Genomic DNA, 113380 nt, shown 5'->3' with positions numbered 1-113380 from the left:
AGTACAGCGCGGTCAGGCCGAGGAACACGGCGAGCACCAGCGGCCACGCCTTGGGCGTGTTGGAGATGACGAGGTAGCCGGACAGGCCGACCGACGCGTTGACGAACCCGACGACCAGGATCCGCGCGGTCAGCCGGACCGCGGTGCTGACCCGCATCCGGCGCCGCAGGACGCGGACCGCGGCCAGCGCGAGCAGCGTGCTCACCAGCGGCGCGGTGAGCGTGCCGGCCAGCGCGGCGACCCACGGGATCTTGTCGCCGACCCCGGCGCCGACGGCGTACTTGACGAGCCCGGCGACCGCGAAGGCGCCGGTGATCTCGAGCAGGAACGCACCCGCGTTGTAGAGGACGCGGCCGGCGACCTTGCGCGCGAGCAGCGTGCCGATGCCGGCGACCAGGTGCGCGGCCAGCACGACTTCGAACGGCGCGACGAAGAACCCGATGACGAGCGGGATCTCGGTGAAGGAGATGGTCCACGAGATGCCGCTGCGGACGTCGACGTTGATGCCGAGCTGCTCGGCGAGCAGGAACGCGACCGCGAGCACCGGGCCGATCCACAGCAGCCGGCTGTCCCAGTGGAACGGCAGCCAGGACCCGACGGCGAACGCGGCGACGAGCCCGATGCTCAGGACGGCGAAGGTGTACGCACGGAACCGGCGCTCGTCGGTGCGGGCTTCGGCGGATACGGGCGGTGTCCCGGAAGCGGCTCCCGGCCCGGGCTGCGCCTGTGCGACGGCGTCGCCGTGGGCGTTCGTGTCCGGCATCCGACCTTCCCTCCCGGCTTGTCCACCGGCACTGATCCGTGACTTCGGGTGTGGACAAGGGCCATACCGTACCCCGTAGGGCGTACCCGCGTCCCTTTCGAGACAGTAGGAGATCACCCCAGGGTTAACAATGCCTCGATGGCGCTGACCTGCGTGGACCAAGGGGTGAAACGTCGGGTGTAGAGAGCAGGGGTGGCTCCGTACGCACGCCAGTCCGAGTCGCGCTTCAATGTGCCCATGCACAGCGACGTGATTGCCACCGAACACGCGGCACGGCTCGCGGCGGTGGATCCCCTGCTCCCCGGTTCTCTTCCCTTCGAGGCGGCCGAAGGCGCCGTGGTGCTGGAGGTGGCGACCGCCGGCTCGGCCGCGTCCGGCCTCGCCTCGCGCATCCAGGTCGACCAGGACGCCCCCAACGCGCCGTGGCGGGCGCTGACCGAGCACCGGCTCGACCTCCAGCTCGCCGGCCCGCAGCCCGCGGCGGCCCTCGACGCCCTCCTCACCCGATGGGATGAACATCTGCGCGCGGTCGCCGAGCGTGGCGACACCGAGACCGCGGCGATCGTCCCGCGCGCCAGCCGGGACGCCGCCGGCACGCGCGAAATGCTGCACCACGGTTTCGCGCCACTGCGCGTGATCGCGGTCCGCCCGGCCGACCGGACGGACCCGCCGGGCCCGCGTGGCACGCCCGGCGTCAAGATCCGCCGCGCCGAGCCCGGCGACCTCGAGACCGTCGTCTCACTGGGGCTCGAGCTGCACTCCTTCGACGCGCAGTACGGCACGGTCAACCTGCGCCAGGGCGTCGAGGACATCATGGCCAAGGACCTGGCCGAACAGCTGAACCGCCCGGAACCGCCGCTCTGGATCGCCGAGCTGTACGGGCGTCCGCTCGGCATGGTGAACGTCCAGCACCCGGGCGAGACCGGCTGGATCAGCGACCGGGTCGCGGCGGGCCGCGTCGGCTACCTGTCGTCGCTGGCCGTCGCGAAGGAGGCGCGGTCGTCCGGCGTCGGTACGGCGCTGGCCACCCACGCCCACCACGTCCTCGACGAAGAGGGCGCGGACGTCGTCCTCCTGCACCACGCGGCGGCGAACCCGCTGTCGACACCGTTCTGGTACGCGCAGGGGTACCGCCCGCTGTGGACGTACTGGCAGCGTCGACCGGCCGTTCGGTGAACCACTGGCGGATTACCCCAGGTCGCCCGTCCTTATAGGGTGGTTCCCGGAGCAGTGAGGGGAGCCGGAAGTGACCGATCAGCGGGATTCCGCGCCGAGAGCACCCGAAGGCGTCGACACCGAGAAGCCGTCCGCGGCCCGGATCTACGACTGGTACCTGGGCGGCACGCAGAACTGGGCCGTGGACCGCGAGTTCGGCCGGCGCATGGAACAGCAGTGGCCGCTGGTGCGTCCCGGGTCGAAGCAGAACCGCGAGTTCATGAACCGCGCGGTGCGGGCGGCGCTGCGGGCCGGGATCCGGCAGTTCGTCGACCTGGGCTCCGGCGTCCCGACGGCCGGGAACGTGCACGAGGTCGTCGAGGCCGAGCTGCCCGAGGACCACGACGCGACGGTCGTGTACGTCGACTACGAGCCCGTCGCGGTCGCGCACGCGACGCTGATCCTCGAAGAGGAGGCGGCGACGGACTGGGCGGGCATCGTCCAGGCCGACATGCGGGACGCGAAGGCCGTGCTGCGCGCCGAAGAGACGCAGCGGCTCATCGACTTTTCGAAGCCCGTCTGCCTGATGATGATGGCGGTGCTGCACTTCGTCGGGCCGGACGACGACCCCATCGGCCTCCTCAAGGCCTACCGGGACAAGCTCGCGCCCGGGAGCTGGCTGGCGATCTCGCAGATGAGCGAGGGCGACGGGACCGGCGAGTCGCTCGCGGGGCTGCGCTGGTTCGTCGAGCAGTACCGCAAGACCAGCAACCCGGTGTGGCTGCGCGACCGCGAGGAGATCGAGCCGCTGTTCGGCGACTGGCCGCTGCTCGAACCGGGCATCGTGCACCTGCCGGACTGGCGGCCCGACCGCAAGCTCAACGCGCTGGAAGCGGAAGCCCGCCCGTACGCGTGGTGCGGCATCGCGGAGAAGCCCGGCCGATGACCCCGGAGAACACAGCGCCGATCGCTCCCGCCGGGGTCGACACCGACAAGCCGTCCGCGGCGCGGGTGTACGACTGGTACCTCGGCGGGAACCACCACTGGGCGGTCGACCGCGAGTTCGGCCGGCGCGTGGAGAAGGTGTGGCCGCTGATCCGGCCGATCTCGCGGCAGAACCGGGCGTTCATGAACCGCGTGGTCTCCGCCGCGATGGACGCCGGTGTCCGCCAGTTCGTCGACCTGGGCTCCGGTGTGCCGACCGCGGGGAACGTGCACGAGATCGTCCGGGACCTGCTTCCCGAGGGTGAACGCGCGTCGGTCGTCTACGTCGACTACGAGCCGGTCGCGGCCGCGCATTCACGGCTGATCCTCGAGAAGGAAGGCGCGACGGGCTGGGCGGCCCTGGTCGAGCGGGACATCCGGCGGCCGGAGGAGATCTTCGCCGACGACGTCGTGCAGGAGCTGATCGACTGGTCGCGGCCGGTGTGCCTGCTGATGATCACGGTGATGCACTTCGTCGGGCCGTCCGACGATCCCGAGGGCCTGATGGCGACCTACCGGTCGAAGCTCGCGCCGGGCAGCTGGCTGGCGCTGACGCACGGCACGTGCCGCGACGACGCGCCGCCGGAGCGCGCCGCAGAGGTGAAGCGGTTCATCGACGCCTACCGCGACACGTCGAACCCGGCGTGGCTGCGCTCGGCTGAGGAGCTGCTCCCCTGGTTCGGCGGCTGGCCGCTGCTTCCGCCGGGGATGACATCGTTGCCGGACTGGCGTCCCGAAGAGCCTCCGAACGTCATCGATCTCGAGACGCGGCCGTTCGCCTGGTGCGCCGTCGCGCGCCGACCAAGCCTCTGACCTGCACTTTCTTCCTTCGCTGTGGGCGAACGCACTCTCGGAAACAAACACACCCATCGGAGAGTTGAGCTAGGCAGACTCAACTACACGAGGAGTGCACATGTCCGACACCCGCCTCCTGCCCGTGCTCCCGCTCGATGACGACGTCGTGCTGCCGGGCATGGTCGTCCCGCTCGACCTCACCGACAGCGAGACGCGGGCCGCGGTGGAGTCCGCCCAGTCCAACACCCCCAGCCAGGCTTCGTTCCCCGGCATCCGGTCGACCGGCGCCACCAAGGCCGAAGTCCTGATCGTCCCGCGCGTCCACGGCGAGTACGCCGAGTTCGGCACCGTCGCGACGGTCGAGCGCATCGGGCGCGTGCCCGGCGGCAAGGCGGCCGTCCTGCTGCGCGGCACCGCCCGCGCGCTCGTCGGCCGGATGGCCGACGGCCCCGGCGCCGCCCGCTGGGTGCACGCCGAGGACGCCCCCGAGACCACGAACGACCGGACCGCGCAGCTCGCGGCCGAATACAAGGCCGTCGTCATCTCGATCCTCCAGCAGCGCGGTGGCTGGCAGCTGATCGACGCCGTCCAGCAGGTCGAGGACGGCTCCGCGATCGCCGACCTGTCCGGCAACGCGCCGTACCTCGACACCGAGCAGAAGCTCGAGCTGCTGACCACGCTCGACGTCAGCGCGCGCCTGGAGAAGGCGCTCGAGTGGAGCAAGGAGCACCTCGCCGAGCTCGAGGTGACCGACACGATCCGCAAGGACGTCGCCGAGGGCATGGAGAAGCAGCAGAAGGAGTTCCTGCTGCGCCGCCAGCTCGAGGCCATCCGCAAGGAGCTCGGCGAGCTCGACGGCACCGCGCAGGACGACGACTACCGCGCCCGCGTCGAAGGCGCCGAACTGCCCGACGCCGTGAAGAAGGCCGCGCTGGCCGAGGTGGACAAGCTGGACCGCACGTCCGAGCAGTCCCCCGAGGGCGGCTGGATCCGCACCTGGCTGGACACCGTCCTGGAGCTGCCCTGGAACGAGCGCACCGAGGACATCTACGACATCGCCGCCGCGCGAGCGGTTTTGGATGCCGACCACGCCGGCCTCGACGACGTCAAGGAACGCATCATCGAGTACCTGGCCGTGCGGAAGCGCCGTGCCGAATCGGGTCTCGGCCCGGTCGGCGGCCGTCGTTCCGGCGCCGTGCTCGCCCTCGCGGGCCCTCCCGGGGTCGGCAAGACGTCGCTGGGTGAGTCCGTCGCGAAGGCCATGGGCCGCAAGTTCGTCCGCGTGGCGTTGGGCGGCATCCGCGACGAGGCGGAGATCCGCGGCCACCGCCGCACCTACGTCGGCGCGCTGCCCGGCCGGATCGTCCGCGCCATCAAGGAAGCCGGCTCGATGAACCCGGTCGTGCTGCTCGACGAGATCGACAAGGTCGGCGCCGACTACCGCGGCGACCCGACCGCCGCACTGCTCGAAGTGCTGGACCCGGAACAGAACCACACGTTCCGCGACCACTACCTCGAGGTCGAGCTGGACCTGTCCGACGTCGTGTTCCTGGCGACGGCCAACGCGCTCGAGACCATCCCCGGCCCGCTGCTGGACCGCATGGAGCTCGTCACGCTGGACGGCTACACCGAGCACGAGAAGGTCACCATCGCCCGCGACCACCTGCTCCCCCGCGAGCTGGAACGCGCGGGCCTGGGCACAGCGGACGTCAGCCTCACCGACGCGGCGTTCAGCCGGATCGCCGCCGAGTACACCCGCGAGGCGGGCGTGCGCGACGCGAACCGCACGATCGCGAAGGTCCTGCGCAAGATCGCGACCAAGGTGGCCCTCCACGAGGTGTCGTTGCCGCTGACCGTGGACGCCGCGGATCTTCCCGATTACCTGGGCCGCCCGCGGCACATCCCGGAGTCGTCGCTGCCCGCGTCGACCCAGCGGACCGCGACCCCGGGTGTGGCGACGGGCCTGGCGGTCACCGGTGCCGGCGGTGACGTCCTCTACATCGAGGCGTCGCTGGCGGACCAGGAGTCCGGCGCGTCCGGGCTGCAGCTGACCGGCCAGCTCGGCGACGTGATGAAGGAGTCCGTCCAGATCGCGCTGTCCTACCTGCGGTCGCACGGCGCGGAGCTGGAGCTGCCGGTGGGTGACCTGCGCGAGCGCGGCATCCACGTCCACGTGCCGGCGGGCGCGGTCCCGAAGGACGGGCCGTCGGCGGGCGTGACGATGACGACGGCGCTGGCCTCGCTGCTCTCGGGCCGCGTGGTCCGGCCGGACGTCGCGATGACGGGCGAGGTGTCCCTCACGGGCCGCGTCCTCCCGATCGGCGGCGTGAAGCAGAAGCTGCTGGCGGCCCACCGGGCGGGGATGAAGACGGTGATCATCCCGCAGCGCAACGAGCCGGACCTGGACGACGTCCCGGCCGAGGTGCTGTCCCAGCTGGACGTCCACGCGGTGGCGAACGTCCGCGAGGTCCTCGACCTCGCTTTGACCCCGGCTTCGACGCCGGTTCCCCAGGCGGCGTAACCCCGAACGCCGCCACCGAAGGCCCCCATTCTCCCGCGAATGGGGGCCTTCACCTTGTCCGGGCGGCTAAAGATCGCGCAGTCCGGCCGGCAACGCGGAAAGGTCAGCTGCGAGGCCTGCGAATTCGATTTCGAACCCACTTACGGGGACCGCGGCGGTGCAAGACACCGTGGCTCCGTGGAGGAATTGCACGGGCTGGTTGCCGAACACGAAGACCCCGCAACCTGATCGAGGTTACGGGGTCTTGATGTGGCGGGTGAGGGATTCGAACCCCCGTAGGCGTAAGCCAACTGGTTTACAGCCAGTCCCCTTTGGCCACTCGGGTAACCCGCCTTGAGCCGGACGCACCGGCCGGGTAGAAGCTTACCCAACGGGTTCGAGCAGGGGTCAACCGGGATGCCCCTCCTCCGGTGGGGACTAGGCTGGGTGGCCCCTGACAAGCGAGTACGAGGTGTGAGGACACGTGGCGGATCCCTCTTTCGACGTCGTGAGCAAGGTCGACCGCCAGGAGGTGGACAACGCGCTGAACCAGGCAAGCAAGGAGCTCGGCACGCGCTTCGACTTCCGCGGCACGGGCACGACGATCAACTGGTCCGGCGAGGAGGCGATCGTGATCGAGTCCGAGACGGAGGAGCGCGCGCTGGCCGCGGTCGAGGTGTTCAAGGAGAAGCTGATCAAGCGCAGCATCTCCCTGAAGGCCTTCGAGGCCGACGAGCCGGCCCTGTCGGGCAAGATCTACAAGGTTTCGGGCAAGATCCTGCAGGGCATCGCATCGGACAAGGCGAAGCAGATCGCGAAGTTCATCCGCGACGAGGGCCCGAAGGGCGTGCAGGCCCAGATCCAGGGCGACCAGCTGCGGGTGTCGGGCAAGAAGAAGGACCAGCTGCAGGACGTGATCGCGTTGCTGAAGGGCAAGGACTTCGAGATCGCGCTGCAGTTCACGAACTACCGGTGATTCACCCTCGTTGACCTGCGGGTATCTGGTTTCAGGTGCCCGTGGGTACAACGTCGGTACAACCGAGCGCGGAGTCGACGAGCGTCCGCGTCTGGTCCACCGCGTCCGGCCAGTAGCCGACGTAGGTGTTGAGGGTCACCGTGGGCGTGGTGTGGCCCATGGCGAGCTGAACGGTCTTGACGTTCGCTCCGCCGAAGATCAGCACCGTGGCGAAGTAGTGCCGCAGGTCACGCAGGCCGAAGCCCTCCGGCAGGCCCGCAGCCTTCACTGCCGGACGCCAGATGTACGACCAGTCGGACCGGTGGATCGGGCGGCCGTCGCCCCGGGTGAATACCAGGTGGGCGGGCCGCCGGGTCGGCCGGCGGGGGTCGGTCTCGTCGTCGATCTCCTCCGGCAGCGTCCGGAAGGTCTCCAGGTGGCCGCGCAGGGAGTTCGCGACCAACGTCGGCAACTCGTTCGCGCGGCGGCTGGTCTTGGTCTTCGGCGGGGCGAGGTACGGCGTGCGGCCGGACACCACGGTGAGCTGATGGCGGACCTCCACCTCCATCGCGTCGAAGTCGATCGCATCGCGCTCCAGGCCGAAGATCTCGCCGCCACGCCAGCCACAGCCCGCCGCTCAGCAGACGGATCGCGGCCGACCTGCGCGCGGCGATCATGCAGGGCGAACTCGCGCCGGGTGCCGTCCTCCCGTCCGAGCGGCAACTCATCGCGCAGTACGGCACGACGAAGGCGACGGCCGGCAAGGCGATTGCCTTCCTGGTATCCGAGGGCCTGGTGACGACCGAGTTCGGGCGCGGCACCTTCGTTCGACGCCGTCCACCCCTCCGTCGCGTCTCGGCTGCACGACGCCACGCGGCCCACCGGGACACCGGCAAGCCTGTCTTCGACGTCGGAGCCATCGAGCAGGGGCGGGTTCCATCGCGGCGAATCCTCTTCGTCGGACGGGCTCCCCTACCCGCGAACGCGGCTCACTGGCTTCGCGCCTCACCCGGCGACGAGGCAGTCGTACGCCGTCGCTTGCAGTTCCTCGACGACGAGCCGGTCGTGGTCTCCGCGAGCTACTACCCGCTGTGGCTCGCGGCGGACACCCGGCTCGAATCACCCGACGCGCTCCCGGAGGGGCCCGACGAGCTGATCGAGTCGCTCGGGCACACGTTCTTCCGAGGGGTCGAGGTGTTCAGCGCGCTCATGCCGACCCCGGAGGAGACGGAGCTGCTCAACCTCCACGCGGGGGTGCCCGTGATGCACATGTGGGACGTCGACTACGACAAGGACGGCAGGGCCGCTGCAGGCCGCTCACGACGTCTACGCGGGCGACAAGCACGAGTTCATCTACGAGTGGAACGAAGGCGACATTCAGCCATGACGAGCGAGTGGCCAGCCAACTGGGCTGAGCGGATCAGCGGCGAAGCCTGCGAGATGTGCCAGTCGAAGCGCTTGGACGAAGATACCTACGGGATCCGGATCTTCGAGACAGCCGATGTGGACGCCGTGCTCCAGCGAGCCGACATCCAGCGCGGGTACACGCTCGTGATCTGGCGCGGGCGTCACGTGGTCGAGCCGTTCGAACTGAGCGAACTGGAGGCGCAAGCCTACTGGAAGGCGACTCTCATGGTGGCGAAGGCGCTGGCCACGTTCTACCGGCTGTTGAAGATGAACTACGAGACGTTGGGGAACACCGTCCCGCATCTCCACACGCACCTACTGCCGCGCTTCATTGAGGATCCTGCTCCGGGGAGGCCGTTCCCGCTGCTACCGCAGAGTGGCAACGAATCCCAGATCGACCCTGCGCAACTCGCCAGCGACGTCGCAGCGCTTCGGGCTCTCCTCGGTTGAGCCGCTGCCCGTGAGGCGGAGGCTTGGTGAGAACTTTCTCTACAGGATCAAGGCGGCCCCTCCGGGGCCGCTCGGCCCCAGCTCTTTGCCCCGGCCAAGCCCTCGCGGGGGCGTGCGGCCTGGCGGCCGGTCCCCCGCGAGTCGGCCGGGGCGAGTGGGCCGAAGGGTGCGGGTAAGCCGCGGATCCGAGAAGAGATGTCCTCGCCGGACGGGCAGGTCTCCGAGATGGCCGGCGTGGCACCCACGTTGCGTCCGTGGTTGGCCAGACGGCATCTCGTCGACCTCCCGGAGGGCTATCACGTCGTGTCAAGGGGGCGGTTTTGGAACTCCCGCCGCTGAAGCGGAGAGGCGCCCCCTTGACACAACGTGATCGGGCTGCGCCAGGTCGACGAGATGCCGAGAGGTCAACCACTCTCAGGTTATCGGCCATCAGTAAATCGCCTTATAGCTTGAACCAGCATGTTGTCGTCAATTTCAGACCTCCATTTGACGTAGTCCAATTCTCGGTTTTCTTGCTGCTCAATATAATTCTTTGCAGCATTGCTGAGGTCGACGTTTGCGACCATTAAAACAGGATATCCACCACCCCTCCCTTTCGCCAGAGCGGCACGCACTTTTGTCGTATTGACGAAATTCAACTTGGAGAAATACTTTATTGTAACAACGAGTGCTGTCTTGTCCATAATTTGACCTGTCCCATTACGTCTTCTCAGCGCAAGATCATAGCCCTGATCACCTCCGGCCACTGACACAGAAAAACCCTCGCGAGCCGCCACGCGCTCTAAGGCCTCTCCTGCGAGGGACTCATAGACCATGCCTTCCACAAGGAAGACATCGGAGCTCCTAGCAAGCTGAGGATTCGCCGAGATTGCACCAGATAAAAAGTCTTTGGCGTTCTCGATACCTTTCTCGTCTGCGATTTGCTCAGCTTCCCCAGCAACCCTGCTTGCCCTCTTCTCAAGCTCAACGGCATCTTTCGATGCTCGAGAAATTGGGGTCCCCTGAACCCCAACCACGAGGAACACTGCCCCCACAAGAATAAGTGCGATACTCCCGGCTTGATTACCGGTCACAAAAACAGCAAAACCCCCGCCGACAGAGAATGAAAGCCCAACAACCCAAGCGCCAACACGCTCAGGGGTAGACATAAGTCGCTCAAAAGGAGATCTGCGGCGCTTCACCTGCTGGGCCTGTCTGCTTCTGCGCCACCGCCACTTCTGCATGGCGCCGACCGTATCGCGTCGAACAGAATGATCATTGACCAAATCGCAGTTCGGTACAAATCCGGTACAGATGGCACCGACTAGCGATGACCAACAACGACCACCAACGGACAGAAAAGCGCAGCTCAGAGCCTGCACCTCGCCATCGCCCCAGGCCGGATGCAGTTCACGAACTACCGGTGACTCCGCCGCGGGCACCCGGTCACCGGGTGCCCGCTCAGGACGGTGTCACCGTCCAGCTCGCTTCGTACCCGTCCACCCGCAGATAAGCCGGACCCCGGACCTCCCGATCGACATCGACGTTGCCGATCTCGTTGACCAGCAGGTCGCCGTCCTCCTCCGAGTGCACCCACAGGGCGATGTTGCCGCGGGTCTTCGCCGAGAGCTTCACGTGCGTAACCCCCGCCGGCACACGCAACACCGCGTCGCCCTTGCCTGACGTCGGTGTGCCCGGGGCCACCACCGGCAAGCTGCGGTAGTCCGCGATCGTTGCCGTCCAGGCCGCGTTCGCGTGAACCGTCACCTTCGTCGTCGGGCGGTCCGGTTCCGTGTTCAGCCACGTCGTGCCCTGGTACTTGCCGATCGCGTTGACCAGGCCGTACTCGCCGCCGTCCGTGTCGATCATCACGTTCGACGAGCACTTCGGGCAGTCGAACGTGAAGAAACCCAGCTGGTCCGGCGGCCACGTCACCGCGAACTCGCCTTCGCCCTTGCCCGTGTGCGTCTCCGTCGGCACGTCCTTCAAAACCGGAGCCGCCGATGTCGTGGGCACCGGCACCGGGACCGGCTCCGAAGAAGTCTCGATCGTGCCGAACCCCGTCGTCGGCCCGCACGCCGACGTCAACGCCACCGCCGCCACGACGCAGGCAAGCCGGAATCTCATCGTCCCCCCTCGGAACCCTCTGGTGATCTTTCGGCGCGCACGACCCCGGCGTTACCGTCGCCGTGCGTGAGCGATCACCCGGGCGGGCAGAGCAAACCGCTCGAAAGCGCGAATGCCCGCGTGACTGTCCACGAAGGACCCGGACCGCGTGCTGTAATCGCGCGGTCACCATGTGGAGAGGGTCAGGATGCGCCGCTTGCTCGCCTTCGTGCTGTCACTCACCGTGATCGGCGCGACACTGACCCCGGCGAGCGCCGCCGAGCGCAAGCTGCTGCTGCCCGGCCTCGGCTCCTACGCGCGCCTCGTCCGGCTCGACCACTCGATCTTCGGCCGCGGGCACATCATCGCGGCGCTGACCAGCGAAGACGCCGGGGGCAAGTTCACGCCCGTCATGGAGAGCACCGACGAGGGCGAGACGTTCCACCAGCTCGGCGCCATCCACGACCCCGACGGCCGGTACGGCATGTGCTGCGGCACGCTCTACGAACTGCCGCAGCGGGTCGGCCGGCTCCGCGCCGGCACCCTGCTCTGGGCCGCCTCCTACCGGCAGGACGCCGGCGCGCAGCGGCGCGTCGGGATCAAGGTCTGGGCCAGCAAGGACGGCGGCCGCTCGTGGAGCTTCCTGGCCGAGCCCGCCCGCTCGCACAACATCGACGGCATCTGGGAGCCCGAGTTCACCGTCGACGCCGGCGGCACGCTCTGGCTCCACTTCGCCGATGAGACGCAGGCACCGAAATATGCGCAGGTCCTCAACCGCGTCGCCTCGACCGACGGCGTGCACTGGGGCACCAAGCAGCTCACCCTGGCCATCCCGCCGGACCGGGTCCGGCCCGGGATGCCGATCATCCGCAGGCTGCCCGACGGCCGCTACTACTTCGCCTACGAGATCTGCAACTTCCGCGACCGCTACTGCGACCCGTACTTCAAGATCTCCCCCGACGGCGCCAACTGGGGCAGCCCCACCGACCCCGGCACGCGCGTCGAAACCGCGAACGGCAACTACTTCCAGCACGCGCAGACGATCACGCTCTTCCCCGGCGGCCCGAACGGCGTGCGGATCGTCATGGTCGGGCAGATCTACACCAACGCGAAGGGCCAGCCGCAGCCGAAGAACGGCCAGGTGCTGCTGGCGAACGACGACTTCGGCGCCGGCAACTGGTACGAGCTGCCCGCCCCGGTGCACATCACCGGCATCTACAACAACTTCTGCCCGAACTACTCCTCGACGCTGCTGCCGGTCGACGACGGCAAGAACGTGCTCGAGATCGCCACCGAGTACAACCTCGGCTGCAAGGCCTACTTCGGCAAGGGACCGGCTTTCTGATCCCGCCCGGCCCGTAGGGTGGGGCCGACCGAGAAGCCCGGTTCCGAGGAGGCAGTTCATGAAGGGCATCGTGCTGGCCGGAGGCAGCGGGACACGCCTGCACCCGATCACCCAGGCGGTGTCGAAGCAGCTGCTGCCGGTCTACGACAAACCGATGGTCTACTACCCGATCTCGGTGCTGATGCTGGCCGGGATCCGCGAGATCCTCGTCATCTCCACCCCCGCCGACCTGCCGATGTTCCGCAAGCTGCTCGGCAACGGCGACCAGTTCGGCCTCGCGTTCTCCTACGCCGAGCAGCCCAGCCCGAACGGCCTGGCCGAGGCCTTCGTGATCGGCGCGGACTTCATCGGCGACGACGACGTGGCGCTCGTGCTCGGCGACAACATCTTCTACGGCCAGGGCTTCTCCGGCCGCCTGCAGCAGGCCGTGCGCGAGCTCGACGGCTGCGTCCTGTTCGGCTACCCGGTGAAGGACCCCGAGCGCTACGGCGTCGGCGAGGTCGACGCGGGCGGCAAGCTGGTGTCCATCGAAGAAAAGCCCGCCAAGCCGCGCTCGAACAAGGCGATCACCGGGCTGTACATCTACGACAACGAGGTCGTCGACATCGCCCGCGCGCTCACGCCGTCGGCGCGCGGTGAGCTCGAGATCACCGACGTCAACCTCACGTACGTGCGCCAGGACCGGGCGTCCCTGGTCGACCTCGGCCGCGGCTTCGCCTGGCTCGACACCGGCACGCACGACTCGCTGCTCGAAGCCGGCCAGTTCGTGCAGGTGCTGGAGCACCGCACCGGCGTGCGCATCGCGTGCCTCGAGGAGATCGCGCTGCGGATGGGCTTCATCGACGCCGACGAGTGCTACGCGCTGGGTGAGAAGCTCGCGAAGTCCGGCTACGGCGACTACGTGAAGGCAGTCGCCGTAGCGGCGGGAGCTTCGGCCTAGAAGAGCTGCTCGCGCAGCGTCGTCCCGGCGTACTCGGTCCGGAACACCCCGCGCTCCTGCAGGAGCGGCACGACCTTGTCGACGAACTCGTCGAGCCCGCCCGGCGTCAGGTGCGGCACGAGGACGAACCCGTCGGCCGCGTCGGACTGGACGTACTCGTCGATCGTCGAAGCGACGGTCGACGGCGTGCCGACGAACTGCTGGCGCGCGGTGGCCTCGATCACCAGCTCGCGGATCGAGAGCTTCTTCTCCTCCGCGAGCGCCCGCCACTTGCGCGCGAGCGCGAGCTGGTCCTTTTCGTGCCGGACGCGGCCCCAGGTCAGCGGCTCGGCGTCCGGGTCGGGGTCGACCTCCGGCAGCGGTCCGTCGACGTCGTAGCCCGACAGGTCGCGGCTCCACACCTGCTCGAGGAACTGGATCGCGGTCGCCGGCCGCACCTGCTGGAGCCGGATCTCGCGCGCGTGCTCCTCGGCTTCGGCGTCGGTGTCGCCGAGGACGAACGTCGCGGCCGGCATGATCAGCAGCTCGCCGTACTCGCGGCCGTACGCGGCCAGCCGCCGCTTGACGTCGTGGAAGAACGCCTGGCCGTCTTCGAGGCTGCCGTGCCGGCTGAAGATGACGTCGGCGGCCTTCGCGGCGAACTCACGGCCTTCGTCGGAGTCGCCGGCCTGGATGACGATCGGCTGCCCCTGCGGGGTCCGCGGCAGCGTGAACTCGCCGTGGATGTCGAACTGTTGTCCACTGTGGACGAACTTGCCCGGGTCGCGGGCGAAGACGCCGTTCTCCTTGTCCCCCACCAGGGTGCCGGGCTGCCAGCTGTCCCACAGTTCGCGCACGGTGGCCAGGAACTCCTCGGCGCGCGCGTAGCGGTCCTCGCGCTTGAGGAAGCCGCCGCGCCGGAAGTTCTTGCCGGTCCACGCGTCCGGCGACGTCACGACGTTCCACGCAGCGCGTCCGCCGGAGAGGTGGTCGATGCTCGCGACCTGGCGGGCGACCTCGTAGGGCTCGTTGAACGTCGAGGACAGCGTCCCGGCCAGGCCGAGGTGCGTGGTGACGGCGGACAGCGCGGCCAGCACGGTGGTCGTGTTGGGCCGGCCGACGACGTCGGAGTCGAGGATCTTGCCCGCGTGCTCGCGCAGCCGCAGTCCCTCGGCGAGGAAGAGGAAGTCGAACTTGCCGCGCTCGGCCGTGCGGGCGAGGTGCTCGAAGGAGGCGAAGTCGATCTGGCTGCCCGACGCCGGGTCGCTCCACACCGTCGTGTTGTTGACGCCGGGGAAGTGCGCGGCGAGCTTGATCTGCTTGGTCATCTCAGGCTCCCGGGGTGACGGCGTAGGCGTTGACGGCCCGGCCGAGGCCGAGGTGGTCGCGCAGGGTCTCGCCGCGGTAGCCGTCCCGGAACGCGCCGGCCGCGCGCAGCGCCGGGACGACCTCGCCGGCGAGCAGGTCGAGGTCGTCGGGCAGGACGGCGGGCCGCAGGTGGAACCCGGCGACGCCGGTCTCGGCGGCCCAGCGGGGCAGCTCGGCCGCCAGCTGCGCGGGCGTGCCGACGAACGACAGGCCGACGGGCTCGAACGGCACCAGGGCGTCCAGCTCGTGCTGCCGGTCGCGGGCGCCCTGCTCGGTCTCGGCGAGCACGATCGACACCGTCGCGAGGACCTTGGCACCGGGGAACCGGGCGGCCGCGGCGCGCACGGCGTCGAGGTGGTCCGCGCGGGTGATGACCAGGTCCGCCCCGACCGCGTGCGGGGAGTCGCCGTAGACCGCGGTCACCGGGTGGCCCTGCGGCGGGCGCGGGGTGATCGACGGGCCCTTCACGCTGAAGAAGCGGCCCTCGAAGTCGACGTAGTGCAGCTTCTCGCGGTCGATGAACCGGCCGGTGGCGGCGTCGCGGATGATCGCGTCGTCCTCCCAGCTGTCCCAGAGCCGGGTGATGACGTCGAGGACCTCGGCGGTCTCGGCCTCCCCGTCCTGCGGTGAGGGGGCCCGGCGGCGGCCGAAGTGCGCGGCTTCGGCGTCGGTCAGGGACGGCACCGCGAGCACGCCGGCGCGGCCGCCGCTCGCGTAGTCCAGCGTCGCGACCGACGTCGAGACGTGGAACGGCTCGGTGTGGGTCGTGGTGACCGTCGGGACCAGGCCGATCCGGCTGGTCGCCGGGGCGATGGCCGACAGCGTGAGCAGCGCGTCGAGGCGGCCGCGCACGACTCCCTCGCCGCCGGACTGCAGCGCCAGCGAGTCGTCGAGGGTCACGAAGTCGAGCGAAGCGGCTTCGGCCTGCTTCGCGTACTTCAGGTAGTGGCCGGAGGTGAACAGCGCGGCGGGCTCGGCCGCGGATACCCGCCAGGCGGCCGGGTGGAACCCGGCCCCGTCGATGGCGACGCCCAGGTGCAGCTCTGCGGAGACCATGCCTGCGCAACTTCGCGGGCCGGACCGAGATTCCCGCTCCCACCAGTTGGGAAAAACGCATCTTTCCCTACGAAAGTGACGCCTTTGGCAGGCTCAGAAGCGGTGGCGGGCCATTTCCTCGAGGCGCGCGATGCGGTCGGCGATCGGCGGGTGCGTCGAGAACAGCTTGCTCAGGCCCTCACCGGGGCGGAACGGGTTCGCGATCATCAGGTGCGACTGCGACACCAGCTGCGGCTCGGCGACCAGCGGCCGCGCCCGCGTCCCGGCCTCCAGCTTCCGCAGCGCCGAGGCCAGGCCCAGCGGGTCGCCGGTGAGCTCCGCGCCGGACGCGTCGGCCTGGTATTCCCGCGACCGGCTGACACCCATCCGGATGACCGCCGCCGCGATCGGCCCGACGAAGATCAGCATCAGGCTGACCAGCGGGCTGCCGTCGCGGTTGTTGCCGCCGAAGAACAGCGCGATGTTCGCGAGCACGCTGATCACGCTGGCCAGCGCGCCGGCGACGCACGAGATGAGGATGTCGCGGTTGTAGACGTGGGACAGCTCGTGGCCGAGCACCGCCCGCAGCTCCCGCTCGTCCAGCAGGTCGAGGATGCCGGTGGTGCAGCAGACGGCCGCGTGACGCGGGCTGCGGCCGGTCGCGAACGCGTTGGGCGCGACGGTCGGGCTCAGGTAGAGCTGCGGCATCGGCTGGCGGGCGACGTGCGCGAGCTCGCGCACGATCCGGTACATCGCGGGCTGCTCGACCTCCGACACCGGCCGGGCGTGCATCGCGCGCAGCGCCAGCTTGTCCGAGTTGAAGTAGGCGAAGGCGTTCATCCCGAGGGCGATGACCAGGCCGATGACCAGGGCGCCGCGGCCGAACAGGCCGCTGATCGCGATGATGATCGCCGACAGCAGGCCGAGCAGCATCGCCGTCTTCAACCCGTTCTGGTGCCCGTGCACGCGCGCTCGCCTCCGTCCGCTCCATTCCCCGTGGTTACCCAGTGGAAACAACGCGATCGGGGGACGCGAAGTTCCTTCACGTGAGGATCGCGCGGGTTAGGCTCGGCGAGCGAGTTGATCACGAGCGGAGGCGCCGATGCGAGGTCGCCCGATAGGCCGCAGGACGCTCTTCGCCCTGGTCACGGCCGGTGCGGGGGCCTTGGTCCTGCCCGGGACCGCCCGGGCGGCGGACGTCCGGTCGGTCGAGCTCGGCGGGGCGCCGACCGCGGTCACGGTGAACCCCGTCACGGGCCTCGCGTACGTCACGGATCCCGAGGCCGGGACGCTCACGGTCATCGACCCGCGCCGCGCCGCGGCCGCCGACGTGATCCGCGTCGGCGGCGCTCCGGGCGACGTCGCGGTCGACCCGAAGGCCAACCGGATCTACGTCGCGAACCCGCCCGCCGGCACCGTCGTGGTCCTGGACGGCCGCACCCACGACCTGGTGAGCGTGATCGGCGCGGGCGCCGGCGCGTCCGCGCTGGCCGTGGACGAGCGGGCCGACCGCGTCTACGCGGCCAGCGGCGCCACCGGCACGCTCGCCGTGCTCGACGGCGTCAGCTGCACGCTCGACGCGCTCGTACCGGGCCCGAAGCCGAGCTTCGGCGGGATCGCGGTCGACCCCGGCCGCAAGCTGGCCTACTGCGCCAGCACCGGCACGGACTCCCTGGAAGTGTTCTCGATCGACAGCGGGAGGTTCGTCGCCAGCGTCAAGGTCGGGGCGCGGCCGACCGCCGTCGCGGTCCACGTCGAGAGCGGTTCGGTGTACGTGGCCAACTCCGGCATCCACCACATGTCCATTGTGGATTCGGTGACGCACACCGAGCGCAAGACCGTGTTGCTGCGCAGCGAGGCGTCCGCACTGGCCGTGCACCAGGGCACGAACACGGTGTACACCAACGGCGGCCAGAACGGCCTGAGCCGGATCGACGGCGCGAGCGGGACGCTGACCGGCGAGCTGTCCCTGGGCATCAACCCCGGCGACGTCGCGGTCGACGAGCGCACGCGCACGGTGTTCGTCACGGATCCCTTGCACGGCAGGGTTTCCTTCGTCCGGGATTTCTGAGCACACGGCTGGGGTAACTCCAGGTATACGGTCGGAGACTATGAAACTCGGACTGCAGATCCCCGACTTCACCTGGCCGAACGGGGCGTCCGCGCTGGGCGCCGAACTGGCCGCCGTCGTCCGCACCGCCGACAACGCGGGCTTCGACTCCATCGCCGTGATGGACCACTTCTTCCAGATCGGCGGGGTCGGTCCCGTCGAAAACGACATGCTTGAGGCGTACACCACCCTCGGCTTCATCGCCGCGCACACCGAGCGCGCCAAGCTGCTGACCGTCGTCACCGGCGTCCTGTACCGGCACCCGGGCCTGCTGGCCAAGGCGATCACGACGCTGGACGTCCTGTCCGGCGGCCGCGCGATCCTCGGCATCGGCGCGGGCTGGAACGAAGACGAGTCCCGCGGGCTCGGCTTCCCGTTCCCGCCGGTCGCGGAGCGCTTCGAGCTGCTGGAGGAAAACCTCCAGTACGTGCTGCAGATGTGGGCCGACGGCGACGAGCCGTTCAAGAGCAAGCACTTCGACGCGTCGCGGCTGCTGAACGTGCCGCAGGCGCTGTCGGACCCGCGCCCGCCGATCATGATCGGCGGCGGTGGCGAGAAGAAGACGCTGCGGCTGGTGGCCAAGTACGCCGACCAGTGCAACCTCTTCAACAGCCCCGAGCTGGAGCACAAGCTCGACGTCCTCAAGCGGCACTGCGAGAACGAGGGCCGCGACTACGACACGATCACCAAGACCGTCTATCACATCCTCGACATCGGCGAGGACGGCTCGAAGTCCGGCGAGCTGCTGAAGGAGCTGGAGCGGCTGAACGGCCTCGGCATCGACGTGGCCCTCGGCATGGTCCCGCACGTCCACAACCCGGCGGTGCTGGAGAAGTTCGGCACGGACGTCATCCCGGCCGCCGCGAAGATCGGCTGAGCAACTCGCTGTCGGCAACTTGCCGGAGCCCTCTGCGCCGAGTGCGCGGAGGGCTCCGGTGCGTTCAGCCGTCTTTGGCGACGACGCGGGTCAGCGCCGCGACGCCGATGCCGGCGACCGCCAGCACGATCCCCGGGATCACCCAGCCGACGAGCACGAGCACCACGCCGGTCGCCGCGAACAGGGCGAACTCCACCAGGAAGCGGGCCGGTTCCGGCAGCCGGCAGTGGGCCCGCGGGGCGATGAACAGACCCCAGACCGCGGCGGCCACCACCGGCAGCAGGACCGCGTCGACGAGCGCCAGCACCACGCCGCTGCCGAGCTGGGTGCCGGCCAGGGCCAGACCGCCCAGCAGGGCCAGCTCCGTCAGGAAGCGGACCGTCAGCACCACGCCCGCGACCCCGCTCAGGCGGGGGCCCGTTTCCGAAGTCATCGGGCCAGCCTAGGACCCCCGTCCACTGTGGACGTTACGGGTACGGACCGGCACCGTCGGTGATCTCTGCCACATCCCCACCATCCAGGTTGCGGTTCCGAATCGGTCCACCGGGCCGCCACGCGTCGCTGTAACGACGATCCACCCCTGCTCGACGTGTTAAGCGCATATCGCGACCGCGAGCCAAGGAGCCTGGTAGATGACCACATGTCGACTCTGCGGTTCGACAAACACGGCCAGTGTGGTGGATCTCGGGGCCACTCCCCCGTGTGAGCGATTCTTGACGGCCGAACAGCTCGACGAGCCGGAAGCCACCTTCCCGCTGCACCTCATCGTGTGCACCGAGTGCTGGCTGGCCCAGATCCCGCCGCTGATCGACCCCGGCGACACATTCACCGAGTACGCCTACTTCTCGTCGTTCTCGACCTCCTGGGTCGAGCACGCGAAGCGCTTCGTCGACAGCTCCGTCGAGCGCCTGGGCCTGGGCGAGAAGTCCTTCGTCGTCGAGGTCGCCAGCAACGACGGCTACCTGCTCAAGCACGTCGTCGGGCACGGCATCCGGTGTCTGGGCGTCGAACCTTCGGTGAACGTCGGGCAGGCGGCGCGCGACGCCGGCGTGCCCACCCTGACCGCGTTCCTCTCCGAGGAAACCGGCCAGAAGGTGCGCGAGGAGCACGGGCCCGCGGACCTCGTGGCCGCGAACAACGTCTACGCGCACATCCCCGACGTGATCGGCTTCACCAAGGGCCTGCGCGCCCTGGTCGCCGACGACGGCTGGGTCTCCATCGAGGTCCAGCACCTGCTCACGCTGATCGAGAAGAACCAGTACGACACGATCTACCACGAGCACTTCCAGTACTACACCGTCGAATCCGCGCGCCGGGCCCTCGCGACCGGCGGCCTGACCGTGGTCGACGTCGAGCTCGTGCCGACGCACGGCGGTTCGATCCGGCTCTGGGCGCGCCCCGACGCGGTCGCGGGCGAGCCCAGCGAGCGGATGACCGACGTCCTGGAGCGGGAGAAGGCGGCCGGGCTGCACGAGCTGTCCGGGTACACCGAGTTCGCCGAGCGCGTCACCCGCGTGCGGCTGGACCTGCTGAAGTTCCTCATCGAGGCCCGCAACGACGGCAAGACCGTCGTCGGCTACGGCGCCCCGGGCAAGGGCAACACCCTGCTGAACCACTGCGGCATCCGCACGGACCTGCTGCAGTACACGGTCGATCGCAACCCGTACAAGCACGGCCGGTTCACCCCGGGCACCCGGATCCCGGTGCTGCCCCCGGAGCGGATCGAAGCCGATCGGCCCGACTACGTGCTCGTCCTCCCGTGGAACCTCCGGGAGGAACTGACCGGACAGCTGTCGTTCGTGGGTGCCTGGGGCGGCAAGCTCGTGTTCCCCATCCCCCGCCTGGAAATCGTCGAGGTGTCGTGAAGTGAAGGTCGTTCTCTTCTGCGGTGGGTACGGGATGCGGATGCGCAACGGCGCGGCCGACGACGTCCCGAAGCCGATGGCGATGGTCGGTCCGAGACCGCTCATCTGGCACGTCATGCGCTACTACGCGCACTTCGGCCACACGGAGTTCATCCTGTGCCTGGGCTACGGCGCGGCGCACATCAAGAACTTCTTCCTGAACTACCAGGAAACCATTTCCAACGATTTCATCCTGCGGGGCGGTAAGGCGGAGCTGCTCTCGACCGACATCGCCGACTGGACGATCACCTTCGTGCAGACCGGCATCGAGTCGCCGATCGGTGAGCGCCTGCGCCGCGTGCGCGACTACCTCGACGGCGACGAGATGTTCCTCGCGAACTACGCCGACGTCCTGTCCGACGTCCCGCTGCCCGACATGATCGAGCGGTTCTCGAACACCGACGCCGGCGCGTCGATGATGGTCGTACCGCCGCAGTCGTCGTTCCACTGCGTGGAGATGGACGAAGGCGGCATGGTCGGCTCGATCACCGCGGTCAGCGAAATGCCGCTGTGGGAGAACGGCGGGTACTTCGTGCTGCGGCAGGAGGTCTTCGACCACATCCCGGAGAACGGCGACCTGGTCGCCGACGGCTGCGGCGAGCTGGCCAAGCGCGGCCGGCTCCTGGCCTACCCGTACCGCGGGTTCTGGAAGCCGACCGACACGGTCAAGGAGCGCGCGGCACTCGACGACGCGTACACGCACGGCAAGAGGCCCTGGGCGCTCTGGGAGCAGCCCGCCGAGAGCATCGCGTGATCGGGCTGCGGCCGGGACAGCTCGGCGGTGTCGTCGCCCTCGGCGCGCACTGCGACGACATCGCGATCGGCGCCGGCGGCACCCTGTTGACCCTCTGTTCCGGGCGTCCTGGCCTGCGGGTCGACGCGCTGGTCCTTTCCGGCGGCGGCACGCCCCGCGAGGACGAGGAGCGCGCGGCGCTCGCGGCGTTCTGCCCGGGCGCGCAGGTCGACGTCACGGTGCTGAAGATGCCGGACGGGCGCTTCCCGGCGCACTGGGAAGAGGCCAAGAACGCGCTGGAGGAGCTGCGGCGGCGGACCGACCCGGACGTCATCCTGGCGCCCCGGACCGACGACGCCCACCAGGACCACCGCGGGCTCGCGAAGCTCGTGCCGACGGCGTTCCGCGACCACCTGGCGCTGGGCTACGAGATCGTCAAGTGGGACGGCGACCTCGGCGCCCCCGCGGTCTACCAGCCGCTCGACGACGACGTCGCGGAAGAGAAGGTCCGGCTGCTGCAGGAGCACTACGCGTCGCAGCGGCACCGGCCCTGGTACGACCGCGAGGCGTTCCTCGGCCTGGCGCGGATCCGCGGGATCGAAGCGGCCGCGAAGTACGCCGAAGCGTTTTTCGTCAAGAAACTCACTCTCGACCTGAAGGGCTGATCCGATGCGGGTGTTGCTGACGGGGCACAAGGGCTACCTGGGGACGGTGATGGCCCCGGTCCTCGCCGCCGCCGGTCACGAGGTCGTCGGCCTCGACTCGGGGCTGTTCGAGGACTGCCTGCTCGGGCCCAAGCCGGCCGACCCGGCCGGGGTGGCCGTCGACCTGCGCGACGTCACCGTTTCGCACGTCGAGGGCTTCGACGCCGTCATCCACCTCGCCGCGCTGTCGAACGACCCGCTGGGCTCGCTCGCGCCGGACCTGACCTACGACATCAACCACCACGCGTCGGTAAAGCTCGCGAAGCTGGCGAAGGAGGCCGGAGTCGGGCGGTACCTCTACGCGTCGACCTGCTCGGTGTACGGCGCGGGCGGCGACAAGCTCGTCGACGAGGACGCCCCGCTGAAGCCGGTGACGCCGTACGCCGAGTCGAAGGTGCGCGTCGAGGCCGACGTCCACGAGCTGGCCGACGACGACTTCACCCCGGTCTACATGCGCAACGCGACCGCGTTCGGCTACTCGCCCCGGCTGCGCGGCGACATCGTGCTGAACAACCTGACCGCGCACGCGCACCTGTCCGGCGAGGTGCTGGTGCTCTCCGACGGCACGCCGTGGCGGCCGCTGGTGCACGCCCAGGACATCGCGCGCGCGTTCACCGCCGCGCTGACGGCGCCCAAGGAGGCCGTGCACAACAAGGCCTTCAACATCGGCACCGAGGACAACAACGTCACCGTCGCGGAGATCGCCCAGGAGGTCGTCGAGGCCGTGCCGGGCTCGACGCTGAACATCACCGGCGAGGCCGGCTCCGACCCGCGCTCGTACCGCGTCGACTTCTCGCGCTTCCGGTCGGCGATCCCCGGCTTCACCTGCGAGTGGTCGGTCAAGGACGGCGCCGTCGAGCTCATCGAGGCCTACCGCAAGTTCGGGCTGACCCGCGAGTCGTTCGAGAAGCTGTTCACCCGGCTGGCCTGGCTGCGCAGCGAGGGCGAAGCCGGCCGCGTCGACAACACCCTGCGGCGGCACTAGTGGCGGGCGCGCAGCTGCGGACCGGGGCGGAGCTGCACGCCCTGGTCGAGCGGCTGTACCCGATCTGCCGCAGCATCACCGGCGACGGCGTGCGGCGGACCCTGGACATCATCGGCGAGCACATCGCGCTCGAGCGGCACGAGGTCCCGACCGGCACCCAGGTGCTGGACTGGACGATCCCGCAGGAGTGGAACATCCGGGACGCGTACGTCGCCTCTCCTGACGGCTCGCGCGTCATCGATTTCCAGGAGTCGAACCTGCACGTCGTCGGGTACAGCGTCCCGGTGAACGAGCGGATGCCGCTGAGCGAGCTGCGGGAGCACCTGCACACGCTGCCGGACCAGCCGTCGTGGGTGCCCTACCGGACCAGCTACTACGCCCCGGCCTGGGGTTTCTGCCTCGCGCAGGAGAAGCTCGACGCGCTGCCCGACGGCGAGTACGACGTCGTCATCGACTCGACCCTGGCCGACGGTTCGCTGACGTACGGCGAGCACGTCGTGCCGGGCCGCGTCACCGACGAGGTCATCGTGTCGTGCCACGTGTGCCACCCGTCGCTGGCCAACGACAACCTGGCCGGCATCGCGGTGGCGGTGTCGCTGGCGCAGCAGCTGGCCGAGTCGCAGCCGCACTACACGTACCGGTTCCTGTTCATGCCGGGGACGATCGGCTCGATCACGTGGCTGGCGCGCAACGCCTCACGGATCGAGAAGGTCCGTCACGGCCTGGTGCTGGCCTGCGCGGGTGACCCGGGATCGTTGACGTACAAGAAGTCCCGCCGCGACGACGCCGAGATCGACCGCGTCATGCAGCACGTGCTGCGGTCGCGCGAGCACCGGGTCGTCGACTTCTCGCCGTACGGCTACGACGAGCGCCAGTTCTGCTCGCCGGGCTTCAACCTCGGCGTCGGCTCGCTGACGCGGACGCCGTACGCGGGTTACCCCGAGTACCACACCTCGGCGGACAACCCGGGGTTCGTCTCGCCGGCGGCCATGGAGGACACGCTCGGCGCTCTCCGCGACGCGTTCGGCGTCCTGGACCGCAACCGCCGGTACGTCAACCTCAGCCCGTACGGCGAGCCGCAGCTCGGCAAGCGCGGGCTGTACGACTCGCTCGGCGGCCGCAGCGACGCCAAGCAGGCCCAGATGGCCATGCTGTGGGTGCTCAACCTCTCCGACGGCGAGCACAGCCTCCTGGACATCGCCGAGCAGGCCGGGCTGCCCTTCGACATCGTCGACGTCGCCGCCCGCGCCCTGCACGACGCCGGTTTGGTCAAGGAGTGAACGTGGCCAACCATCGCCGGGCCCCGCGCTCGCTGCTCCGGAACGGCGCCGTGCGCGCCATGGCCGGGCGGCTGAGCTGGGGGCTCGGCGACCAGGCGGTGTCCAGCCTGACGAACTTCGCGGTCGGGCTGTACGTGGCCCGCTCGCTGGGCACGTTCGCGTTCGGCATCTTCAGCCTCGCCTGGGTCACCTACGGCGTCGTCTTGAACGTTTCCCGGGGCCTGGCCACCGACCCGCTGATGGTGCGGTTCAGCGCGGTGCCGGAGGACCGCTGGCGCCTGGGGGTCGCCAGCGCTTCCGGCACCGCCATCGGCGTCGGGTGCGTGACCGGGCTGATCAGCCTGGTCGCCGGGCTGGCGGCGGGCGGCCCGCTCGGCAACGCTTTCGTCGCGCTCGCCGTCGTCCTGCCGGGCCTGCTGCTGCAGGACGCCTGGCGGTTCGCCTTCTTCGCGCGCGGCGCGGGCAAGAAAGCGTTCATCAACGACTGCGTGTGGGGCGTCGCGCTGCTCCCGGCGTTGTACATCGCCGCCCAGGTCCACACCGTGGTCGCGTTCGTGCTGGCCTGGGGCCTCTCCGGCGCGGTCGCGGCGATCTTCGGCTGGTTCCAGACCGGCGTCCTCCCGCACCCGCGCGAGGTGCTCGGCTGGTTCCGGACCCAGCGCGACCTGAGTGTCCGGTACCTGGTCGAGAACGTCAGCAACAGCGGCGCGTCCCAGCTGCGCGCGTACGGCCTCGGCGCCATCGCCGGGATCACCGCCGTCGGCGCGGTGCGCGGTGCCGAGCAGCTGCTCGGACCGTTCCTCGCCCTGCTCATGGGGCTCTCCCTGGTCACGGTCGCCGAGGGCGCACGGGTGCTCAAGCGGGCACCGCACCGGCTCAAGCACTTCTGCATGATCCTCGGCGGCGGACAGGCCGCCGCCGCGCTGTGCTGGGGTCTCGGCCTGCTGGTCCTGCTCCCCGACTCCGCCGGCCGCTGGGTGATGGGCTCGGTGTGGGACTCGTCGTCCCCGCTGATCCTCCCGGTCACCCTCGCCGTGGTCGGCGCAAGCTTCGCCACCGGCGCGGCCGCCGGGCTCCGGGCCCTGGGCGCCGCACCGCGGAGCCTGCGTTCGCAGCTGATCGCCTCCCTGTTCTACGTCACGTTCGGCATCACCGGCGCCTTCCTCGGCGGTGCGGCCGGGTCCGCGTGGGGCGTCGCGATCGCGACGCTCACCGGATCGGTCGTCTGGTGGTGGCAACTGCGGCTCGGCCTGCGGGAGTACGTGCCACCGGCCGTGGACGACGCCGGAGCCAACGAGACCACCATCGTCTTCGCGCCGATCGGGATGAACGAAACCACCGTGGTCTTCGAGCCGATCACACTGCCGATCAAGGAATGAGGACTCCATGACCACCGTCCCGCGGCTGAGCCTCGGCCTCCCGGTGTACAACGGCGAGGAGTACCTCGCCGAGTCGCTGGACGCCCTGCTCGGCCAGACCTACGAAGACTTCGAGCTGATCATCTCGGACAACGCCTCCACGGACGGCACCGACGAGATCTGCCGCCGCTACGCCGAGAAGGACTCCCGGATCCGCTACGTCCGGCAGCCGAAGAACATCGGTGCGACCCCGAACCACAACTACGTGTTCGACGTGTCCCGCACCGAGCTCTTCAAGTGGGTCTCCCACGACGACCTCTACGCCCGCGACCTGCTCAAGCGGTGCGTCGAGGCCCTCGACGAGCGCCCGGACGTCATCCTCGCTCACTGCGACCAAGCCATCATCGACGGCGACGGCCGCATCGTCCAGCCGCTCGAGTACACGCTGGACACCGCCTCCCCGCACGCCCCGGACCGCTTCCGCAGCATCCTGTTCGAGCCCGGCGGCGACGACTTCTACGGCGTCATCCGCGCCGACGTCCTCCGCCGCGTCAAGCCGCTCGACAGCTACCACCACGCCGACCGGACCTACTCCGCCGAGATGGCCCTGCACGGCGCGTTCCACCAGGTGCCCGAGCTGCTCTACTTCCGCCGCGACCACCCGGGCCGCGCGGAACGGGCCAACCCGACCATCCGGAGCCGGTGCGCGAACCTGGACCCGCGGCGCGCGAACCGGCTCCGGAACCCGACCATCCGCCTGCTCGGCGAGTACGTCTTCGGGTTCGCGGACCTGATCCGCCGCGCGCCGATCTCGGCCGCCGACAAGCGCGAGTGCTTCGGGCACCTCGGCGCCTGGCTGACCAACCGGGCTCGCTCCGGCCACGGCGAGCGCGTCGAGGACCGCGCGCCGACCGCCTCCGACGTCACCACGGTCAACGAGATCGTGGCGGGCCGGGAAGGCAGGCTCGCGTGAAGCGTGCCCCGCGCGTCGGCGTGTTCGGCCTGCTCGGCTCGGGGAACCTCGGCAACGACGGTTCCCTCGAAGCCGTGCTCGGCTACCTGCGCGCCGAACACCCGGACGCCGTCCTGACCGGTCTGGTGGGCGGCCCGGACGTGGTCCGCGAGCGGTACGGCGTCGACACCACGCCCCTGCACTGGAACCAGGCCGAGTACGAAACGGCGTCCGGCCTGCGCTCGATCGTCCTCAAAGGACTCGGCAAGCTGGTGGACATCGGCCGCACGGCCGCCTGGGTCCGCAAGCAGGACGTCGTCATCGTGCCCGGCATGGGCGTGCTCGAGGCGACGCTTCCCCTGCGTCCGTGGGGTTTCCCGTATTCGCTCTTCCTCCTTTCCGCCACCGGGCGGCTCTTCGGCACGAAGGTCGCGCTGGTCAGCGTCGGCGCCGACGAGATCAGCGCACTGGCCACGCGGACGCTCGTCCGCTGGTCCGGCCGGCTCGCCGCGTACCGCTCCTACCGCGACGACATCTCCCGCGACGCCCTGCGCGCCATGGGCGTCGACACCAGCCGTGACGAGGTCTACCCCGACCTCGCGTTCTCCCTTCCCACTCCGGCCGCCGGCGGCGAGCCGGGAACCGTCGGCGTCGGCGTGATGGCCTACTACGGCGGCAACGACGACCGGGCCGAAGGCGACCGGATCTACCGCCACTACGTCGACACGATGAACCGGTTCGTCGCGTGGCTCGTGGACCAGGGCAGGCCGGTCCGGCTGTTCATCGGTGATCGGATCGACCGGCAGGTCGTCGACGAGATCATCGAGAAGACCGCGTCCCCGCTGGTGACGGCGGCTTCGGCGGAGACCCTGGGCGAGCTGATGCACGAGATGGCGGCGGTGGACAGCGTGGTGGCCACGCGCTACCACAACGTGCTCTGCGCTCTGAAGGTCGCGAAACCGACTGTCGCGATCGGGTACGCGCCGAAGAACGACGTGCTCATGGCGGAGATGGGCCTCGACGGCTTCACCCAGCGGGCGAAGACCGTCGACTTCGACCGGCTCGTCGAGCAGTTCACCGAACTCGAAAACCGTTCGCCAGAACTGCGCCAGATCCTGGCGGAACGGAACGAGAACAACGCTCAGCGACTCAAAGACCAGTTCGCCGCCCTTTCGGCGGCCCTCTTCGGGGGTGCGCGATGAAGGCCATTCCGGTGCCCGAGATCGAGGGCGTGTACCTGTTCGAACCGACCCCCCACGCCGACGAGCGCGGCTTCTTCAGCCGGACGTTCGACCGCGAGGTCGTCGCGTCGGTGGGGATCGACCCGGACGGCTTCGCCCAGGACAGCCTTTCCCGTTCCCGCAAGGGAGTCGTCCGCGGGATGCACCTGCGTGGCGGGGCCGGCGAGGCGAAACTGGTGCGCTGCTCGCACGGCGCGATCTTCGACGTCGTCGTGGACCTTCGACCGGATTCGCCCACATTCCGCAATGTCAAAACGTTCGAACTTTCCGGTGATACGCAGGTTTCCGTGTACATCCCGGCGGGCTGTGCGCACGGATTCCAGTCACTCACCGATATCTCGGACGTCTCGTACCGTATCGATCGGCCCCACGACCCGGCCGAAGACATCACAATTTCGTACAAAGACCCAGAATTGGACATTTCGTGGCCACTGCCGGTCACAATGGTCAGTGACCGGGATGAGCGCGCGCCGTCTCTCGGAGAGGCGTTGAAACCAACGAGGTGACCCACATGGGAACGAACTTGCCCCGCTCCACGGAGGCGAACGAGCGGCTGCACCGGGTCATCCCGGGAGGTGCGCACACTTACGCCAAGGGCTCGGACCAGTATCCCGAAGGGATGGCTCCGGTCATCTCCCACGGTCTCGGCGGCCACGTCTGGGACGTCGACGGCAACGAGTACATCGAATACGGCGCCGGTCTGAGAGCGGTCAGCTTGGGCCACGCCCACCCGCGGATCCTGGACGCGGTCCGCGGCGAGCTCGGCAAGGGCAGCAACTTCATCCGCCCGTCGATCATCGAAGCCGAGGCCGCCGAGCGGTTCCTGGAGAACGTGCCGACGGCCGACATGGTGAAGTTCACCAAGAACGGCTCGGACGCCACGACTGCCGCGGTCCGGTTGGCCCGCGCCGCCACCGGCCGCCGGCTCGTCGCCAGGTGCGCCGACCACGCCTTCTTCTCGACCGACGACTGGTTCATCGGCAGCACGGCGATGAACGCGGGAATCCCGGACGAGACGACCGAAGCGGTCGTGTCCTTTCCGTACGGCGACTTGCAGGCCACGGAAGAGCTGCTGCAGCGCCACGAGGGCGAAATCGCGTGCATGATCCTGGAGCCGGCGGCCGCGGTCGGCCCGCCGCCGGAATACCTGCAGGGCCTGCGGGAGCTCGCCACGCGCCACGGCGTGGTGCTGATCTTCGACGAGATGATCACCGGGTTCCGCTGGTCCGCCCACGGCGCCCAGGGCCTCTACGGTGTCACCCCGGACCTTTCGACGTTCGGCAAGGCGCTGGGCAACGGCTTCGCCGTCTCCGCGCTGGCCGGCAAGCGGGAGCTGATGGAGATCGGCGGGCTGCACACCGACCGGGAACGGGTGTTCCTGCTCTCGACCACCCACGGCGCCGAGACGCACTCCCTCGCCGCCGCGATCGCGGTGATGGACGTCTACCGCGACGAGGACGTCATCGCGCGGCTGCACGCCCTCGGTGACCGGCTCGCCGCCGGGGTCCGCGAGGTGGCCGCCGGGATCGGCGTCGGAGACCACGTGGTCGTCCGCGGGCGCTCCAGCAACCTGGTCTTCGGCACCTTGGACGAGCAGCTCAAGCCGTCCCAGCCGTACCGGACACTGTTCCTGCGCGAGCTGGTGAGCGGCGGGGTGCTCGGGCCGTCCTTCGTGGTCAGCGCCGCGCTCACCGAGGCGGACATCGACAAGACCATCGACGTGGTCGCCCAGGCCTGCACGGTGTACCGGAAGGCCCTCGACGCGAACGACCCCACGCCGTGGATGGGCGGGCGCCCGGTGCAGCCGGTGTTCCGCAAGTTCGCCTGACCCGGGATCGACGCCGGCCGGCCGGGGAGTTCGCTCCGGCCGGCCTTCGCCGTCTTCTCGCCCCACGGGCGAGCCGGATTCACCCTCTGGGTCCGATGAGGACACTTGAGGGTGACTGTCTTCCGGCCCGTTCGTGCGTAACTTCCGTCCATGGGTAGATCTCGTGCGGTTCTCGTCGCTGCTTGCTCGCTCCTCATCGCCGTGGCCTGCCCGGCGATCGCGCGGGGCGCCGACGGGCCCGGACCGGTGTGCGACCACCAGCCCGCGAAGCACGAGGAAGCGCCTCCAGGGGCCGTCCCCGTCGATCCGGGCGTCGACGGAGACCTCTCGGCCAAGACGGCGGCGAACCCGCCCGGCACGACGTTCTGGCTCCGCCCCGGCACCCACACGCTCGGCACCGACCGGTTCGGCCAGGTCGCCCCGAAGGACGGCGACGTGTACCTCGGTGCGCCGGGCGCGGTCGTCGACGGCCGCGGCGTCAACCAGGCGGCCTTCACCCAGCGGGCCCGCGACGTCGAACTCCACGGGCTCACGATCCGCGGGTTCGCCGCGCTCCAGGACCAGGGTGTGGTGAACCACGACTCCGGTGACGGCTGGCTCATCGAGAACACGACCATCGAGGACAACGCGGGCGCGGGGCTGATGGCCGGGGCGCGCCAGGTCGTCCGGCACAGTTGCCTGCGCAACAACGGTCAATACGGGCTCAACGCCTACCAGGCCGGCGACGGCATCACCGGGCTCGTGCTGGAGGGCAACGAGATCACCGGCAACAACACCGGTGACTGGGAAGCCAAGGTGCCGGGCTGCGGGTGCAGCGGCGGCGCCAAGTTCTGGGCCGTGAACGGCGCCGACATCAGCGGCAACTGGGTCCACGGCAACCGCGGCGCCGGCCTGTGGGCGGACACGGGCAACAACGACTTCCTCATCGAGGGGAACCTGTTCGAGGCCAACGACGCCGAGGCACTGTTCTACGAGACCAGCTACAACCTCGTGCTGCGCGGCAACACGTTCCGCGGCAACACGCTGGTGCAGGGCCGCGCGTTCGCGGCGCGCGGCGACAACTTCCCGGCCGCGACGGTGTACCTGTCGGAGTCGGGCGGCGAGCCCCGCGTGCCGGCGCGGACGTCGGCCGTCGACATCAGCGGGAACACGTTCGAGGACAACTGGGCCGGGATCACGTTGTGGGAGAACGCCGACCGCTTCTGCAGCAGCCCGGCGAACACGTCTTCGGGTTACTGCACCAAGGTGGCTGCGCAGTCTTCGTGCGCGGCGGGCAGGATCGAGAAACCACCGGCGTACGACGACTGCCGCTGGAAGACCCAGCGAGTGGAGGTTCACGGGAACACCTTCCGGTTCGATCCCAAACGGGTGGGCTGCACGAGCCTCTGCGGGCGGATGGCGCTGCTGTCGAACTACGGGACCTTCCCGGACTGGTCTCCCTACAAGGGAACCGTCGTGGAAGAGGCGATCACCTTCCAGCAGGGCAACCGCTGGCACGACAACTCCTACGCCGGGCCGTGGACCTTCGTCGTGCATGACACCTCCAGGACGGTCGACACTGCGGGCTGGCGGGCGGAGCCCTACTCGCAGGACGAGTGCTCTTCGTTCGACGGCGGGACCGCCGGCTGCTGATCAGGAGCTTGCCGAGGGGGTCCGACACTTTTCGTCGCGGCCTCGGTTTTTGATCCCTCTTTTGGTTGCTACCAAAGGGAAAAATCGCGAACGGAGAATTCCGGACAGCCCGCACTTCACCCATTTCAGTGATGGCGTTCGCACGGGTGTTCGGTACCGTCGAAGACATGTCCGCCATCCCCGCACCCCTCGACCGCGACGCGATCGACGTCGTCCTGTTCGACGCGATGGGCGTCCTCTACTCCTCCGCCGACGACGTCGGTGACTTGCTCGTGCCCTACCTCCGCAGCCACGGCAGCGTGCTGCGCCGGGAGGAGATAGTCCAGCTGTACGAGGAATGCAGCCTCGGCAAGATGTCCTCGTCCGACTTCTGGGCGAACGCCGGCGCGTCCGGCGCATCGGACGAGGAGTACTGCCGGAACCACCGCCTGACCGAAGGCGTGGTCGCGGTCCTCGCCGAGCTCGACGCGACCGGAGTGCGGCTCGGCTGCCTGAGCAACGACGTCAGCGAGTGGTCGAAGCTCTTGCGTGAGTGGTTCGGCCTCGGCGAGTACCTGACCGACTGGTTCGTCAGCGGCGACACCGGAGTACGCAAACCCGCCCCCGAAGCGTTCACCGGCGCGTGCCGCCGCCTCGACGTGGCGCCGAACCGGATCCTGCTCATCGACGACCGCGCGGAGAACGTCTCGGCCGCACGCGCTGCCGGCCTGCAAGCGCTGCGGTACGGCACCACCTCACTGTCCACAATGGAAGAATTGCGGAAGGAGCTCAGACCGTGGTGAAGCGCGCGCTCGGCTCGCCCCGAAGACGTCCCACCGGCAGGCGCCGGTTGCAGAGCACCAGCAGCAGGTCCTGGGCCAGGCCGGTGACCGGGGTCCCGCTGCCGTACGACCAATCGAGGTCGTCGGCACGCAGGCAAACGCCGGTGAGATCAGTGCCGAAGTACTTCACCTGCTTCGGCTTGACTCCGCCGAGCACCACTTCCAGCCGGTCCAGGGGCACGCGGCGATCCAGCTCGAGGGCGGTCGTGATGTCGAGGCCGTGGATCACATCGTGGCTGAGGGCACCCTCCGGCCCGCCGCCGGGCGGCTGCCACGGGTGGCCGGCGTTGTCCCGCAGCGAGGCGACGAGGACATCCCGCGAAAGCTCGGCGGCCTCCTGCCGAGCCACGCGATCGGCCATCCGGTTGAAGCGCCCCGCGGACTTCACCATCTCGCGCACGAACCGCCCGGCCGAGAACCGGAAGGGCATGGTCATGTGGGCGACAACCTCTGGGACCCGCCAACCGGCGCACAGGGTCGCCGAAGCCCACTCGGCCGGCGTCAGCGCACCGAGCAAGCTGGCCAGCTCCCGCCGCTCGGCGGCGATCATGTCTTGGATCATCGGTCTCTCCTTCGCGGGTAGGTCACTCCACCGACGAACGAGAGCGGCCCAGACCGACAGTCAGATTCCGCATCGGAGCCCGCTCAATCCGCGCGCTACCCCGAGGCCAGGCTGAGCCAGGGCCCGCTGCCGCAGTGGGCTCGGAGGCCCGGCCGGAGCAGATCCGGAGGGCCAGGAGGGCAGGGCAGGAAGGTCGAAGGCCGAGGCGAAGCCGAAGGGTTGGGACCAGGCCGTCCCCGGGCGGCCAATCACCAGGACGGCAGGGCTGGGATCACACACCGGAGGCGAGCAGCGGTCCGCGCGGCGTTTGGCCGACCGCGATCAGCCCGCCAAGCACGCTTCCTCGCCACCCAGCAGCCCCACCACCAGCCGGGCCGGCTTGAGTACCCCGTCAGAAAACACACCCTGCCGGCACAGCGAACCCAGCTAACCCCTGACCAGCGTCACAGCCGTTCGGCTGCGCGGTCCACCACCCACGCCGTCGCCGGGACCGCCGCCAACGCGGCACAGAACCCACCCACCGCATCCGTCGGGTAGTGCGCTCCCAATGCCACCTCGGCCCAGCCCATCGCCACCCCGGCGACCAACGCCAGCCCCAGCACCAAGACCACCGCCGGCGCCCGGCCCAACCCCAGCCGATCCGCCACCAGCAGCGCGATCACCACCGCCAGCGCCGTGGCCAACGCCGTGTGCCCGCTCGGATACGAGAGGAACTCGCCATGAATCGTGCGCCCGATGATCGGCTTCAGCGACGTCGTCACCGCCACCGTGACCGCCACGCCGAGCACCGTCAGCACCGCCGCCCGGATGCGTTGGGCCAGGAAGCACACCAGTGCGAGCACTGCGACCAGGATCGTCGCCCCCACCGGCTCGCCGCCGAAGTCGATGACCAGGGCCACGTATCGCCACGGCGGCCGGACGCCGTCGATCGACGGGAGGACCGCCGCGTCGATGCCCGTCAACCCCGAGTCGTGGAAATGGAGGATGCCGAGCGCGACCAGCACCGCCGTCGCGAGGGCAGCCGTCATGGCCAAGGGGGCGCGCAACGCGGCCGGCACGGCTGCGGGCGCCTCACGGACCAGCTGCCTCACCCGTGCGCCTCGATGGCCGCCTCGTACCCGGTGATCAACCGGTCCAAGCCGACCGCCGGGGTGAAGTCCTTCTCGTACCGGACGCGGGCCGCCTCGCCCATCTCGCGGTTGCGGTCGCCGGCCACCTTCCTCAACTGGTTCGCCAGCGAGGCCGGGTCGTTCGGCGCGTGCAGGAGACCGGTGACGCCGTCGTCCACCAGTTCCGGGAACGCGCCGTGGGATGCCGCCACCGTCGGGACGCCCGCGGCCATCGCCTCGACGACCACCAGACCGAACGCCTCCAGCCACGTCGACGGCGCCACCACCGCCACCGCGTCGGCCGTCAGGGCACGGCACTCCGCCTTGTTCCGGAGACCCACGTACGACACGTCCGCGCGGCCGGCCGCCCAGGTCGCGACCTCGTCCTGCATCGGGCCCGTACCGGCGATGACCAGCGGCACGCCCAGGGCTCCGCCGAGGCGGTCCCACGCCCGCATCAGCAGGCCGACCCCCTTCTCCTCGGTGACGCGGCCGAGGAACAGCACGTGCTTGCCGTCGCCGGTGCGGCGGACGCCGGGGTCGGTGACGAAGTTGTGCTTCACCGCCATCCGCTCGCCGGGCATCCCGGCCGACACCAGGAGGTCACGTTGGGCCGCCGAAATGCAGAAGAACCGGGCGATGCCCGTCCACCACCGGCGCCGGTTCGCGGCCGTGCTCGCCGCCATCGGGAGCGTCGCCACGCGGGAACCGCGGTAGCAGCCGTGCTTCACCGCCGGCAGCGGTGCGCCGCCGACGCACTCGGTGCAGATGCGGCCGTCGCGGTGGAGCGTGCCGGGTGGGCAGACCATCCCGTAGTTGTGCAGCGTCGCGACCGCGGGCACCCCCGCGTCCGCGCAGGCCGCGACCACCGACGGCGACAGCAGCGGGAACGTGTTGTGGATGTGCACGACGTCCGGACGGGACGCGCGCAGCCGGGCGGCGAGCTCCTTCCGCACCGCCGGGTTCCACGGCACCGTCAGCGGCACCGCGGCCTTGCGGGGCAGCGACATCGACCCGATGTCGTCGCTGCGGCGTTCGAACAGCGACACCTGGTGCCCGCCCTCGGCGAGCAGCGTCACTTCGGCGTCGACGACGTTGTTCTCGCCGCTCGGCTGCTCGGACCGGTACCGGTTGTGCACCACGAGCACCTTCACGCGACTGACCCCTTCGCCGGGATGAATGCTTGTTCGTCGGACTGCGGCACCCCGCGGACCAGTAGCGACGCGGCCAGGGCCAGGTGCAGCAGGTACGGCGACGCGTCGCCGAGGCCGGCTTCGGTGTAGGAGGCCGAAAGGCAGTAGGTGATCAGGAAGATCGCGCACGCGCGAGCCAGCGACGGCGGCCGCAGCACGGCCACCACGACCAACGTGAGGAGGAACCCCGCCACCAGCGCGATCCCGACGAAGCCCTGCTCGTGGTAGATCGCGAGCCAGCTGTTGTCGATCGGCAGGCCGTCGTAGGACTTGTCCGTCAGCCCGACCCCGAAGATGTACTCCGACGTCGTCCGCGGGGCCTCCAGCAGCGCGTCCCACACCTTCGCGCGGCCGGTCAGGCTGGAGAAGTTGTCCGCGCTCTGCCCGCGGAGGAACCACGCCTGCAGCGCGCCCGCCAGCACGACGCCGGCGACCCCGCCGACGCCGACCGTCCAGGCGAACACCTTCCGCGCGCGGGCGCTGGTCAGCAGCATCGACAGGAAGGCCACGGCCAGCCCGGCGACCAGGCCGAGCGTCGCCGTGCGGGTGTGCGTGAGCAGCAGCAGCCCCAGCGCCGGCACCACGATGTACAGCGCGCCACGCCATGTCGTGCGGCGCCCGAACCAGAGCAGGAGCGTGAGCCCGGAAATGACCGCCGCGTACTGGCCGACCTGCGGCGGGGTCAGCGGCCAGATCGCGCCCGAGAGCCGGCCGCCGTACTCCTCCGGCATCGCGTTGCCGGGCGAGACCACGAGACCGACCGCCACCGACGCGAGCACGAGGGCGTACGTGCGGATGTGGGCGCGGACGAACGTGAACCCGCCGTCCCACCAGCGGGTCAGCAACCAGAGCGTGGAGACGAACACCGTGAGCCGGAAGCACCGGAACAGCGCGCCGGCGCCCTCCTGCAGGTCGGCGCTGGACAGGATGCTCGACACCAGCAGCAGCGTCAGCAGCAGCAGGTACGCGCTCGGCCGGATCCGCAGGTGCTTGTTCAGCACCAGCGCGATCACGAACGCCGTCATCAGCGCGCCCATGGTGACCAGCTGGCTGACCGAGCGCGGCAGCGGAATGACCGTCTTCGCGCCGGTCGAGCCGAGCGTGTTGACGATCAGCAGGGCCCACGCCAGGGCCGCCCACTTCGGTGTCGCCGACGCGGGTTCGATCGCGGCGTCGCCGCGGATGCCCGCGATGCCGGTTTGCGCCGCCATGTCAGCCCCCGCCCTGTGCGGTATACGTGCTGCCGGTGTCCTGCGAGTACGGCGAGCCTTCCCACTCGCCGACCTCGAGGATGCGGTCGGTCGTGTACGCGATGAAGGTCCACGGGCCGGCGTAGCTGTTGTCGTGCCAGCGGTTGTCCTGCTTGTACGTGATCGCTTCCTGGACGACGTCGCCCTTGTACGGCGACCAGTCCGGGTAGGTGCCGAAGTTGGAGAGCAGCCCCATCCGGCCGCACGACGCCTGGCAGCCGACGACGGCCGGGTCCAGGACGAACTTGTTGTCGTGGATGTCGACGTGCTGGGTCTTCCAGCGGCAGTCGCTCAGCAGCGGCCCGCTCGTGATGGCCGGGTCCGCGCACGTCTTGACGTCCGGCACCAGCCGGGTGCAGTCGCCGGAGCTGGTGTTGGCCGGGCTGTTGCAGTAGCGGTCGGCGTTCTCCCACAGCGTGATCCCGGACCAGTTGTTCTCCAGGTAGTTGCGGGAGATCTCGATCTTCGCCGTCCGCGCCTTGACCCGGGGCTCGCCGCCGGACTCGGAGATGTAGATCGCCGGGGTCGGGAAGTTGTCGCCCTTGTCGGCGTACCTGCGGCCGTCGACCCAGTTGTTCTTGCGGATCGTGTTGTCGCGGATGACCGCGTTGTAGCTGATCTCGTAGATCAGCGCGGCGCTGTCGTTGTTCTCGATGAGGTTGCCCTCGATGAGGAAGTCGTTGTTGTTCGTGTCGGCCCACAGCCCGGTGCCGTGGTTGTCGTGCACCCAGTTGCCGCGCACGTCCGCGCCGTTGACGTCCCAGAACTTGACGCCGCCGGTGCAGCCGCAGCCGTCGACCTTCGCTTCCCAGTCGCCGGTGTTGTTGCCGGCGATCTCGTTGCCCTCGACGACCAGCGCGGTGATCGGGGTGGTGCCGGAGAAGGCGTTCATCCCGTACTGGCCGTTGCGGCGCAGGCAGTTGCCGCGCACCTGCTGGCGCGCGCCCGCCATCAGGCCGGCGCCGTCGTTGTCCTGGATGGTCGAGTGCTCGATCACCCAGCCGTCGCCGGAGTCGTGGTTGACCACGCCTTCGTCGCGGGGCGCGGCGAAGCCCTGGACGGTCAGGTAGGTGAGCTTGACGTTCGTCCCGTGGCCGGTGAACGCGTACTGGTTGATCTTCCGGCCGTCGACGACCGCGCCGGGCGCACCGATGTAGACGTCGCCGTCCTTGGGCGAGACCTGGTCGTACTTGTCGTCGCCGAGGATGTGCTTGCCCGGCTTGAGCCAGAACGTCGTGCCGGGGCCGGCCGCGCGCGTCTTCGCGGCGAGGTCGCCCGGCACCCCCGGGTCGACGGCGACCGCGCCCGCCGGAGCGCTCACCGGGCCCGCCGGCTCCTTGTCGCAGACCGCCGCGACCGACCCGCTGGGAGCGGGGGTGGCCTGGGCCGGACCGGTGGAGTCCGGGCCGCTCGAGCACGCCGCGACCGTGAGGAGGACACCGAGCAGCGGAGCGGCACGGCGGAGTCGGGAACGGCGGGCTGTCACGGGCGGGTCCTAACTGAAGCGGAGCAGGGTGGCGAGGTGTTGTCCGGGGGTGCCGGAGCCGACGAGGGTGGTCGACGGCTCCTTGCGGCCGAAGCCCGCGGAGTACCAGCCGAGGGGTGGGTCGAGCTCACCGCGATGGGCCGCCCACGACAACTCGGGCGGCAGTTCCATGACGGCGGTGTGCACCGGGGCCACGGCGCCGGCGGCGATGCCCGGCCAGCGCAGGTGGGCGACGTTCCCCTCGATCCGGACGGTGACCGCCGGGCCCAGGTGGAACGCCAGGCGCGCGGCGGGGCGGGTGTCGCCGAGCACTTCGTCGACGATCTTCAGCACGTCGCCGTCGAGATCGACCGTGCGACGGTGGACCGCGGGTGCGTAGCCGTCGTGGGCCGCCGTCCAGCGGGACGGGCCCTCGTCGGGGGTGCGCACGTCGAGCACCTTCGTGACCGCGTGCCGCGTCCACAGGAACGGCCCGCCGGACACCGACTGGTCGGTCCCGGCGAGTTCGAGGGTGTTGTGGCCGAGCGTCGACCGGAAGTACGACCGCCACCGCGGCTCGCCGTGGTAGCAGAAGGTGCCCGGGTCGGCCAGGACGTCGACGCCGTCGTGGCGGACCTCCACCGACAGCGCGTCGGCGTGGGCGTGCGCGGCGATCGACAGGAAGCCGTGGGGACCGCCGTCGCAGCGGGCCCAGATCCGGCCCGACCGCAGGATCGTCATGCCCGCGTCCCGCAGGTGCGCGGGACGGCGGGCAGCACGGACGCCCGAAGCACGAGGAGTCCGGGACGCCAACGAAGCCAGCAGCGGCGTGCGGACGTCTTCGCCCGGGATCGGCGGCCACCAGCCGAGGCGGCCGAACAGCGCCTCGCCGGTCGCCAGCAGCGACGCCCAGCGATCCGTCTCGAGACCGTCGACGATCAGGCCGAAGCCGTCGTCGGCGTCGCCCTGCCGCGGCGGCCGGAGCCGGTTGTCCACAATGGACGCCAGGGCGTCGGTCATCCGGAGCAGGACGTTCCACGTCGAATCGGGCACCGGCGTGCCCGCCGCGTCGGCCTCCACCGCCGCCGCGAGCCCGAGCTCCAGGACCAGGCCGTGGTACTCGGACGCCAGTTCGGCGTTCAGCCCCGAAGCGAAGGTGTTGCGGCCCAGCTGGACGTCCAGCGAGCGCATCGCCTCGGTCCGCCAGCGCGGCGACTCCGGGAACCAGCCGAACGCGCACGCCGCGGCCAGCAGCCCAGCGTCCTCGGCGATGACGTGGTTGTTCGCCGACGAGCCGTGGCTGCGCAGCGTCGAAAGCCAGTTCTGGTGGTGCCACAGCTGCAGCTGGAAGTCCGGGTTGTCTTCGAACAGCTCTCCGGCGCCGGCCCAGCCGTCGAGCAGGCGGCGCGTCCAGACCCACGACAGCAGCCGGATGCCGAGTTCGATGCCGCTCACCCAGTGCGGCCCCCGCAGCGGCGGGTTCTCGGCCCACCACGAGCGCAGGTGGGCGGCGGCGCGCGCGGCGTAGCCCGAGTCGCCGGTCAGGGCGTACGCCGCGGCCAGCACGGTGAGGTGCTGGTGGCGCGACGGTTCCCAGATCTGCTTGATGTCGCCGACCGTGTCCTCCGACCGGTACGGCACGTCGAAGGCGTACACGTCCGAAGGCGCGCGGCGGCCGGTCTTCGGGTCGACGAACCAGTCCGGCGACTCCAGGTCGGTACGGACCACGCCGAAGTACTCGGCGCGGCCGGCCATCAGCTCGTCGGCGGTGGCCAGCAGCCGCTTGACGGCCTCGCCGGGCACCTTTCCCAGCACGCCTTCCGGCAGCGCGGCGGTGAACCGCGGGTGCGCCGGCCAGTCGGGCGGCGTGGGCAGTGCGGTCCGCCACTGCCGCTGGACGACGGCATGCCGGGCACGGCCGACGACCTCGGCCGGCCCCATCCGGGACAGCCGGCGCAGGTACCAGCCGGGACTCATCATGATCCGGCACCTGCCTTCCGCGGCAGCTCGAGTGCGCCCCGCGCCACGCACGTCACGCCTGGACCCCCGCCTTGCCCGGCAGCTCGATGCGGACCGGCGCCGCGTTCGAGACGCTTGCCTGTGCCGCGAGCGTGGCCAACGTCGTCGCGGCCAGCGAAGTGACCGGGATCGGCATCGGGCCGCCCGTTCGCACCGCCGTCAGGAACGCGTCGACCTCGGCGGCCTGGCCCTTGTCGCGGCCCTTCGGGATCCGGGAGCTGGCCCACTTCTTGCGCGAGTACACCGACGCGCGCACAAAGTCGTCGAACTTCAGGACCTTGCCGTCGGCCGTGAGGTCGAGCGTCTCCTTCGGAAAGCCGGACGAGCCGGTCTCCGCGTAGGTGATGACGGCCGTCGAGCCGTCCGGGTAGCCGAGCGTCACCTGGACGTCGCCGGTGGCGTACACCGACACCGGGTCGGCGTCGAGCAGCCAGCTCACCGTGTCGATGAAGTGCCCGCCCTCGCCGGCGAAGCGGGAGCCCTCGGTGGCGGTCTGGTTGTACCAGCTGCCGTGGTCGAGGCGGCCGGCGTTGACCAGGTACCGGACCGTCGCCGGGCCGACGCGCGGGCCGAACTGGCCGCGGGCCTCGTGCAGCAGCGGCGCGAACCGGCGGTTGAAGCCGACCTGCAGGCGGTCGTTGCCGGACTCCTCGATCGCGTCGAGGACCTTCTGCAGCTCGGCAGCGGACAACGCCAGCGGCTTCTCGACGAACACCGACTTGCCCGCCAGCAGCGCCTGGCGGGTCAGCTCGGCGTGCGAGCTGTGCCTCGTCACGACGAAGACGGCGTCGATGGACGAGTCGCCGAGGACGTTGTCGATGTCCGTCGACGCCGAAGCGAAGCCGAACTTGCGCTTCGCGTTGGCGCCCGAAAGAGCCGACGTCGTGGCGACATGCTTGAGCTGCACATCCGCACGCTCGGTCAGGTGCGGCAGCAGCATCGACGACGCGTAGTTGCCCGCGCCGATGAAGCCCAGCCGCACGGGCTGCCCGGCCGGCAGCGGGGCGGCCTTGTGCTCGATCAGCCCGACCCGGGCGGACGTGACCACGGGCTCCGTGCGAGCGACCGCATCCGGGTAGCGGAACAGCACCACCACCGCCTTGAGCGACCCCTCGTTCAGCGCCTGGTACGTCGAAACCGCGTCGGAGAAGTCCGAGACGTGCGTGATCAGCGGCTCGACGTCGAGGCGGTCGCGTGCGATCAGGTCGAGCACGCACTCGAGGTTGCGGCGCTCGGTCCAGCGGACCTGGCCGATCGGGTAGTCGCGGCCTTCGAGCTCGTACGACGGGTCGTAGCGGCCCGGGCCGTACGAGCGGGAGAACCGGACGTCCAGTTCCTTCTCGTAGTAGGCGTTCCACGGCAAGTCGAGCTTGCACTTGCCGATGTCGATGACCCGGCCGCGGTCGCGCGACAGCTTCGCGGCCAGCTCCACCGGGTCGTTCGTGTTGCCGCCCGCGGCGAGGTAGGTCTGGTCGACGCCCGCGCCGTGGGTCAGCTCGTCCACGGCGGTGTCGACGATGCCGGACGCCGGGTGCGCGCAGGTCAGCGCGCCGAGGCTCTCGGCGAGCTTGCAGCGTTCCGGGTCGGGGTCGACGCCGACGACGCGCACGCCGGACGACGTCAGCAGCTGCACCACGAGCTGCCCGATCAGGCCGAGCCCGATGACCAGGGCGACGTCGCCGATCTGCGGCTCGCCGCGGCGGACGCCCTGCATGGCGATCGACCCGACGGTGCCGAACGCCGCGTGTCGGGGGTCGACGCCGGCCGGGACGCGCGAGTAGAGGTTCTTGGGCACCCAGTTCAGCTCGGAGTGCAGTGCGTGCTCGTTGCCCGCGCAGGCGACGAGGTCGCCGACCGCGACGTCGGTGATGCCGTCGCCGACCTGCTCGACGATGCCGCACAGCGAGTAGCCGAGCGGGGTGTAGGAGTCCAGTTTGGACGTCACCTTGCGGTAGGTCGCCGAGAGGCCGTTGGTGGCGACGCTCTGCATGACCTTCGCGACCTGGTCGGGCCGGGCCTTCGCCTTGCCGACCAGGGACAGGCTGGCCTCGGACACCTTCATCATCTCGGTGCCGGTCGAGATCAGCGAGTACACCGTCCGCACCAGCACGCCGCCGGGCTTGCAGGCGGGTTCGGGGACCTCGAGGAGCGCCAGTTCCCCGCTCTTGTAGTTCTGGACTACCTGCTTCACTTCGCTCCCGCTCCAGACATCGCGTTCCGGTACCAATACTCAAGAGTCAAGACGTGCCAGAGGTGCTTGCCGCGGTCCTCCTGGCCGGCGGCGTCCTCGGCGACCATGCGCTGCAGCGCCTCCCGCTGCAGAAATCCCGAGGAAACGAGCACCCCTTCGTTGACGACTTCGCGCACGAGCGGCGCCAGGTCGCGGCTCATCCACGCTCGCAGCGGCGCGCTGAACAGGCCCTTCGGCCGGTGCACGATCTCGCTGGGCAGGATGTTCAGCGCCGCGTTCTTCAGCGCGACCTTGCCCGCGCGGCCGACGATCTTCTTGCTGCCCGGGATCTTGAAGGCGGCGCGCACGACCTCGACGTCGACGAACGGCGTCCGCACCTCGGTGGACGCCGCCATCGTCGAACGGTCGGTGTAGGTCAGGTTCAGGCCGGGCAGGAACATCCGCGAGTCGGCCAGGCACATGCGGTTGACGAAGTCGTCGAGCGCCTGGTCGTTGTACGTGTCCGCGTGCTCGGTCAGGACGTCCTCGACCTCGGGCGCGAAATCCGGGTTCACCAGCGAAAGCAGCTCGGCCTGGTCGTACATCGTGTAGCTGCGCCGGAACGCCGTCTCCTCGGGCAGGCCCGCGAACGACAGGAACCGCTTGGCGAACCGCACCGACCGGTACCCGCGTTTGGCCGACGCCACCGGCAGCCGGTCCACAATGGACTCGACCGGCCGCCGGACGGCACCGGGCACCTTGTGGTAGCGCAGCGCGATCAGGTTCGCGAGGTGCTTGCGGTAGCCGGCGAACAGCTCGTCGGCCCCCATCCCGGACAGCATCACCTTGACGCCCGCCTCGCGGGCGGCCGAGCAGATCAGGAAGGAGTTGATCGCCGCCGGGTCGCCGATCGGCTCGTCGAGGTGGTGGATCATCTTCGGCAGCAGGTCGAGCACCTGCGGCGCGATCTCGATCTCGTGCAGGTCGACGCCGAACTTCTGCGCCACGATCCGGGCGTACTTGAGGTCGTCCGGCATCGCCTCGAACTTGGCGTCCTCGGCGCGGAACCCGATGGTGTAGGCGGAGATGCCGGGCTGCGAGCGTGCGGCCAGCGCCGTCAGGTAGCTGGAGTCCAGCCCACCCGAGAGGAACGTCGCGACCGGGACGTCGGAGAGCAGGTGCTTGGCGGTCGACTCCGAGATCACCTCGTGGAGGTCGACTTCGCCGTCGAAGGCCGCGCCCTCCTCGGCGACCTCCCGCAGCGACCAGAACCGGCCTCGGTCGAGCTGACCGTCCGGACGGCAGCGCAGCCACGTGCCCGGCTGCAGCTTCTCCGCGCCCTGGTAGGCGCAGCGGCTGTCCGGCACCCAGTAGTAGAGCAGCGACGCGATCAGCGCGGCGTTGTCGACCTGCAGCGACCCGCCCAGCTCACCGGCCAGCGCCTTCAGCTCGGAGGCGAAGGCGACCCCGCCGGCCCGCGGCACGAAGAACAGCGGCTTGATGCCCAGCTGGTCGCGGACCAGGAACAGCTCGCCGGTGCCTTCTTCGAACATCGCGAAGGCGAACATCCCGCGCAGCTTCGGCAGGCAGTCCGTGCCCCAGCGCCGCCACGCCTGCAGCAGCACCTCGGTGTCGGACGTCCCGCGGAACCGGACGCCGGCCGCGGAAAGCTCGGCCCGCAGCTCCGGGGCGTTGTACAGCTCGCCGTTGTAGCTCAGCGCCAGACCGTCGAGGACCATCGGCTGGGCGCCGGTCTCGGACAGGTCGATGATCGACAGTCGCCGGTGCCCCAGGTGGACCGAGCCCGCACCGACGGCGTGGTCGTAACGGCCGGAGCCGTCCGGTCCGCGGTGGGCCAGGGTCTTGGTCAGCCGGTCGGTCAGCGGTCCGCCGTCCGGCCAGAGATAAGTGCCTGCGATGCCGCACATCTCGAGTGGGTCCCCTTCGGTAGCGGCGCGCGGTGGTCAGGAGACCTCCGCGCTCTTTTCGGGGGTCTGGGTGGCGAAGCCCCCGGCTCGGGGCAGAGCCCCGTTTGTCACAGCGCTCTTTTCGGGGGTCTGGGTGGCGAAGCCCCCGGCTCGGGGCGGAGCCCCGTTTGTCACAGCGCTCTTCTCTGGCTCGAGCTCGGCGTTCAGTTCGCCTTTGTGCGCCGGTTCGCCGTGGTCACGCTTGAACGGCGTCGGCCGCTTCGGCGGCTTGACCGGGGCGAACTTCTTGGTCGGCGCGTCCAGGTGGTCCGGGACGCTGACCTTGCCGGGTTCCGGCAGCGGCACAGGGGGCTTGGCCAGTGGGGGCGGGGCGACCGGCCGGACCGGCGCGATCCGCCGCGTCGGCGGCTCCGCGACCGCGACGCGCTCGGCGATGCGAGCGGCCAGTTCGTCGATGTGGTCCTGGTTCTCGACCACCGAGACGCGGTGCACCGCGGGTGCCTTGGCGCGGCCGCGCAGCGCCGTGTGCAGGCCGTCCCACAGCGTGCCGTCGGTCTTGTCGCGCGGGTCCGGGTCGACCAGCACCACGCCGACGATCGGGATCTGCTGGTCGGCGAGCTGGCGCGCCACGGTGTGCAGCCACAGCGTGTTCGCGTGCCCGGCCTTGACGACCAGCACGGTCTCCTGGCCGAGGTGCTCCAGGTCGGTCCACGCCGTGCCCGGGGACACCGAGCCGACGCCGATCCGGCGCTCCCCCGGCTTGGCGGCGGGCGCGGCGGCCGAGATCACGGTCACGTCGTGGGCTTCGCCGGCCAGCGTACTGACGGCGGCGCCCGGCAGATCGTCGATGACGCTCACCTCGCCGTCCGCCCCCAGCTCACGGGCGATGTCGACGGCCAGTGCCGCCGCGACCTGCGGTGCGCCGAGTTCCAGCAGCGAGACCTCGCGACGGTCCTTCTTGATCGCGCGGACCAGCGTCGTGGCGACGCGCTTGCGTTCGGTGACCGCCCGCGAGCGGGACCAGAGCCGCGCCGGGCCCCGGCGCTTCGACGCGAGCTGGGCGATGACGGAGGCGCCGAGGTGCGTGGAGATCTCGCGACGCAGCACCGGCCGGTCGCGCGAAACCGCGCCGACGGCGGCGAACGCGAGCCCCAGCACCAAGCCGAGCGCGAACCCGATCCCGGCGTTGGTCGCGGTGGTCTTGAGGAACGCCTTCGGCAGCGCGCGGGGCGTGTCGACGATCTGGGTGCCCGCGGCGACCTGCGGGCTGCCGATGCCGGCCTGCTGGGCGCGGGAGTCGAAGTCGGAGATCTGCGACGCGAGCGCCGCGCGGCGGCCGTAGAGGCCTTCAAGGGTGCTGGCGTTGGCGTTGCGGCCCTTGCCGGTCTCGTCGGCGATCTGCTCGTCGACCTTGGTCAGCTCGTCCTGGGCGTTCTTCCGCTGGTCGAGGATGGCCTTGGACTGCGCGGCCGCCGCGGCCTGGCTGCGCTGGACGTGGTCGGCGATGAACGTGTCGGCCAGCGCCTGCGCCTGCGCCACGGCCTCTTCGGTGGTCTTCGCCTTGACGGTGATCTGCATGACGTTGTTCGTCACAGGCAGCCCCGCGTAGTTCTTCATGAACTCTTCGGGCGACTCGGTGCTGTTGAGCTTCTTCAGCGCGCCTTCGGCGATCCGGGTCGTCGACAGCACGGCGACGTCGGTGCGCATCAGCGTGCCGCTGTCGGTCGGCGAGTCGTCCTGGTGGACCACGATCACCTTGGTGACCGCGGTCGGCGGCGCGGGCAGCACGATCGCCACCAGCGCCCCGGCGATCAGGCCGAGCAGCCCGGTGGCCAGCCAGAGCCGCTTGCGACGGCGGATCGCGACGAAGAGCCGCTGGAGGTCGAGCAGCGGGGCGGTTTCCGTGGGTGTGCTCACGCCGAACCTGCCAGGGCTTTCTCGGGGGCGTCTTCCGCCACGGGTTCGGCTTCCGGCTCGGACGGCCGGACGGGATGGGTGAGGACGGCGCCGACGATCTCCTGGCTTGCGTCGGCGCAGGCTTCGGCGAGCCGGACGAGCTCCCACGCGGTGCGGGAGCCGGCGCTGAGCACCACCAGGACACCGGCGTCGGGGCCGGCGTCCGGCACCGTCGGCCGGCCGGGCGCGAACTCGAAGATCCGCAGCGGCAAGGACAGCCGGTCGGCCAGCTCGGCGAGCTGCCCGGCGGCCAGCTTGCCGGTTTCGTCGTCGTCGGCCACCAGCAGCAGGACGTCGGCGGGGCCGGTGGCCAGCCGGGCCAGCACGCGGCGGTAGCGGATGTCGCGGTTGACCGCGTCGGCCGAGGTCGCGAAGGGCGGCAGCAGCCACGGCCGGTCGCCGCCGAGCAGCCGCCGCAGCTTGCCGTAGAGGCCGGTCGCCGGGAGGCGGTCGCCCTGCGGCGTCGTGACGTCGACGCCGGCCAGGATCGGCGAGCCGAGCGCCGAGGCGATCTCCGGTTCGCCCCGCAGCCGCCGGTCGGCGCGCGCGGCGAACAGGTGGCCGAACACGCCGATGAGGAAGAAGAGGACCGCGCCCCCGGCGGCGAGCTGCAGCAACGTCGGAGCGGCCGGCCCGGTCGGGCGCTCGGACGACCCCAGCACCACGGTGTTGCCGACGCCGGTCGCGAGGTCGGCCTGGTTCAGGTCGTTGATGGCCTGCTCCAGCGACGACCGCAGGCCTTCGAGCTGGGTGCGGACCTGGACGCTCTCCACGGTCAGGTCACCGCCGACCGCCTTGGCGATGTCGCTGATCTTCTCCGTGGTCAGCTTGACCTGCGTGCGCAGCGTCTCGCGCTGCTCCTGGGCCAGCTGCACCGACGCGTCCGCGGAGTTGCTGGCCAGCTGCCCGGAGTACTTGACGAACTGCTGCGCGACCTGGTCGGCGAGCTGCTGGGCGTGCTCGGCGGTGTCGGCCGAGACGGTGATCGTCACGACGTTGCCGTTCGTCACCGAAGTCGTGACCTGCTTCTTCAGGTCCGCGCCGCTCGGGCGCCAGGCCAGCACGGCCGCGGCGCGGTCGAGGACGACCGAGCTGGTCGCGACCTCGGCCTGGGTGAGCAGCTCGTCCGCCTGACGCGGTCCTTGCAGCAGCACGCTCGACGAGGTCTGGTAGCCGGGCGAGAACAGCGCCGACGCGCCGGCACCGACCGCCGCACCCAGCACGGCGAGGGCGACCAGCAGCCGCCAGCGCCTTCTGAGGACCTGCCCGATCAGGGCCAGGCGCACCGTGTCGTCAGTCAACGGCGGTATCTCCATTCCTGAGACGGGTACGCCGAACAGAGTCAGTCGATCGGCCGGTTACCCGATCCGTCGTCGAGCCGGAAGCTTTGGTTACACGTCCGGTGACTTCTTGACCTAACGGCGATCAAGACTTCACAGCGTGCTCATACGCGGCGAGAAGGTTCTTCGCCGAGTTCTCCCACGAGAGCGCGCCGGCCACCCTGGCCTGGCCGAGCTTGCCCATCCGGACCCGCTCTTCGGGGTCGTCGAGCAGCTGCGAGACGAGCTTCGCGAACGCCGACTCGTCGTTCGCCGGGGCGTAGACCGCCGCGTCGCCCGCCGACACCCGCGCTTCGCGCAGTTCGAACGAGACGATCGGCTTGCTCATCGCCATGTACTCCATGACCTTGTTCATCGTGGAGACGTCGTTGAGCGGGTTGAGCGGGTCCGGCGACAGGCAGACGTCGGCGGTGGAGAGGTAGCGGACCAGGTCCTCGTCGGGGATCCGGCCGGTGAATTCGACCTGGTTGGCCAGCCCGAGCTTGGCCGAGAGCGCGACCATCTCGTCGAAGGCGTCGCCGGAGCCGACGAACACCGCGTGCCAGTCGGTGCGCCCGATCTCGTCGCGCAGCTTCGCGAGCGCGCGCAGGGCGTAGTCGACGCCGTCCTGCGGGCCCATCACGCCGAGGTAGGCGAGCATGAAGGGCTTGCCCTTCTTCAGCTCGGGCTCGACGGGCACCTCGTGGAACCGCTCGACGACCGGGGCGCTGCGCACCACGAAGACGTCCTCGGGCTTCTTGCCGCCGCGGATCCGCGCGACCTGCTTGTAGCTCTCGTTCGTCGAAATCACGACGTCGGCGGCGCGGTAGGTGGCCCGTTCGAGCGCGCAGACCCCGCGGTACAGGAGGTCCTGCCCGCGGTCGAACCGCGAGAGGTACAGCTCGGGGCAGAGGTCGTGCTGGTCGAAGATGAACCGCGCGCCCTGGCGCTTCAGCACCTTCGCGACCAGGTACAGCAGGTCCGGCGGGTTGCACGCGTGCACGACGTCGACCGGCCCGATCTTGCGCGCCAGCCGCAGCGTGTGCCACAGCGCGGTGCCGTACTCCTGCAGGTAGCCGGCGGGCCCGCCGGTCGCCGCCTTCAGCGGGTACCGGTGGATGTGGACGCCGTCGACGACGGCTTCGGCCTCGGTGTCGCGCTTGGTGCCCTGCGGGCAGATCACGTGGACTTCCCAGCCGGCGTCGCGCAGGGTCGTGGACTCCTGCCAGACCCGCCGGTCGAAGGGAACGGACAGGTTTTCGACGAGGATGAGCGCTTTACCAGGCAAGGCCGGCGTATCCCTCTTCAAGGCGACGCGTCTCGGCGTCGGGCAGGCGGACGAGGTCGACGATCACGCGGTCGTGCGGCAGGGCCGCCAGCACGTCCGGGTCCTTGGTGCCGACGAGCAGGACGTCGGCGTGGTCCATGACTTCTTCGACGGACGCGGCGAGCAGCTGGCCGAGGTGCGGCAGCCGGCTCTCGATGTATTCGCGGTTGGCGCCCATCAGCCGCGACAGGCTGACGTTGGCGTCGTAGATCTTGAGGTCGAAGCCCTTGCCGAGCAGCTTCTCGGCCAGCTCGACCAGCGGGGACTCGCGCAGGTCGTCGGTGCCCGGCTTGAACGACAGCCCGAACAGCCCGACCTTGCGCTTGCCGGTGCGCGCGACGAGGTCGAACGCGCGCTGCAGGTGGTCGGCGTTGGACGCGAGCACGTGCGACAGGATCGGCACGCTGACGTCGGCGCGGTGCGCGGCGTAGACCAGCCCGCGCAGGTCCTTCGGCAGGCAGGAGCCACCGAACGCGAAGCCGGGCTTGAGGTAGGCCGGGCTGATGTTGAGCTTGGTGTCGGCGAGGAAGACGTCGATCACCTGGTGCGAGTCGAGGCCGAGCGCCCGGCAGACCGCGCCGAGCTCGTTCGCGAACCCGATTTTCAGACCGTGGAAGGAGTTGTCGGCGTACTTCGTCATCTCCGCCACCGGGATCGGCACGCGGAAGACGGGACCGGGCAGGCCTTCGTACAGCGCCGCGACGGCGTCGCCGCTGACCGCGTCGATCTCGCCGATCACGGTCTTCGGCGGGTCGAAGAAGTCGCGGACGCTGGTGCCCTCGCGCAGGAACTCGGGGTTCACCGCGACGCCGAAGTCGACGCCGGCCGTGCGGCCCGAAGCCTTCTCCAAGATCGGGACCAGCAGGTCCAGGCAGGTGCCGGGCAGCATCGTGCTGCGGAAGACGACGGTGTGCCGCTCGCTCTTGTTCGCGATCGCTTCGCCGATCTCCTCGGCGACGCGCTCGAGGAAGACGGTCGAGAGGCTGCCGTTCGGCGCCGACGGCGTGCCGACGCAAACCAGCGAAATCTCACTGTCCGCGACGGCTTCCGCGACGTCGGTCGTGGCTCTCAGCGCGCCACTCGCGACGACTTCGGCGGTCAGCTCGCCGATCCGCTCCTCGACCACCGGGGCCTTGCCCTGGGTGATGAGGTCGATCTTGACCGGGTTGACGTCCACGCCGACCACCCGGTGTCCTTGCCCCGCCAGGCACGCGGCGGAGACACAACCGACGTAACCGAGCCCGAAGACACTGATCTTCACGCCAAAACCTCCGCTTTTCCCACGCGACCCATGAGTTGGTCGGCGGGCCCCCCTGGATCGTTACCGTGGGGGCGGCGAACGGGGTAATGCGTGAGACGGCCGTCAGACGTAACGGTTTCCCGGTAAAAAGAAGGTCTCGGATGTGCATGTTGCAGTGGGTGGGCAACGCGGTCGGCGCGGTTCCGGTCAGCGGGTCCCGAACAGGCGTTTCCGTTCCGGCGCGTAGGTCCCCAGCACAGCAGCCGGGGCCGACCCCGTCAGATGCGGATCGGCCCCGGAACGCGTAATTCAGTTGTTGTTCACGAAGGTCGTGGCGAGGCTTTCGCCCTTGCTCGTCGCGGCGGAGTGGTTCTCGATCGGCGAGACCGTCGAGTTCTTGAAGCAGATGTACGTCACCCCGGAGTCGGTGCCGCCGTTGGACGGGTCGGGGTTGATCCCGAGGTCCTTCGCGGTGGCGTAGGAGGCTTCCCCGATGATCTGGCTCGGCCCGGTGTCGCCGATGACCGCGTACTCGACCTTGCCGTTGTAGATCACCGCGCAGGAGCCGCCGCCCTTCAGCTGCGACGACGAGTACTTCCAGATGCTGCTGGAGCTCGGCACGACGATGTAGGGCAGCTTCGCGGCGTTGAGCGGTTTGCCGTCGGACTGGTGGAACGCCGTGTCGTCCTGGTAGCAGCAGTCGGTGTCCTCGTTGCACTGCGTGGAGCGCTGGCCGTCGCAGTCGATGTCCATGTCGGCTTTCCAGAACACGGCGCCGTTGGCGTCGCAGACGGCGACGGTCTTGCTCGAGACGTCTTCGTCGGTCTTGTACTTGCCGTTGGATATCTGCTTGCAGCTGTTCGTCTTGGCGAGCAGCTGGGCCGCGGTCGGGGCGGCCGCGGTGGTGGCCGGCGCCGCGGCCGGGGCTTGCGCCGCTGACGCGAGGGCCGACGGCATCACGGCCGCGGCGAGCGCCATGGTCGCGAGCAGGATGAGTCTCCGCATTGGTGCTCCCTTTAGTTAGGAAACTTTCCTTACGGCGGCGAGGCGACCAGGATGCACCCGGGACGAAGGCGGGGACAAGACCTGACGGTGCGGGAATTTCCCATCATGCGTCCGGCCTTGACGAAAACGCTGCTCACCGGGAGGCGGCCCCCGAAATCGGTTTCGGCCCTGTGCCGATCACCGGGAAGACGCCTGCCCCGGCGAAAGCCGGCACGGCGTCAGCGAGCGGGGCGCCGGAACAGCCGGCTCACCCAGTTCCCGCCCCGCCGGCGCCCGGCGACGAGCACGTCGTCCAGCCATTCGCCGTCGACGTCGTGCCGGAGCTCCGTGCGCGCCTGCAGCCATCCGTCGTGGCTCGCCGCGCCGCCGTCGCTCGTGTACACCCGCGTCGCACCCGCCTGCCGCAGCCGGGCCAGCACCTGCCGGTCGTACGCACCGAACGGCAGCGAAAACCGGCACACCGGGCGGCCGCACAGAGCGCCGAGGAGCTTCGGCGCCTCCGTCAGCTCGCGACGGGCGTGGCGGTCGTCGAGGCGGCGCCAGTCGCGCGGCTCCCAGCCGTGCGAGCCGATCTCCATGCCCGCGCGCGCCAGCTCGCGCACGCCGGCGCGGTCGAGGTAGCCGCGCTGACCGAGGCGGCCGGCGAGCGGGAAGAACTCCGCCGTCAGCCCGCGGTCGACCAGCCGCGGCAGGGCGACCTCGACGTCGGACTCGTTGCCGTCGTCGAAGGTGAGGTGGACGTCGTCGCGCTCGGCGACGACCTCCAGCACCTGCTCGAACTGCTCGACCGTCACCCAGCGTTCGTCCTCGCCGGGGTCGAGCTGCCGAGCCGGCCGCCCGATCCCGTGCAGGGCGAGGTTCACCGTCACCGCTCCCACCGCCTGCCACCGCGAGTAGTCGATTTGTTACTTCGATTAATCGCCATGGCAAACGGGTGAGTTACAGGTTTTCCGGAAAATCAGCCCTTCCGGATTTCCAGCGTGCAGCACTTCGGGCCGCCGCCGGCTTTCCGCAGCTCAGAGATGTCGACGTACACCGGCTCGTACCCCCGATCGGCGAGGAGTTCACCCAACCGGGTGGCCTCGACGGGGAGGACGACATTGCGGCCATCGGACACGCCGTTGAGGCCGAAGCACTCGGCGTCTTCCCGCGTCGCGAGCACGGCGTCCGGGAAGAGCCGCTCCAGCACGCGGCGCGACCCGGCCGAGAACGCCTCCGGGTAGTAGACGATCTGCGCGCGTGTCGTGTCCGTCGCTTCGGCGAGCACGAACAGCGCCGTGTCGAGGTGGTAGTAGCGCGGGTCGATCAGGTGCAGCGAGACGACCGGGACACCGAGGACCTCCTGCGCCTCGGCGTGCGCGGCCGGGTCGGTGCGGAAGCCGGTGCCGGCCAGCAGCAGCGTGCCGGTCCAGGCGAAGTCGCCCTCGGCCTCGTTGATCTTCTCCGGCATGGTGATGTCGCGGTAGCCGTGCTCGACGAACCAGCGGCGGAAGTGCTCGGCCTCGGCGGCCCGCTGCGGCGCGCGGAACCGCGAGCCGAGGACGCGGCCGTCGACGACGGTGCCGGAGTTCGCGGCGAAGACCATGTCGGGCAGGCCGGGCTGGGGGTCGATCTCCTCGACGGTGTGGCCGAGGCGGCGGTAGGTGTCACGCAGCTCGGTCCACTGCGCGACGGCGACGTCGGCGCTGACCGGCTGGGTCGGGTCCATCCAGGGGTTGATCACGTAGTCCACCGCGAAGTGGCGCGGGGGGCACATCAGGTATCGACGGGTGGTCGGTACGCGCATCGCCTGCATGATTGCAGGGTAAGGCGCGCCTAAACTCGCAATCAATCGCTGTTCGCTGCGCATATCTGTGCTAAGTGTTGCGTGTGAACACCATCGACCAGCGAATCGTTTCGTGCCTCGTGGCCAACGCGCGCTCGAGCTACGCGGAGATCGGCAAAGTGGTCGGCCTGTCCGCCCCGGCGGTGAAGCGACGGGTCGACCGGCTGCTGGAGACGGGCATCCTGCGCGGGTTCACAGCGGTGGTCGACCCGGAGGCCTTGGGCTGGGGAACGGAGGCGTTCGTCGAGGTCACGTGCCAGGGCAACATCACCCCGGCCCGCATCCGCGCGCGGTTGGAGCCCTTGCCGGAGGTGGTGGCGGCGTACACGGTGTCGGGGGCAGCGGACGCGATCGTCCACCTGCGGGCGGCGGACATCCACCACCTGGAGACGGCACTGGAGCGGCTGCGCGGGCTGGAGATCGTGGACCGGACGGTGTCGACGGTGGTGCTTTCGCGGCTGCTCGAGAGGCCGCCGACGCCGGAGCAGTGAGGCCTCCGGCCCCCGTCTTCCAGCTTATCGGCGGGGACCGACGGTTTCGGCCGGGTGCGCGGAGTTGTCCACAGGCCCGGGGCAGCTGTGCACAGGTACCGGGCACTTGTCCACAGGGTCGGAGCGTCTGTGTACAGGTCCACGAGCCCCAGCCCGCGAGATCGCAAAACTGTCGGCCCCCGCCGATACGCTGGACACCGGGGGCCGGAGGCCCGCCCTCAGCTCCGGAGGGCCCCTCACGAGCGCCCGTCCGCAGCACCAGCGGCGCTTCACCCGGATGCGGCCGCCGCCCCGGCCGCCCGCCCGCGGGGAACGTCACCACCTGTCGGTCGACCGCAGCGCGCCGACGACGTCCGCCGGACAGCTCGGGCAGGTCCAGCGCCGCCAGGACCGTGCCCCTCACGCACCACCAATACCCTGGCCGGATGACCGACAGCATCGTCAGCGAGCACGCCGGCGGCATCGCGCTGCTGACCGTCGACGCCCCCGGCAGCCGCAACGCGCTCACCCTCGACCTCTCCGCCCAGCTCGCCGCCGCCGTCGAAGCCGCGGAACAGGACGAAGACGTCCACGCCGTCGTCGTCACCGGCACGCTGCCCGCGTTCTGCGCCGGGGCCGACCTGACCGCGCTCGGCAGCGCCGACGAAGCCGGCCTGCGTGCCATCTACGAGGGCTTCCTCGCCGTCGCGCGGTGCGCGCTGCCGACCATCGCCGCGGTCGGGGGCGCCGCCGTCGGGGCCGGGCTGAACCTCGCCCTCGCCGCCGACGTCCGCATCGCCGGGCCGCGCGCTAAGTTCGTCGCCCGGTTCCTCGAACTCGGGCTGCACCCCGGCGGCGGCATGACCTGGATGACGCAGCGGCTGGCCGGCCCGCAGCAGGCCGCGGCGATGACCTTGTTCGGGCAGCCGCTCGACGCCGAAGCCGCCGTACGCGCCGGGCTGGCACTCAAGGTGGTCGAAGGCGACCTCGTCGCCGCCGCGAAAGAGCTCGCCGCCCCGGCTGTCGCCGCGCCGCGCGAGGCGCTCCTGGCCACCAAGCGCAGCCTCCGGGCCACCGCCTCGCTGGCCGCGCACGCCGACGCCGTCGACGTCGAGATCGAGCCGCAGCTCGCGTCGCTGGCCTCGCCGGAGTTCGCCGAGCGGCTCGAGGCCCTGCGGGCGCGGATCCGGTCCCATTCCTGATCCCAGCACGTGGACACCCCTAGGCGAGACCCGAGTCACAGCGAGGACAGGGGTTTACCCGTTACCATCGGTCACACATATTTGTCGGACCAGCACAGAAGAAGCGGTAGCGCAGTAATGAGGTCGTTCCGGACGGCGGGAGTCTAGGAACATCGTGGTCGGACGCGAGCTAACCTCGTGGTAGGGCCTGGTGATCCGCCTGTCACGACACCGGGCAGGTGACCGATGGCCGCAACGTCGGGAGAGAGGGAATCCCTGACCCATGAGCACGAGTGCGAACGGCAACGGCGCTGGTCACGGCTCGCTCGCCGCGACCAGGCACACCGAGATCAGCAAGCTGGACCGGGTCGTGATCCGGTTCGCGGGCGACTCGGGTGACGGTATGCAGCTGACCGGCGACCGCTTCACCTCCGAGGCCGCCGCGTTCGGCAACGACCTGTCGACGATGCCGAACTTCCCCGCCGAGATCCGTGCCCCGCAGGGCACCATTCCCGGTGTATCGAGCTTCCAGGTCCACTTCGCCGACTACGACATCCTCACCCCCGGCGACCGCCCGGACGTGCTGGTCGCGATGAACCCGGCCGCGCTCAAGGCCAACCTCGGCGACGTCCCGCACGGCGGGACGATCATCCTCAACACCGACGACTTCATCAAGCGCAACCTGACGAAGGTCGGCTACGCGGCCGACCCGCTGGAAGACGACACGCTCGCGGCCTACCAGGTCCACCGGGTCGCCATGTCGACCCTGACCCAGGGCGCGCTCGCCGAGACCGGCCTCGGCAAGAAGGACGCCGAGCGCTGCAAGAACATGTTCGCGCTCGGCCTGCTGTCGTGGATGTACCACCGGCCCACCGACGGCACCGAGCAGTTCCTGCGCGAGAAGTTCGCCAAGAAGCCGGACATCGCCGAGGCCAACATCCTGGCCTTCCGGGCGGGGTGGAACTACGGCGAGACGACCGAGTCGTTCGCGACGACGTTCCAGGTCGCGCCGGCGAAGCTGAAGCAGGGCACCTACCGCCAGATCACCGGCAACACCGCGCTCGCCTACGGGCTCGTGGCCGCCGGGCAGCGCTCGGGCCTGCAGATCCTGCTCGGGACGTACCCGATCACGCCGGCGTCGGACATCCTCCACGAGCTGTCCAAGCACAAGAACTTCGGCATCATCACCTTCCAGGCCGAGGACGAGATCGCCGGCATCGGCGCCGCCCTCGGCGCGTCCTACGGCGGCGCACTCGGCGTCACCTCGACGTCCGGGCCGGGCGTCGCGCTGAAGTCGGAGGCCGTCGGCCTCGGCGTGATGGTGGAACTGCCGCTGGTCGTCATCGACGTCCAGCGCGGTGGCCCGTCCACCGGCCTGCCGACCAAGACCGAGCAGGCCGACCTGCTGCAGGCGATGTTCGGCCGCAACGGCGAGTCCCCGGTCCCGATCGTCGCGCCGCTGTCCCCCGCGGACTGCTTCGACGCGGCCGTCGAGGCCACCCGGATCGCGCTGAAGTACCGCACCCCGGTGCTGCTGCTCTCGGACGGCGCGATCGCCAACGGCTCCGAGCCGTGGCTGATCCCGGACGTCGAGACGCTGCCCGACCTGCACGTCGAGTTCGCGTCGGAACCCAACGCCGACAACGATTCCGGCGAGTTCTGGCCGTACGTGCGCGACCCCGAGACGCTCGCCCGCGCGTGGGCCGTCCCGGGCACGCCGGGGCTGCAGCACCGCATCGGCGGGCTGGAGAAGGCCGACAAGACCGGCCACATCTCCTACGACCCGGACAACCACGACAAGATGGTCCGGCTGCGGCAGGCGAAGATCGACGGCATCGACGTCCCCGACCTGGTCGTCGATGACCCGAGCGGCGGCAAGGCCCGCGTGCTCGCGCTGGGCTGGGGCAGCTCGTTCGGCCCGATCGGTGCGGCGTGCCGCCGGGTGCGCAAGCTCGGGATGCCGATCGCGCAGGCCCACCTGCGCCACCTCAACCCGCTGCCGGCCAACCTCGGCGACATCCTGCGCAGCTACGACAAGGTCGTCGTGCCGGAGATGAACCTGGGGCAGCTGTCGCTGCTGCTGCGCGCGAAGTACCTCGTGGACGTCCACTCGCACACGAAGGTCGCCGGGATGGCGTTCAAGGCCGAAGAGCTGCAGAACCTTTTCTCGGAGATCATCACCGGCGTTACTACGGAGGCGGCGAAATGACCGCGATCGACATCGGGCTCCCGGCCATCGGTGGCCTGGACCTCGTGCCCACCACCGAAGAGCCACAGAAGGCCAAGGACTACAAGTCCGATCAGGAAGTCCGCTGGTGCCCGGGGTGCGGCGACTACGTCGTGCTCAACGCGGTCCAGTCCTTCTTGCCCACGCTCGGCCTCAAGCGCGAGAACATCGTCTTCATCTCGGGCATCGGCTGCTCGTCGCGGTTCCCGTACTACCTCAACACGTACGGCATGCACTCGATCCACGGCCGCGCGCCGTCGATCGCGACCGGGCTCGCGACCACGCGCCCGGACCTGTCGGTGTGGGTCGTCACCGGTGACGGCGACGCGCTGTCCATCGGCGGTAACCACCTGATCCACGCGTTGCGGCGCAACGTGAACATCAAGATCCTGCTGTTCAACAACCGGATCTACGGGCTGACCAAGGGCCAGTACTCCCCGACGTCGGGCCAGGGCATGGTCACGAAGTCGACGCCGATGGGGTCGGTGGACACGCCGTTCAACCCGCTGTCGCTGGCGATCGGCGCGGAGGCGTCGTTCGTGGGCCGGGCGATGGACTCCGACCGCAAGGGCCTCACCGAGGTCCTGCAGGCGGCGGCGCAGCACCGCGGGTCGGCGCTGGTGGAGATCTACCAGAACTGCCCGATCTTCAACGACGGCGCGTTCGACGTCCTCAAGGACGCCGACGAAGCTGCCGCCCGGCTGATCCCGCTGCGGGCGGGCGAGCCGATCCGCTTCGGCCCCAACCAGGAGTTCGGCGTCAAGCGCGGCGACTGGGGCGGCCTGGACGTCGCGAAGGTCGCGGACATCGGCGAGGACAACGTCGTGGTGCACGACCCGTCGATCGTCGACACGTCGTACGCGTTCGCGCTGTCTCGCCTCGGCGACCAGAGCCTCAACCACGTCCCGACGGGCATCCTCCGCCAGGTCGAGCGCCCGACGTACGACGACGGCGCCCGCGCCCAGGTCGAGCAGGCCCGCGCGGCCCGCACGCCCGACCTGCAGGCCCTGCTGCGCGGCAAGGACACCTGGACGGTCGCGTAACCCGCTTTCGAGGTCCGTGAAGGCCTCCTTACCGGCTCAAGACGCCGGGAAGGGGGGCCTTCACGGCTTTCGGGGGTTGCCAGAGTTAGGACACGTGTCCTAAGTTTTGGGTCATGCGAACTTTCGTGTTCTTCGACGTCCGGACGTCCGATGTGGACGCCACCAAGCGGTTCTTCGCCGACCTGCTCGGCTGGGAATCCACCGGGCCTTTGTTCACCGCGGACGGAAAGCCGTGGGGCGGCCTCACCGGACTGGCCCCGGACGACGCTCGCGCGCCGCAGTGGCTGCCCTACGCGCCGGTGTCCGATGTGGACGCCGCCGCGGTGAAAACCGCGGAGCTGGGCGGAAAGGTCGTGCGGGAGCGCATCGATCTGCCCGTCGGATCGCTGGTCGTCGTCACCGATCCCGGCGGCGCGGCCATGGTCCTGTTCCAGGCGGCCTGAACGACGAAGGGCCGCCCGCGGGCGGCCCTTCCATCACCGAAATCAGCTGAGCGGCCGGAACCCGACCCGCTCGGCGTCCTCGGCGGTCCGGAACCACACCTCGGCCACCATCTTCGGGAACTGCGCCGATTCCTCGGTGCAGTAGCGCAACGCCGTCACGCTCGCCTTCACCTCGAACCCGTCACCCGGGCGCCCGCCACCGGGCCGCGGCATCGCCGAGCCGGGGCCGAACGGGCCGGGCGGGACCGCGTCGCCGGCCACCTGCCGCGCGGGCGGCGGCTCGGGGGCGGCCGGCGCCACCTGGTTCGGCTGCACCGACGGCTCGAACAGCGAGCCGCTGTGCGCGCCGGAGAGGTCGGTCTCGCGCCGCTCGACGGTGCGCATCGACGGCTCGATCGGTTGCGGCGCCTCGAATCCACCGCGCAGCGCCTCCCGCGGCTGCCGCTTCGGCAGCACCTGCGTCGCCTCGGCCGGGGTCTCCGGCGGCACGTCGAGCTGGCCGAGGGCCCCGGTGTCGTCACCGGCGAACGCGTACTGCCGCGCCTCCTCCGGCTCGGCTTCTTCGTCCTGCCCGACCTGGTCGCCGCCGACCGACAGGTAGCGCGTGCGCTCCATCGGCTCCTCGAACGCCGACCGCTCGGACGGCGGCTCGTGGTCGAACCAGTCCGGCGCCGGCGCGTGCGTCTCCTCCGCCGGGGGCCGGAACAGCGAACCGGCGGCGGGTTCCGGGTCGAGCTGCTGCTCGAGCCGCGAAAGCGCCGGCGTGGCGGGCTCGGGCTCGTCCTCGGGCGCCAGGTAGTCGCTCGCGGCGCTGCGGTACGGGTCGTCGTCCTCCGGCTCGGCGACCGGGGTCAGGAACTGCGTCTCCGAGGCGAGGTCTTCGGGCTCGGGCTGCGGCCGGAAGGCGTCGTCGGGGTCCGGGTGCGACCCCGGCGGCACCTGCGAGTCCAGCTCGGCGAAGTCCTCGTCGATGTCGTCGTGGACGTCGTCGCGGTTGAGCGGCGCCGGGGCGACCAGCGTGCCCGGGTACGACGTCTCCTGCCGCGACGGCGCCGGTTCGGGCCGCGGCTCGGGCCGCCGTTCCGGCCGGGCGAAGACCTCGGTGCCCGGCGTGGCCAGCCCCGCGGCGTTCGCCGGGGTGCGCGCGGCGTCGGCGTGGGCCTGCGCCAGCGAACTCTCCAGCTTGCGAACGCTCTTCCGGAGCGGCAGCACCAGCACCAGCCAGGTGAGGAGGACTCCGACGAAGAACGCGGCGAGGCTCCACAGCCAAACCTGTCCGAATATGGACATCTATCCCTGCCCCTGTTTAGTGCGTGCGCGCGACCAGGTAGTCGGCGACCGACTCGCACGCGTCCCGGGCGGGTGACGCGGGCAACGCCGCAAGCTCGGCTCGCGCGCGCTGAGCGTAGTCGGAAAGGGTGACGCGTGCGCGTTCGAGTCCACTACTCGCCCGCAGCAGCTCCAGGGCCTCCTGGACGACGGCGTCGTCGGCGATCGGCCCCGAAAGCAGCTCGGTGAGCCGCGGATCCGTGTCCGGGTCGGCCAGCGCGTACAGCATCGGCAACGTCCGGACGCCTTCGCGCAGGTCGGTGCCCTGGGCCTTGCCGAGCTCGTCGGACGGCGACGCGATGTCGATGATGTCGTCGGAGATCTGGAACGCCGTGCCGATGATGTCGCCGAACCGGCGCAGCGCCTGGATGTGCTCCTCGGCGGCGCCGGACATCATCCCGCCGAAGCGGCCGGCCGTCGCGATCAGCGAGCCGGTCTTCTGCGCGATCACGGTGAGGTAGTGCGCGACGGCGTCGTCACCCGGCCCGGGGCCGACGGTCTCGCGCATCTGGCCGGTGACCAGTTCGCCGAAGGTCTCGGCGATGATCCGTGCCGCGTCCGTGCCGAGGTCGGCGACGAGGCGCGAGGCGTGGGCGAAGAGGAAGTCGCCGGTGAGGATGGCGATGGTGTTGTCCCAGCGCGCGTTGACGCTCTCGGCGCCGCGCCGCATGTCCGCCTCGTCCATGACGTCGTCGTGGTAGAGCGTGGCGAGGTGCACCAGCTCGACCGCGGCGGCGGCGATCACGACGTGGTCGTCCTGCTTGGGGCCGAACTGCGAGGACAGCAGGGTGAACAGGGGACGGAAGCGCTTGCCCCCCGCCTCGACCAGGTGCAACGCGGCGTCGTTGACGGCCTGGACGTCGCTGCGGACGACCTCGCGAAGCAGCTTCTCGACGTCGGCCAGCCCGGTAGCGATCGCGCGCAGCAGGGTCTCGTCGGCGATCTGCAGGCCGACCGACGCGCGCAGGTCCTCGAGGGCGCCACCCGGCGCAGCGGGGAGGGATCCCGCCCCGGGGGCTGGGGAAGGCACAGACACGTCGGCTCCGCTCTACTCGTGCACCGGTCGGGTTATGCCTTGAGCGTAGTGGCTACCCCGCGCGGTCGTTTACCCGCTGTCCTGCGGAAACGGTGACGAACATGACACCTCAGCGGCGCTTGATCCGGATGTCGTCCATGCACGTCGAGCTGACGGTCAGGTCGCGGTGGGGATAGCCCTCCCGCTCCAGCAGTTCCATGGCCATCAGCTCGGCTTGGTCGTGGGCCCGCTGTGTGGCGTCGTCACCGGGAGCGACGTCGAGGGCGACCCGGAAGCTGAAGCCGCCGAGGTGGTGACTGTAGGTGAGCGTGCCGTCCGGGCTGAAGAGCTGCCCGCCGAGGTCGTCGCCGTGGCCGAGGGCGCTCAGCAGCTTCTCGCGAGTGGCCTGGGTGGGCCGGTCGAACTTGCCCCGGACGAGGACGCGGTAGGTCGGCATGCGCGCGAATATACAGAGCTGTATCCGGATACCGAAGGGATTATCCGACGGGTGGTTCATGATCCACGAAGGGGTGATCAGGGGTTTCGGGCGCAACGGACGTCCCGGGCGGGCGGATATTCAGCGCGAGGAAGAGCGTCGCTCTCCCCGGTCGGCAAGGAGGACGCGACATGCGCAACACCATCGCGAGGCGGGGTGCGCTCGCCGGAACACTGATCTTGGCCGGACTCGCCGTCACCGCGGCGCCGGCGCAGGCCGCACCACAACCGGGCGTGGCCCAGATCGGCTCGGCCGAGTTCACCAAGGGTGACGTGGCGATCAAGGTGCCGGTCCAGGGCAAGTGCTCGGTGGACGGCCCGACGAGCGCAACGGCCCAGAAGGTGACGAAGACGGGCATCACCTTCGGCGGCGGCGCCTCGTCGTGCACGACGACGGTGACGGACCCGGAGACGGACGCGACGACGACCAAGTCCACGGCGACGGGCAAGGACTTCGAGCTGTCGGCACTGGTGAGCGCGGGCGGGCCGCGGATCAAGCTGTCGACGTACACGGTGACCTGCACGGCGACGCACACGCAGACGAACGCGAACTGGGGCTACGGCGGCATGTCGGGCATCCCGAACCCGCCGAGCCCGGTCCCGGTGGGCTACACGGCGCCGCTCAAGAAGTCCAACGGCACGGTGCTGGCGAACGCGGTGTTCAACACCCAGAACCTCCCGGGCGACGGCAGCATCGGGTTGACGATGCTGCGGATCACCTTCCTCCCGGCGTCGGGCATCAGCGGCCAGGTGGTTTTGGGTCACACCTCCTGCTCACCGACCCCGTAAGAGGCACCGAGGGCCGCGGCCGAGGGGGCCGCGGCCCTCGTTCTGCGCCGGCTTTTGGGGTGTGGGAACCCTGGTAGTCTGTGCGCCGTCGGATACGCAGGGTGCCCGGGGCGGAGCACACTGCAAGCTAGGGGAGAGCTGATGACGACGGGGTTGAGTGATGCCTGAGGGTCCGGTTTACGACCCGGGGACCCGGCGAGCGCCTGCGCAGCCGGCCATTCCGGGGGCGGGGTCGTACGGGGGCGGGGCGAGCGGGTCGGGGTTTGAGTACGACGAGGCGGCGCTGCGTGAGTTGATGCACGAGTGGAACGACTTGGCGAACGAGTTTCGCAACGACCAACGACGCGCGGAACAGCTGGCGCAGACTAGAGCGCCGGGTCTGGAGTACGCGAGCGACAGCAACGCCGAGCAGATCCGGAATTCGGGTCGGGCGTTGCTGGATACACTCGGCGAGCGCGAACGCTACTGCCGGACGATGGCGAAGAAGTTCGAGACCGCCCTGGGTAAGTACAAAGACGCTGAGGCGACTCACGAGTCAGAGATCAATCAGACTGGAGGCACGCTTTGATGCGTCGAACCCTCACCTTGACTTGCGCATCGTTCCTGGTCCTCGCGGGTTGCAGCAGTAACACTAATGGGACTGCGTCGCCCTCCCCGAGCCTCCCAAGTCAGTCGCTTTCGCCCTCGCAGTCCTCGGAGGCGGTACCGGGCGCCGGAGCACCGAAGGTCGAAACTCCGCTCGACATCAGCCACTTCCAGCGATTTCCGTGCGACTCGTTGACCACGGCGCAGAGCCACGAGCTCCTCGGCTCCGAAGTGGATGCCAAGCCCGTGGTGGATGACCAGGCTGGCCCGACCTGCAACTGGGATGTTCCCGCTGTTTCTCAGGCTGGCGTTGGTGTGACGTACTTCAAGGCTACCAACCTCGGACTAACCGGTATCTACCAATCAAAAGATTCCGTTTATCCATTCTTCCTACCGCTTGAGCCTATCGACGGCTACCCAACCGTGGCTTTTGGCATGGTCGACGAGCGCAACAGCAAGGGTCGTTGCACACTTGCCCTGGGCACGAGCGACACTCAGCAGGTTGATATCTCTGTCGCGTTGTCAGAGACTAATATTCAGAAGAAAGACCCATGCGCAGCCGCACATGACGTAGCCGCGAAAGTACTGGACAACCTTCGGAAGGCGAATTGATGGCCACCGAAGGACCTCTGACGGCGGCGCAGATCTACGAACAGATCACAGGTGGCGAAGGCACCGGTTCACTGGCCGATGCACACGACGGCGCCAATCAGTTGACTGCTCGGATGGTTGAGCGGGCTCAGCGGATCAGCGCTCTTCGCGCCAAGACCATGTCCGGGTGGCAAGGGGCTGCCGGGAACTCTGCTGCTGACGCCACCCTCCCCCTTGTTCAAGCCGCTGCTGATGATGCTGTTCATCTCAAGACTGCCCAGACCGCTGTCGGTGCTCAGATGGATGCCTTCGGGACCGCCAAGAACTCCGTCAAACCCGTTGCTCCGCAGCCTCCCGATGTCACCATCGACGATGTTCTTCATGCCATGAACGGCGACGGAACCGGGCCCTACAAGACCAAGGTCGCCGGCTGGCAGGCTGACAGCCAGGCCAATATCGACGCCTTCAGTGCCTATCACTCTGCCAGTGGCACCAATGGTCAGCAGATGCCCGCCCAGTACGCGCAGCTCGCCGACTCCGGTGCGCCCATCGGCATGGCGACGCCCGGGCACGGCACCGACAGCAAGACCACCACGAAGGTCGGCCCCACCGATACCGGTGAGTGGGCTCGGAAACCGCGGCAGCCGCAAGTTCCCGCGCAGCAGACACGGCAGAACGTCCAACCCGGACAGAACCAAGTTCAAAGCCAGTACCAGAACCAAAACCAGAACCAAACCCAAAGCCAGTTCCAGAGCCAGGTTCAGCAGCCCGGAACGAATAACCTCGACAACACCCACGCCAACAGCTACGTCCCCACGCCCGTCGCGCCTCCCGCTGCTCAGGGTGGGTATCAGTTCGGGCCTACCGGGCAGACTGGTGGCAACTTCAGCGGGAACAACGCCTACGCCCCCTTCGGGCCCGGCACCGGTGGCTACGGAACCCCCACCGGAACCGGCGGATACGGAAGCGGAACGAACACCGGAACCGGCACCGGGTACCGACCAGGCACCAACCCAGGAACAGGAACAGGGACAGGGACAGGCACCCGAACTCCCGGCCCAAGCACCGGCGCCCGCCTCCCCGAAGAACGACTCCCCAACGGCGCGACGACCCGAGGCACCCCCGGCGCCCGCGGTGCCAACGGCATGCCCATGGGCTCCCCCGCAGGCGGACGCGGAGGCAAAGAAGAAGACAAAGAAAAGAAATCCGCGCCCTACCTGCGCAATCCCGACCCGGACGAAACCTTCGGCGGGTTCACCGAAAAGCCGATGCCTCCGGTGATCGGCGAGAACCGGCCCAAGAACTAGACCCATGCTCAACGCCGAACTCACCCTGACCACCCTGCTCACCGCCCTGCGCAACGTCGGCGGCGGCGACCCGCACCCGATCTTCGCCCAGGGACTCAGGTACATCCCGCCCTCAGCGAAGACCACCGTCAACCGCGAAGCCTTCGAGGAACTCAGCCGCTACGGCTTCACCCAAGGCGATGGCTTCACGCCCGAGTTCGAAGACGTCCTGCACCTCATCGACCGCCCGGCGAACGAGTTCTCCGCCTACGCGCGCGACACCGAGCGCCAGATCGGCATCCTCGTCGTGGCCCGCAACCGCACCGTCGTCAGCGTTGTCTGCCAGGGCGAAACCGTCGAGCTCACCGGCGTCTCCCCCGACACCCACCCCGCCGACGCCCTCGTCACCAACCTGCCGCCGTACCAGCCCGCGCCGATCAAGCCCTTCTCGCTTCCCCAGGACGAATTCAAGGCCCAGGAAGAAAGCGACATCTTCGACGACGCCCCCGCGCGGAGCCGGGAAGCGCAGGAGCTCGACGCCATCTTCCGGCAACCCCACTTCGGCGTCGGACAGCTCTACGCCGGGGACACGACCGTCAACTACCTGGACCTCGACGCAGGGCGCGTCGGGATCGCGCTCGCCGACGGCTACATCAGCGTCCTGCCCGGCGATCCGAAACAACTGAGCCACAAACTGAAGGCCGCCACCCCCGAATAAAGGGAGTGGCGGCCTGAAGAACCCAACTCAGGAAGCGAAACCGCCCGCGCCGGCCCAGCTCAGGGCGAAGGCCGGGACCAGGCCGAGGATCAGCGTCACCGCCGTGCCCAGGAAGATCGCCGTTCCCGTGCCGAAGCCCGGGATCGTCACCGTCGGGCCGTCGGCCGCCGGCTCGGAGAAGTACATCAGCACGATCACCCGCAGGTAGAAGAACGCCGCCACCGCGCTGAACACCAGGGCCACCACCACCAGCGGGGCCATTCCGTCCGACAGCGCCGCCGAGAACACCACGAACTTGCCCACGAACCCGGACGTCAACGGGATCCCCGCCAACGCCAGCAGCAAGAACGTGAAGACCCCGGCCACCAGCGGCGACCGCTTCGCCAAGCCGGCCCACGCCGAGAGGTGCGTTGCCTCGCCCGAAGAGTCCCGCACCAGGCTGATCACGCCGAACGCCGCCAGCGTCGTGAAGCCGTACGCCAGCAGGTAGAACAGCGTGCTCGACAAGCCGTCGCGGGTCATCGCGATCGCGCCCACCAGCAGGAAGCCCGCGTGCGCGATCGACGAGTACGCCACCATGCGCTTGACGTCCGTCTGGGTCAGGCCCAGCACCGCGCCGATCACCATCGAGATGATCGCGACGCCCCACAGGACGCCGCGCCACTCCCAGCTGGTCGAGCCGAACGCCACCGACAGCACGCGCAGGATCCCGCCGAACGCCGCGACCTTCGTGCACGCCGCCATGAACGCCGTCACCGGCGTCGGCGCGCCCTGGTACACGTCCGGGGTCCACGTGTGGAACGGGCCGACCGACCCCTTGAACAGCAGGCCCACCACCAGCAGGCCGAGGCCCGCGAACAGCAGCGTGTCCGAGCGGTCCGAACCGGCCGCCGCCGCCGCGATGTCGCCCAGCTTCACGGAGTTCGCGTAGCCGTACAGCAGCGCGAGTCCATAAAGGAAGAACGCCGAGGAGAACGCGCCGAGCAGGAAGTACTTGACCGCCGCCTCCTGCGACAGCAGCCGACGGCGCCGGGCCAGGCCGCACATCAGGTACAGCGGCAGGGAAAGCACTTCCAGCGCGATGAACATCGTCAGCAGGTCGTTCGACGCGCAGAACGCCATCATGCCACCGAGGGCGAACAGCGTCAGCGGGAACACCTCGGTCTGCATGACCGTCGCCGTCTGGGCGCGGTCCTGGACCGTGCCCGGGCGGATGCCGGCCTGCGCGACCAGCGCGCCGCCCGGCTCGACCACGCGGTCGGAGATCAGCAGCACCGCGCCGACCGCCAGCGCCAGCAGCGTGCCCCAGAGGAACAGCGCCGGCTTGTCGATCGAGATCGCGCCGCTGAACGTCTTCACGCCGCCCGCGGGCGCGTCGCCCGTGGCGTAGATGAACAGGCTGACGCCGGCCGCGACGATCGCCGCCAGGCTCAGCCCGACCTGCAGGCCGAAGCGTGAGCGCTTCGCGGCGAACGCCTCGACCAGGACGCTGACGCACGCCGCGCCGAAGACGATCAGCATCGGCAGGACCGCCGGGTAGTCCACCGACGGCACCTGCACCGGCGGCTCCGGTGCCTGGGTCAGGAGGATGTCGAGCACGGTTACTTGCCTCCCTGGACCGCGGACAGCGTCTGCTGCACCGTCGGGGTGACTGTGTCGAGCACCGGCTTCGGGTAGAAGCCGAGGAAGAGGACCAGGACGACCAGCGGCGCCACGATCGCGATCTCGCGGCCGCTCAGGTCCGTGATGGCCTTCTTGGCGCCGAGTTCAGGCGCCATCGCCGTGCCCGGCCCGCCGCCGACGCCGATCAGGGCGTCACCACGGACCGGCCCCTGCATGACGCGCTGGTAGAGCCAAAGCACGTACGCCGCGGCCAGGACCATGCCCACCGTGGCGAGGATCGTGTACACCGGCTGGTCCACGAACGCCCCGATCAGCACCAGGAACTCGGAGACGAACGAGTTGGTGCCCGGCAGGGACAACGTGGACAGCCCGGCGAGCAGGAACAGGCCCGCCAGCAACGGCGTCACCTTGGCCATGCCGCCGTAGTCCGAAATGCGGGACGACCCGCCGCGCGCGATCACCAGGCCGATCACCACGATCAGCATGCCGGTCGCGATGCTGTGGTTCAGCATGTACGTCGCCGAGCCGACCATCGCCTGCTCGTTGAACGCGAAGATGCCGAGCGAGATGAAGCCGAAGTGCGCGATGGACACGTAAGCGATGAACCGCTTCATGTCCCGCTGGCCCGCCGCGAGGATCGATCCATAAAGGACGCCGATCACCGAAAGCACCAGCACCAGCGGCGCCAGTGCCTTGCTCGCGTCGGGGAACATCGGCAGGCAGTAGCGCAGGAACCCGAACGTGCCGACCTTGTCCAGCACGCCGACCAGCAGGACGGCGACGCCGATCGGCGCCTCCCCCGCCGCGTCCGGCAGCCAGGTGTGGAACGGCACCAGCGGCGCCTTGATCGCGAACGCCAGGAAGAACCCGAGGAACAGCCAGATCTGCGTGGACAGCGGCGCGTCGCGGACGACCGTGACGAGCGTGGCCCAGTCGAAGGTGCCGTGCCCGAGCTTGTCCTTCGCCAGCGAGTACGCGCCGATCGCCGACGCCAGCATGATCAGGCCGCCAAGGAACGAGTAGAGGAAGAACTTCACCGCCGCGTACTGCCGGTTCCCGCCGCCGTAGCCGCCGATCAGGAAGTACATCGGGATCAGCATGATCTCGAACAGCACGTAGAACAGGAAGACGTCGGTCGCGGCGAAGACGCCGATCGTGAGCGCTTCCTGCAGCAGGATCAGCGAGAGGAACCCGCCCGCGCTGCGGCCCGGCGGCAGCTTGTCCAGCGTGCCGAGCCCGCCGACGACGATCGGCACCAGCAGCGCGATCACCGCGATCATGATCAGCGAGATGCCGTCGGTGCCGAACGCGATGTGCACGCCGAAGCTGGGGATCCAGTCGAAGCTCGACGTCTGCTGCAGCCGCGCGCCCGACGGCGAGTAGCTCGCCCAGAACGGGATCACGAGCACGAGCTCGAGGATCGAGAACCCCAGCGCGGCCAGCACCGCGGCGCGGTCGTTCCCCTTGAGGAACGCCAGCACCAGGGAACCGGCGAGCGGCACCAGGATGAGGATGAGCAACCAGGTCATCAGGAGAACCTCACCAGCAGGAGAGCCGCCAGAAGCAGGAACGCGCCGCCCAGCATCGAGAGCGCGTAGGACCGGACGAACCCGGTCTGGAGCCGCCTCAGCCGGCCGGAGCCGCCGCCGAGGGAGGCGGCCAGACCGTTGACCGCGCCGTCGACGCCGCGGTTGTCGACGAACACCAGCGCCCGCGAGAGCCAGGTGCCCGGGCGGGCGACCAGCGTCTCGTTGAGGGCGTTGCCGTAGAGGTCCTTGCGCGCGGCGCGGGTGACGAACGAGACCCGCTCGGGCCGCTCGACCGGGACGTCACGGCGGAAGATCAGGTACGCGATCAGCACGCCCAGCACCGAGAACACGATCGCGGCAACCGAGATCACCCAGGCGTCGAACGGCGCGTGGTGCGCTTCCTCCAGCTCGCCGACCGAGGGGGTCAGCCACTCGGCGAAGCGGTCACCGAGGGCGAAGAACGCGCCGGCGCCGACCGAGCCGACCGCCAGCACCGCCATCGGGATCCACATGATCGCCTTGGACTCGTGCGGGTGGAAGTCGCGGCCGTCGGTGCTCTTGATGTCCTTCCAGCGCTCCTTGCCGAAGAACGTCATCACCATCAGGCGCGTCATGTAGAACGCGGTGAGCCCGGCCCCCAGCAGCGCGGCGCCGCCCATCACCCAGCCGCGCCAGCCGCCCTGGCCGAACGCCGCTTCGATGATCGCGTCCTTGGTGAAGAAGCCCGACAGCGGCGGGATGCCGATCAGGGCCAGGTAGCCGAGGCCGAACGTGATGAAGGTGATCGGCATCTTCTTGCGCAGGCCGCCGAACTTCCGCATGTCGACCTCGTCGTTCATGCCGTGCATGACCGACCCGGCCCCGAGGAAGAGCCCGGCCTTGAAGAAGCCGTGCGCGACCAGGTGCATGATGCCGAGCGCGTACGCGATGGGCCCGAGCCCGACCGCCAGCATCATGTAGCCGATCTGGCTGACCGTGGAGTACGCGAGGACCTTCTTGATGTCGTCGTACGCGCAGCCGATGATGCACCCGAGCAGCAGCGTCACCGTGCCGACGAGCGTGACGATCAGCCTGCCGTCCTCGGTGGCGTTGAAGATGTCCTTCGAGCGGGCCACCAGGTAGACACCCGCGGTCACCATCGTCGCCGCGTGGATGAGGGCCGACACCGGGGTCGGGCCCTCCATCGCGTCCGGGAGCCAGGCCTGCAGCGGGAACTGGCCGGACTTACCGCAGGCACCGAGCAGGAGCAGGATCGCCATCGCGGTGATCGCGCCCGGCGAGAACTTGCCGTCGCCGACCGCCTGGAACACCTGCGCGTAGCCGGTCGAGCCCGCGTACTTGAACATGATGAAGATCGCCAGCGCGAGCCCGACGTCACCGACGCGGTTCATCAGGAACGCCTTCTTCGCCGCGGTCGCGGCGGACGGGCGGCCCTGGTACCAGCCGATGAGCAGGTAGGACGCGAGACCCACGCCCTCCCAGCCGAGGTACAGCGTCACGAAGCTGTTGCCCAGCACCAGGATCAGCATCGACGCGACGAAGAGGTTCAGGTACGCGAAGAAGCGGTACCGGCCCTCGTCGTCGGCCATGTAGCCGATCGAGTAGTAGTGGATCAGCATGCCGACGCCGGTGATGAGCAGCACGAACGTCAGCGACAGCGCGTCGATCCGCAGCCCGAAGTCCACCTGCAGCTGGCCGACGGGGATCCACGAGTACACCTTGGTGTCGGTCGTGGTACCGGTGTCGGCGGTGAAGAACAGGATCAGGCCGTAGACGAAGGCCAGCGTGACGGTGGCACAGCCGAGCAGATGCCCCCACGCCTTCGCGCGCTTACCCGCCAGAAGCAGGATCAAGGCGCCGAGAGCCGGAAGGGCCACCAGCAGCCACGATGATGCGGTCACTCGGGGGTCTCCTAGTACTTCAGCAGGTTGGTGTCGTCGACCGAAGCCGAGCGCCGGGTGCGGAAGATGGCCATGATGATCGCCAGGCCGACCACGACCTCGGCGGCCGCGACGACCATGACGAAGAACGCCATGACCTGACCGTCGAGCCCGCCGTTGATCCGGGCGAACGTGACCAGCGACAGGTTCACGGCGTTGAGCATCAGCTCGATGCACATGAACACGACGATGGCGTTGCGCCGCACCAGCACGCCGACCGCGCCGAGCGCGAACAGCAGCGCCGACAGCAGCAGGTAGTACGTCGGGGTCATGCCTTCTCCCCCTGGGTTTCCGAAGAGTCCGGGCCGACCAGCGCGTGCGCGTCGGGGTGCGGCTTGTCGTCCGCCACCAGCTTGCGTTCCCTCGCCAGCTCGATCGCCGACGTGGACTCGATGATCGCCGAGAGCGACTCCGGGGCGACCGAACCGTCCGGCAGCAGCGCCGGCGTCGCCACCGAGTTGGCGGTGGCGAAGACACCCGGGCCGGGCAGCGGCGAGGGCCGGTCGTGCTCACCGCGGAAGCGGGCGACGACCAGTTCCTTCTGCGTCTGCTTGCCGCCCTTGCCGTGCCGGTCGGTGAAGGCCAGCACCATCGCGCCGACCGCGGCGGTGATGAGCAGCGCCGACGTCAGCTCGAACGGGAACAGGTAGTCGGTGAAGATCAGCCGGCCCAGGCCCTTCGGCCCGCCGCCCGCCGACGTCGTCGAGTCGAGCGGGATGGCCGGGGTGACGTTGGCCAGCGCCCGGTAGATGCCGGTGGCCAGCAGCGCGGCCATCGCGATGCCGAGGACGGTGGCGGCGAGCCGCTGTCCACGCAGGACTTCGACGACCGAGTCGGAGCTCTCGCGGCCGACCAGCATCAGCACGAACAGGAACAGCATCATGATCGCGCCGGTGTAGACGATGATCTGCGTGAAGCCCAGGAACGGCGCCGACTGGATCATGTACAGCGCGCCCAGGCTCAGCATCGTGAGCACCAGCCACAGCGCCGAGTGCACGGCGTTGCGCGAGAAGATCATGCCGAGCCCGCCGAGCAGGCAGAGCGGGCCCAGGATCCAGAACGCGATGGCCTCGCCGGTGGTGACGCCGGCCGCGGCACCCGTCGGGGCCTGGGCCAGGAGGGCGGTGATCACTTGACGCCCTCCCCGCCGCGTGCCAGTTCGGGGCCGTTCACGTAGTAGTCCTGCTCGTTCTCACCGAGCCGCATCGGGTGCGGCGGCTGCTCCATGCCGGGCAGGAGCGGCGCGAGGAGGTCTTCCTTCGTGTAGATCAGCCGCTGGCGGTCGTCGTCGGCCAGCTCGTAGAAGTTGATCATCGTCAGCGACCGCGTCGGGCAGGCCTCGATGCAGAGGCCGCAGCCGATGCAGCGCAGGTAGTTGATCTGGTAGTCCGCGCCGTACCGCTCGCCCGGGGAGAACCGGGCTTCCTCGGTGTTGTCACCACCCTCGACGAAGATCGCGTCCGCCGGGCACGCCCACGCGCACAGCTCGCAGCCGACGCACTTCTCGAGGCCGTCCGGGTGGCGGTTCAGCTGGTGCCGGCCGTGGTACCGCGGGGCGGCGGGTGCGCCGGCCTCGGGGTACTCCTCGGTGGCGACCTTCTTGAACATCATCCCGAAGGTGACGCCGAAGCCCTTGACGGGATCAAGAAACCCCATCTTGCGCTCCTTCCTTTGCGGTACCGACGGCTGCCGGCTTGCGCCGGGCCGCCTTCGCCTCGGCCTTGGCCAAAGCCTTCTGACGCGGGGTGGTCTGCGGGACCTTGAGGTCCAGCGGCGGGACCGGGAAACCGCCGCCGGTCACCGGGATGGTCTCGCTCTCCTCTTCGCGGCCCGACGCGCGGACGTAGAAGAACAGGGCGATGACGATGAAGATCGCGACCGCGGCGATGATGATCGACGCGGTGTTCCAGGCGATGACCTTCGCGAAGGTCACCATGACGATCCACACCAGGTTCAGCGGGACCAGGACCTTCCAGCCCAGGCGCATGAACTGGTCGTAGCGCAGGCGGGGCAGCGTGCCGCGCAGCCAGATGAACCCGAACAGCAGGATGAACATCTTGGCGAAGAACCACAGCACCGGCCACCAGCCGGTGTTGAGCACGTTGTTCCCGATCAGCGACAGCGGCCACGGGGCCATCCAGCCGCCGAGGAACAGCGTGGTCGCGAACGCCGAGACGATCACCATGTTGACGTACTCGGCGAGGAAGAACATCGCGAACTTCATCGAGCTGTACTCGGTGTGGAAGCCGCCGACCAGCTCCGACTCGGCCTCGGGGAGGTCGAACGGGGCCCGGTTGGTCTCGCCGACCATCGAGATCAGGTAGATGACGAAGCTCGGGACCAGGTAGAGGAACCACGCCTTGTGCTGCGCGCCGACGATGTCGGCCAGGTTCAGCGACCCGGCCTGCAGGATCACCGCGACGATCGAGAGACCCATCGCGATCTCGTAGGAGATCACCTGCGCCGCGCTGCGCATGCCGCCGAGCAGCGGGTACGGCGAGCCGGACGACCAGCCGGCGAGCACGATGCCGTACACGCCGATCGAGGAGCAGGCCAGGATCACCAGCGCGCTGACCGGCAGGTCGAGCAGCTGCAGGACGGTCCGCTCGCCGAAGATCGACACGACCGGGCCGAACGGGATGGCCGAGAGCGCGATCAGCGAGGGCACCACGCACATGACCGGCGCGAGGAAGTACACCTTGCGGTCGGCGGTGTCCGGGATGATCTGTTCCTTGAACGGCAGCTTGATCGCGTCCGCCAGGGACTGCAGGTAGCCGCCGGGGCCGACGCGGTTGGGGCCGGGCCGGTTCTGCATCCGGCCGACCGCCTTGCGCTCCCAGACGATCAGGAAGATCGTCAGGATCGGCCCGATCAGCAGGATGACCACGCACTTGAGCAGGATCAGCCACAACGGGTCGTCCGCGAGCAGCGCCGCACGCGTCGCCGCATCCGGGACACTGCCCACAGCAGCTTCGCTCAGCAACGGTGTCACTGTTCACCCCCAGCGAGGTTCACCACGGCGCCGTGCCCGGCGCCGAGCGTCTTGAACACGGCGGAGCCGTCGGAGTTGCCCGGCAGCCACACGACGCCGTCGGGCAGGTCCGCGATCTCCACCGGCAGCGTGATCGCACCGCGTTCGGTGCTCACCTTCACGGTGGTGCCCAGCCCTTCGGCGGTCTTCGCGGACAGCCGCGCGACCGGCGTGCGCTGGGTGCCCTTGAGGTGCGGCTCGCCGTCCTGCAGGGACCCGTTGTCGATCAGCTGGCGCCAGCTCGACAGGACCGCCTGGCCGGCACCCGGGGCCGCCGTCGCTCCGCCGGTTTCGGCGGCGACGTTGCCCCAGCGCAGCGCCGAGGCCGGGGCGAGCTTCTCGAAGTCGCCGCGGGCGGCGGCCGGCGTCTGCGTGAACAGGTCGGTGTCCATCTCGACGGCGAGGGTGTCGAGCACCCGGCAGTCCGGCAGGGTGCCGGTGCCTTCGATCGTGACGTCGAACGGGCGGGTGCGGCCCTCCCAGTTGAGGTAGCTGCCCGCCTTCTCGTCGGAGGCGGCCACCGGGAGCACGACGTCCGCGCGCTCGGTCACCGCGCTGTGGCGCAGCTCGAGGCTGACCACAAACCCTGCGGCATCCAGCGCGCGCAGCGCCAGGTCCGGGTCCGGCAGGTCGAACGGGTCGACGCCGCCGACGACCAGGCCACCCAGCTCGCGATCCGAGGCCGCCCGCAGGATGCCGGTGGTGTCGCGGCCCGGTGCGGCCGGGATCGGGACGCCCCAGGCGTTTTCGACGGCGACGCGCGCGGCGTCGTCGCCCACCCGGTGCCCGCCCGGCAGCAGCGTCGGGACGCAGCCGGTGGCCAGCGCGCCCCGGTCGCCGGCGCGGCGCGGGATCCACGCGAGCCGGACGCCGGTGCGCTCGACGAGGTCGTGCAGCGCGGAGAACAGGCCGGGCACCTGGGCGGCGCGCTCGCCGACCAGGACGACGGCGCCTTCGCCGCGCAGGGCCTCGTCGAGGTCCGGCGCGTGCTTGGCGATGCCTTCGACGGCCGCGGCCTCCTGGCCGGGGACGCAGGCGAGCAGCTCGCCGAGCGTCTTGCGCACCGACGACGTCGTCCACTGTCCCAGGTGGACGACCCGGGTGCGGTTCTTGCGGGCCGCCTTGCGCAGCCGCAGGAACACGATCGGCGCCTCGTCCTCGGGCTCGAACGCCACGCACAGGACCGTGCGGGCGCGCTCGATCTCGCCGAACGTCACGCCGGACTCCGGCGTCACGCCCACGACGTGCGAGGTGAGGAAGGCCAGCTCCTCGGCCGAGTGCGGCCGGGCGCGGAAGTCGACGTCGTTGGTCTGCAGCGCGACGCGGGCGAACTTCGAGTACGCGTAAGCGTCCTCGACGGTCAGCCGGCCACCGGGCAGGACCCCGACGCCGCCGTTGGCGCGGGCCTCGGTGAGACCCGCCGCGGCAGCGCGCAGCGCGTCGGTCCAGGACGCCTCTTCCAGCTCACCGGTCTCGCGGTTGCGGACCAGTGGACGCCGGATGCGGTCCTCGGCGCCGGTGTAGCGGAAGGCGAAGCGGCCCTTGTCGCAGATCCACTCTTCGTTGACTTCGGGGTCGTCGCCGGCCAGCTTGCGCTGGACCTTGCCGCGCCGGAAGTCGGTCCGCTCGGCGCAGCCGGACGAGCAGTGCTCGCACACGCTCGGCGCGGACACGAGGTCGAACGGGCGGGAGCGGAACCGGTAGGCGGCGCTGGTCAGCGCGCCGACCGGGCAGATCTGGATGACGTTGCCGGAGAAGTAGCTCTGGAACGGCTGGCCGCTCGTCGTCCGCGACGCGAGGTCGAGGACGTCCGCCGTCTCGGCGGTGCCGATCTGCTGGTGGGCGCCGCGTTCGAGGAGCTCGATGAACGGGTCGCCGGCGATCTCGCTGGAGAACCGGGTGCAGCGCTGGCACAGCACGCAGCGTTCGCGGTCGAGCAGCACCTGCGTCGAGATCGGCAGCGGCTTCGGGAACGTCCGCTTGGTGTCGACGAACCGGGACTCCGTGCGGCCGTGGGCCAGCGCCTGGTTCTGCAGCGGGCACTCGCCGCCCTTGTCGCAGATCGGGCAGTCCAGCGGGTGGTTGATGAGCAGGAGCTCCATCACGCCCTGCTGGGCCTTGTCCGCGACCGGCGACGTCAGCTGCGTCTTGACGACCATGCCGTCGGCGACGGTCATCGTGCAGGACGCCTGCGGCTTCGGCATCGGCCGGCCGCCCATCTCGACCTCGACCAGGCACTGGCGGCAGGCGCCGGCCGGCGAGAGGAGCGGGTGGTCGCAGAACCGCGGGATGACCGTGCCGAGGCGTTCGGCCGTGCGGATCAACAGCTCGCCCTTGGGGGCGATGACCTCTTCGCCGTCGATGACCAGCTTGACGTGGCCTTCGGGGACCGGCGTCTCTCGGGTCTCGGGCTTGTCGGGCGCGATCGTCATGCCTGCGCTCCCACGAGTTCGGGCTTGGTCTGTTCGTGCCGGTTCTTCTCGCACAGCGCGAGGAACTCCTCGCGGAAGTACTTGATGCCGCTCTGGATCGGCGACACCGCGCCGTCGCCGAGGGCGCAGAACGACCGGCCGAGGATGTTGTCGCAGACGTCGAGGAGCGTGTCGATGTCCTCTTCGGTGCCGTGGCCCTCGACCATCCGCTCGAGGATCTGCGCCAGCCAGTACGTGCCTTCGCGGCACGGCGTGCACTTGCCGCAGGACTCGTGCTCGTAGAACTGGGTCCACTTCATCACGGCCCAGGGCACCGACACGGTCTCGTTGAAGACCTGGACGGCGGTGGTGCCGAGCATGGAGCCCGCTTCCGCCGCGCCTTCGAAGTCCAGCGGGACGTCGAGGTGCTCGGCGGTGAACATCGGGGTGGACGAGCCGCCCGGGGTCCAGAACTTGAGCGGGATGCCGTCCTTCATGCCGCCCGCCATGTCCAGCAGCTCGCGCAGCGTCGTGCCGAGCGGGCACTCGTACTGGCCGGGCTTTTCGACGTGGCCGGAGATCGAGTAGATCTTCGGGCCGGGCGACTTCTCGCGGCCCATCTCGCGGAACCAGCTCGACCCGCCGTTGACGATGAACGGCGCGCTCGCGATGGTCTCGACGTTGTTGACCGTGGTCGGCGCGGCGTAAAGACCGGCGGCCGCGGGGAACGGCGGCTTGAGCCGCGGCTGGCCACGACGGCCTTCCAGCGAGTCGAGCAGCGCCGTCTCCTCACCGCAGATGTACGCGCCGGCGCCGGCGTGCACGGTGATCTTGAGGTCGAAGCCGGAGCCGAGGATGTTCTCGCCCAGGTAGCCCGCCGCTTCGGCTTCGCGCACGGCCGCGTTGAGGCGGCGGATGCAGTGCAGCGCCTCGCCGCGGACGTAGATGAAGCAGTGGTTGGACCGCATCGCGTACGAGGCGATGATGCAGCCCTCGATGAGCGAGTGCGGGTCCGCCATCATCAGCGGGATGTCCTTGCAGGTCCCCGGCTCGCCCTCGTCGGCGTTGATCACCAGGTAGTGCGGCTTGTCGAAGTTCGGCGGCATGAACGACCACTTGATGCCGGCCGGGAAGCCGGCACCGCCGCGGCCGCGCAGGCCGGAGTCCTTGACGAGCTGGACGAGCTGCTCCGGCGTCCCGGCGAGGGCCTTGCGGACGGCCGTGTAGCCCTCGAGCGCCTCGTACGTGCCGATCTGCCAGGAGTTCGGCGACAGCCAGCGCTTCGTGAGGACCGGAGTGATGGGGTCGGCCATTACTTCTTCTCCCCCTCTTTAACGGGCACAGCCGGAAGCGGAACGTCCTGAGCCACCGGGGCGACCCAGCCGCGCTCCTGCGCTAGCTGCGCGCCCCGCAGCGTCTCGACGGCCTGCGACGGGCCGTCGACGTCGGTGCGGTACTGGCGCTCGTCCTCCGGGAAGAACCCGGCGAGCTGCAGTTCGGCGCCCTTGAAGTTCGTCAGCGGGGCGCCGCGCGTCGGGGCCGGGCGCTTGCCCGCCTGCAGCGCGTCGACCAGCGCGACGGCCTTCTCCTCGGTCTGGTTGTCGAAGTACTCGTAGTTGACCTGGATGACCGGCGCGAGGTCGCAGGCCGCGAGGCACTCGGCGTGCTCGAGGGTGATCGAGCCCGGCTCGTTCGGCGTGCCCGCGGTCTCGTTGTGCCCCAGCGGTTCCGACTCGGACCCGAGGTGCGTCTGGAGCTTCTTGTAGATCGCGTCGCCGCCCATGGCCGCGCACAGCGTGTTGGTGCAGACGCTCACGAGGTGCTCGCCGCACGGCTTGCGCTTGTACATCGTGTAGAACGTCGCGACCGCGCTGACCTCGGCGTCGGACAGGTCGAGCTGCTTCGCGCAAAACGCGATGCCCTCCTGGCTGACGTAGCCCTGCACCGACTGCACGAGGTGCAGCATCGGCAGCAGCGCCGAGCGGGACATCGGGTAGCGCGCGATCAGGTCCTGGGCCCGCGCCACGACACCTTCGTCGAAGATGTCTTCGAGCGGCGTGTCTTCGATGATCCCGGCGGCCACCCCGGGGTCCGGCGCGATGGCGACGACGTCGGTGTCCGGGCCGGCCGCGGCGTACGTCGTCGCGGCGTCGTTCGGTCCCGGTTCGGGAACAGCTGAGGTCATCGGTCCACTCCCCCCATGACGGGGTCGATCGAGGCGATCGCGGCGATCACGTCCGCGACCAGGCCGCCTTCGGCCATTGCGGGCATCGACTGCAGGTTCACGAAGCTCGGTTCGCGCACGTGGACCCGCAGCGGCCGCGTGCCGCCGTCGGACACCAGGTGCGCGCTGAGCTCGCCGCGCGGCGACTCGACCGAGGTGTAGACCTGCCCGGCCGGCACCTTGAAGCCCTCGGTGACCAGCTTGAAGTGGTGGATCAGGGACTCCATCGACTGGCCCATGATCTTCTTGACGTGCTCGAGCGAGTTGCCCATGCCGTCGCTGCCGATGGACAGCTGCGCGGGCCAGGCGACCTTCTTGTCCTCGACCATGACCGGGCCCGGCTCGAGCTTCTCCAGGCACTGCTCGATGATCTTGAGGCTCTCGTGCATCTCGTGCACCCGGATCAGGTAGCGCGACCAGCAGTCGGCGCCGTTGTCGACGGGCACGTCGAAGTCGAACTCGTCGTAGCAGGAGTACGGCTCGGTCTTGCGCAGGTCCCACGGCAGGCCCGCGGACCGCAGCACCGGGCCGGTGACGCCGAGCGCGAGGCACGCGTCGACCGGCAGGTAACCCACGCCCTTGAGCCGGTTGCGCCAGATCGGCTGACCGGTGAACAGCTTGTCGTACAACGGAAGGCGCTGCTTCATCGTCTTGATGAATTCGCTGACCTTCTCGTGGTAGTCGGCCGGCATGTCCTGCGCGAGGCCGCCGGGGCGGATGAACGCGTGGTTCATGCGCAGGCCGGTCAGGTGCTCCAGCAGGTGCAGCACCTCTTCGCGCTCGCGGAAGCCGAGCGTCATCGCGGTGGTGGCGCCGAGCTCCATGCCGCCGGTGGCGATGTAGACGAGGTGCGAGCCGATCCGGTTGATCTCCAGCAGCATCACGCGCAGCAGCTGCGCGCGGCGCGGGGCCTCGATCTGCAGCAGCTTCTCGACGCCGAGGCAGTACGCCATCTCCGTCGAAAGCGGGGCCAGGTAGTCCATGCGCGTCACGAACGTGACGCCCTGGGTCCAGGTCCGGTACTCGCAGTTCTTCTCGATGCCGGTGTGGAGGTAGCCGATGACCGACCGCAGCTGCGTGACGGTCTCGCCCTCCATCTCCAGCACGAGCCGGAGCACGCCGTGCGTCGACGGGTGCTGCGGGCCCATGTTGATGACCATGCGCTCGTCGTGGGCCGCGTCGGCGATGACGTCGTCCCAGTCGCCGCCGGAGACCGAGTAGACGCGGCCTTCGGTGGTGTCACGGGAATCGGCGTAGTTGACGTTGTCGGTGCTGTCGCTGCCGGTCTCGGTGGTGCTCGTCCCGGTCGTGACGTCCGACAGGTTCTCGGTGCTGCTCACGAGTACGACCTCCGCTGGTCCGGCGGCGGGATCTCCGCGCCCTTGTATTCGACCGGGATCCCGCCGAGCGGGTAGTCCTTGCGCTGGGGGTGGCCGTCCCAGTCGTCCGGCATGAGGATCCGGGTCAGCGCCGGGTGGCCGTCGTAGACGATGCCGAACATGTCCCAGGCCTCGCGCTCCTGCCAGTCGGCGGTCGGGTAGAGCCCGACCAGCGACGGCACGTGCGCGTCCTCGATGTCGAGGGTGACCTCGAGCCGGATGCGGCGGCGGTAGGTCAGCGACGTGAAGTGGTACACCGAGTGCAGCCGCTGCGGGACGTCGACGCCGTAGTCCACGCCGGACACCGAGGACAGCAGCTCGAAGCGGAGACCGCCGTCGTCACGCAGGACCTTCGCGATCGCGGGCAGGTGCTCGCGGGCGACGTAGAAGGTGATCTCGCCGCGGTCGACCGTCGTCTGCAGGATCGCCTCGGCGGGGATCTTGTTGTCCGACAGGGCCGCGTAGAACTCGTCGGCGAACTGGTCGAACCAGCCGCCGTACGGGCGCTCGGCGGGCGCGGGGCTGTAGGCCGGGAGCCGGACGCCGCCGTAGCCGGAGGTGTCGCCGGTGCCGTGGACACCGAACATGCCCTGGCGTTCGCGGCCGGTGACGACCGGTTCGGCCGCGCCCTGCCCCTTGGCCGTGAGGCCGGTTTCGGCGCGTTCGGCGCTGGACTGCTCTTCGCCGGGTTGCGGGTTCTCAGTCATCGCTCTACTTCTTCGCGTACTTGATCGACGACGCGACGAGCTCGGTGCGGGCCCCGCTGGCGGCGCGGATGGCGGCGCGGCGGGCGTTGATCGGCTCGTCCTGGATCTTGGCGTGCAGCTTGAGGATCGCGTCCAGCAGCATCTCCGGCCGCGGCGGGCAGCCGGGCAGGTACATGTCGACCGGCACGATGTGGTCGACGCCCTGGACCACGGCGTAGTTGTTGAACATGCCGCCGGAGGAGGCGCAGACGCCCATGGCGAGCACCCACTTGGGCTCGGCCATCTGGTCGTAGATCTGCCGCAGGACCGGCGCCATCTTCTGCGTGACCCGGCCGGCGACGATCATCAGGTCGGCCTGCCGCGGCGTCGCGCTGAAGCGCTCCATGCCGAAGCGGGCGATGTCGTAGCGGGAACCGCCGACGGTCATCATCTCGATCGCGCAGCAGGCGAGCCCGAAGGTGGCCGGCCACATCGAGTTCTTGCGCGACCAGTTGACGAGACCTTCGAGGCTGGCCAGCAGGATGCCGTTGGGGAGTTTCTCTTCGAGGCCCATGGGTCTAGTTCCAATCCAGGCCGCCGCGCCGCCACACGTAGGCGTACGCGAAGCCGACCGTCGCGATGAACAGCAGGATCTCCACCAGGCCGAACGTGCCCAGCGCGTTCGCCTGCACGGCGAACGGGTAGAGGAAGACCATCTCGATGTCGAACAGGATGAACATCATCGCGGTGATGTAGTAGGCCACCGGCATCCGCCCGGCGCCGACGAGCGGCTGCGGGGACGGTTCGATGCCGCACTCGTACGCCTCGAGCTTCGCCTTGTTGTACCGGCTGGGGCCGACGAGCGGGCCCAGCAGCACCGACAGCACGGCGAAGCCGAGCGCGAGGACGAACAGGATCACGATGGGCAGGTAGGGCTTCAGGCTGGGGGCCTCTTGCGCCAGCTGCACCGTGTCGGTTCGGGTCAGCAACGTCAGCACGGGGTCTTCGCCATCCTTTCCGCGCCGATGCGGTTGTGCTTGTGGTGGGAACCGCTTGGCCTCGTCGGCACCCTAAGGGACCTGGGTCACACCGCCGAGGGTCAGGGTCTCCTTACGGCCCGTGGCTGGACCTCAAGGTGCTTGTGAAATAGTTCACAAGCCACTCGTCGTGGATGTGAAGGGATTCACAAAGCATGGGGGGAGTGTAGGACGCGACTCACATTCTTGTCCCTAGGCCCCCGTGTTATAAGGGTGTCCTAACTTCCGGCGCCAACGTTGTCACGGCTCGGCAACAGCGCCCGCGCGACCTGCACGAAGGTCATTCAAGATCACTTACCGGCCGGACAAACCGGACATCGAGGTGTGAGCTATCCCACTGACCGCACGGCCAACTTGCTAGGCCACCCGAGTGTCCGCGCGCGCGACCAACCCTGAGCTTTCCCTAGGAAAGATGCGTCTTGAGGGCCCTCAAGACGCATCTTTCCTAGGGAAAGTGACGGGTTTCGGGGTCAGCGCGGGGTGGGGGTGACGCGGGCCAGGGCCGAGATCAGGCGGTCGACGCCGTCGCCGCCCTTCGCGTCATAGCAGCCCGACAGGCCCTTGTAGACCAGCGGCAGGAGCTTGTTGATGCGCAGCCCGTACTTCGTGCACGCGTGCATGATCTTCGGCTTGCCGATGATCTTCGCGAAGACGTTCCCCAGCTGGTAGTAGCCGCCCATCAGCTCCCCCACCGCGCGCGGGTACGCCTCCAGCGCCCGCTCGCGCGAAGCCCCTTCGCGGCGGGCCAGCGCCTGGACCACGACCTCCGCCGCGATCTGCGCGGACTCCATCGCCGCCGAGATGCCTTCGCCGTTGAACGGGCTGACCATGCCGCCCGCGTCGCCCAGCAGCAGGAGCCCGTCGCGGTAGTGCGGGGTGCGGTTGAAGCCCATCGGGAGGCCGGCGCCGCCGACCTTGCCGATCGCGTTCTCCTCGCGGTAACCCCACTCCTCCGGCGTCCCGTCGAGCCACTGGCGCAGGAGCGCGCGGTAGTCGGTGTTCCGGAACGACGCCGACGTCGAGAGCATCCCGAGGCCGACGTTCACCGTGCCGTCGCCGAGCGGGAACGCCCAGCCGTAGCCCGGCAGCAGCTTCGGGTCGCGCGGGTCGGAGCGGTCCCACAGCTCGAGGTGGCCCTCGATGAACGGGTCGTCGTGGCGCGGGCTCTTGTAGTACTGGCGCACCGCGACGCCCATCGGGCGCTTCTCGTTCTTCTGGATGCCGACGCTCAGCGCGAGCCGCGCGGACACGCCGTCGCAGGCCAGGACCAGCGGCGCGCGGTAGCTCACCGGCGTCCGCTCCGGGCCGACCTTCGCCTCGACGCCGACCACGCGCCCGGCCGGGCTGGTGATCGCGCCGGTGACCGTGGTGCGCTCGTAAAGCCGGGCGCCCGCCTTCACCGCGAGCTTCGCGAGCAGGTCGTCGAAGTCGTGCCGGGTGCGGGAAACGCCGTACGGCGGGTAGCTCGTCAGGTCCGGCCAGTCCAGCTCGAGCGTGAGGTCGCCGGTGAGGATCCGCAGACCGCGGCTGTGCACCCAGCCGGCGTCCTCGCTCGTGTCGATGCCCAGGTCGATGAGCTGCTTGACGCCGCGCGGGGTCAGGCCGTCGCCGCAGACCTTCTCGCGGGGGAACTCGGTCTTCTCCAGCAGGAGCACGTCGACGCCCGACCGGGCGAGGTACGTCGCGACGGTGGACCCGGCGGGTCCGGCGCCGACCACGATGACTTCGGCGTCTTGATCTGGGCTACGACGGCTCATACCCGCGAGTTTAGGCAGGCTTGCGCGCGCGGTGGATCGCCACGACGCCGAATGTGAGGTTCAACCACTCGACGTCGGCCCAGCCCGCGCTCGCGATGATCTCGCCGAGCGTGCGCTGGTCCGGCCAGGTCAGCATCGATTCGGCCAGGTAGGAGTAGGCCTCGGGGTTCGACGACGTGCGCTTGCCGACCCAGGTGAGCAGCTTCAGCATGAACCGCCGGTGGACGAACCGGATCGGGGCGAACGGCGGCGTCGAGACCTCGCAGATCACCAGGCGCCCGCCCGGCTTGACCACGCGGGCGATCTCGGTGAGCGCGGCCTTCGGGTCGACGAAGTTGCGCAGGGCGAGGGAGATCGTCACGGCGTCGAAGCTCTCGTCGGCGAACGGCAGGTTCAGCGCGTCCGCCGCGACCATCGGGACGTTGCGGTGCAGCCCGGCGCGCAGCATGCCGAACGAGAAGTCCGCGGCCAGGCACCAGGCGCCGCCGCGGGCGTACTCGACGGTGGACACCCCGGTGCCGGCGGCGAGGTCGAGGACCTTCTCGCCGCGGCGGGCGTCGAGCACGCGGGCGGTGGTGGTGCGCCAGCGCCGGTCGAAGCCGAAGGTCATGAACGAGTTCGCCCGGTCGTACCCGGACGCGACGCCGTCGAACATCGCGGCGACTTCGTGCGGGTCCTTGTCCAGGCTTGCGCGTGACATGACCTGAATCTAGACCGGTCCGCCGGGACCTTCAGCGGAAGGTGGCCAGCATCCCGGCCACCGCCGCGGGCCAGGTGAACTCCTCCGCCCGCGCCCTCGCGGCCGCCCTGCGCAAGTCCTCCGGGCTTTCCAAGAGCCCGGTCACCGCTTCCGCGAACGCGGGCGCGTGGTCGTCGACCGCCGCGCCGCACCCGGGACGCACGATCTCCCGCAGCGCCGACGACGCCGACACCACCACCGGTGTCCCGGACGCCAGCGCTTCCAGGGCCGCGAGCCCGAACGTCTCGTGCGGCCCGGGCGCCAGGGAGACGTCCGCGCTGGCCAGCAGCCTGGCGACGTCGCCGCGGCCGGACAGGAACCCCAGGAACGTCACCGGCAGGCCGCGCGCCCGGCGTTCCAGCGCGCGTCTCCGCGGCCCGTCGCCCGCCACCACCAGCCGGACCCGCGCGCCCGCCTCCGTCAGCTCCGCCACCGTGTCGACGCTGCGCTCCACGTGCTTCTCCGGCGACAAGCGTCCACAGTGGACGAGCAGGGCGTCCGCTCCCCCGGCGAGGCCGGCGCGCCAGCCGGCGTCGCGCATGGCGGGCCGGAACGTCGCCAGGTCGACGCCGAGCGGCACGCGGTGGACGTTCGGCGCCTCGATCCGGTCGAACTCCGCGCGGGCGAACGCCGTCGTGCAGACGACCGTGTCGTAGCTCGCGGCCATCCGGCGGTTCGCGACGTCGGCGACCCGGCGCGCCACCGGCTCGGGCAGCAGGAACTGCTCCAGCAGCCGGTCGAGGCGCTCGTGGGAGATGACCGTGCTCGGGACGCCGTGGCGCCGCGCCCAGCCGCCCATCCCCCGCAGCGTCAGCCGGTCCGACACCTCCAGCCGGTCGGGTTCGAGCTTCCGCAGGACCGCGCGGACGCGGTGCGGGTCGACGGCGCGGTAGCCGCCGGTGCCCGGGAGCTTCGGCGCCGGCAGGGAGAACCGGCGCACGCCGGTCGGCAGAACCTCGTCGGCGTACCGCGTGCCGGGCACCACCAGCGTGACCTCGTGCCCGCTCGCGACGTACCCGGCGCCGAGGTGGTGCAGCGCCGTGCGGAGCCCGCCCGAACGTGGCCCGTAGAAGTTCGCGAGCTGGACGATGTGCATGTCAGGCCGCGCGGGCGGCCCGGCCCTGCACGGCTTCGTAGTGCCCCATCAGCTCGCGGCAGACCGCGGGCCAGGTGCGGCCCAGCACCACCTTGCGCGCCTTCTCGCCGAGCCTCGCCCGCAGCGCGGGATCGCGCAGGGCGCCGACCTTCTCGACGAGCGCCGGGCCGAACAGCTCGCGGTCCGCGGGCAGCAGGTAGCCGGTGCGGCCGGGCAGGACGAGGTCCTTCGGGCCCCCCGCGGCCGGCGCGAGGACCGGCAGGCCGGACGCCATGGCCTCCTGCACGGCCTGGCAGAACGTCTCGTGCGGGCCGGTGTGGACGAAGACGTCGAAGCTCGCGTACGCCTTCGAAAGCTCCTCGCCGTACTTCGCGCCGAGGAAGGCCGCTCCGGGCAGCTGTTCCTTCAGGGCGGGCAGTTCCGGGCCGTCGCCGACGACGACCACGCGGATCCCCGGCAGCCCGGCGAGCGCGGCCAGCCGGTCGACCTCCTTCTCGGGCGCCAGCCGTCCGACGAACCCGACGAGCAGCTCGCCGTCCGGCGCCAGCTCGGCCCGCAGCGCCGGGTCAGCATGGTCCGGGGAGAACCGCTCGATGTCGACGCCTCGCGCCCAGCGGTGCACGCGCGGGACGCCGTGCAGCTCCAGCTGCTCGACGGAGTCGCTGGACGGGGCGAGCGTCCGGTCGGCCCGCGAATGCAGCCGCCGCACCCAGCGCCACGCGGCCCGCGCGCCGATGCCGAAGCCGTACGCGGCGGCGAACCCGGCGATGTCGGTCTGGTAGACGGCGATCGACGGGACGCGCAGCCGGCGGGCGGCGGCCAGCCCGCGCGCGCCGACCACGAACGGCGAGGCCAGGTGCACGACGTCCGGGCCGAACGCGGCGAGCGCGGTGAGCACCGTGCGCGTCGGCACGCCGATCGGCAGGGAGCCGACGCCGGGGAAGTCGAGGGCGGGGATCCGCACGACGGGAGCGCCGCGGTAGGAGTCCGGGCCGGGACCGGGGGCGATGATCAGCACGTCGTGCCCGCGTTCGCGCAGGTGCTCGACGACCCGCAGGACGGAGTTGGTCACGCCGTTCACCTGGGGCAGGAAACTTTCGGTGACTATGGCGACTCGCACGTCTTGGACGATCGCACCCGATCCTGGCGGCGGCGTGACACTGCGGCCAACGCTGCCGGAACAGATCGGCCACGACATGTCATCTCAAGGTCGTGTCCCGGAAACCAGCGGGGCCCAGACTAAGCAGGCATGACCCTCTTGTCCTCCCGGCCGCCGCGGCCCGTCGAGCCCGGCTTGCTGTCGAGGGCGCTCGAAGTGGCCGGACGGCTGGCCAACGACGCCACCGACGTGATCACCGCGACCGCCGGCCGCGGCGCCCACCCGTCGACGCTGGACTCGCCCTTCGACTGGGTCACCGACACCGACCGGATCCTCGAGCGGCACACCCGGCGCGTGCTGACCGCGGAGTTCCCGGGCATCCCGGTGGTCGGCCACGAGTTCGGCGCGGACCACGGCGCCGACGTCGCCGAGTACCGCTGGGTCGTGGACTCGGTCGACGGCACGGCGAACTACGTGGCGGGGGTGCCGTGGTGCGCGTACAGCCTGGCGTTGGTGGACGCCGCGGGACCGGTGGTGGGGGTCGTCGCGGACCCGTACCGGGCCCAGATCTACGCCGCGGCGCGCGGACGAGGGGCCCGCGCGAACGGCAAGCCGGTCAAGCTGAAGGACCGCTGCGTGACGGCGGGCGCGCTGGTCTTCACGGAGTTCGCGCGCCAGGGCCCGTGGCCGGGGATGGGCGGCTTCATCGAGCGCGCGGCGGCGGCGCGCACCGGGGTGCGGGTGCTGGGGTCCGCGGCGTTGTCGATCGCCCAGGTGGCGCTGGGCCACGCGGCCGCGGCGGTGCTGCACAGCTACCACGAGTGGGACGTGGCCGGTTCCGTCGCGATGGCGATCGAGGCGGGGGCGGTGGTGCTGGACCGCCACGGCGACGACACGGCGCTGCCGACCGACGGCCTGCTGGTCGCGGCGCCGGGGGTGGCGGACGAGGTGCTGGGCTGGTGGCAGGAGACGGCCCACGCGGGCTAAACAGCGAACGGCGCGCGGGCTGAGCAGCGGAAGACGCACCGGCTGAGTTATCCACAATGGGTGCGGCTGTCCACAGATTTGCCGCGTCACCCCTTCGGGACTACGGCCGCCGATAGACTGGGACAGGGCACGGCCCCCAGGGTGTGGTGGGGTTCTGTCGGGGCCACGGCCGGCGCACGCGGGCTAAACGGGTTGCGTGCGCTGTGAGGATCGGGGCATGCCCGCGCTGCGGCTCACGCTCGTGCCGCTCGCCGACGAGCACCTCGAGCCGGAGCTGGACTCCGACCCCGAGGTCATGCGGTACCTCACCAGCTGGGCCGCGACCCGGGACGAGGTCGAACGGGCGCATCGCCGCCGCTCCCGGGTTCGGCTTCTGGATGGGCTTCGCCGGCGAGGACTTCGGCGGCTGGTGGCGCCACGATGACCTCGGCCGGCCTCACGTTCGCGAGGGCGTTCACCTCGGCCGCCGACTACGACGATCCGGTCGAAGGGGCCGAGCACGGGGAAGTCGAGTACGAGATCACGCGGAAGACGTGGCTGGCGTCTTGGCTCGCTTGTCGACCCGGCGGATCCACCACAGCAGCGGCCCCGCCACCAGCCACGTGAATAACACGAAGCTCCCCAGCGGCAGCAGCGTCAACGTCGCCGACCGGCCGGCCACCCGGGCCAGCTCCGGGTCGGACGCGTCGTATTCGATCCGGACCAGCTGACCTGCGGCCAGGCCGTCCGGGTAGAGGACGCCGTTCGCCGGGCTGTGGACGATGCCGTCCGGGGTCTCGAAGTGGATGATCGTGCGGTCGAACGCCACCGAGTCCACCGTCGCGTTCGCCGTGCCGAGCTGGGCCGCGATCGCGCCGTCGTTGCGGATCGCCGCGAACAGGAGGCACACGCACATGACGGTGAGGAGCGAGGCGACGCCGAGGGCGGTCCACCACCCGACGCGCCTCACCCGCTCACCTCTCGTGCTCACGCGGCGAGCGTAGCGGTCTCGCTCAGTGCGCGTGTTCCGCGGCGAGATTCCGGTGGTTCGCCTGGATCTGGTCGAACGACTTCGGCTTCACCGAGGCCGAGGCCGCACGCGCCGTGAACGCGGTAGCGCCGTTCGGGCCCACCGACGGCTTGCCCGCCGTGTACAGCCAGGTCTGGAACAGGTCGTGCAGCGGCTTGCCCGAGATCTTCTCCGCCAGCGCGATGAACTCCAGGATCCGGCCGTCCTTGCCCGCCTTCTGCGCGTGCCAGGTCTGCAGGATCTTGAAGAACGCCTCGTCGCCGACGGCGGTCCGCAGCGCCTGGAGCGTCAGCGCGCCCCGGTCGTACACCGCGTTGTCGAACTGGTTGTCCGCGCCCGGGTCCGCCGGGACGAGCTTCCACAGGTCGGCGTCGGCCGCGTTCGAGTCGTAGGTGTACTGCGCCAGCTCGGCGACCGTGCCCTCACCCTCGTGCTCCGACCAGAGCCACTCGGCGTAGGACGCGAAACCCTCGTTCAGCCAGATGTCGCTCCAGCGGCCGAGCGAGACGTCGTCGCCGAACCACTGGTGGGCGTTCTCGTGCGCGATCAGCGTCGTGTTCGAGCCCGCGCGGAAGTTGCGGGCGCCGTAGGTCGGCCGGGTCTGGTTCTCCAGGGAGAACGTGATGCCGCTGGTCACGACACCGCCCTCGGCCTCGAACGGGTACGGCCCGAACTGGGTGCCCAGGAACTCGTTGATCTCCGGCGTGCGCTCGACGCTGGCCTTCGCCGCGTACAGCGAGTCGCCGAGGTCGGAGCCGTACGCCGTGATGAACGGCTTGCCTTCCGGGGTCGTCGACTGGTTCAGCTCGTACTGGCCGACGATGAACGACGTCAGGTAGGTGGCCTGCGGCTTCGTGCTGCGCCACTGCCAGCGGGTCCAGCCGGCGCGGCTCTTCGTCGTGCGCACCAGGCTGCCGTTGGAGACGGCGACGTTGCCGTCCGGCGCCTCGATCGTGACGTCGTAGGTGGCCTTGTCGGTCGGGTGGTCGTTGGCCGGGAACCACCACGCCGAGCTCTGCGGCTCGTCGATGCCTAGCGCGCCGAAAGAGCCCTTCTTCCAGGCGTTGAGGCCGTCGACCGTCTCGGTGGACGGCGTGTCCGAGTAAGCGACGACGACGGTCGCGGTCTGGCCCTTGAGCAGCGGCTGCGCCGGGGTGACGACGAGCTCGCCGTTGCCGGTCTGGTTCGCGAACTGCGCGGGGCGGTTGTTCACGCGCACGCTCGACGCCTTCAGCGCGAAGTCGAGGTCGAACCGCGAGAGGTCCTGCGTGGCGGTGAGCAGCAGCGTCGTCGTGCCCGCCAGCACGTCGGTCGCGGGCTGGTAGGTCAGGCGGATGTCGTAGTGCAGCACGTCCGTCCCGCCGTTGCCGGCGTTCGGGTAGTAGGAGTCACCGACGCCGGGCGCACCGGGCGCCGGGGCCGCACTGGCGGTACCGGCGAGCAGCACCGAGGCAACCCCGGCCGCGAGCACACCTAGGCCGGTGCGAGTTCTTGCACGCATTCGAATCCCTCCAACGGGTGAGGATCAGCGCGCTCGAACGTAGCCAGCCGGGCAGCACCCAGGTACCGGCGAAGGAAGGTTCTTGCCTACTGGGATCAAGATCGGAAACGGCTTGACGAAGCGGTTTCGCCCGCGATCAGCCAGCCCCATGTGAGCCGACCCTCCGAGTACGCGAACCGACTCTCCAGATACGCGAACCGACCCTCCGGGTACGCGAAAGCCCGGCGCAGGTCAGGCCGCCGAGACGGCCGAGCCGACCGCACGACCCGCCTGACCCCGTGAGCCGACCCTCCGAGTACGCGAACCGACTCTCCAGATACGCGAACCGACCCTCCGGGTACGCCAGCCGACCCCGTCGGCACCACTCGCTCGGACTTACCGCGCGCCAAGACACGCACGGTCGGCGCCGAGCCGAAAGCCCCGCGCTGGTCAGGCCGCCGAGACGGCCGAGCCGACCGCGGACCGCAGCCGGCCGTGCAGGTCCCGGTGCCGCGAGCGGTCCACCCGCACCTCGACGACCCGCAGCCCCGGCGCCGGGCGCAACGCCGCGCGGAACTCCGTCAACGTCTCCGCCACCGCGTGCGGCACCCGGTACCCCGCGCACAACGCGCCCAAATCCGCCCCGTGCGGCGTGCCGAACACCCGCTCGAAGCTCGCCGAATGCTCCGGTGCGCCCTGCTCCAGCAGGGAAAAGATGCCGCCGCCGTCGTCGTTGCACACCACGATCGTCAGGTCCGGGCGCTGCTCCGCCGGGCCCGTCAGCAACCCCGACGCGTCGTGCAGGAACGTCAAGTCACCCAGGAGCGCGTACGACGGCCCGCGGTGGACGTACGCCGCGCCGATCGCCGTCGAGACCGTTCCGTCGATGCCCGCCACCCCGCGGTTGCGGTGCACCAGGACGTCCGGGCGCAGGCGGCCCGCCAGCGCCACGTCCCGCGTCGGGTTGGACGAGCCCACCACCAGCAGGGAGTCCGGGGGCAGCGCGTCCACCAGCTCGGACGCCACCCGCAGCCCCGACGGCCACGGCTCCGCGTCCAGCACTGCCGAAACCGCCGAAGACGCCGCCGCGTCGGCCCGGCGCCAGCTCGCCAGCCACTCCGGGTCGGCCGGCTTGGTCGGCTCGTCGAACCACTGCCCGACCTGCCGGACGTTGTGTGCGGGCGCCGGCCAGTCCGAGTCCGGGCGCACCAGCAGGACCTCGATCGACGGGTCCGAAATCACCTTCTGGATCTGCCGGAACACCGTCGGCCGGCCGAGGCAGAGCACCTGCTCCGGCTTGTGCTTCGCGATGAACTCCTCGACACCCAGCAGCCACGCGCCCGACGAGATCGCCGTGCCGCCGGACAACCCCAGCCCACCCGTCTCCGACACCACCGGCCAGCCGTGCTGCTCGGCCCACTCGCTGGCCGCCTGGACGCCGGTGTCGCACGCGATCACCAGGCCGTGGCGCGCCGAGGGCACCACGAACGACGGCAACGCGCCGAAGTCCGGCAGCTCGGTCCACCGGGAGCCGTCGGGACGGCCGTCGAGGGACTCGTACCACTCCCCGTCATCGTCGAGATCGGGCACGAGCGGCTCGCGGAATGGGATGTTGAGGTGCACCGGCCCGCAGCGCCACTCGCCGTAGGCGGCGTTCCACGCCCGGCAGATCTGGCTGCGCCAGTACGAGTTCTGGCCGGCCCGCCGCTCGGCGACGGCCAGCTCGTCGAAGTAGCGGGCGGCGTTGCCGAACAGCCGGTGCTGGTCGATGACCTGCGACGCCCCCGCGGCCCGCAGCTCGGGCGGCCGGTCGGCGGTCAGCACGATCAGCGGGACGCCGGCGCGGTCGGCCTCCAGCACCGCCGGGTGGAAGTTCGCGGCCGCGGTGCCGGACGTGCAGAGCACGGCCACCGGGCGGCCGGTGCGCGCGGCGATGCCGAGGGCGAGAAACCCGGCGCCGCGCTCGTCGATGCGGACGTGTAGCTGGAGCTTCCCGGCCGCCGCCGCGTCATAGAGCGCGATCGACAGCGGCGCGTTGCGGGAGCCCGGGCAGAGGACGACGTGCGAGACGGTGTTGCGGACGAGTTCGTCGACGATGACCCTGGCCTGCGCGGTGGAAGGGTTCACCGGCAGGCTCCAGACTGATCGCTTGTGTCCACAGGTCCTATTCTCCCAAACGTGGATGACGCCCGAGTTTCCGAGCTGTTCGACCCCGCCGCGTGGACCGAGGTCGAAGGTTTCGCCTTCACCGACATCACCTACCACCGCTCCGCTGAGAGCCGTGGCGGCAAACGCGTGGTGCGCATCGCGTTCGACCGCCCGGAGGTCCGCAACGCCTTCCGCCCGCACACCGTCGACGAGCTCTACCGGGCCCTCGACCACGCCCGGATGAGCTCCGACGTCGGCTGTGTCCTGCTCACCGGCAACGGCCCGTCGCCCAAGGACGGCGGGTGGGCGTTCTGCTCCGGTGGTGACCAGCGTATTCGCGGACGCTCCGGGTATCAGTACGCCAGCGGCGAGACCTCCGACACGGTGGACCCCGCGCGGGCCGGCCGGCTGCACATCCTCGAGGTCCAGCGGCTGATCCGGTTCCTGCCGAAACCGGTGATCGCGGTCGTGCCGGGGTGGGCCGCGGGCGGCGGGCACTCCCTGCACGTCGTGTGCGATCTCACGCTCGCCTCGGCCGAGCACGCGAAGTTCAAGCAGACCGACGCGGACGTCGGCTCGTTCGACGGCGGCTACGGCTCGGCCTACCTGGCGAAGATGGTCGGCCAGAAGTTCGCCCGCGAGATCTTCTTCCTCGGCCGCGAGTACTCCGCGGAGCAGATGCACCAGATGGGCGCGGTGAACGCCGTTGTGCCGCACGCCGACCTCGAAAAAGAGGCGCTGACCTGGGCGTGGGAGATCACGCGCAAGTCGCCGACGGCCCAGCGCATGCTGAAGTACGCGTTCAACCTCACCGACGACGGCATGGTCGGCCAGCAGCTGTTCGCGGGCGAGACCACCCGGCTGGCGTACATGCAGGACGAAGCCGTCGAAGGCCGTGACGCGTTCCTGCAGAAGCGCGACCCCGACTTCAAGGACGTCCCCTATTACTACTGAGCTGCTCCCGATCGAACTCGACGGCACTCCCGAAGCGCTCGAAGCGCTGAAGAGGGCCGTCGCGGACGCGCTGGGCGGCGGCCCGGCCGTGCTGCCGTTCACCGACCCCGCGCTGCGCGACGCGATGCGGCCGGCCGAGCCCGCCGAGCCGGACACCGCCGTGGTCATCGCCACGTCGGGCTCGACCGGCGCGCCCAAGGGCGTGCTGCTGTCGGCCCGCGCGCTGACCGCGTCCGCCGAGGCCACCCACGCCCGGCTCGGCGGCCCCGGCCACTGGCTGCTGGCCACGCCGGCGCACTACATCGGCGGGCTGCAGGTGCTGGTCCGGTCGCTCCTGGCGGGCACCACCCCGGCGCTGCTCACCGGCCAGGGCTTCCGGCCGGACGGCTTCGCGGCCGCGGCGGCGAAGCTGACCGGCGGACCGCGGTACACGGCGCTGGTCCCGACCCAGCTGGTCCGGCTGCTCGACGACGGCGGCGCCGGGCTGGCCGCGGCGAAGACGTTCGACGCGATCGTGGTCGGCGCGGCGGCGACGTCCGCGACCCTGCGCGAGCGCGCGGCCGACGCCGGTGTCCGGATCGTGCCCGCGTACGGGATGAGCGAGACGGCCAGCGGCTGCGTCTACGACGGCTTCCCGCTCGACGGCGTCCGCGTCGACGTCGGCGGCGACCGGATCCGCATCGCCGGCGACGTCCTCGCGCACGGCTACCGCCTGCGGCCCGACCTGACCGCGGAGTCGTTCGACGGCGGCTGGTTCACGACGTCCGACCGTGGGGTTCGTCACGACGACGGCCGGATCGAGGTCCTGGGCCGGGCCGACGACATGATCAACACCGGTGGTGTGAAGGTGTCGGCGAACGCGATCGAGCGGGTGCTCGGCGCGCGGCCGGGCGTGCGGGACGCCTGTGTCGTCGGGCTGCCGGACCCGGAGTGGGGCGAGGCCGTCGTGGCGCTGGTCGTCCCGGAAGGCGACCCCCCCGAAGCGGACGAACTGCGCGCCGCGGTCCGGGCCGAACTGGGCGCGGCGGCGACGCCGAAACGCGTCGAATACGGCGCTGAGCTGCCCCTTCGCGGGCCCGGCAAGATCGATCGCGCGGCGGTCAAAGCGCACCTTCAGCAGGGTTCGCCCGGCTGAATGGCGGCAGTTCGTTGACATGCACGGCGTGCACCCGCTTGGCTACCCACCATGACGCGCTGGATGAGAACCGCCCTCGTCGGGGCCGCCGTCGCACTGGGGCTCCTGCTTCCCGTGGGCGCCGCACTGGCCGATCCGCCCGCCGCGGATCCCAGCAGCGGCACGCTCACCTGGCAGCTGCCGACCACGGACTGACTTCCCGGGGTCCCGCTCGCGGGTGATCACCATGGCGTTGAATGGCGCCATGGCGAGCTTGAGCGACTGGATCGAAGGGGCCCGGCCCCGGACGCTGCCGAACGCGGTGGCGCCGGTGGTGGCGGGGGTCGGCGCGACGATCGCGCTGGACGCGTTCTCGTGGTGGCGCTCGGCTCTGGCGCTGCTCGTCTCCCTTTCGCTGATCATCGGCGTCAACTACGCCAACGACTACTCCGACGGCATCCGCGGCACGGACGAGCACCGCGTCGGGCCGTTGCGCCTGGTCGGGTCCGGGGTCGCCGCGCCGAAGGCCGTGCTGACGGCGGCGCTCGTCGCGCTGGGCCTGGCCGGCGTGCTCGGCCTGCTGCTCGTCGTGCTCAGCGGCCACTGGTGGCTGCTGGCGATGGGCGCGCTGTGCATCCTCGGCGCGTGGTTCTACACCGGCGGCAAGAAGCCGTACGGCTACTACGGTTTCGGCGAGATCGCCGTGTTCGTGTTCTTCGGCCTGGCCGGCGTCCTGGGCACGGTGTACGTCCAGGCCGGGCGGGTCAGCTGGGCCGCGCTGGCGTGCGCGGTCGCGGTCGGCAGCTTCTCGACGGCGGTCCTGACGGCCAACAACCTGCGCGACATCCCGACCGACGTCGAGTCCGGCAAGCGCACCCTGGCGACGCGTCTCGGCGACGGCGGAACGCGGCGGCTGTACCTGGTGCTGATCGCGGTGCCGTACGTGCTCGGCATCGTCCTCGGGATCTTCCACCCGCTGCTGCTGATCACCCTGCTGACGGCGCCGATGCTGGTGAAGTCGGTCCGGGCCGTCGGCGGCGGCGCGCACGGGCGCGAGCTGATCCCGGCGCTGCGGGACACGGGCCTGGCGATGCTGGCCTGGGCGGTGCTGGCGGCCGTGGCGCTGAGCTTCTAGCTCTCCGGGAGGAACTTCCCGGTCGTCAGGAACTCCTCGAACAACGCCGTGTGCGGGGCGAGGTCCATGCCCTGGGCCTCGATCCATTCGTCGTTGTAGTACGTGTGCGCGTACCGCTCTCCGCCGTCGCACAGCAGCGTCACGACGCTGCCCGCCTGGCCGTCCTCGACCATGCGCGAGATGAGCCGGAACGCGCCGTAGAGGTTCGTGCCGGTCGAGCCGCCCGCCCAGTGCCCGGTGCGCTCGCGCAGCAGCCGGATGGCCGCCAGGGAGCCCGCGTCGGGGATTTGGAACATCTCGTCGATGACGCCGGGCACGAACGACGGTTCGCAGCGCGGTCGGCCGATCCCCTCGATCCGCGACGGCATGCCGGTCGCGTAGTCGAGCGCCCCGGTCTCCCAGGCGCCGAAGAAGGACGAGTTCTCCGGGTCGACCACGCAGATCTTCGTCGTGTGGCGCTTGTAGCGGACGTACCGGCCGAACGTCGCGCTCGTGCCGCCCGTGCCCGCGCCGACCACGATCCAGGCCGGCACCGGGTGGCGCTCCGAGCGCATCTGCGCGAACACCGACTCGGCGATGTTGTTGTTGCCCCGCCAGTCCGTCGCGCGCTCGGCGTAGGTGAACTGGTCGAGGTAGTGCCCGCCGCACTCGGCCGCGAGCCGCTCCGCCTCGGGGTACATCGCCGGCGCTTCGTCGACGTAGTGGCACTCACCGCCGTAGAACTCGATGAGCGCGATCTTCTCCTTCGACGTGCGCCGCGGCACGACGGTGATGAAGCGCAGGCCGAGCATGCGGGCGAAGTAGGCCTCGGACACCGCGGTCGAGCCGCTGGACGCCTCGACGAGCACGGTGTCCGGCCCGATCTGGCCGTTGACGAGCCCGTACAGGAACAGCGACCGCGCGAGCCGGTGCTTCAGCGAGCCGGTCGGGTGGACGGACTCGTCCTTGAGGTACAGGTCGATGCCCCACTCCGGGGGCAGCGGGAAGACGTGCAGGTGGGTGTCGGCACTGCGGTTCGCGTCGGCCTCGATGATCCGGACGGCCTCGCGGACCCAGCTCCGGGCGTGCAACCGGCTCATTCGGGCTGGCCGGAGACGTCACCGCGCAGCTGCGCACGCAGGTCGGCCCGGGCCCGGGCCCGCTTCTCGTTGCGCTTGGCGAGGCCGGCCGTGACGCGGGCGTTGAGCGGGCGGAACAGCAGGAGTCCCAGCGGCAGCCCGACGACCAGGCCCACGACCAGCGCGACCAGCAGCGGCACGCCGACCAGGGACAGCACCCACGCGATCACCGCGACCAGCACGAACCGCGCCAGCAGGTACAGCGTCAGATCACGGGCCAGCTGCGGGGTCTTCTCGTCGCTCACACCAACGCAGGCTACGCGCCGCCCGCCCGGTCCCGCTGCAGGCCCGCGTTGTTCGGGCGCCCCTCGAAGCGCGTCGAGAGCACGACGGTGGTGTTCGTCCGCCCGACGCCGGGGATGCGGCGCAGGCGCCCGAGTGTTCGCTCCAGCTCGTCGACGGTCGGCACGCGCACCTTGACGACGAAGGCCTCGTCACCCGCCACCGCGTAGCAGCTCTCGACCTCGTCGAGCTCGGCGAGCGCGTCGGCGACGTCGTCCTCCGTGGCGGTGTCAGTCGGGTGGATGCTGACGAGGGCGGTGACGCCGAGGCCGACCGAGTTCGGGTCGACGACCGCGTGGTAGCCGGTGATCACGCCGGCGGCCTCCAGCTTGCCCACCCGCTCGTGCACCGATGACGCGGAGAGGCCGACCGCCCGCCCGAGGTCCGCATAGGTGGCCCGTCCGTTGATACGCAACGCCGCGATGATCTTCCGGTCCAACTGATCCACGGGGATCACTCTATGCGGTTGGACAATCCCCCATTGGCACCACGCCTCGCGGCCGACGACCGGGCCCAACGGCATCCGGGCACGTCAAGTGACCGCCAATTTAGTTGCACAACGTAAGCAAACTGTCCGTTTTGACCTTTAAGGGCTCTTTACTCGCGGACAACCGTTCGAGTACCCGACGGGTGAAGTGCAACGATTGCCGTGTTGGCTACCCCGGCGGAACGGGCCAGAAGGGCCCGGACGCCTCCGGTATAGCAGTGAGGTCGTTAAGGAGGCGGAAAATGACCGCGACGATGGGCGGACGCCTGCTCACCCCTGGCGAGGTGGCAGCACTGTTCCGGGTGGACCCCAAGACGGTCACCCGGTGGGCGACGGCGGGCCGGATCGGCTCGATCCGGACCCCGGGCGGGCACCGGCGGTTCCGGGAGTCCGAGGTGAACGAGCTCCTCGCGGAGCTGACCACAGACGCCAGCGAACCGGCCCGCAAGGCCTGAACCATCTCGAGCGCCGGGCCGTGTGGGGTACGGGGGATTTCCCCCGCCCCGCGCGGCCCTTCGTGTACCGGTCGTCACCCCGCTCGACGGGGTTCGAGCCGAAACCCGGTTCGACGGGTTAACCTCGGGGGACCCTTACGGAAGGATCCGGCATGCTCGCTCTGCTCGCAGCGGTCGGCGCGCTGGTCGTCGCACTGCTCCTGTGGCGGTCGTTCGCCGGTCAGCGGGTCGGGGTCACCTCGCCCCCGCGCCGCGCCCCGATCGCCCCGGACGACGACCCCGACTTCCTGCGCCAGCTGTCCGAACAGCAGCGCAAGCGCCGGGACGAAGACGGCTGAGCTTTACTTTCGCTTGCCCGGACCCGGTGACGGAACCCGGAACTCGCGTGACTGGACCCGTAACCGGCGTGATTGAAGCCGGAACTCGCGAGTTCCGGCTTCAATCACGCGAGTTCCGGCTCTGATCACGCCGGTGACGGCTTAGCGGTAGCCCTGGGACAGCGGGGTGGCGAAGCCGTCGGCCACCGTCGCGGCCAGGTCCAGCAGGGCCAGGCGCGTGTCGCCGGAGAGGCGGTCCAGCTCGATCTCCGCGCCCTCCTCCAGGTGCGGGTCGAACGGCACCTTGCACACCGCCCGGACCTTCGCCCCGAAGTGGGCCGACAGCTTGTCGAGGTCGACCGAGCCGCCCTTGGGGCGGACCGAGTTGATCACCGCCACCGAGCGCTTCACCAGCTCGCCGTAGCCGTGGGCCTCGAGCCAGTCGAGCGTCGCCGAGGCGCTGCGGGCGCCGTCGACCGAGCCGGACGACACGACGACCAGCGCGTCCGCGACGTCGAGGACGCCCTTCATCGCCGAGTGCATCAGGCCGGTCCCGCAGTCGGTGAGCACGATGTTGTAGAAGTGCTCGAGCAGGTTGACCGTGCGCCGGTAGTCGTCCTCGGAGAAGGCCTCGGAAACCGCCGGGTCCTGCTCGCTGGCGAGGATCTCCAGCCGGCTGGAGCCCTGGGACGTGTACGACCGGACGTCGCTGTAGCGCGTGATGCGGGCCGCGTCGCGCAGCAGGTGGCGGACCGTCGCCGTCGTCTCCAGCGGGAGCTTCTGCGACAGCGTGCCGCGGTCGGGGTTGGCGTCCACCGCCACCACGCGGTCACCGCGCAGCGAAGCGAACGTCGCGCCCAGCGTCGTGGTCACCGTCGTCTTGCCGACGCCGCCCTTCAGCGACAGCATGGCGATCTTGTAGCACCCGCGCAGCGGCTGGTTGACGCGCGCGATGAGGTCACGGCGCTGCGTGTCCGCCGGGCTTTCGCCGGGGTTGATCAGCTTGCCGGAGCCCACGTAGATCGCCTTGCGCCAGCCCGACTGCGGCGGCCGCTTGACCTGCTTGACCAGGTGCGCGGTCGACAGGTCGTGGCCGTGGCCCGGCTGCTGCGGCGGCGCCGCGTGCCGGCCGCCCTGGGGCTGCGGCAGGCCCGAAGGCTGTCCCGGAGGCTGCTGCGGGTACTGGGCCTGCGCCTGGGCGTACTGCTGCGCCGGGTCGCCGTACTGCTGCGGCTGCAGCGGCGGGAGGTTCTGGTCGTAGCCGTAGCCCGGAGGCACCTGGTGCGGGCCCGACACCGCGGGGTTCACCTGGTGCGGCCCCGAGGCGCCGGGAGGTACCTGGTGGGGCCCGGACACGGCCGGGTTCGGCGGCGGCGCGACCGCCTGCGTCGGCTGCACGTCGAAGGCCCCGGAGGTCTCCGGATGCGGGTGTGAGTCCGTCCGGTCCTCGGCGAACAGGCCGGCCTCCGGCCGCTGCGGGGCAGCGGCCGGTTCAGCCGGTTCAGCCTGTTCGGGGTGGCCAGGAGCCGATTCTTCGCTGGGTCCGGTCACCGGTGTAAACCTCCGCGCACTCCGCCCGACATCTTCCCCCTGAAGACGACGGTAGTCGGAGTACCCGCGGGTTGCTCAGCCCACCCCGGCGTACGAGTGCAAGCCCGCCGTGACGAGGTTCACGAAGAACAGGTTGAAGATCATCGCCGCGAACCCCACGATGTTGATCGCCGCGGCCCGGGCCCCGCGCCAGCCCGCGGTCGCCCGCGAGTGCAGGTAGGCCGCGTAGATCACCCAGGCGATGAACGCGACGGTCTCCTTGGGGTCCCAGCCCCAGAACCGGCCCCAGGCCGACTCGGCCCAGACCGCGCCGCAGAGCACGCCGAACGTGAAGACGGGGAACGCGAAGATCGTCGTCCGGTAGGCGATCCGGTCGAGGACGTCGGCCGCGGGCAGCTTCGAGGCGAACCGGGCGAACTTCGTCTCGTCCTTTTCGTAGGCCGAGCGGAACAGGTAGAGCACGCTGGCGACGCCGGGCACCAGGAAGACGCCGGAGCCGATGATGGCCGCCGAGACGTGGATGACCAGCCAGTACGACTGCAGCGCGGGCTGCACCGGCGCCGCGGTCGTGTACAGCAGGGTGCCGTTGATGAACATCAGGATCACGACGGGCAGCAGCAGGAAGCCGGTGAGGTGCCGGACCGGGAACTTCTTCATGACGACGATCCAGGTGACCACCGTGATGAAGGTGACCGCCATGCCGTACTCGTACATGTTGCCCCACGGCGCGCGGTGCACGGCGAGGCCGCGCAGCACGATCGCCGACAGCTGCAGCAGCGCGCCGAGCACGAGCAGCGACGCGCCCATCTTGCCGATCCGCTCGGGCCGGCCCGTCGTGCGCTGGGCGGCCTGGACCTCTTCGACCGGCGGCCCGCCGGCGCCGACGAGCTCACGCGCCCGGAGCTTCGCCCGCTCGGTGGCCAGGCGCCCCTTGGCGCCGAAGCCCTGCTCGATCAGCGTCATCATCAGCGCGACGACGTAGATCGCCGCGGCGGTGGTGTAGAGCCAGTCGCTGTACTGGGACAACGTCTCGTCGATCGGCATGCCTCAGCCTTTCTGACCACTGATCAGGCGTTCACTGATCCGGTGGAACTCTTCGCCGTACCCGGCCTGGTCGGTGCGGGCCAGGCCGGCGACCTCGATCACGGTACCCGGGTCGTCGTCGGTCCCCGGCTTCACCCGCACCCACAGCCGCCGGCGCTTGACCAGCAAGGACGCGCCGAGGCCGAGGAACATCGCGATGGCGAAACCGAGCACGAACCCCTGCGTCGGGTCGTGGGAGACCTGCAGGGATACCCAGTGGTTGACGCCGTCGAAGCGGATCTTCGTGCCGTCGTCGAGCTTGATCTCCTGGCCGACCTTCATGTTCTCGCGGGCGATCTTCTTCAGCCTGCCGTCGTCCACGAGCGACTGGTCGATCTCGAACACCGACTGGCCGCGCCCGGCGTCCAGGCCGAGGTCGCCGCGCATGATGTCGACGGCCACCGCGGGGTCCTTCAGCTCCGGCGCCGACGACGTCAGGACGTTGCCGTGCAGGAACGACGTCGGCGCGAACAGCCCGGTGATGGCGAGCTGGCGGGTCCGCCGCTGCACCTCGTCGGTGACGCCGGGCTGGTCGAACTTCGTCGCGCCCTCGGCGAGCATCGTGGTCGGGTCGACCGTGCGCCACTGGGTGTTCTGGGTGCGCTTGTCGCCGTTGGGGAAGGTCACCGTGAACTGCGGCGAGTAGCCCTGGCCGAGCAGGTAGACGCGGTCGCCGGCGGTGCGCAGCGGCGAGTTGACCTCGAGGCCGTACGGGCGCCAGGTGTTCGTGTCGAGGTCTTCGCCGGACTGGTACTGGATGTTCGCGTGGTAGTACTCCGGCTCGCCGGCCGGGGTGTACCGCACGGTGAAGTCGTTCACCTTCACGCAGAACGGGTCGAGGTCGGTGCCGTCGACGCGCAGGCCGGCGTTGAAGGAGTCGTAGTTGTAGATGCCGGAGTTGCAGAAGCTGTCGCCGTCGGCCTGGACGATGACCTGGCCTTCGTAGCCGTAGAGCTTGCCCAGCGCGAAGAACACGATCAGGCCGAGCATGCTGAAGTGGAAGAGCAGGTTGCCGGTCTCGCGCAGGAACCCGCGTTCGGCGGAGATGGTGCGGACGCCGCCGGCTTCTTCGCGCTCGACGCGGCGCCAGCCGGAGAGTTGCTTGTGGACGGCCGCGATCTCGGCGCTGACGTCGGTCTTCCCGCGGCCCAGCCGGTAGTGCGGCATCCGGGCCAGGTTGCGCGGGGTCAGCACCGGCTTGGCGCGCATCGCCTTGACGTAGTCGAAGCTGCGCGGAGTCAGGCAGCCGACCAGCGAGATCATCAGCAGCAGGTAGATGGCCGAGAACCAGATGCTGGAGTAGACGTCGTAGAACTCGAGCTTGTCGAGCAGGGTGCCCCACCAGCCGTGGGCGGCGATGTACTCGTCGACCTTGGGGGCGTTGAGCTTCCGCTGCGGCAGGAGCGCGCCCGGCAGCGCGGCCAGGGCGAGCAGGAACAGCAGGACGAGCGCGGTGCGCATCGACGTCAGGCCGCGCCAGGTGTTGCGGACGAAGGCGAAGGTGCGCTTGGCGGGGGTGGGCCCCTGCGGTGCCGCGGGCGGCGCTTCGGTCGTCGTCACAGCGGCAGCTCCAGGTTGACCGCGAGCTCGTTGCGGAGCCAGCCCATCAGATCTCCCCAGACGCCGGTGACCAGCAGGACGCCGACAATCAGCAGCAGCGCACCGCCGAAGATCTGCACCTGGCGGCCGTGGCGGCGCACCCAGTCGGTGGCGCGCACGGCCCAGCGGGCGCCGAGCGCGATGAGCAGGAACGGCAGCCCGAGGCCGAGGCAGTAGACGGCGATCAGCAGGTAGCCGCGGGCCTCGGCGCCGCCGGTGGCGCTGGCCAGGGTGGTCACGGCGGAGAGCGTCGGGCCGATGCAGGGCGTCCAGCCGAGGCCGAAGATCGCGCCGAGCAGCGGAGCGCCCCAGACGCCGCCGCGCGGGACGTGGTGCGAGCGGACCTCGCGCTGCAGGCCGGGGATCCAGCCGAGGAACACGAGCGCCATGGCGATGGTGAGGACGCCGCCGATGCGCTGGAGGAGGTCCTGGTTGAGGGTGAGCGTGGCCGCGAGCCAGACCAGGGTGCCCATGGTGGCGACGAACACGACGGTGAACCCGAGCACGAAGAGAAGAGCGGCCCCCACGACGGCCCAGCGGCCGTTCTTGCGCTCCTCATCGGCGCTGACGGCGGGGGCATCCGCACCGACGAGCGCGGCGAGGTACGCGAGGTACCCCGGTACCAGCGGCACCACGCACGGCGAGGCGAAGGAGATGGTGCCGGCCAGCAGCGCGACGCCCGCGGCGAGCAGCAGCGGTCCGGAGATCGCCAGCTCGGTCACGGAGTTCACCCCGTTGAGGGTAGGCAGTGAGGTCCTGGTGAGAACGCCGGGGCCGCTTCACAGGACCTCGGTCACAGCAGATCAGGACCTTGGTCCCGGTCGTTTCGGCGGCCGCGCGGCGGTTCACCACCCCGAAACCCGATTGTGAACACGGACGGCAGCACCGCGTCAAGGCGGGAAAGATGCCTTGACCCGGCACTCCCGTCCGTGTTCTGGCTTCGGATCGGGGTGGTGGGCGGGGTCTGGGTGGGTGCCGGTTCCGCCTTCGGCTGCCGGGGTGAGTCCCTCGGTGCCGGTCAGGCCTGCTCCGACTCCAGGCTCTTCGTCACCGGGAGCAGGTCCTGGGCCAGCACCGGCCGCAGGAACACCGCCGCGACCCGGTGCTGTTTGTCCAGCACGATCGTCGACGGGATGATGTTGCGCGGGTAGCCGCTCAGCTTGAGCAACACCCGGCCGTCCGGGTCGTAGATCGACGGGTACGTCAGCTTGCGGTCGCGGACGAAGTCCTGCGCCACCTCGCGCGCCGGGTCGCGGACGTCGATGCCCACCACCTGGATGCCCGGCGCCTGGCGGGCGAGCGACTCCAGCTCCGGCACCTCCGTGCGGCACGGCCCGCACCACTGGCCCCACAGGTTGAGCACGACGACCTTGCCGGGGAAGTCCGCCAGCGACAGCTGCTTGCCCTCGTTCATCAGGTCGTCGCCCGCCAGGATCGGGGCCGTCTGGCGCTGGGCGAGGTCGTAGGTGATGTCGACCTTGCCGCCCGGGGACACGAAGCTGAAGCTGCTCCCCTGCACCACCGCGTCCTTGCCACTGCTGCAGCCGGCCAGGGCCAGCATCGCGAGCGCGGCGAAGAAGACGCGTTTCATGCCCCGGTCACCTTCGGGTCCGTCGTCCCCGCGGGCTCGCTGTAGACGATCTCGCGCAGCTCGTCGCCGTCGAAGACCAGCGATGTCAGCGACGCCAGCGAGCACTGGCGGCGACGCGGGTCGTGCCACAGCCGCTTGCCCTCGAGGAACCGCCGGAGCGTCCAGATCGGCAGCTGGTGAGACACGCAGAGCGCCTCGTGACCCTCGGCTGCCTCCCGCGCCCGGTGCACCGCGCCGAGCATCCGGTGCGCGATCTCGACGTACGGCTCGCCCCACGACGGCTTGAACGGGTTCACCAGCTTCGGCCAGTGCCGGGGCTCCCGCAGCGCGCCGTCGCCGACCGCCACGTGCAGGCCCTCGAACTGGTTGCCGGCCTCGATCAGGCCCTCGTCGGTCGCGATGTCGAGCCGGTGCGCCGCGGCGATCGGGCCCGCCGTCTCCTGCGCGCGCTGCAGCGGCGACGCGACGACGTGCACGAGGTCGTGGCCCGCGACGGCCTCGGCGACCGTCAGCGCTTGACGCTGCCCGCGCTCGGAGAGGTGATAACCGGGCAGACGGCCGTAGAGGATCTTCTCGGGGTTGTGCACTTCACCGTGCCGCAGCATGTGGACGACGGTGGTCACTTGACCGCCTCCGCCGCCGCGCGCGCCGCCGCCGGCAGGGCCGCTTCGATCACCGAGAACGCTTCGTCGTCCATGGCCGCGTTGACGAACCAGGCCTCGTACGCGCTCGGCGGCCCGTACACGCCCGCGTCGAGCAACGCGTGGAAGAACGCGGGGTACCGCCACGTCTCGGACGCCTGCGCGCCGGCGTAGTCGCGCACCGGCTGGTCACCGAAGAACACGCTGACCAGGTTGCCCGCGTACTGGACGTTGTTCGCGACCCCGGCGGCACTCAGTTCGCGCCGGAAGAGGTCGCCGAGGCGCTTCGCGTTGGCGTCGAGGGCCGCGTACACGGCGTGGTCGGCCGCGCGCAGCGTCGCGAGGCCCGCGGCCACCGCCACGGGGTTCCCGGACAGCGTCCCGGCCTGGTAGACCGGCCCGCCCGGGGCCAGCTTGGCCATCACGTCAGCGCGGCCGCCGAACGCCGCCGCCGGCAGGCCGCCGGACATCACCTTGCCGAACGTGTAGAGGTCGCCGGCCACGCCTTCGAGGCCGAACCAGCCCGCGGCCGACACGCGGAAGCCCGTCATCACCTCGTCCATGACCAGCAGCGCGCCGTGCTCGTGGGCCAGGTCGCGCAGGCCGGCGTTGAAGCCTTCGTCCGGCGCGACCGCGCCCATGTTGCCCGCGGCGGCTTCGGTGATCACCGCGGCGATCTCGCCCGGGTTGTCCGCAAAGGACTGCCGGACGGCGTCGAGGTCGTTGTACGGCAGCACCAGCGTGTCCGCGGCCTGAGCGCCGGTGACGCCCGGCGACGTCGGCAGCCCGAGCGTCGCGACGCCGGAGCCGGCCTGGGCGAGCAGCGCGTCGACGTGACCGTGGTAACACCCGGCGAACTTCACGATCTTCGACCGGCCGGTGAAGCCGCGGGCCAGCCGGATCGCGCTCATCGTGGCCTCGGTGCCGGAGTTGACCAGGCGCACCTGCTCGACGGGCTCGACCCGGCCGATGATCTCCTCGGCCAGCTCGACCTCGCCGATGGTCGGCGTGCCGAACGACAGCCCGGACGACGCCGCCGCGCGCGCCGCCTCGACGACCGACGGGTGCGCGTGGCCCAGGATCATCGGGCCCCAGGACGACACCAGGTCGACATAGCGGTTTCCGTCGGCGTCCCACAGGTGCGGGCCTTCGCCGCGGACCATGAACCGCGGGGTGCCGCCGACCGAGTTGAACGCCCGGACCGGCGAGTTCACCCCGCCCGGGACAGCCGCCTTCGCCCGTTCGAACCATGCCTTGGACTGCTCGGTTCCAGTGCTCACCCCTTCAGTCTCCCAAACCCGCCTAGGATGGCCGGACGCCGCCCGGGGAGGGGAACAGCCGGTGACCGAACGTGCGTCACAGCGCAACCCGTGGCTGGTGCTGGCCTGCTTCCTCGGTGTCGTCGCCGTGGTGGCCGTGGTCGGCGCGCTGGCCGCGGTCTCGTCGCGCGAGGTCTACGCGCGGCTCGAACTGCCGTCGTGGGCGCCGCCCGGGTCGCTGTTCGGTCCGGTGTGGACGGTCTTGTACGTCCTGATCGCGGTGTCCGGCTGGCTGTACTGGCGCACGGACGGCGAAACCCGCGGGTTCGCCGCGTACGGCATCGGGCTGCTGGCCAACCTGCTGTGGACGCCGCTCTTCTTCGAGGGCGGCGCGGCGAAGGCGGCGCTCGTCGACATCATCGTGCTGGACGTCGTCGTGGTCGTGACGATCGTCCTGTTCGGCCGCCGGTCGAAGGCCGCCGCCGCGCTGCTCGTGCCGTACCTCGCCTGGATCCTCTTCGCGACGGCGCTGAACGCCGCGATCATCGCGCTGAACTAGCGGGCGGCCTGCTGGGTGATGGCCTGCGCGGCCACCGTCCCGTCGTCGCCCGCCTGTCCCTGGACGACGACCGTCGAGCCCGGCTTGAGGTCCGAAAGCTTGCCCTGCTGGGTCACGCCGACCGTGGTCGAGTCCGATGTGGACACCTTGACGTCGGTGCCCTGCGCGGTCTTCACGTACACGGTCGTGCCGTCGACGTGGTCGACCGTGCCCGTGGTGCCGCGGCCGCCCGCGCCGCGGAAGCCGCCTTGCCCGGCGGTGCCCTGGGTACCGCCCTGGGCACCCGCGGCCGGCCGGGTGGGCGCCGAAGGGGATGAGGAGCCGAACGCCGCGTGCGTCCAGGCACCGCCGCCGAACGCGATCGCGAGCACGACGAGCCCGGCCAGCACCAGCGTGGTGCGGGAAAACGGCTTCGCCGCGTGACGCATTTCGGCGTTCAGGTCACCCTCGACGGCCGGGCTGGCGATGATGTCCTCCGCGCTGGGCGGGGTCGTGGTGGAGGAAGACATGGGGACTCCTTATTCGTGACGCAGGGCGTCGATCGGCCGCAGCTTGGCGGCCCGGTTCGCCGGGAAGCTGCCGAAGAACAGCCCGATCAGGGCGGATACCGCGAAGGCGAGCAGGATCGACGAGGGCACCACGACGGGTTTGATCCCGGAGATGGTGAACTCGCTGCCGATGAGCCCGATCGCGACGCCGAGCAGCCCGCCGAACAGGCTGAGCATGGTCGCTTCGGCGAGGAACTGGCCGAGGATGGCCGCGCGCGGGGCGCCGATGGCCTTGCGGATGCCGATTTCGCGGATCCGCTCGGTCACCGTGACGAGCATGATGTTGGTGACGCCGATCCCGCCGACCAGCAGCGAGATCGCCGCGACCGCCGCCAGCAGCACGGTGAACGTCTCGGTCGCCGACGTCCGCGTCGCGAGCAACTGCTCGGAGTTCTGGATCTGGTAGTCGGGGGTGCCGCCGAGCCGGATGCCGTGGCGGGCGTTGAGGATCGCGGTGATCTCGGCCTGGGCGAGCGAGACGGAGTCGGCACTGGTGGCCTGGACGGCGATCTGGCTGAGGCTGCCGTAGCCGGCCAGCGAGTTCTGGACGGCCGAGATCGGGGCGATCGCGACGTCGTCGGCGTTCTGCAGACCGGTGCTGCCCTTGGCCTGCAGCACGCCGATCACGGTGAACTGGATGCTGTTCAGCAGCACGTTCTTGCCTACGGGGTCGGCGGTCCCGAAGATCGACTCCGCAGTGGTCGGGCCGAGGACGACGACCTTGCGCGCGGCCGTGACGTCTTCGCTGGTGAACAGCCGGCCCTGGGCGAGGTCGCGGTTGGTCGTCGCGAAGTAGGCGGGTTCGGTGCCGGCGACGCTGGAGATGTCGTACGACGTCTGCCCGTAGGTCGCGGTCGCCGTCGTGTTCACCACCGGCGACGCGGCCTTGACATCCGGCGCGCCGACGGGGTCGACGAGCGCGTGCGCGTCCTGGACGGTCAGCGGCCGCGCCGACGCGCCCTGCCCGCCCCCGCGCGCCGGGGACACGTTGACGACGTTGGTGCCGAGACCCTGGATGCTGGCCGCGATGGCCGCCGACGCGCCGTTGCCGACCGCGACCAGCAGGATCACCGCCGCGACGCCGATGGTGATGCCGAGCGTGGTGAGCGCCGAGCGCAGCTTGTTCGCGGTGAGGCCGCGCACGGCGAAGCGCAGGACTTCGAAGAAGTTCACGAGACCGCTCCGACCGCGCGCGTCCCTGTGCTCGATACGTCGGACACGATGAGCCCGTCGTCGACCCGCACGACGCGGTGCGCGTGCGCGGCGACCTCGTCCTCGTGCGTGATCACGACGATGGTGCGGCCGAGCCGGTTGAGCCGGTCGAACACGCCGAGGACGTCCTCGGTGCTGTGGCGGTCGAGGTTGCCGGTCGGCTCGTCGGCCAGCAGCATCGCCGGCCCGGTGACCAGTGCCCGCGCCACGGCGACGCGCTGGATCTGCCCGCCGGACAGCTCACTGGGCAGGTGCTTGGCCCGGTCGGACAGCCCGACCATGTCGAGCGCCGCGAGCGCGCGACGGCGTCGTTCGGACCGCCGCAGTCCACTGTAGACCAATGGCAATTCCACATTGGACATCGCCGAGGTCCGCGGCACCAGGTTGAACGACTGGAAGATGAACCCGATCTTCCGGTTGCGCAGCAACGCCAGCTGCCGTTCGTTGAGCTTCCCGACGCCGAAACCGTCCAGCAGGTACTGGCCGGACGTCGGGACGTCGAGGCAGCCGAGCATGTTCAGCAGCGTCGACTTGCCGGAGCCCGAGGCGCCCATGATGGCGACGTACTCGCCGGGCCACACGGTGAGCTCGACGCCGCGCAGCGCGTGCACGGCCGTCTCCCCGGCGCCGTAGGTCTTGCGCAGCCCGGAGACCGCGATCACCGGGTTCACCCGCGGCCGCCGAAGCCGCCGCCGGCACCCGTGCCGCGCTGGCCGCCACCGGGGAAGCCCCCGGTCCCGCCGCCGGGGAACCCGCCGGTGCCGCCCGTCCCGGTGCCGGTCCGGCCGGTGCCCGTGCCGCCGGTCGAAGCCGTCGCCGTGAGCACGACGTTCTCGCCCTCGGTCAGCCCGGACGTGATCTGCACGGTGGACTCGCCGCGGATGCCGATCTGCACCTGCCGCGTGACGTTCCGGCCGTTCTCCTGCACGGTGACGACGTTGGTGGTGCCGGCGGTCGTCACGGCCGCGGCCGGCACGCTCAGCGCGTTTTCGGCGGAGGCGACGGTGATCACGACGCTCGCCGACTGGCCGGGCCGCAGCCCGTCCGGCGGGTCGGTCAGGGCCAGCTGCGCGCCGTAGGACACGACGCTGCCGCTCGTCGTCGGCGTCAGGTTGATGCTCGAGACCGTCGCCTGGATCGGCTTGTCCGGCAGCGCGTTGAGCGTCACAGTGGCCTTCTGGCCCGCCTTGACCTTGCTGACGTCGATCTCGGCGACCGAGGTGTTCACGACGAGGCCGGTCAGGTTCGTGATGGTGATGAAGCCGCTGCTGCTGGTGCTGCTCGACGTGGCGCTGTTCGACGAGCTGCCTTGGCCACCCTGGCCGCTCCCGCTGGAGGACGACTGGGAGCTGCTGCTCGAAGCCGAGCCGCTGGTGGACTGCTGCCCGACCGTGCCGTTGACCGCGGTGACGGTGCCGGCGCCGGGCGCGTAGAGCGTCGTGTTGTCGAGGGTTTCCTGCGCGGTCTGGACCTCGAGCTGGGCTTGGTCCAGCTTCGCCTGTGCCGACGTGACACTGTTCGCGGCCGACTGCGCGCTGTTCTGGCTGTTCTGCCCGGTCGCCGGGGTGTCTTCGGCGTCCTCGGCCGAGTCCAGGTTGTCCTGCGCGACCGCGAGGTTCGCCTTCGCGACCTGAAGCTGCTTCGCCGCCTGGGTGCTGTCGATCGTGGCGAGTTTCTGGCCGGCGCTCACGACGTCGCCGACCTTCACGTCGATCGAGGTGACCTTGCCCGCGCTCGAGAAGTTCGCGGCGCCGGTGTAGCTGCTGGCGAGGGTCCCGGCGGCGGAGATGGTCTCGGTGACCGTCGCGCGGCGCACCGGGGTGCTGCGCGTCTGCGCCTGCGCCGTGCTCGGTTCGGGGCTGAATGCCTGATATATCCCGAAAGCCGCTCCGGCCAGCAGTACGACCAGAGCACCGTTGATCACCCATGCCTTCGAGGCACGCACGCGCGTCATGCGGCAACAGTGTCGCCGCCGCTTAGCAATTGACTGTTCGTTCCCTGTGCGGGAGCTGTGTATCAGGTGGCGGCGGGCACGATCACGGCCGAGGGCGGAAGCTGATGCGCATCAGCCGGCTGTCCGCCCAGTCTTCGAGCCGGGTCGGCCGGATGGTGCCGGGGTCGTGGGGCTGGTTGAGATCCGCGACGATCTCCGCCAGCACGGCCTGCCGTTCGGCCGGGTCGGTGACCGGCGTGGCCCGTGCGGGCAGATCCGCGCGGACCCCGTTCTTGAGGTGGAACGTGAAGTCGGGATGGGCGAGCAGGTTCGCATACCAGCCGGTCGCGGCGCCGCCGGCGCCACTGCACAGGTACGTTGCGCCCGCAGCCCGGTAGAAGAAGATCTCGATGCGGCGTGTCCGGCCGGTGCGGCGCCCCAGCGTCGTGATGTCGATGATCCGTTCCCTGGTGCCCGCGGCGGGGGTGATCTCGATGGCCCGCCGGATGGGGTCGGGCAGGTGGGACAAAGACGCGTTCGTGTCCGGAATGCTCACGCGGTCACGGCCTGAAGGGCGGGACCGAGGACGAGTCCCCCGTCGATGACGTACTCAGACCCCGTGATGAACGACGCGTCCGATGACGTGAGAAACAGGAGCAGCCGGGTGACGTCGGCCGGCTCCCCGAGCCGGGGGATGGCGAACGGCTCGGGTGAGTAGAAGTCGGCGATGGCCGCGACTGCGCCGGCTGCTGGTTCGTGGATGAAGGGGGTCGAGATCACGCCGGGGTGGATGGTGTTCACCCGGATGTGGTCGCGGCCGAGCTCGAGGGCTGCCGTCCGGGTGAGGCCTCGCACGGCCCACTTGCTGGCGACGTACGGCGCGTAGTGCGCCGTACCGCCCAGGGCCATGGTCGAAGCGATGTTGACGATGGCTCCCCCTGCCGCGCGGCGCAGAGCGGGGGCGGCGGCCTTGATGCCGAGGAAGGTCCCGGTGAGGTTGACGTCGAGGATGCGCGACCACGTGGCCTGGTCCGTGTTTTCGATTGGTGCGGGCGGGTTCTGCACGCCCGCGTTGTTGACGAGCACGTTCAGTGCGCCGAAAGCGCTCTCGGCGGCCAGCACCGCGGCGGACCACGAGCTCTCGTCGGTGACGTCGAGGCGGGTGAAGCGAGCGCGGGTCCCGAGCTCGTCGGCGAGAGCGGCGCCGCGGTCCGCGTCCAAGCCGCCGATCACCACGTTCGCTCCCTCCGCGTGGAAGGCGCGCACGTGGCTGGAGCCTTGGCCGCCGGTTCCCCCGGTCACGAGCACGGTCTGGTTGTCGAAGCGGGGCATCGGATGTTCCTTCGGTACGCGGAGTGGTGAGCCGGTCGACTCACCACTACCCCGACACTAGGTCGGCGGCAGTGGCGAGTCAAGCCACTCACCTCGTATGCTCGCCCCATGAGCCGTGGCGTGACGACGTATCACCAGCGCGTCGCCCAGGAGAAGCGCGCGCTGATCGTGACGGCCGCGACCGCGCTGTTCCTCGAGCTGGGCTACGACCGGACGTCGCTGGCGCGGATCGCCGAGCGCTCGGGCGTCTCGCGGGCCACCTTGTTCAAGCAGTTCCCGACCAAAGCTGCCTTGTTCGACGCCATCGTGACCGAGGCCTGGTCGGCCGCCGGCGAGGAGGATCCGCCGCCGGCGGGCAACGTCGTCGACGGGCTCGGCATCATCGGCCGCCGTTACGCCGAACTGCTGGGCCGTGCCCGGATGACCGACCTGTTCAGGATCGTCATCGCCGAGCTGCCACGGTTCCCCGAGCTGGCCCATGCGCAGTTCTCGCACGGGAAGATGCCCTACTTCGAGTCCGTGCGCAGCTACCTGCTGGCCGAGCGCGAGGCGGGAACGGTGCGGGTCGAGGACGTGGACCTCGCGGCCACCCAATTCCTGGGGATGATCTCCAACTACGTCTTCTGGCCGGCACTCCTGGTGCCGGGCTGGGAGGTGAGCGCCGAACGCGTCGCTCAGGTGGTCGACGAGGCCGTCCGCACCACCGCCGCCCGGTACGCCACGACTGGACCGGGGGCGTCCGCCAACGACTGAGTCCCGTCGGCCGCGACAGAGTCCTGCAGCTACACCCTCATCCGCGAAGAGCCGGCTTGGGGTGCCGCGCACGGACCGCTAGCGAGAGCTGACGCACCGCGTCGACCAGCAGGATCGCGGCGACGGTCCCGAGCCCGATGGCGGCGGCGAGCATCCCGCCGAAGTACCGGTGCGACTCGAGGGTGGCGCCGTCATCGGTGTGGGTGACGACGATGGCGGCCCCGCCGTGCCAGCAGGCGTAGGCGGCCCACCCGGCGGCGACGGCGAGCACGACCTCCACGACGGCGACGAGCGTTCGCCAGGGCTTGTGCAGCCGAGCTTGCGGGCCGGGCTCTTCGGGCGGCCAGAGCTCGGCCCCGGTGGGCTGCGGAAGGTCGATCACGGAAGCGATTTTCTCATGCTTCCTTCGGCGTCGCCCGGACGAGCCGGTCGAGCGCGTCCTGGAGGGCTTCGACGTCCTTCGCCCACGCCAAGACCACTGTGCCGTCCACCAGCTCCACCGGCAGCGAGTCGTACTTGCGCGGCACCGACCAGCCACCACCGAGCACCCGCGCCCCGACCGGGGCGCCGACGTCCTTCACCGACGCCAGCTGATCCGCCGCGACCTTCTCGCGGCCCTGGCGCAGCTGCTTCGTCGTGACTTCCAGCGAGAGGAACCGGCGCCGCGCGTACACCCACGGCACCGTGATCACGCACAGCCCGGCGCCGACCAGCACCCAGCCCACGACGTGCACCGGCCCGCCCGTCACCAGCTCGGCCAGCACGCCGACCAGGGCGAACACCGGGCCCCACACGATGGCGGCCCAGCTCACGCCGGACTCGGCGTAGAGCCGGTCGCTCACGGCTTGCGGCCGGCCTTCGGGAAGTAGCCGGCCACCGACGGCAGGTACATCATCACCAGCGCGATGACGAACAGCAGCACCGCGACCAGCGTCAGGTAGTTGATGATCGGCGCGACGACCATGATCAGCAGCACCATGACGATCGGCAGGACGGTGAGCACCGTCCGGGCCGAGCGCGTGCCCTCGCGGGCCTTGTACGCGAAGAGCAGGAACAGCAGCGTGAACACGATCGCGCCGCCGAGCAGGTACCACAGCAGCGCCGTGACGCCGTCCGCGATCATCTGTGGCGTGTACTTCGGGTCCGTCGTGCCCTTGACGTACTGGTCGATGACCGCGGACTTGCTGGTCAGCAGCTGGACGTAGCTGAGGATCAGTACCACGCCGCCGGCGAGCCACAGCCAGAACGAGATCGCCACGGGCCGCGGCGGGTTCGCCTTCGGCGCCTTCTGGCCCGGCAGCACCGGGTCCGGCGAACGACCTTGTTTACGCCGTTCGTCGTCGGTGAGGCCCGAGAGGTCTTCGGTGTCAGCTTTTTCGGGATTACTGTCCGCCACGCGCGAGACTCTAGCCGGTCAGTCCAGCCAGGCAGCGGCCTCGGCGGCCCAGTACGTGAGGATCATGTCGGCGCCCGCGCGGCGGATCGACGTCAGCACCTCGAGGACCGTGCGCTCGCGGTCCAGCCAGCCGTTCGCCGCGGCCGCCTCGACCATCGCGTACTCGCCCGAGATGTTGTACGCCGCCACCGGCACCGGGGAGATGTCCGCGGCCGCCTTGATGACGTCCAAATAGGACAGTGCGGGCTTGACCATGATCATGTCCGCGCCCTCGGCGAGGTCCAGCTCGATCTCGCGCAGCGCCTCGCGGCCGTTGCCCGGGTCCTGCTGGTAGGTCTTGCGGTCGCCCTTGAGCTGCGAGTCGACGGCCTCGCGGAAGGGGCCGTAGAACGCGCTGGCGTACTTCGCGGAGTAGGCGAGGATCGCCTTGTCGCGGTGCCCGGCCTCGTCGAGCGCGCGGCGGATGACACCGATCTGGCCGTCCATCATCCCGGACGGCCCGAGCACGTGCGCCCCGGCTTCGGCCTGCGCGACGGCCATCTCGGCGTAGATGCGCAGGGTGGCGTCGTTGTCGACCCCGCCGTCGGCGTCGAGGACGCCGCAGTGGCCGTGGTCGGTGAACTCGTCGAGGCAGGTGTCGGCCATCAGCACGGTGGCGTCACCGAGCTCGTGCCGCAGGTCGCGCAGGGCGACGTTGAGGATGCCGTTCTCGTCGACCGCGCCGGAGCCCTCGGCGTCCCGCGTCTCGGGGATGCCGAAGAGCATGAGCCCGCCGACCCCGGCGTTGACCGCGTCGACGGCGGCCTTGCGCAGCGTGTCGCGGGTGTGCTGGACGACGCCCGGCATGCTCGAGATCGCCTTCGGCTGGTCGAGGCCCTCGGCGACGAACATCGGGAGGATCAGCTGGCGCGGCCGCAGCGTCGTTTCACCGACCAGCCGGCGCATAGCGGGCGTGGTGCGGAGCCTGCGGGGACGATGCTCGGGGAACACCCTTCCAAGTTACTCCGGCCGTGATCGCCGTAGTTCCGCAAGGGTGCCCAGCGGCCGCTTCCGGTCGCCGAACGCCCCAATGTGGCCTTGGTTGCGTTCAACGCACCCAAGGCGGCCTTCGGTGGGGTGGAAGCACCGCACGCCCCCGGGGGACGCGGGGGACCACAGGG

The 113380-nt window shown here is 70.1% G+C and carries 108 protein-coding genes, 1 tRNA gene and 1 pseudogene (1 of these 110 cut by a window edge); 42 read left to right on the top strand and 68 right to left on the bottom strand.

Features of this window, described 5'->3' with window-relative positions; genetic code table 11:
* Positions 1 to 763: the beginning of an EAL domain-containing protein gene (locus tag AB0M83_RS08335; protein ID WP_364514367.1), read on the bottom strand. The gene continues 1883 nt to the left of window position 1, outside the view; the window shows 763 of its 2646 coding nt (coding positions 1-763); it begins with the start codon at positions 761 to 763; its stop codon lies beyond the left edge, outside the window.
* Positions 764 to 1000: 237 nt separating this feature from the next.
* Here AB0M83_RS08335 and AB0M83_RS08330 point away from each other — a divergent pair, with 237 nt between their 5' ends.
* From AB0M83_RS08330 to lon, 4 genes are all read left to right on the top strand, one after another.
* Positions 1001 to 1939, top strand: coding sequence for a GNAT family N-acetyltransferase (locus tag AB0M83_RS08330; protein WP_364514364.1), 939 nt, complete (start codon positions 1001 to 1003; stop codon positions 1937 to 1939).
* A gap of 70 nt (positions 1940 to 2009) precedes the next feature.
* Positions 2010 to 2864, top strand: a complete 855-nt coding sequence (locus AB0M83_RS08325) for an SAM-dependent methyltransferase (protein WP_364514362.1) — start codon at positions 2010 to 2012, stop codon at positions 2862 to 2864.
* Positions 2861 to 3715: an SAM-dependent methyltransferase gene (locus AB0M83_RS08320; RefSeq protein ID WP_364514359.1), complete on the top strand. Its 855-nt coding sequence runs from the start codon at positions 2861 to 2863 to the stop codon at positions 3713 to 3715. Before AB0M83_RS08325 ends, AB0M83_RS08320 begins: the two co-directional genes overlap by 4 nt.
* Positions 3716 to 3815: 100 nt before the next feature.
* Positions 3816 to 6218: an endopeptidase La gene (gene lon / locus AB0M83_RS08315; protein WP_364514357.1), complete on the top strand. Its 2403-nt coding sequence runs from the start codon at positions 3816 to 3818 to the stop codon at positions 6216 to 6218.
* A 250-nt stretch (positions 6219 to 6468) separates the two neighbouring features.
* On the opposite strand, the gene AB0M83_RS08310 is transcribed toward lon, so the two are convergent.
* Positions 6469 to 6551: transfer RNA gene (locus AB0M83_RS08310), tRNA-Tyr, on the bottom strand.
* 130 nt (positions 6552 to 6681) lie between these two features.
* On the opposite strand from AB0M83_RS08310, the gene AB0M83_RS08305 reads away from it, so the two are divergent.
* Entirely contained in the window at positions 6682 to 7173 is a 492-nt protein-coding gene (locus AB0M83_RS08305; RefSeq protein ID WP_364514355.1) for a YajQ family cyclic di-GMP-binding protein, read from the top strand.
* 31 nt (positions 7174 to 7204) lie between these two features.
* On the opposite strand, the pseudogene AB0M83_RS08300 reads toward AB0M83_RS08305, so the two are convergent.
* Positions 7205 to 7771 (bottom strand): annotated as a pseudogene (locus AB0M83_RS08300) (site-specific integrase); the annotation flags it as partial.
* A gap of 56 nt (positions 7772 to 7827) precedes the next feature.
* Here AB0M83_RS08300 and AB0M83_RS08295 point away from each other — a divergent pair.
* The gene (locus AB0M83_RS08295; RefSeq protein ID WP_364514352.1) at positions 7828 to 9009 is read left to right on the top strand and encodes a UTRA domain-containing protein; all 1182 of its coding nucleotides are present in this window, start codon (positions 7828 to 7830) and stop codon (positions 9007 to 9009) included.
* Between the two features lie 419 nt (positions 9010 to 9428).
* Here AB0M83_RS08295 and AB0M83_RS08290 read toward each other — a convergent pair whose 3' ends face one another.
* Positions 9429 to 10232, bottom strand: a complete 804-nt coding sequence (locus AB0M83_RS08290; RefSeq protein WP_364514350.1) for a hypothetical protein — start codon at positions 10230 to 10232, stop codon at positions 9429 to 9431.
* A 217-nt stretch (positions 10233 to 10449) separates the two neighbouring features.
* A complete protein-coding gene (locus AB0M83_RS08285) occupies positions 10450 to 11115 on the bottom strand; it encodes a hypothetical protein (protein WP_364514347.1) in 666 nt (221 codons plus the stop codon).
* 187 nt (positions 11116 to 11302) lie between these two features.
* On the opposite strand from AB0M83_RS08285, the gene AB0M83_RS08280 reads away from it, so the two are divergent.
* Together AB0M83_RS08280 and rfbA are read left to right on the top strand one after the other, a co-directional pair.
* Positions 11303 to 12439: a sialidase family protein gene (locus tag AB0M83_RS08280; protein ID WP_364514344.1), complete on the top strand. Its 1137-nt coding sequence runs from the start codon at positions 11303 to 11305 to the stop codon at positions 12437 to 12439.
* Positions 12440 to 12497: 58 nt separating this feature from the next.
* Entirely contained in the window at positions 12498 to 13379 is an 882-nt protein-coding gene (gene rfbA, locus AB0M83_RS08275; RefSeq protein WP_364514341.1) for a glucose-1-phosphate thymidylyltransferase RfbA, read from the top strand.
* Here rfbA and AB0M83_RS08270 read toward each other — a convergent pair.
* The 3 genes from AB0M83_RS08270 to htpX form a co-directional block, all read right to left on the bottom strand.
* On the bottom strand, positions 13376 to 14686 hold the full coding sequence (locus tag AB0M83_RS08270; RefSeq protein ID WP_364514339.1) for an NtaA/DmoA family FMN-dependent monooxygenase: 1311 nt from the start codon (positions 14684 to 14686) through the stop codon (positions 13376 to 13378). The two genes, rfbA and AB0M83_RS08270, sit on opposite strands and share 4 nt — an antisense overlap.
* Position 14687: 1 nt before the next feature.
* Positions 14688 to 15782: an LLM class flavin-dependent oxidoreductase gene (locus AB0M83_RS08265; RefSeq protein WP_364514336.1), complete on the bottom strand. Its 1095-nt coding sequence runs from the start codon at positions 15780 to 15782 to the stop codon at positions 14688 to 14690.
* Positions 15783 to 15875: 93 nt separating this feature from the next.
* Positions 15876 to 16727, bottom strand: a complete 852-nt coding sequence (gene htpX / locus AB0M83_RS08260; protein WP_364514334.1) for a zinc metalloprotease HtpX — start codon at positions 16725 to 16727, stop codon at positions 15876 to 15878.
* A gap of 136 nt (positions 16728 to 16863) precedes the next feature.
* Here htpX and AB0M83_RS08255 point away from each other — a divergent pair, with 136 nt between their 5' ends.
* Together AB0M83_RS08255 and AB0M83_RS08250 are read left to right on the top strand one after the other, a co-directional pair.
* Positions 16864 to 17832, top strand: coding sequence for a YncE family protein (locus AB0M83_RS08255; RefSeq protein ID WP_364514332.1), 969 nt, complete (start codon positions 16864 to 16866; stop codon positions 17830 to 17832).
* A gap of 40 nt (positions 17833 to 17872) precedes the next feature.
* Positions 17873 to 18748, top strand: a complete 876-nt coding sequence (locus AB0M83_RS08250; RefSeq protein ID WP_364514329.1) for an LLM class F420-dependent oxidoreductase — start codon at positions 17873 to 17875, stop codon at positions 18746 to 18748.
* A 64-nt stretch (positions 18749 to 18812) separates the two neighbouring features.
* Here the strand turns inward: AB0M83_RS08250 and AB0M83_RS08245 are convergent, their stop codons facing one another.
* Entirely contained in the window at positions 18813 to 19181 is a 369-nt protein-coding gene (locus tag AB0M83_RS08245; RefSeq protein ID WP_364514327.1) for a YrdB family protein, read from the bottom strand.
* Between the two features lie 199 nt (positions 19182 to 19380).
* On the opposite strand from AB0M83_RS08245, the gene AB0M83_RS08240 reads away from it, so the two are divergent.
* The 12 genes from AB0M83_RS08240 (at position 19381) to AB0M83_RS08185 (ending at position 32147) form a co-directional block, all read left to right on the top strand.
* Positions 19381 to 20613 (top strand): class I SAM-dependent methyltransferase, encoded by a 1233-nt coding sequence (locus AB0M83_RS08240; RefSeq protein WP_364514325.1) that lies wholly within the window; start codon positions 19381 to 19383, stop codon positions 20611 to 20613.
* A 1-nt stretch (position 20614) separates the two neighbouring features.
* On the top strand, positions 20615 to 21406 hold the full coding sequence (locus AB0M83_RS08235; RefSeq protein ID WP_364514322.1) for a glucose-1-phosphate cytidylyltransferase: 792 nt from the start codon (positions 20615 to 20617) through the stop codon (positions 21404 to 21406).
* Positions 21403 to 22050, top strand: coding sequence for a PIG-L deacetylase family protein (locus tag AB0M83_RS08230; protein WP_364514319.1), 648 nt, complete (start codon positions 21403 to 21405; stop codon positions 22048 to 22050). Before AB0M83_RS08235 ends, AB0M83_RS08230 begins: the two co-directional genes overlap by 4 nt.
* Before the next feature lie 4 nt (positions 22051 to 22054).
* On the top strand, positions 22055 to 23074 hold the full coding sequence (locus tag AB0M83_RS08225; RefSeq protein ID WP_364514317.1) for an SDR family oxidoreductase: 1020 nt from the start codon (positions 22055 to 22057) through the stop codon (positions 23072 to 23074).
* Positions 23074 to 24354 (top strand): DUF4910 domain-containing protein, encoded by a 1281-nt coding sequence (locus AB0M83_RS08220; RefSeq protein ID WP_364514314.1) that lies wholly within the window; start codon positions 23074 to 23076, stop codon positions 24352 to 24354. The genes AB0M83_RS08225 and AB0M83_RS08220 overlap by 1 nt, the downstream gene beginning before the upstream one ends.
* Before the next feature lie 2 nt (positions 24355 to 24356).
* The gene (locus tag AB0M83_RS08215; protein ID WP_364514312.1) at positions 24357 to 25733 is read left to right on the top strand and encodes a hypothetical protein; all 1377 of its coding nucleotides are present in this window, start codon (positions 24357 to 24359) and stop codon (positions 25731 to 25733) included.
* 7 nt (positions 25734 to 25740) lie between these two features.
* Positions 25741 to 26685 carry a glycosyltransferase family A protein gene (locus AB0M83_RS08210; protein ID WP_364514309.1) on the top strand — a complete coding sequence of 315 codons (945 nt, stop codon included), beginning with the start codon at positions 25741 to 25743 and terminating at the stop codon, positions 26683 to 26685.
* Positions 26682 to 27866: a polysaccharide pyruvyl transferase family protein gene (locus tag AB0M83_RS08205; RefSeq protein WP_364514306.1), complete on the top strand. Its 1185-nt coding sequence runs from the start codon at positions 26682 to 26684 to the stop codon at positions 27864 to 27866. Before AB0M83_RS08210 ends, AB0M83_RS08205 begins: the two co-directional genes overlap by 4 nt.
* Positions 27863 to 28411, top strand: coding sequence for a dTDP-4-dehydrorhamnose 3,5-epimerase family protein (locus tag AB0M83_RS08200; RefSeq protein WP_364514303.1), 549 nt, complete (start codon positions 27863 to 27865; stop codon positions 28409 to 28411). Before AB0M83_RS08205 ends, AB0M83_RS08200 begins: the two co-directional genes overlap by 4 nt.
* A gap of 5 nt (positions 28412 to 28416) precedes the next feature.
* A complete protein-coding gene (locus tag AB0M83_RS08195) occupies positions 28417 to 29733 on the top strand; it encodes a glutamate-1-semialdehyde 2,1-aminomutase (RefSeq protein ID WP_364514300.1) in 1317 nt (438 codons plus the stop codon).
* Between the two features lie 150 nt (positions 29734 to 29883).
* On the top strand, positions 29884 to 31365 hold the full coding sequence (locus AB0M83_RS08190; RefSeq protein ID WP_364514297.1) for a right-handed parallel beta-helix repeat-containing protein: 1482 nt from the start codon (positions 29884 to 29886) through the stop codon (positions 31363 to 31365).
* A 167-nt stretch (positions 31366 to 31532) separates the two neighbouring features.
* Positions 31533 to 32147: an HAD-IA family hydrolase gene (locus AB0M83_RS08185; protein ID WP_364514294.1), complete on the top strand. Its 615-nt coding sequence runs from the start codon at positions 31533 to 31535 to the stop codon at positions 32145 to 32147.
* Here AB0M83_RS08185 and AB0M83_RS08180 read toward each other — a convergent pair.
* The 15 genes from AB0M83_RS08180 to ddaH all read right to left on the bottom strand — a co-directional run bounded on the left by AB0M83_RS08180 (position 32134) and on the right by ddaH (position 52524).
* Positions 32134 to 32748, bottom strand: a complete 615-nt coding sequence (locus AB0M83_RS08180; protein ID WP_364514292.1) for a maleylpyruvate isomerase family mycothiol-dependent enzyme — start codon at positions 32746 to 32748, stop codon at positions 32134 to 32136. The two genes, AB0M83_RS08185 and AB0M83_RS08180, sit on opposite strands and share 14 nt — an antisense overlap.
* A 443-nt stretch (positions 32749 to 33191) precedes the next feature.
* The gene (locus AB0M83_RS08175; protein ID WP_364514289.1) at positions 33192 to 33839 is read right to left on the bottom strand and encodes a phosphatase PAP2 family protein; all 648 of its coding nucleotides are present in this window, start codon (positions 33837 to 33839) and stop codon (positions 33192 to 33194) included.
* On the bottom strand, positions 33836 to 35011 hold the full coding sequence (locus tag AB0M83_RS08170) for a glycosyltransferase family 4 protein (protein WP_364514286.1): 1176 nt from the start codon (positions 35009 to 35011) through the stop codon (positions 33836 to 33838). Before AB0M83_RS08170 ends, AB0M83_RS08175 begins: the two co-directional genes overlap by 4 nt.
* Complete coding sequence (locus AB0M83_RS08165; protein WP_364514284.1) at positions 35008 to 36261, bottom strand: O-antigen ligase domain-containing protein; 1254 nt, start codon at positions 36259 to 36261, stop codon at positions 35008 to 35010. The genes AB0M83_RS08170 and AB0M83_RS08165 overlap by 4 nt, the downstream gene beginning before the upstream one ends.
* Before the next feature lies 1 nt (position 36262).
* Positions 36263 to 37786, bottom strand: a complete 1524-nt coding sequence (locus AB0M83_RS08160) for a right-handed parallel beta-helix repeat-containing protein (RefSeq protein ID WP_364514282.1) — start codon at positions 37784 to 37786, stop codon at positions 36263 to 36265.
* A 9-nt stretch (positions 37787 to 37795) separates the two neighbouring features.
* The gene (locus tag AB0M83_RS08155; RefSeq protein WP_364514279.1) at positions 37796 to 39745 is read right to left on the bottom strand and encodes an alginate lyase family protein; all 1950 of its coding nucleotides are present in this window, start codon (positions 39743 to 39745) and stop codon (positions 37796 to 37798) included.
* A 52-nt stretch (positions 39746 to 39797) separates the two neighbouring features.
* Positions 39798 to 41975, bottom strand: a complete 2178-nt coding sequence (locus tag AB0M83_RS08150; RefSeq protein ID WP_364514276.1) for a bi-domain-containing oxidoreductase — start codon at positions 41973 to 41975, stop codon at positions 39798 to 39800.
* Positions 41972 to 43882 carry an asparagine synthase (glutamine-hydrolyzing) gene (gene asnB / locus AB0M83_RS08145; RefSeq protein WP_364514273.1) on the bottom strand — a complete coding sequence of 637 codons (1911 nt, stop codon included), beginning with the start codon at positions 43880 to 43882 and terminating at the stop codon, positions 41972 to 41974. Before asnB ends, AB0M83_RS08150 begins: the two co-directional genes overlap by 4 nt.
* 36 nt (positions 43883 to 43918) lie before the next feature.
* Positions 43919 to 45799, bottom strand: a complete 1881-nt coding sequence (locus AB0M83_RS08140; protein ID WP_364514271.1) for a Wzz/FepE/Etk N-terminal domain-containing protein — start codon at positions 45797 to 45799, stop codon at positions 43919 to 43921.
* A complete protein-coding gene (locus tag AB0M83_RS08135; RefSeq protein ID WP_364514268.1) occupies positions 45796 to 47154 on the bottom strand; it encodes an exopolysaccharide biosynthesis protein in 1359 nt (452 codons plus the stop codon). The genes AB0M83_RS08140 and AB0M83_RS08135 overlap by 4 nt, the downstream gene beginning before the upstream one ends.
* Positions 47155 to 47263: 109 nt before the next feature.
* On the bottom strand, positions 47264 to 48445 hold the full coding sequence (locus tag AB0M83_RS08130) for a glycosyltransferase family 4 protein (RefSeq protein ID WP_364514265.1): 1182 nt from the start codon (positions 48443 to 48445) through the stop codon (positions 47264 to 47266).
* Positions 48435 to 49745: a nucleotide sugar dehydrogenase gene (locus tag AB0M83_RS08125; RefSeq protein ID WP_364514262.1), complete on the bottom strand. Its 1311-nt coding sequence runs from the start codon at positions 49743 to 49745 to the stop codon at positions 48435 to 48437. Before AB0M83_RS08125 ends, AB0M83_RS08130 begins: the two co-directional genes overlap by 11 nt.
* A gap of 288 nt (positions 49746 to 50033) precedes the next feature.
* The gene (locus tag AB0M83_RS08120) at positions 50034 to 50729 is read right to left on the bottom strand and encodes a glycoside hydrolase family 75 protein (RefSeq protein WP_364514260.1); all 696 of its coding nucleotides are present in this window, start codon (positions 50727 to 50729) and stop codon (positions 50034 to 50036) included.
* 218 nt (positions 50730 to 50947) lie between these two features.
* Complete coding sequence (locus AB0M83_RS08115) at positions 50948 to 51607, bottom strand: polysaccharide deacetylase family protein (protein ID WP_364514257.1); 660 nt, start codon at positions 51605 to 51607, stop codon at positions 50948 to 50950.
* A gap of 80 nt (positions 51608 to 51687) precedes the next feature.
* Entirely contained in the window at positions 51688 to 52524 is an 837-nt protein-coding gene (ddaH, locus tag AB0M83_RS08110) for a dimethylargininase (protein ID WP_364514255.1), read from the bottom strand.
* A 74-nt stretch (positions 52525 to 52598) separates the two neighbouring features.
* Here ddaH and AB0M83_RS08105 point away from each other — a divergent pair, with 74 nt between their 5' ends.
* The 5 genes from AB0M83_RS08105 to AB0M83_RS08085 all read left to right on the top strand — a co-directional run bounded on the left by AB0M83_RS08105 (position 52599) and on the right by AB0M83_RS08085 (position 57918).
* Entirely contained in the window at positions 52599 to 53045 is a 447-nt protein-coding gene (locus AB0M83_RS08105; RefSeq protein WP_033261465.1) for an Lrp/AsnC family transcriptional regulator, read from the top strand.
* Positions 53046 to 53470: 425 nt separating this feature from the next.
* Positions 53471 to 54226 carry an enoyl-CoA hydratase gene (locus tag AB0M83_RS08100; RefSeq protein ID WP_364514253.1) on the top strand — a complete coding sequence of 252 codons (756 nt, stop codon included), beginning with the start codon at positions 53471 to 53473 and terminating at the stop codon, positions 54224 to 54226.
* A 262-nt stretch (positions 54227 to 54488) separates the two neighbouring features.
* Positions 54489 to 56414: a 2-oxoacid:acceptor oxidoreductase subunit alpha gene (locus AB0M83_RS08095; RefSeq protein ID WP_364514251.1), complete on the top strand. Its 1926-nt coding sequence runs from the start codon at positions 54489 to 54491 to the stop codon at positions 56412 to 56414.
* Complete coding sequence (locus AB0M83_RS08090; RefSeq protein WP_364514248.1) at positions 56411 to 57475, top strand: 2-oxoacid:ferredoxin oxidoreductase subunit beta; 1065 nt, start codon at positions 56411 to 56413, stop codon at positions 57473 to 57475. Before AB0M83_RS08095 ends, AB0M83_RS08090 begins: the two co-directional genes overlap by 4 nt.
* A 113-nt stretch (positions 57476 to 57588) precedes the next feature.
* Positions 57589 to 57918, top strand: a complete 330-nt coding sequence (locus AB0M83_RS08085) for a VOC family protein (protein ID WP_364514246.1) — start codon at positions 57589 to 57591, stop codon at positions 57916 to 57918.
* Positions 57919 to 57960: 42 nt separating this feature from the next.
* On the opposite strand, the gene AB0M83_RS08080 is transcribed toward AB0M83_RS08085, so the two are convergent.
* The 3 genes from AB0M83_RS08080 to AB0M83_RS08070 all read right to left on the bottom strand — a co-directional run bounded on the left by AB0M83_RS08080 (position 57961) and on the right by AB0M83_RS08070 (position 60719).
* Entirely contained in the window at positions 57961 to 59208 is a 1248-nt protein-coding gene (locus AB0M83_RS08080; protein WP_364514243.1) for a hypothetical protein, read from the bottom strand.
* A gap of 16 nt (positions 59209 to 59224) precedes the next feature.
* On the bottom strand, positions 59225 to 60277 hold the full coding sequence (locus AB0M83_RS08075) for a polyprenyl synthetase family protein (protein WP_364514567.1): 1053 nt from the start codon (positions 60275 to 60277) through the stop codon (positions 59225 to 59227).
* Positions 60278 to 60392: 115 nt separating this feature from the next.
* On the bottom strand, positions 60393 to 60719 hold the full coding sequence (locus AB0M83_RS08070; protein WP_364514240.1) for a DUF6204 family protein: 327 nt from the start codon (positions 60717 to 60719) through the stop codon (positions 60393 to 60395).
* Between the two features lie 170 nt (positions 60720 to 60889).
* Here AB0M83_RS08070 and AB0M83_RS08065 point away from each other — a divergent pair, with 170 nt between their 5' ends.
* The 5 genes from AB0M83_RS08065 to AB0M83_RS08045 all read left to right on the top strand — a co-directional run bounded on the left by AB0M83_RS08065 (position 60890) and on the right by AB0M83_RS08045 (position 64726).
* On the top strand, positions 60890 to 61546 hold the full coding sequence (locus AB0M83_RS08065) for a hypothetical protein (RefSeq protein ID WP_364514237.1): 657 nt from the start codon (positions 60890 to 60892) through the stop codon (positions 61544 to 61546).
* A gap of 160 nt (positions 61547 to 61706) precedes the next feature.
* Positions 61707 to 62114 (top strand): hypothetical protein, encoded by a 408-nt coding sequence (locus AB0M83_RS08060; RefSeq protein WP_364514234.1) that lies wholly within the window; start codon positions 61707 to 61709, stop codon positions 62112 to 62114.
* Complete coding sequence (locus AB0M83_RS08055; protein ID WP_364514231.1) at positions 62114 to 62743, top strand: DUF3558 domain-containing protein; 630 nt, start codon at positions 62114 to 62116, stop codon at positions 62741 to 62743. The genes AB0M83_RS08060 and AB0M83_RS08055 overlap by 1 nt, the downstream gene beginning before the upstream one ends.
* Positions 62743 to 64029: a hypothetical protein gene (locus AB0M83_RS08050; RefSeq protein WP_364514228.1), complete on the top strand. Its 1287-nt coding sequence runs from the start codon at positions 62743 to 62745 to the stop codon at positions 64027 to 64029. The genes AB0M83_RS08055 and AB0M83_RS08050 overlap by 1 nt, the downstream gene beginning before the upstream one ends.
* 4 nt (positions 64030 to 64033) lie before the next feature.
* Positions 64034 to 64726, top strand: coding sequence for an ESX secretion-associated protein EspG (locus AB0M83_RS08045; RefSeq protein WP_364514225.1), 693 nt, complete (start codon positions 64034 to 64036; stop codon positions 64724 to 64726).
* A gap of 27 nt (positions 64727 to 64753) precedes the next feature.
* Here AB0M83_RS08045 and nuoN read toward each other — a convergent pair whose 3' ends face one another.
* The 18 genes from nuoN to AB0M83_RS07955 all read right to left on the bottom strand — a co-directional run bounded on the left by nuoN (position 64754) and on the right by AB0M83_RS07955 (position 85250).
* Positions 64754 to 66325: an NADH-quinone oxidoreductase subunit NuoN gene (gene nuoN, locus AB0M83_RS08040; RefSeq protein ID WP_364514222.1), complete on the bottom strand. Its 1572-nt coding sequence runs from the start codon at positions 66323 to 66325 to the stop codon at positions 64754 to 64756.
* Between the two features lie 2 nt (positions 66326 to 66327).
* Entirely contained in the window at positions 66328 to 67878 is a 1551-nt protein-coding gene (locus tag AB0M83_RS08035) for an NADH-quinone oxidoreductase subunit M (RefSeq protein WP_364514219.1), read from the bottom strand.
* On the bottom strand, positions 67878 to 69779 hold the full coding sequence (gene nuoL, locus AB0M83_RS08030; RefSeq protein WP_364514217.1) for an NADH-quinone oxidoreductase subunit L: 1902 nt from the start codon (positions 69777 to 69779) through the stop codon (positions 67878 to 67880). The genes AB0M83_RS08035 and nuoL overlap by 1 nt, the downstream gene beginning before the upstream one ends.
* A gap of 11 nt (positions 69780 to 69790) precedes the next feature.
* Positions 69791 to 70090: an NADH-quinone oxidoreductase subunit NuoK gene (gene nuoK, locus AB0M83_RS08025; protein ID WP_091303926.1), complete on the bottom strand. Its 300-nt coding sequence runs from the start codon at positions 70088 to 70090 to the stop codon at positions 69791 to 69793.
* Positions 70087 to 70950, bottom strand: a complete 864-nt coding sequence (locus AB0M83_RS08020; RefSeq protein ID WP_364514214.1) for an NADH-quinone oxidoreductase subunit J — start codon at positions 70948 to 70950, stop codon at positions 70087 to 70089. The genes nuoK and AB0M83_RS08020 overlap by 4 nt, the downstream gene beginning before the upstream one ends.
* Positions 70947 to 71474 (bottom strand): NADH-quinone oxidoreductase subunit NuoI, encoded by a 528-nt coding sequence (nuoI, locus tag AB0M83_RS08015; protein ID WP_364514212.1) that lies wholly within the window; start codon positions 71472 to 71474, stop codon positions 70947 to 70949. Before nuoI ends, AB0M83_RS08020 begins: the two co-directional genes overlap by 4 nt.
* Positions 71461 to 72810 (bottom strand): NADH-quinone oxidoreductase subunit NuoH, encoded by a 1350-nt coding sequence (gene nuoH, locus AB0M83_RS08010; RefSeq protein ID WP_364514210.1) that lies wholly within the window; start codon positions 72808 to 72810, stop codon positions 71461 to 71463. Before nuoH ends, nuoI begins: the two co-directional genes overlap by 14 nt.
* Positions 72807 to 75281, bottom strand: a complete 2475-nt coding sequence (locus AB0M83_RS08005) for an NADH-quinone oxidoreductase subunit G (RefSeq protein ID WP_364514208.1) — start codon at positions 75279 to 75281, stop codon at positions 72807 to 72809. Before AB0M83_RS08005 ends, nuoH begins: the two co-directional genes overlap by 4 nt.
* A complete protein-coding gene (nuoF, locus tag AB0M83_RS08000) occupies positions 75278 to 76573 on the bottom strand; it encodes an NADH-quinone oxidoreductase subunit NuoF (RefSeq protein WP_364514206.1) in 1296 nt (431 codons plus the stop codon). The genes AB0M83_RS08005 and nuoF overlap by 4 nt, the downstream gene beginning before the upstream one ends.
* The gene (gene nuoE, locus AB0M83_RS07995) at positions 76573 to 77445 is read right to left on the bottom strand and encodes an NADH-quinone oxidoreductase subunit NuoE (RefSeq protein WP_364514203.1); all 873 of its coding nucleotides are present in this window, start codon (positions 77443 to 77445) and stop codon (positions 76573 to 76575) included. Before nuoE ends, nuoF begins: the two co-directional genes overlap by 1 nt.
* Positions 77442 to 78824 (bottom strand): NADH-quinone oxidoreductase subunit D, encoded by a 1383-nt coding sequence (locus AB0M83_RS07990; RefSeq protein ID WP_364514200.1) that lies wholly within the window; start codon positions 78822 to 78824, stop codon positions 77442 to 77444. The genes nuoE and AB0M83_RS07990 overlap by 4 nt, the downstream gene beginning before the upstream one ends.
* On the bottom strand, positions 78821 to 79570 hold the full coding sequence (locus AB0M83_RS07985) for an NADH-quinone oxidoreductase subunit C (protein WP_364514198.1): 750 nt from the start codon (positions 79568 to 79570) through the stop codon (positions 78821 to 78823). The genes AB0M83_RS07990 and AB0M83_RS07985 overlap by 4 nt, the downstream gene beginning before the upstream one ends.
* A gap of 4 nt (positions 79571 to 79574) precedes the next feature.
* Positions 79575 to 80123 (bottom strand): NADH-quinone oxidoreductase subunit B, encoded by a 549-nt coding sequence (locus AB0M83_RS07980; RefSeq protein ID WP_020643101.1) that lies wholly within the window; start codon positions 80121 to 80123, stop codon positions 79575 to 79577.
* A gap of 4 nt (positions 80124 to 80127) precedes the next feature.
* On the bottom strand, positions 80128 to 80547 hold the full coding sequence (locus tag AB0M83_RS07975) for an NADH-quinone oxidoreductase subunit A (protein ID WP_364514196.1): 420 nt from the start codon (positions 80545 to 80547) through the stop codon (positions 80128 to 80130).
* 509 nt (positions 80548 to 81056) lie between these two features.
* Complete coding sequence (locus AB0M83_RS07970) at positions 81057 to 82343, bottom strand: geranylgeranyl reductase family protein (RefSeq protein WP_364514193.1); 1287 nt, start codon at positions 82341 to 82343, stop codon at positions 81057 to 81059.
* A gap of 10 nt (positions 82344 to 82353) precedes the next feature.
* Positions 82354 to 83043: a class I SAM-dependent methyltransferase gene (locus AB0M83_RS07965; protein ID WP_364514190.1), complete on the bottom strand. Its 690-nt coding sequence runs from the start codon at positions 83041 to 83043 to the stop codon at positions 82354 to 82356.
* A gap of 31 nt (positions 83044 to 83074) precedes the next feature.
* Positions 83075 to 84178 (bottom strand): glycosyltransferase family 1 protein, encoded by a 1104-nt coding sequence (locus AB0M83_RS07960; protein ID WP_364514187.1) that lies wholly within the window; start codon positions 84176 to 84178, stop codon positions 83075 to 83077.
* A gap of 1 nt (position 84179) precedes the next feature.
* Positions 84180 to 85250, bottom strand: a complete 1071-nt coding sequence (locus tag AB0M83_RS07955) for a glycosyltransferase family 1 protein (protein WP_364514184.1) — start codon at positions 85248 to 85250, stop codon at positions 84180 to 84182.
* Between the two features lie 177 nt (positions 85251 to 85427).
* Between AB0M83_RS07955 and AB0M83_RS07950 the strand changes: the two genes are divergently transcribed.
* Together AB0M83_RS07950 and AB0M83_RS07945 are read left to right on the top strand one after the other, a co-directional pair.
* A complete protein-coding gene (locus tag AB0M83_RS07950) occupies positions 85428 to 86264 on the top strand; it encodes an inositol monophosphatase (RefSeq protein ID WP_364514182.1) in 837 nt (278 codons plus the stop codon).
* A gap of 217 nt (positions 86265 to 86481) precedes the next feature.
* The gene (locus AB0M83_RS07945; RefSeq protein ID WP_364514180.1) at positions 86482 to 86688 is read left to right on the top strand and encodes a GNAT family N-acetyltransferase; all 207 of its coding nucleotides are present in this window, start codon (positions 86482 to 86484) and stop codon (positions 86686 to 86688) included.
* Between the two features lie 96 nt (positions 86689 to 86784).
* Here the strand turns inward: AB0M83_RS07945 and AB0M83_RS07940 are convergent, their stop codons facing one another.
* The 3 genes from AB0M83_RS07940 to menD form a co-directional block, all read right to left on the bottom strand.
* On the bottom strand, positions 86785 to 87234 hold the full coding sequence (locus AB0M83_RS07940) for a DUF3592 domain-containing protein (protein WP_364514177.1): 450 nt from the start codon (positions 87232 to 87234) through the stop codon (positions 86785 to 86787).
* 22 nt (positions 87235 to 87256) lie between these two features.
* Positions 87257 to 88774, bottom strand: a complete 1518-nt coding sequence (locus AB0M83_RS07935; protein ID WP_364514174.1) for a M1 family metallopeptidase — start codon at positions 88772 to 88774, stop codon at positions 87257 to 87259.
* A gap of 429 nt (positions 88775 to 89203) precedes the next feature.
* The gene (menD, locus tag AB0M83_RS07930) at positions 89204 to 90880 is read right to left on the bottom strand and encodes a 2-succinyl-5-enolpyruvyl-6-hydroxy-3-cyclohexene-1-carboxylic-acid synthase (protein ID WP_364514171.1); all 1677 of its coding nucleotides are present in this window, start codon (positions 90878 to 90880) and stop codon (positions 89204 to 89206) included.
* A gap of 51 nt (positions 90881 to 90931) precedes the next feature.
* Between menD and AB0M83_RS07925 the strand changes: the two genes are divergently transcribed.
* Genes AB0M83_RS07925 through AB0M83_RS07910 form a run of 4 tightly spaced genes read left to right on the top strand, consistent with a single transcriptional unit; the run spans position 90932 to position 94104 of the window.
* Positions 90932 to 91855, top strand: coding sequence for a 1,4-dihydroxy-2-naphthoyl-CoA synthase (locus AB0M83_RS07925; RefSeq protein WP_364514169.1), 924 nt, complete (start codon positions 90932 to 90934; stop codon positions 91853 to 91855).
* Between the two features lies 1 nt (position 91856).
* On the top strand, positions 91857 to 92990 hold the full coding sequence (gene menE / locus AB0M83_RS07920) for an o-succinylbenzoate--CoA ligase (RefSeq protein WP_364514564.1): 1134 nt from the start codon (positions 91857 to 91859) through the stop codon (positions 92988 to 92990).
* Between the two features lie 51 nt (positions 92991 to 93041).
* Entirely contained in the window at positions 93042 to 93185 is a 144-nt protein-coding gene (locus AB0M83_RS07915; RefSeq protein WP_364514166.1) for a hypothetical protein, read from the top strand.
* 49 nt (positions 93186 to 93234) lie between these two features.
* On the top strand, positions 93235 to 94104 hold the full coding sequence (locus AB0M83_RS07910; protein ID WP_364514163.1) for a 1,4-dihydroxy-2-naphthoate polyprenyltransferase: 870 nt from the start codon (positions 93235 to 93237) through the stop codon (positions 94102 to 94104).
* On the opposite strand, the gene AB0M83_RS07905 is transcribed toward AB0M83_RS07910, so the two are convergent.
* From AB0M83_RS07905 to AB0M83_RS07895, 3 genes are read right to left on the bottom strand one after another with little or no spacing between them, the layout of a single operon-like run.
* Positions 94101 to 95183 (bottom strand): PLP-dependent cysteine synthase family protein, encoded by a 1083-nt coding sequence (locus AB0M83_RS07905; RefSeq protein WP_364514160.1) that lies wholly within the window; start codon positions 95181 to 95183, stop codon positions 94101 to 94103. The two genes, AB0M83_RS07910 and AB0M83_RS07905, sit on opposite strands and share 4 nt — an antisense overlap.
* Positions 95180 to 95467, bottom strand: a complete 288-nt coding sequence (locus AB0M83_RS07900) for a DUF4229 domain-containing protein (RefSeq protein ID WP_364514157.1) — start codon at positions 95465 to 95467, stop codon at positions 95180 to 95182. The genes AB0M83_RS07905 and AB0M83_RS07900 overlap by 4 nt, the downstream gene beginning before the upstream one ends.
* Before the next feature lie 11 nt (positions 95468 to 95478).
* Positions 95479 to 95952 carry an Lrp/AsnC family transcriptional regulator gene (locus AB0M83_RS07895; RefSeq protein ID WP_364514155.1) on the bottom strand — a complete coding sequence of 158 codons (474 nt, stop codon included), beginning with the start codon at positions 95950 to 95952 and terminating at the stop codon, positions 95479 to 95481.
* A 281-nt stretch (positions 95953 to 96233) separates the two neighbouring features.
* On the opposite strand from AB0M83_RS07895, the gene AB0M83_RS07890 reads away from it, so the two are divergent.
* Both AB0M83_RS07890 and AB0M83_RS07885 read left to right on the top strand, forming a co-directional pair.
* A complete protein-coding gene (locus AB0M83_RS07890; protein WP_072474890.1) occupies positions 96234 to 96446 on the top strand; it encodes a BldC family transcriptional regulator in 213 nt (70 codons plus the stop codon).
* Positions 96447 to 96598: 152 nt separating this feature from the next.
* Positions 96599 to 96784, top strand: a complete 186-nt coding sequence (locus AB0M83_RS07885; protein ID WP_284748096.1) for a hypothetical protein — start codon at positions 96599 to 96601, stop codon at positions 96782 to 96784.
* A gap of 141 nt (positions 96785 to 96925) precedes the next feature.
* Here the strand turns inward: AB0M83_RS07885 and AB0M83_RS07880 are convergent, their stop codons facing one another.
* From AB0M83_RS07880 to hemL, 7 genes are all read right to left on the bottom strand, one after another.
* Positions 96926 to 98314: an AAA family ATPase gene (locus AB0M83_RS07880; protein ID WP_364514152.1), complete on the bottom strand. Its 1389-nt coding sequence runs from the start codon at positions 98312 to 98314 to the stop codon at positions 96926 to 96928.
* A gap of 75 nt (positions 98315 to 98389) precedes the next feature.
* Positions 98390 to 99358: a c-type cytochrome biogenesis protein CcsB gene (gene ccsB / locus AB0M83_RS07875; protein ID WP_364514150.1), complete on the bottom strand. Its 969-nt coding sequence runs from the start codon at positions 99356 to 99358 to the stop codon at positions 98390 to 98392.
* A gap of 3 nt (positions 99359 to 99361) precedes the next feature.
* A complete protein-coding gene (locus AB0M83_RS07870) occupies positions 99362 to 100957 on the bottom strand; it encodes a cytochrome c biogenesis protein ResB (RefSeq protein WP_364514148.1) in 1596 nt (531 codons plus the stop codon).
* Positions 100954 to 101727: a cytochrome c biogenesis CcdA family protein gene (locus AB0M83_RS07865; protein WP_364514146.1), complete on the bottom strand. Its 774-nt coding sequence runs from the start codon at positions 101725 to 101727 to the stop codon at positions 100954 to 100956. Before AB0M83_RS07865 ends, AB0M83_RS07870 begins: the two co-directional genes overlap by 4 nt.
* 287 nt (positions 101728 to 102014) lie before the next feature.
* Entirely contained in the window at positions 102015 to 102587 is a 573-nt protein-coding gene (locus AB0M83_RS07860) for a TlpA disulfide reductase family protein (protein WP_364514143.1), read from the bottom strand.
* Positions 102584 to 103210, bottom strand: a complete 627-nt coding sequence (locus tag AB0M83_RS07855) for a histidine phosphatase family protein (protein WP_364514140.1) — start codon at positions 103208 to 103210, stop codon at positions 102584 to 102586. The genes AB0M83_RS07860 and AB0M83_RS07855 overlap by 4 nt, the downstream gene beginning before the upstream one ends.
* On the bottom strand, positions 103207 to 104508 hold the full coding sequence (hemL, locus tag AB0M83_RS07850) for a glutamate-1-semialdehyde 2,1-aminomutase (protein WP_364514137.1): 1302 nt from the start codon (positions 104506 to 104508) through the stop codon (positions 103207 to 103209). The genes AB0M83_RS07855 and hemL overlap by 4 nt, the downstream gene beginning before the upstream one ends.
* A gap of 61 nt (positions 104509 to 104569) precedes the next feature.
* Between hemL and AB0M83_RS07845 the strand changes: the two genes are divergently transcribed.
* Positions 104570 to 105046, top strand: coding sequence for a TspO/MBR family protein (locus AB0M83_RS07845; RefSeq protein ID WP_364514134.1), 477 nt, complete (start codon positions 104570 to 104572; stop codon positions 105044 to 105046).
* Here AB0M83_RS07845 and AB0M83_RS07840 read toward each other — a convergent pair.
* The 6 genes from AB0M83_RS07840 to AB0M83_RS07815 form a co-directional block, all read right to left on the bottom strand.
* Complete coding sequence (locus tag AB0M83_RS07840; RefSeq protein WP_364514131.1) at positions 105043 to 105555, bottom strand: hypothetical protein; 513 nt, start codon at positions 105553 to 105555, stop codon at positions 105043 to 105045. The genes AB0M83_RS07845 and AB0M83_RS07840 overlap by 4 nt on opposite strands.
* A gap of 9 nt (positions 105556 to 105564) precedes the next feature.
* Positions 105565 to 106767: an ABC transporter permease gene (locus AB0M83_RS07835; protein WP_364514128.1), complete on the bottom strand. Its 1203-nt coding sequence runs from the start codon at positions 106765 to 106767 to the stop codon at positions 105565 to 105567.
* Positions 106764 to 107477: an ABC transporter ATP-binding protein gene (locus AB0M83_RS07830; protein ID WP_364514126.1), complete on the bottom strand. Its 714-nt coding sequence runs from the start codon at positions 107475 to 107477 to the stop codon at positions 106764 to 106766. Before AB0M83_RS07830 ends, AB0M83_RS07835 begins: the two co-directional genes overlap by 4 nt.
* On the bottom strand, positions 107474 to 108760 hold the full coding sequence (locus AB0M83_RS07825; RefSeq protein WP_364514123.1) for an HlyD family efflux transporter periplasmic adaptor subunit: 1287 nt from the start codon (positions 108758 to 108760) through the stop codon (positions 107474 to 107476). The genes AB0M83_RS07830 and AB0M83_RS07825 overlap by 4 nt, the downstream gene beginning before the upstream one ends.
* Before the next feature lie 82 nt (positions 108761 to 108842).
* A complete protein-coding gene (locus AB0M83_RS07820; RefSeq protein ID WP_364514120.1) occupies positions 108843 to 109295 on the bottom strand; it encodes a nitroreductase/quinone reductase family protein in 453 nt (150 codons plus the stop codon).
* Positions 109292 to 110071, bottom strand: coding sequence for a glucose 1-dehydrogenase (locus tag AB0M83_RS07815; protein ID WP_364514117.1), 780 nt, complete (start codon positions 110069 to 110071; stop codon positions 109292 to 109294). Before AB0M83_RS07815 ends, AB0M83_RS07820 begins: the two co-directional genes overlap by 4 nt.
* A gap of 108 nt (positions 110072 to 110179) precedes the next feature.
* Here AB0M83_RS07815 and AB0M83_RS07810 point away from each other — a divergent pair, with 108 nt between their 5' ends.
* On the top strand, positions 110180 to 110824 hold the full coding sequence (locus tag AB0M83_RS07810) for a TetR/AcrR family transcriptional regulator (RefSeq protein WP_364514114.1): 645 nt from the start codon (positions 110180 to 110182) through the stop codon (positions 110822 to 110824).
* 37 nt (positions 110825 to 110861) lie between these two features.
* Here the strand turns inward: AB0M83_RS07810 and AB0M83_RS07805 are convergent, their stop codons facing one another.
* The 4 genes from AB0M83_RS07805 to hemB are packed head-to-tail and all read right to left on the bottom strand — an operon-like array spanning position 110862 to position 113210.
* The gene (locus AB0M83_RS07805; protein ID WP_364514111.1) at positions 110862 to 111206 is read right to left on the bottom strand and encodes a hypothetical protein; all 345 of its coding nucleotides are present in this window, start codon (positions 111204 to 111206) and stop codon (positions 110862 to 110864) included.
* Positions 111207 to 111219: 13 nt separating this feature from the next.
* Positions 111220 to 111666, bottom strand: coding sequence for a hypothetical protein (locus tag AB0M83_RS07800; RefSeq protein WP_364514108.1), 447 nt, complete (start codon positions 111664 to 111666; stop codon positions 111220 to 111222).
* Complete coding sequence (locus tag AB0M83_RS07795; protein ID WP_364514105.1) at positions 111663 to 112220, bottom strand: hypothetical protein; 558 nt, start codon at positions 112218 to 112220, stop codon at positions 111663 to 111665. Before AB0M83_RS07795 ends, AB0M83_RS07800 begins: the two co-directional genes overlap by 4 nt.
* An 18-nt stretch (positions 112221 to 112238) precedes the next feature.
* The gene (gene hemB / locus AB0M83_RS07790) at positions 112239 to 113210 is read right to left on the bottom strand and encodes a porphobilinogen synthase (RefSeq protein WP_364514102.1); all 972 of its coding nucleotides are present in this window, start codon (positions 113208 to 113210) and stop codon (positions 112239 to 112241) included.
* Between the last annotated feature and the right edge of the window lie 170 nt (positions 113211 to 113380).

The organism is Amycolatopsis sp. NPDC051106, from assembly GCF_040682775.1.
Taxonomy (GTDB): domain Bacteria; phylum Actinomycetota; class Actinomycetes; order Mycobacteriales; family Pseudonocardiaceae; genus Amycolatopsis.
This window is presented reverse-complemented; position numbering and strand designations above follow the sequence as displayed.

Excerpts from the sequence above, each read along its gene's own strand:
- AB0M83_RS08330 (WP_364514364.1), top strand. The coding sequence starts at position 1,001 with ATGCACAGCGACGTGATTGCCACCGAACACGCGGCACGGCTCGCGGCG.
- AB0M83_RS08320 (WP_364514359.1), top strand. The coding sequence starts at position 2,861 with ATGACCCCGGAGAACACAGCGCCGATCGCTCCCGCCGGGGTCGACACC.
- lon (WP_364514357.1), top strand. The coding sequence starts at position 3,816 with ATGTCCGACACCCGCCTCCTGCCCGTGCTCCCGCTCGATGACGACGTC.
- AB0M83_RS08295 (WP_364514352.1), top strand. The coding sequence starts at position 7,828 with ATGCAGGGCGAACTCGCGCCGGGTGCCGTCCTCCCGTCCGAGCGGCAA.
- AB0M83_RS08290 (WP_364514350.1), bottom strand. The coding sequence starts at position 10,232 with ATGCAGAAGTGGCGGTGGCGCAGAAGCAGACAGGCCCAGCAGGTGAAG.
- AB0M83_RS08285 (WP_364514347.1), bottom strand. The coding sequence starts at position 11,115 with ATGAGATTCCGGCTTGCCTGCGTCGTGGCGGCGGTGGCGTTGACGTCG.
- AB0M83_RS08280 (WP_364514344.1), top strand. The coding sequence starts at position 11,303 with ATGCGCCGCTTGCTCGCCTTCGTGCTGTCACTCACCGTGATCGGCGCG.
- rfbA (WP_364514341.1), top strand. The coding sequence starts at position 12,498 with ATGAAGGGCATCGTGCTGGCCGGAGGCAGCGGGACACGCCTGCACCCG.
- AB0M83_RS08270 (WP_364514339.1), bottom strand. The coding sequence starts at position 14,686 with ATGACCAAGCAGATCAAGCTCGCCGCGCACTTCCCCGGCGTCAACAAC.
- AB0M83_RS08265 (WP_364514336.1), bottom strand. The coding sequence starts at position 15,782 with ATGGTCTCCGCAGAGCTGCACCTGGGCGTCGCCATCGACGGGGCCGGG.
- AB0M83_RS08255 (WP_364514332.1), top strand. The coding sequence starts at position 16,864 with ATGCGAGGTCGCCCGATAGGCCGCAGGACGCTCTTCGCCCTGGTCACG.
- AB0M83_RS08250 (WP_364514329.1), top strand. The coding sequence starts at position 17,873 with ATGAAACTCGGACTGCAGATCCCCGACTTCACCTGGCCGAACGGGGCG.
- AB0M83_RS08245 (WP_364514327.1), bottom strand. The coding sequence starts at position 19,181 with ATGACTTCGGAAACGGGCCCCCGCCTGAGCGGGGTCGCGGGCGTGGTG.
- AB0M83_RS08240 (WP_364514325.1), top strand. The coding sequence starts at position 19,381 with ATGACCACATGTCGACTCTGCGGTTCGACAAACACGGCCAGTGTGGTG.
- AB0M83_RS08225 (WP_364514317.1), top strand. The coding sequence starts at position 22,055 with ATGCGGGTGTTGCTGACGGGGCACAAGGGCTACCTGGGGACGGTGATG.
- AB0M83_RS08210 (WP_364514309.1), top strand. The coding sequence starts at position 25,741 with ATGACCACCGTCCCGCGGCTGAGCCTCGGCCTCCCGGTGTACAACGGC.
- AB0M83_RS08200 (WP_364514303.1), top strand. The coding sequence starts at position 27,863 with ATGAAGGCCATTCCGGTGCCCGAGATCGAGGGCGTGTACCTGTTCGAA.
- AB0M83_RS08195 (WP_364514300.1), top strand. The coding sequence starts at position 28,417 with ATGGGAACGAACTTGCCCCGCTCCACGGAGGCGAACGAGCGGCTGCAC.
- AB0M83_RS08190 (WP_364514297.1), top strand. The coding sequence starts at position 29,884 with ATGGGTAGATCTCGTGCGGTTCTCGTCGCTGCTTGCTCGCTCCTCATC.
- AB0M83_RS08185 (WP_364514294.1), top strand. The coding sequence starts at position 31,533 with ATGTCCGCCATCCCCGCACCCCTCGACCGCGACGCGATCGACGTCGTC.
- AB0M83_RS08180 (WP_364514292.1), bottom strand. The coding sequence starts at position 32,748 with ATGATCCAAGACATGATCGCCGCCGAGCGGCGGGAGCTGGCCAGCTTG.
- AB0M83_RS08165 (WP_364514284.1), bottom strand. The coding sequence starts at position 36,261 with ATGGCGGCGCAAACCGGCATCGCGGGCATCCGCGGCGACGCCGCGATC.
- AB0M83_RS08155 (WP_364514279.1), bottom strand. The coding sequence starts at position 39,745 with ATGATGAGTCCCGGCTGGTACCTGCGCCGGCTGTCCCGGATGGGGCCG.
- asnB (WP_364514273.1), bottom strand. The coding sequence starts at position 43,882 with ATGTGCGGCATCGCAGGCACTTATCTCTGGCCGGACGGCGGACCGCTG.
- AB0M83_RS08135 (WP_364514268.1), bottom strand. The coding sequence starts at position 47,154 with ATGGAGATACCGCCGTTGACTGACGACACGGTGCGCCTGGCCCTGATC.
- AB0M83_RS08120 (WP_364514260.1), bottom strand. The coding sequence starts at position 50,729 with ATGCGGAGACTCATCCTGCTCGCGACCATGGCGCTCGCCGCGGCCGTG.
- ddaH (WP_364514255.1), bottom strand. The coding sequence starts at position 52,524 with ATGCAGGCGATGCGCGTACCGACCACCCGTCGATACCTGATGTGCCCC.
- AB0M83_RS08100 (WP_364514253.1), top strand. The coding sequence starts at position 53,471 with ATGACCGACAGCATCGTCAGCGAGCACGCCGGCGGCATCGCGCTGCTG.
- AB0M83_RS08095 (WP_364514251.1), top strand. The coding sequence starts at position 54,489 with ATGAGCACGAGTGCGAACGGCAACGGCGCTGGTCACGGCTCGCTCGCC.
- AB0M83_RS08090 (WP_364514248.1), top strand. The coding sequence starts at position 56,411 with ATGACCGCGATCGACATCGGGCTCCCGGCCATCGGTGGCCTGGACCTC.
- AB0M83_RS08085 (WP_364514246.1), top strand. The coding sequence starts at position 57,589 with ATGCGAACTTTCGTGTTCTTCGACGTCCGGACGTCCGATGTGGACGCC.
- AB0M83_RS08080 (WP_364514243.1), bottom strand. The coding sequence starts at position 59,208 with ATGTCCATATTCGGACAGGTTTGGCTGTGGAGCCTCGCCGCGTTCTTC.
- AB0M83_RS08070 (WP_364514240.1), bottom strand. The coding sequence starts at position 60,719 with ATGCCGACCTACCGCGTCCTCGTCCGGGGCAAGTTCGACCGGCCCACC.
- AB0M83_RS08065 (WP_364514237.1), top strand. The coding sequence starts at position 60,890 with ATGCGCAACACCATCGCGAGGCGGGGTGCGCTCGCCGGAACACTGATC.
- AB0M83_RS08060 (WP_364514234.1), top strand. The coding sequence starts at position 61,707 with ATGCCTGAGGGTCCGGTTTACGACCCGGGGACCCGGCGAGCGCCTGCG.
- AB0M83_RS08055 (WP_364514231.1), top strand. The coding sequence starts at position 62,114 with ATGCGTCGAACCCTCACCTTGACTTGCGCATCGTTCCTGGTCCTCGCG.
- AB0M83_RS08050 (WP_364514228.1), top strand. The coding sequence starts at position 62,743 with ATGGCCACCGAAGGACCTCTGACGGCGGCGCAGATCTACGAACAGATC.
- AB0M83_RS08045 (WP_364514225.1), top strand. The coding sequence starts at position 64,034 with ATGCTCAACGCCGAACTCACCCTGACCACCCTGCTCACCGCCCTGCGC.
- AB0M83_RS08035 (WP_364514219.1), bottom strand. The coding sequence starts at position 67,878 with ATGACCTGGTTGCTCATCCTCATCCTGGTGCCGCTCGCCGGTTCCCTG.
- nuoK (WP_091303926.1), bottom strand. The coding sequence starts at position 70,090 with ATGACCCCGACGTACTACCTGCTGCTGTCGGCGCTGCTGTTCGCGCTC.
- nuoI (WP_364514212.1), bottom strand. The coding sequence starts at position 71,474 with ATGGGGTTTCTTGATCCCGTCAAGGGCTTCGGCGTCACCTTCGGGATG.
- AB0M83_RS08005 (WP_364514208.1), bottom strand. The coding sequence starts at position 75,281 with ATGACGATCGCGCCCGACAAGCCCGAGACCCGAGAGACGCCGGTCCCC.
- nuoF (WP_364514206.1), bottom strand. The coding sequence starts at position 76,573 with ATGGCCGACCCCATCACTCCGGTCCTCACGAAGCGCTGGCTGTCGCCG.
- nuoE (WP_364514203.1), bottom strand. The coding sequence starts at position 77,445 with ATGACCTCAGCTGTTCCCGAACCGGGACCGAACGACGCCGCGACGACG.
- AB0M83_RS07985 (WP_364514198.1), bottom strand. The coding sequence starts at position 79,570 with ATGACTGAGAACCCGCAACCCGGCGAAGAGCAGTCCAGCGCCGAACGC.
- AB0M83_RS07980 (WP_020643101.1), bottom strand. The coding sequence starts at position 80,123 with ATGGGCCTCGAAGAGAAACTCCCCAACGGCATCCTGCTGGCCAGCCTC.
- AB0M83_RS07970 (WP_364514193.1), bottom strand. The coding sequence starts at position 82,343 with ATGAGCCGTCGTAGCCCAGATCAAGACGCCGAAGTCATCGTGGTCGGC.
- AB0M83_RS07965 (WP_364514190.1), bottom strand. The coding sequence starts at position 83,043 with ATGTCACGCGCAAGCCTGGACAAGGACCCGCACGAAGTCGCCGCGATG.
- AB0M83_RS07960 (WP_364514187.1), bottom strand. The coding sequence starts at position 84,178 with ATGCACATCGTCCAGCTCGCGAACTTCTACGGGCCACGTTCGGGCGGG.
- AB0M83_RS07950 (WP_364514182.1), top strand. The coding sequence starts at position 85,428 with ATGACCCTCTTGTCCTCCCGGCCGCCGCGGCCCGTCGAGCCCGGCTTG.
- AB0M83_RS07945 (WP_364514180.1), top strand. The coding sequence starts at position 86,482 with ATGCCCGCGCTGCGGCTCACGCTCGTGCCGCTCGCCGACGAGCACCTC.
- AB0M83_RS07935 (WP_364514174.1), bottom strand. The coding sequence starts at position 88,774 with ATGCGTGCAAGAACTCGCACCGGCCTAGGTGTGCTCGCGGCCGGGGTT.
- AB0M83_RS07915 (WP_364514166.1), top strand. The coding sequence starts at position 93,042 with ATGACGCGCTGGATGAGAACCGCCCTCGTCGGGGCCGCCGTCGCACTG.
- AB0M83_RS07910 (WP_364514163.1), top strand. The coding sequence starts at position 93,235 with ATGGCGAGCTTGAGCGACTGGATCGAAGGGGCCCGGCCCCGGACGCTG.
- AB0M83_RS07905 (WP_364514160.1), bottom strand. The coding sequence starts at position 95,183 with ATGAGCCGGTTGCACGCCCGGAGCTGGGTCCGCGAGGCCGTCCGGATC.
- AB0M83_RS07890 (WP_072474890.1), top strand. The coding sequence starts at position 96,234 with ATGACCGCGACGATGGGCGGACGCCTGCTCACCCCTGGCGAGGTGGCA.
- AB0M83_RS07885 (WP_284748096.1), top strand. The coding sequence starts at position 96,599 with ATGCTCGCTCTGCTCGCAGCGGTCGGCGCGCTGGTCGTCGCACTGCTC.
- ccsB (WP_364514150.1), bottom strand. The coding sequence starts at position 99,358 with ATGCCGATCGACGAGACGTTGTCCCAGTACAGCGACTGGCTCTACACC.
- AB0M83_RS07860 (WP_364514143.1), bottom strand. The coding sequence starts at position 102,587 with ATGAAACGCGTCTTCTTCGCCGCGCTCGCGATGCTGGCCCTGGCCGGC.
- AB0M83_RS07840 (WP_364514131.1), bottom strand. The coding sequence starts at position 105,555 with ATGTCTTCCTCCACCACGACCCCGCCCAGCGCGGAGGACATCATCGCC.
- AB0M83_RS07825 (WP_364514123.1), bottom strand. The coding sequence starts at position 108,760 with ATGACGCGCGTGCGTGCCTCGAAGGCATGGGTGATCAACGGTGCTCTG.
- AB0M83_RS07815 (WP_364514117.1), bottom strand. The coding sequence starts at position 110,071 with ATGCCCCGCTTCGACAACCAGACCGTGCTCGTGACCGGGGGAACCGGC.
- AB0M83_RS07810 (WP_364514114.1), top strand. The coding sequence starts at position 110,180 with ATGAGCCGTGGCGTGACGACGTATCACCAGCGCGTCGCCCAGGAGAAG.